At 56.4% G+C, this 115,343-nt stretch carries 89 protein-coding genes and 4 pseudogenes (2 of these 93 only partly in view); 52 read left to right on the forward strand and 41 right to left on the reverse strand.

The annotated features are described in order from the left end of the window. From G6M89_RS15940 to G6M89_RS15950, 3 genes are all read left to right on the forward strand, one after another. A protein-coding gene (locus G6M89_RS15940; protein WP_165162872.1) for a hypothetical protein crosses the window boundary here: on the forward strand, positions 1 to 295 show its 3' portion. It extends 266 nt beyond the left edge of the window; the window shows 295 of its 561 coding nt (coding positions 267-561); its start codon lies beyond the left edge, outside the window; its stop codon occupies positions 293 to 295. Between the two features lie 63 nt (positions 296 to 358). Beyond that, a complete protein-coding gene (locus G6M89_RS15945; protein WP_165162873.1) occupies positions 359 to 2,683 on the forward strand; it encodes a glycoside hydrolase N-terminal domain-containing protein in 2,325 nt (774 codons plus the stop codon). Positions 2,684 to 2,773: 90 nt separating this feature from the next. After that, on the forward strand, positions 2,774 to 4,267 hold the full coding sequence (locus G6M89_RS15950) for an alpha-N-arabinofuranosidase (RefSeq protein ID WP_165162874.1): 1,494 nt from the start codon (positions 2,774 to 2,776) through the stop codon (positions 4,265 to 4,267). A gap of 647 nt (positions 4,268 to 4,914) precedes the next feature. Here G6M89_RS15950 and G6M89_RS15955 read toward each other — a convergent pair. Continuing rightward, positions 4,915 to 5,958, reverse strand: coding sequence for a zinc-binding dehydrogenase (locus tag G6M89_RS15955; RefSeq protein WP_165162875.1), 1,044 nt, complete (start codon positions 5,956 to 5,958; stop codon positions 4,915 to 4,917). Between the two features lie 479 nt (positions 5,959 to 6,437). Here G6M89_RS15955 and G6M89_RS15960 point away from each other — a divergent pair, with 479 nt between their 5' ends. Further along, positions 6,438 to 8,231, forward strand: coding sequence for an ABC transporter substrate-binding protein (locus tag G6M89_RS15960; protein WP_241175382.1), 1,794 nt, complete (start codon positions 6,438 to 6,440; stop codon positions 8,229 to 8,231). Positions 8,232 to 8,806: 575 nt separating this feature from the next. On the opposite strand, the gene G6M89_RS15965 is transcribed toward G6M89_RS15960, so the two are convergent. Both G6M89_RS15965 and G6M89_RS15970 read right to left on the reverse strand, forming a co-directional pair. Beyond that, positions 8,807 to 11,149, reverse strand: coding sequence for a glycoside hydrolase family 2 TIM barrel-domain containing protein (locus G6M89_RS15965; RefSeq protein WP_165162877.1), 2,343 nt, complete (start codon positions 11,147 to 11,149; stop codon positions 8,807 to 8,809). Between the two features lie 164 nt (positions 11,150 to 11,313). Then, positions 11,314 to 13,083: an ABC transporter substrate-binding protein gene (locus G6M89_RS15970; RefSeq protein ID WP_241175383.1), complete on the reverse strand. Its 1,770-nt coding sequence runs from the start codon at positions 13,081 to 13,083 to the stop codon at positions 11,314 to 11,316. Positions 13,084 to 13,630: 547 nt separating this feature from the next. Here G6M89_RS15970 and G6M89_RS15975 point away from each other — a divergent pair. Then, the gene (locus G6M89_RS15975; RefSeq protein WP_165162879.1) at positions 13,631 to 14,464 is read left to right on the forward strand and encodes an IclR family transcriptional regulator; all 834 of its coding nucleotides are present in this window, start codon (positions 13,631 to 13,633) and stop codon (positions 14,462 to 14,464) included. Between the two features lie 1,338 nt (positions 14,465 to 15,802). Here G6M89_RS15975 and G6M89_RS15980 read toward each other — a convergent pair. Further along, positions 15,803 to 17,959 (reverse strand): PAS domain S-box protein, encoded by a 2,157-nt coding sequence (locus tag G6M89_RS15980; protein ID WP_165162880.1) that lies wholly within the window; start codon positions 17,957 to 17,959, stop codon positions 15,803 to 15,805. Positions 17,960 to 18,983: 1,024 nt separating this feature from the next. Here G6M89_RS15980 and G6M89_RS15985 point away from each other — a divergent pair. Then, complete coding sequence (locus G6M89_RS15985; RefSeq protein WP_165162881.1) at positions 18,984 to 20,156, forward strand: MFS transporter; 1,173 nt, start codon at positions 18,984 to 18,986, stop codon at positions 20,154 to 20,156. Here G6M89_RS15985 and rbsD read toward each other — a convergent pair whose 3' ends face one another. Further along, complete coding sequence (gene rbsD / locus G6M89_RS15990) at positions 20,157 to 20,645, reverse strand: D-ribose pyranase (RefSeq protein ID WP_165162882.1); 489 nt, start codon at positions 20,643 to 20,645, stop codon at positions 20,157 to 20,159. 144 nt (positions 20,646 to 20,789) lie between these two features. On the opposite strand from rbsD, the gene deoC reads away from it, so the two are divergent. From deoC to G6M89_RS16020, 6 genes are all read left to right on the forward strand, one after another. Continuing rightward, positions 20,790 to 21,470, forward strand: coding sequence for a deoxyribose-phosphate aldolase (gene deoC, locus G6M89_RS15995; RefSeq protein WP_165162883.1), 681 nt, complete (start codon positions 20,790 to 20,792; stop codon positions 21,468 to 21,470). Continuing rightward, positions 21,457 to 22,395 (forward strand): ribokinase, encoded by a 939-nt coding sequence (locus tag G6M89_RS16000; RefSeq protein ID WP_165162884.1) that lies wholly within the window; start codon positions 21,457 to 21,459, stop codon positions 22,393 to 22,395. The genes deoC and G6M89_RS16000 overlap by 14 nt, the downstream gene beginning before the upstream one ends. Positions 22,396 to 22,588: 193 nt before the next feature. Continuing rightward, positions 22,589 to 23,773: a substrate-binding domain-containing protein gene (locus G6M89_RS16005; protein ID WP_206335591.1), complete on the forward strand. Its 1,185-nt coding sequence runs from the start codon at positions 22,589 to 22,591 to the stop codon at positions 23,771 to 23,773. A gap of 35 nt (positions 23,774 to 23,808) precedes the next feature. Beyond that, positions 23,809 to 24,615, forward strand: a complete 807-nt coding sequence (locus tag G6M89_RS16010; RefSeq protein WP_165162885.1) for an ATP-binding cassette domain-containing protein — start codon at positions 23,809 to 23,811, stop codon at positions 24,613 to 24,615. After that, complete coding sequence (locus G6M89_RS16015) at positions 24,612 to 25,649, forward strand: ABC transporter permease (RefSeq protein ID WP_165162886.1); 1,038 nt, start codon at positions 24,612 to 24,614, stop codon at positions 25,647 to 25,649. The genes G6M89_RS16010 and G6M89_RS16015 overlap by 4 nt, the downstream gene beginning before the upstream one ends. Positions 25,650 to 25,793: 144 nt before the next feature. After that, a complete protein-coding gene (locus G6M89_RS16020; protein ID WP_165162887.1) occupies positions 25,794 to 26,486 on the forward strand; it encodes a hypothetical protein in 693 nt (230 codons plus the stop codon). A 13-nt stretch (positions 26,487 to 26,499) separates the two neighbouring features. Here the strand turns inward: G6M89_RS16020 and G6M89_RS16025 are convergent, their stop codons facing one another. Beyond that, positions 26,500 to 27,780 carry a CoA transferase gene (locus G6M89_RS16025; protein WP_343162653.1) on the reverse strand — a complete coding sequence of 427 codons (1,281 nt, stop codon included), beginning with the start codon at positions 27,778 to 27,780 and terminating at the stop codon, positions 26,500 to 26,502. A 134-nt stretch (positions 27,781 to 27,914) separates the two neighbouring features. Between G6M89_RS16025 and G6M89_RS16030 the strand changes: the two genes are divergently transcribed. From G6M89_RS16030 to G6M89_RS16045, 4 genes are all read left to right on the forward strand, one after another. Then, positions 27,915 to 28,682 carry an IclR family transcriptional regulator gene (locus tag G6M89_RS16030; RefSeq protein WP_165162889.1) on the forward strand — a complete coding sequence of 256 codons (768 nt, stop codon included), beginning with the start codon at positions 27,915 to 27,917 and terminating at the stop codon, positions 28,680 to 28,682. A gap of 189 nt (positions 28,683 to 28,871) precedes the next feature. Next, complete coding sequence (locus G6M89_RS16035) at positions 28,872 to 29,945, forward strand: aldose 1-epimerase (protein WP_165162890.1); 1,074 nt, start codon at positions 28,872 to 28,874, stop codon at positions 29,943 to 29,945. Positions 29,946 to 30,011: 66 nt separating this feature from the next. Further along, positions 30,012 to 31,130, forward strand: a complete 1,119-nt coding sequence (locus tag G6M89_RS16040; RefSeq protein WP_165162891.1) for a Gfo/Idh/MocA family protein — start codon at positions 30,012 to 30,014, stop codon at positions 31,128 to 31,130. Continuing rightward, complete coding sequence (locus tag G6M89_RS16045; protein ID WP_165162892.1) at positions 31,127 to 32,239, forward strand: Gfo/Idh/MocA family protein; 1,113 nt, start codon at positions 31,127 to 31,129, stop codon at positions 32,237 to 32,239. The genes G6M89_RS16040 and G6M89_RS16045 overlap by 4 nt, the downstream gene beginning before the upstream one ends. A gap of 12 nt (positions 32,240 to 32,251) precedes the next feature. Here the strand turns inward: G6M89_RS16045 and G6M89_RS16050 are convergent, their stop codons facing one another. Beyond that, a complete protein-coding gene (locus G6M89_RS16050; protein ID WP_165162893.1) occupies positions 32,252 to 33,922 on the reverse strand; it encodes an AMP-binding protein in 1,671 nt (556 codons plus the stop codon). A 103-nt stretch (positions 33,923 to 34,025) separates the two neighbouring features. Here G6M89_RS16050 and G6M89_RS16055 point away from each other — a divergent pair, with 103 nt between their 5' ends. Then, positions 34,026 to 34,787 carry an enoyl-CoA hydratase/isomerase family protein gene (locus tag G6M89_RS16055; protein ID WP_165162894.1) on the forward strand — a complete coding sequence of 254 codons (762 nt, stop codon included), beginning with the start codon at positions 34,026 to 34,028 and terminating at the stop codon, positions 34,785 to 34,787. Positions 34,788 to 34,802: 15 nt separating this feature from the next. Here G6M89_RS16055 and G6M89_RS16060 read toward each other — a convergent pair whose 3' ends face one another. Beyond that, positions 34,803 to 35,795: an MBL fold metallo-hydrolase gene (locus G6M89_RS16060; protein ID WP_165162895.1), complete on the reverse strand. Its 993-nt coding sequence runs from the start codon at positions 35,793 to 35,795 to the stop codon at positions 34,803 to 34,805. Between the two features lie 251 nt (positions 35,796 to 36,046). On the opposite strand from G6M89_RS16060, the gene G6M89_RS16065 reads away from it, so the two are divergent. The 5 genes from G6M89_RS16065 to G6M89_RS16085 all read left to right on the forward strand — a co-directional run bounded on the left by G6M89_RS16065 (position 36,047) and on the right by G6M89_RS16085 (position 42,040). Further along, entirely contained in the window at positions 36,047 to 36,841 is a 795-nt protein-coding gene (locus G6M89_RS16065) for an SDR family NAD(P)-dependent oxidoreductase (RefSeq protein WP_165162896.1), read from the forward strand. A gap of 5 nt (positions 36,842 to 36,846) precedes the next feature. Next, positions 36,847 to 37,992, forward strand: coding sequence for a glycoside hydrolase family 88 protein (locus G6M89_RS16070; protein ID WP_165162897.1), 1,146 nt, complete (start codon positions 36,847 to 36,849; stop codon positions 37,990 to 37,992). Between the two features lie 537 nt (positions 37,993 to 38,529). Then, positions 38,530 to 39,294 (forward strand): IclR family transcriptional regulator, encoded by a 765-nt coding sequence (locus G6M89_RS16075; protein ID WP_165162898.1) that lies wholly within the window; start codon positions 38,530 to 38,532, stop codon positions 39,292 to 39,294. A gap of 467 nt (positions 39,295 to 39,761) precedes the next feature. Further along, positions 39,762 to 40,937, forward strand: a complete 1,176-nt coding sequence (locus G6M89_RS16080) for a mandelate racemase family protein (RefSeq protein ID WP_165162899.1) — start codon at positions 39,762 to 39,764, stop codon at positions 40,935 to 40,937. A 5-nt stretch (positions 40,938 to 40,942) separates the two neighbouring features. Next, entirely contained in the window at positions 40,943 to 42,040 is a 1,098-nt protein-coding gene (locus tag G6M89_RS16085; RefSeq protein WP_165162900.1) for a Gfo/Idh/MocA family protein, read from the forward strand. A gap of 6 nt (positions 42,041 to 42,046) precedes the next feature. On the opposite strand, the gene G6M89_RS16090 is transcribed toward G6M89_RS16085, so the two are convergent. Beyond that, entirely contained in the window at positions 42,047 to 43,249 is a 1,203-nt protein-coding gene (locus G6M89_RS16090) for a CaiB/BaiF CoA-transferase family protein (protein ID WP_165162901.1), read from the reverse strand. 82 nt (positions 43,250 to 43,331) lie between these two features. Between G6M89_RS16090 and G6M89_RS16095 the strand changes: the two genes are divergently transcribed. Next, positions 43,332 to 44,567: a sugar ABC transporter substrate-binding protein gene (locus tag G6M89_RS16095; protein ID WP_165162902.1), complete on the forward strand. Its 1,236-nt coding sequence runs from the start codon at positions 43,332 to 43,334 to the stop codon at positions 44,565 to 44,567. 30 nt (positions 44,568 to 44,597) lie between these two features. Here the strand turns inward: G6M89_RS16095 and G6M89_RS16100 are convergent, their stop codons facing one another. Further along, on the reverse strand, positions 44,598 to 45,047 hold the full coding sequence (locus tag G6M89_RS16100; protein ID WP_165162903.1) for a MaoC/PaaZ C-terminal domain-containing protein: 450 nt from the start codon (positions 45,045 to 45,047) through the stop codon (positions 44,598 to 44,600). A gap of 92 nt (positions 45,048 to 45,139) precedes the next feature. Between G6M89_RS16100 and G6M89_RS16105 the strand changes: the two genes are divergently transcribed. The 3 genes from G6M89_RS16105 (at position 45,140) to G6M89_RS16115 (ending at position 47,878) form a co-directional block, all read left to right on the forward strand. Next, on the forward strand, positions 45,140 to 46,219 hold the full coding sequence (locus G6M89_RS16105; protein ID WP_165162904.1) for a Gfo/Idh/MocA family protein: 1,080 nt from the start codon (positions 45,140 to 45,142) through the stop codon (positions 46,217 to 46,219). Positions 46,220 to 46,227: 8 nt separating this feature from the next. Next, positions 46,228 to 47,436: an AGE family epimerase/isomerase gene (locus G6M89_RS16110; protein WP_165162905.1), complete on the forward strand. Its 1,209-nt coding sequence runs from the start codon at positions 46,228 to 46,230 to the stop codon at positions 47,434 to 47,436. Positions 47,437 to 47,539: 103 nt separating this feature from the next. After that, complete coding sequence (locus G6M89_RS16115; protein ID WP_165162906.1) at positions 47,540 to 47,878, forward strand: L-rhamnose mutarotase; 339 nt, start codon at positions 47,540 to 47,542, stop codon at positions 47,876 to 47,878. An 18-nt stretch (positions 47,879 to 47,896) separates the two neighbouring features. On the opposite strand, the gene G6M89_RS16120 is transcribed toward G6M89_RS16115, so the two are convergent. Further along, the gene (locus G6M89_RS16120; protein WP_165162907.1) at positions 47,897 to 48,766 is read right to left on the reverse strand and encodes an amidohydrolase; all 870 of its coding nucleotides are present in this window, start codon (positions 48,764 to 48,766) and stop codon (positions 47,897 to 47,899) included. Between the two features lie 169 nt (positions 48,767 to 48,935). On the opposite strand from G6M89_RS16120, the gene G6M89_RS16125 reads away from it, so the two are divergent. The 3 genes from G6M89_RS16125 to G6M89_RS16135 all read left to right on the forward strand — a co-directional run bounded on the left by G6M89_RS16125 (position 48,936) and on the right by G6M89_RS16135 (position 51,955). Further along, a complete protein-coding gene (locus G6M89_RS16125; protein WP_165162908.1) occupies positions 48,936 to 50,138 on the forward strand; it encodes a sugar ABC transporter substrate-binding protein in 1,203 nt (400 codons plus the stop codon). Between the two features lie 134 nt (positions 50,139 to 50,272). After that, positions 50,273 to 51,166 (forward strand): ABC transporter permease, encoded by an 894-nt coding sequence (locus G6M89_RS16130; protein ID WP_241175384.1) that lies wholly within the window; start codon positions 50,273 to 50,275, stop codon positions 51,164 to 51,166. Next, on the forward strand, positions 51,167 to 51,955 hold the full coding sequence (locus G6M89_RS16135) for an ATP-binding cassette domain-containing protein (RefSeq protein WP_165162910.1): 789 nt from the start codon (positions 51,167 to 51,169) through the stop codon (positions 51,953 to 51,955). Positions 51,956 to 52,052: 97 nt separating this feature from the next. Here the strand turns inward: G6M89_RS16135 and G6M89_RS16140 are convergent, their stop codons facing one another. From G6M89_RS16140 to G6M89_RS16150, 3 genes are all read right to left on the reverse strand, one after another. After that, positions 52,053 to 52,859: an SDR family NAD(P)-dependent oxidoreductase gene (locus tag G6M89_RS16140; protein WP_165162911.1), complete on the reverse strand. Its 807-nt coding sequence runs from the start codon at positions 52,857 to 52,859 to the stop codon at positions 52,053 to 52,055. A 271-nt stretch (positions 52,860 to 53,130) separates the two neighbouring features. Next, positions 53,131 to 53,313 carry a PfkB family carbohydrate kinase gene (locus G6M89_RS22885; protein WP_165162912.1) on the reverse strand — a complete coding sequence of 61 codons (183 nt, stop codon included), beginning with the start codon at positions 53,311 to 53,313 and terminating at the stop codon, positions 53,131 to 53,133. A gap of 770 nt (positions 53,314 to 54,083) precedes the next feature. Then, positions 54,084 to 56,189, reverse strand: coding sequence for a histidine kinase N-terminal 7TM domain-containing protein (locus G6M89_RS16150; RefSeq protein ID WP_165162913.1), 2,106 nt, complete (start codon positions 56,187 to 56,189; stop codon positions 54,084 to 54,086). A gap of 217 nt (positions 56,190 to 56,406) precedes the next feature. On the opposite strand from G6M89_RS16150, the gene G6M89_RS16155 reads away from it, so the two are divergent. Next, complete coding sequence (locus tag G6M89_RS16155) at positions 56,407 to 57,525, forward strand: hybrid sensor histidine kinase/response regulator (protein ID WP_165162914.1); 1,119 nt, start codon at positions 56,407 to 56,409, stop codon at positions 57,523 to 57,525. Between the two features lie 18 nt (positions 57,526 to 57,543). Here the strand turns inward: G6M89_RS16155 and G6M89_RS16160 are convergent, their stop codons facing one another. Further along, the gene (locus G6M89_RS16160) at positions 57,544 to 57,819 is read right to left on the reverse strand and encodes a DUF3006 domain-containing protein (protein ID WP_165162915.1); all 276 of its coding nucleotides are present in this window, start codon (positions 57,817 to 57,819) and stop codon (positions 57,544 to 57,546) included. 141 nt (positions 57,820 to 57,960) lie between these two features. Here G6M89_RS16160 and G6M89_RS16165 point away from each other — a divergent pair, with 141 nt between their 5' ends. Next, a complete protein-coding gene (locus tag G6M89_RS16165) occupies positions 57,961 to 58,785 on the forward strand; it encodes a helix-turn-helix domain-containing protein (RefSeq protein WP_165162916.1) in 825 nt (274 codons plus the stop codon). Positions 58,786 to 58,853: 68 nt separating this feature from the next. Beyond that, positions 58,854 to 69,233 (forward strand): right-handed parallel beta-helix repeat-containing protein, encoded by a 10,380-nt coding sequence (locus tag G6M89_RS16170; RefSeq protein WP_165162917.1) that lies wholly within the window; start codon positions 58,854 to 58,856, stop codon positions 69,231 to 69,233. 27 nt (positions 69,234 to 69,260) lie between these two features. Here the strand turns inward: G6M89_RS16170 and G6M89_RS16175 are convergent, their stop codons facing one another. The 5 genes from G6M89_RS16175 to G6M89_RS16195 form a co-directional block, all read right to left on the reverse strand. Continuing rightward, positions 69,261 to 70,418, reverse strand: a complete 1,158-nt coding sequence (locus G6M89_RS16175; protein WP_165162918.1) for a ComEC/Rec2 family competence protein — start codon at positions 70,416 to 70,418, stop codon at positions 69,261 to 69,263. Between the two features lie 153 nt (positions 70,419 to 70,571). Beyond that, positions 70,572 to 71,696, reverse strand: coding sequence for a UxaA family hydrolase (locus tag G6M89_RS16180; protein ID WP_165162919.1), 1,125 nt, complete (start codon positions 71,694 to 71,696; stop codon positions 70,572 to 70,574). After that, positions 71,693 to 72,043 (reverse strand): UxaA family hydrolase, encoded by a 351-nt coding sequence (locus G6M89_RS16185; protein WP_165162920.1) that lies wholly within the window; start codon positions 72,041 to 72,043, stop codon positions 71,693 to 71,695. The genes G6M89_RS16180 and G6M89_RS16185 overlap by 4 nt, the downstream gene beginning before the upstream one ends. After that, positions 72,040 to 73,227, reverse strand: coding sequence for a UxaA family hydrolase (locus tag G6M89_RS16190; protein ID WP_165162921.1), 1,188 nt, complete (start codon positions 73,225 to 73,227; stop codon positions 72,040 to 72,042). Before G6M89_RS16190 ends, G6M89_RS16185 begins: the two co-directional genes overlap by 4 nt. A gap of 156 nt (positions 73,228 to 73,383) precedes the next feature. Next, positions 73,384 to 74,214, reverse strand: coding sequence for an alpha/beta fold hydrolase (locus G6M89_RS16195; RefSeq protein ID WP_165162922.1), 831 nt, complete (start codon positions 74,212 to 74,214; stop codon positions 73,384 to 73,386). Positions 74,215 to 74,341: 127 nt separating this feature from the next. On the opposite strand from G6M89_RS16195, the pseudogene G6M89_RS16200 reads away from it, so the two are divergent. Next, positions 74,342 to 74,871, forward strand: a pseudogene (locus G6M89_RS16200) (zinc ribbon domain-containing protein); the annotation flags it as partial. Between the two features lie 705 nt (positions 74,872 to 75,576). On the opposite strand, the gene G6M89_RS16205 reads toward G6M89_RS16200, so the two are convergent. From G6M89_RS16205 to G6M89_RS16220, 5 genes are all read right to left on the reverse strand, one after another. After that, complete coding sequence (locus tag G6M89_RS16205) at positions 75,577 to 76,233, reverse strand: DUF1028 domain-containing protein (protein WP_165162923.1); 657 nt, start codon at positions 76,231 to 76,233, stop codon at positions 75,577 to 75,579. A gap of 1 nt (position 76,234) precedes the next feature. Then, positions 76,235 to 76,366, reverse strand: a complete 132-nt coding sequence (locus G6M89_RS22595) for a hypothetical protein (RefSeq protein ID WP_255488290.1) — start codon at positions 76,364 to 76,366, stop codon at positions 76,235 to 76,237. Further along, a complete protein-coding gene (locus G6M89_RS16210) occupies positions 76,363 to 77,793 on the reverse strand; it encodes a hypothetical protein (RefSeq protein WP_165162924.1) in 1,431 nt (476 codons plus the stop codon). The genes G6M89_RS22595 and G6M89_RS16210 overlap by 4 nt, the downstream gene beginning before the upstream one ends. A 288-nt stretch (positions 77,794 to 78,081) precedes the next feature. Continuing rightward, on the reverse strand, positions 78,082 to 78,732 hold the full coding sequence (locus tag G6M89_RS16215) for a type 1 glutamine amidotransferase (protein WP_165162925.1): 651 nt from the start codon (positions 78,730 to 78,732) through the stop codon (positions 78,082 to 78,084). Between the two features lie 174 nt (positions 78,733 to 78,906). Continuing rightward, entirely contained in the window at positions 78,907 to 80,163 is a 1,257-nt protein-coding gene (locus tag G6M89_RS16220) for a Zn-dependent hydrolase (protein ID WP_165162926.1), read from the reverse strand. Between the two features lie 280 nt (positions 80,164 to 80,443). Here G6M89_RS16220 and G6M89_RS16225 point away from each other — a divergent pair, with 280 nt between their 5' ends. Next, positions 80,444 to 81,235 (forward strand): IclR family transcriptional regulator, encoded by a 792-nt coding sequence (locus tag G6M89_RS16225; RefSeq protein ID WP_165162927.1) that lies wholly within the window; start codon positions 80,444 to 80,446, stop codon positions 81,233 to 81,235. 624 nt (positions 81,236 to 81,859) lie between these two features. Further along, positions 81,860 to 83,008, forward strand: coding sequence for a site-specific integrase (locus G6M89_RS16230; RefSeq protein WP_165162928.1), 1,149 nt, complete (start codon positions 81,860 to 81,862; stop codon positions 83,006 to 83,008). Positions 83,009 to 83,283: 275 nt separating this feature from the next. Here the strand turns inward: G6M89_RS16230 and G6M89_RS16235 are convergent. Next, positions 83,284 to 84,401, reverse strand: a pseudogene (locus tag G6M89_RS16235) (aminotransferase class V-fold PLP-dependent enzyme). Positions 84,402 to 84,809: 408 nt separating this feature from the next. Between G6M89_RS16235 and G6M89_RS22890 the strand changes: the two are divergent. Beyond that, positions 84,810 to 84,983: pseudogene (locus G6M89_RS22890) on the forward strand (vitamin K epoxide reductase); the annotation flags it as partial. An 81-nt stretch (positions 84,984 to 85,064) separates the two neighbouring features. Here the strand turns inward: G6M89_RS22890 and G6M89_RS16245 are convergent. The 5 genes from G6M89_RS16245 to G6M89_RS16265 all read right to left on the reverse strand — a co-directional run bounded on the left by G6M89_RS16245 (position 85,065) and on the right by G6M89_RS16265 (position 89,828). Continuing rightward, on the reverse strand, positions 85,065 to 86,315 hold the full coding sequence (locus tag G6M89_RS16245; RefSeq protein WP_165162929.1) for a M20 family metallopeptidase: 1,251 nt from the start codon (positions 86,313 to 86,315) through the stop codon (positions 85,065 to 85,067). 8 nt (positions 86,316 to 86,323) lie between these two features. Beyond that, the gene (locus tag G6M89_RS16250) at positions 86,324 to 86,734 is read right to left on the reverse strand and encodes a helix-turn-helix domain-containing protein (RefSeq protein ID WP_165162930.1); all 411 of its coding nucleotides are present in this window, start codon (positions 86,732 to 86,734) and stop codon (positions 86,324 to 86,326) included. Between the two features lie 861 nt (positions 86,735 to 87,595). After that, the gene (locus G6M89_RS16255) at positions 87,596 to 88,057 is read right to left on the reverse strand and encodes a YeeE/YedE family protein (protein WP_206335592.1); all 462 of its coding nucleotides are present in this window, start codon (positions 88,055 to 88,057) and stop codon (positions 87,596 to 87,598) included. After that, entirely contained in the window at positions 88,058 to 88,615 is a 558-nt protein-coding gene (locus G6M89_RS16260) for a YeeE/YedE family protein (RefSeq protein ID WP_165162931.1), read from the reverse strand. Between the two features lie 19 nt (positions 88,616 to 88,634). Further along, entirely contained in the window at positions 88,635 to 89,828 is a 1,194-nt protein-coding gene (locus tag G6M89_RS16265; RefSeq protein ID WP_165162932.1) for an MBL fold metallo-hydrolase, read from the reverse strand. Between the two features lie 244 nt (positions 89,829 to 90,072). Between G6M89_RS16265 and G6M89_RS16270 the strand changes: the two genes are divergently transcribed. The 3 genes from G6M89_RS16270 to G6M89_RS16280 are packed head-to-tail and all read left to right on the forward strand — an operon-like array spanning position 90,073 to position 91,170. After that, a complete protein-coding gene (locus tag G6M89_RS16270; RefSeq protein ID WP_165162933.1) occupies positions 90,073 to 90,318 on the forward strand; it encodes a sulfurtransferase TusA family protein in 246 nt (81 codons plus the stop codon). A gap of 1 nt (position 90,319) precedes the next feature. After that, on the forward strand, positions 90,320 to 90,916 hold the full coding sequence (locus G6M89_RS16275) for a DsrE/DsrF/DrsH-like family protein (protein ID WP_165162934.1): 597 nt from the start codon (positions 90,320 to 90,322) through the stop codon (positions 90,914 to 90,916). Continuing rightward, complete coding sequence (locus G6M89_RS16280) at positions 90,916 to 91,170, forward strand: HalOD1 output domain-containing protein (protein ID WP_165162935.1); 255 nt, start codon at positions 90,916 to 90,918, stop codon at positions 91,168 to 91,170. Before G6M89_RS16275 ends, G6M89_RS16280 begins: the two co-directional genes overlap by 1 nt. 239 nt (positions 91,171 to 91,409) lie before the next feature. Here the strand turns inward: G6M89_RS16280 and arsB are convergent, their stop codons facing one another. From arsB to G6M89_RS16295, 3 genes are all read right to left on the reverse strand, one after another. Further along, positions 91,410 to 92,591, reverse strand: coding sequence for an ACR3 family arsenite efflux transporter (arsB, locus tag G6M89_RS16285; RefSeq protein ID WP_343162654.1), 1,182 nt, complete (start codon positions 92,589 to 92,591; stop codon positions 91,410 to 91,412). A 98-nt stretch (positions 92,592 to 92,689) separates the two neighbouring features. After that, positions 92,690 to 93,145, reverse strand: a complete 456-nt coding sequence (locus tag G6M89_RS16290) for a RidA family protein (protein ID WP_165162937.1) — start codon at positions 93,143 to 93,145, stop codon at positions 92,690 to 92,692. Positions 93,146 to 93,238: 93 nt separating this feature from the next. Further along, entirely contained in the window at positions 93,239 to 93,628 is a 390-nt protein-coding gene (locus tag G6M89_RS16295) for a metalloregulator ArsR/SmtB family transcription factor (protein WP_165162938.1), read from the reverse strand. Between the two features lie 257 nt (positions 93,629 to 93,885). On the opposite strand from G6M89_RS16295, the gene G6M89_RS16300 reads away from it, so the two are divergent. Beyond that, the gene (locus G6M89_RS16300; protein ID WP_165162939.1) at positions 93,886 to 94,179 is read left to right on the forward strand and encodes a PadR family transcriptional regulator; all 294 of its coding nucleotides are present in this window, start codon (positions 93,886 to 93,888) and stop codon (positions 94,177 to 94,179) included. Between the two features lie 287 nt (positions 94,180 to 94,466). Here G6M89_RS16300 and G6M89_RS16305 read toward each other — a convergent pair whose 3' ends face one another. Next, a complete protein-coding gene (locus G6M89_RS16305) occupies positions 94,467 to 95,771 on the reverse strand; it encodes a hypothetical protein (protein ID WP_165162940.1) in 1,305 nt (434 codons plus the stop codon). Between the two features lie 204 nt (positions 95,772 to 95,975). On the opposite strand from G6M89_RS16305, the gene G6M89_RS16310 reads away from it, so the two are divergent. From G6M89_RS16310 to G6M89_RS16320, 3 genes are all read left to right on the forward strand, one after another. Continuing rightward, the gene (locus G6M89_RS16310; RefSeq protein ID WP_165162941.1) at positions 95,976 to 96,599 is read left to right on the forward strand and encodes a metal-dependent hydrolase; all 624 of its coding nucleotides are present in this window, start codon (positions 95,976 to 95,978) and stop codon (positions 96,597 to 96,599) included. A 143-nt stretch (positions 96,600 to 96,742) separates the two neighbouring features. Beyond that, positions 96,743 to 97,819 carry an AI-2E family transporter gene (locus G6M89_RS16315; protein WP_165162942.1) on the forward strand — a complete coding sequence of 359 codons (1,077 nt, stop codon included), beginning with the start codon at positions 96,743 to 96,745 and terminating at the stop codon, positions 97,817 to 97,819. Positions 97,820 to 97,910: 91 nt separating this feature from the next. Next, a complete protein-coding gene (locus tag G6M89_RS16320; RefSeq protein WP_165162943.1) occupies positions 97,911 to 98,876 on the forward strand; it encodes a transcription initiation factor IIB family protein in 966 nt (321 codons plus the stop codon). A gap of 19 nt (positions 98,877 to 98,895) precedes the next feature. On the opposite strand, the gene G6M89_RS16325 is transcribed toward G6M89_RS16320, so the two are convergent. From G6M89_RS16325 to G6M89_RS16335, 3 genes and pseudogenes are all read right to left on the reverse strand, one after another. Then, positions 98,896 to 100,167, reverse strand: a complete 1,272-nt coding sequence (locus G6M89_RS16325) for a saccharopine dehydrogenase NADP-binding domain-containing protein (RefSeq protein ID WP_165162944.1) — start codon at positions 100,165 to 100,167, stop codon at positions 98,896 to 98,898. 449 nt (positions 100,168 to 100,616) lie between these two features. Then, the gene (locus tag G6M89_RS16330) at positions 100,617 to 101,447 is read right to left on the reverse strand and encodes a glycerophosphodiester phosphodiesterase (protein WP_165162945.1); all 831 of its coding nucleotides are present in this window, start codon (positions 101,445 to 101,447) and stop codon (positions 100,617 to 100,619) included. A 62-nt stretch (positions 101,448 to 101,509) separates the two neighbouring features. Next, positions 101,510 to 101,968, reverse strand: a pseudogene (locus G6M89_RS16335) (IS6 family transposase); the annotation flags it as partial. A gap of 254 nt (positions 101,969 to 102,222) precedes the next feature. Here G6M89_RS16335 and G6M89_RS16340 point away from each other — a divergent pair. From G6M89_RS16340 to G6M89_RS16375, 8 genes are all read left to right on the forward strand, one after another. Then, positions 102,223 to 103,059 carry a glycerophosphodiester phosphodiesterase family protein gene (locus tag G6M89_RS16340; protein ID WP_165162947.1) on the forward strand — a complete coding sequence of 279 codons (837 nt, stop codon included), beginning with the start codon at positions 102,223 to 102,225 and terminating at the stop codon, positions 103,057 to 103,059. Positions 103,060 to 103,492: 433 nt separating this feature from the next. After that, positions 103,493 to 104,296 carry an HAD-IIA family hydrolase gene (locus tag G6M89_RS16345; RefSeq protein ID WP_165162948.1) on the forward strand — a complete coding sequence of 268 codons (804 nt, stop codon included), beginning with the start codon at positions 103,493 to 103,495 and terminating at the stop codon, positions 104,294 to 104,296. Then, a complete protein-coding gene (locus G6M89_RS16350; RefSeq protein ID WP_165162949.1) occupies positions 104,293 to 105,537 on the forward strand; it encodes a DUF4010 domain-containing protein in 1,245 nt (414 codons plus the stop codon). The genes G6M89_RS16345 and G6M89_RS16350 overlap by 4 nt, the downstream gene beginning before the upstream one ends. A gap of 185 nt (positions 105,538 to 105,722) precedes the next feature. After that, positions 105,723 to 107,108: an ABC transporter substrate-binding protein gene (locus tag G6M89_RS16355; protein WP_165162950.1), complete on the forward strand. Its 1,386-nt coding sequence runs from the start codon at positions 105,723 to 105,725 to the stop codon at positions 107,106 to 107,108. A 29-nt stretch (positions 107,109 to 107,137) separates the two neighbouring features. Further along, entirely contained in the window at positions 107,138 to 108,022 is an 885-nt protein-coding gene (locus G6M89_RS16360; protein ID WP_165162951.1) for a carbohydrate ABC transporter permease, read from the forward strand. Between the two features lie 30 nt (positions 108,023 to 108,052). Continuing rightward, the gene (locus G6M89_RS22395; protein WP_394352373.1) at positions 108,053 to 108,904 is read left to right on the forward strand and encodes a carbohydrate ABC transporter permease; all 852 of its coding nucleotides are present in this window, start codon (positions 108,053 to 108,055) and stop codon (positions 108,902 to 108,904) included. A 7-nt stretch (positions 108,905 to 108,911) separates the two neighbouring features. Next, complete coding sequence (locus tag G6M89_RS16370) at positions 108,912 to 110,042, forward strand: ABC transporter ATP-binding protein (protein ID WP_165162952.1); 1,131 nt, start codon at positions 108,912 to 108,914, stop codon at positions 110,040 to 110,042. A gap of 13 nt (positions 110,043 to 110,055) precedes the next feature. Then, a complete protein-coding gene (locus tag G6M89_RS16375; protein ID WP_165162953.1) occupies positions 110,056 to 111,240 on the forward strand; it encodes a Cdc6/Cdc18 family protein in 1,185 nt (394 codons plus the stop codon). A 265-nt stretch (positions 111,241 to 111,505) separates the two neighbouring features. Here the strand turns inward: G6M89_RS16375 and G6M89_RS16380 are convergent, their stop codons facing one another. After that, a complete protein-coding gene (locus tag G6M89_RS16380) occupies positions 111,506 to 112,612 on the reverse strand; it encodes a Gfo/Idh/MocA family protein (RefSeq protein ID WP_165162954.1) in 1,107 nt (368 codons plus the stop codon). Positions 112,613 to 112,944: 332 nt separating this feature from the next. Here G6M89_RS16380 and G6M89_RS16385 point away from each other — a divergent pair, with 332 nt between their 5' ends. Beyond that, complete coding sequence (locus G6M89_RS16385) at positions 112,945 to 113,133, forward strand: hypothetical protein (protein ID WP_165162955.1); 189 nt, start codon at positions 112,945 to 112,947, stop codon at positions 113,131 to 113,133. Positions 113,134 to 113,195: 62 nt separating this feature from the next. On the opposite strand, the gene G6M89_RS16390 is transcribed toward G6M89_RS16385, so the two are convergent. Then, positions 113,196 to 114,302, reverse strand: coding sequence for an ABC transporter ATP-binding protein (locus G6M89_RS16390; protein ID WP_165162956.1), 1,107 nt, complete (start codon positions 114,300 to 114,302; stop codon positions 113,196 to 113,198). Then, positions 114,295 to 115,343 carry the 3' portion of an ABC transporter ATP-binding protein gene (locus tag G6M89_RS16395; protein WP_165162957.1) on the reverse strand. The gene runs 25 nt beyond the window's last position, so 1,049 of the gene's 1,074 nt are visible here — the last part of the coding sequence; its start codon lies beyond the right edge, outside the window — the gene reads right to left on this strand; the stop codon is at positions 114,295 to 114,297. The genes G6M89_RS16390 and G6M89_RS16395 overlap by 8 nt, the downstream gene beginning before the upstream one ends.

Here is a 115,343-nt window from a genome sequence, read left to right on the forward strand (position 1 = left end):
GTCACCAACAACTGAGACGGAAGATGAGGACACCGACGCGTCCGAGCCAGAGCCAGCCGAGACTGGTCCGGCGTTCGAGTACAGCGAAGTTCGGCAGAAACCCCTGTATGCACGTGATGAAACGTGGGACGAACTCGAGGATGAACTCGGCATTACAGTAATCCCGGAACTTCGTCGGATGGGAATTCGTGATGAGGAGACACGAGAAATTCACGATGCGGTCTTGAAAGTTGCAATCGAGCATAGTGACGAACTGCCGGATGCAATCGCGGACGTTCGTCGGCAGTCTGAGTAGTTGTCCCCGCCAGCGCGTTCGTGTACGCGTACTCTTATCGGCTCTCCGTACATCTGTACGACGGTGTCAGTAACACCACCTTCGGGACCGGACGCTACACTGTGGTACCGAGAACCAGCAAGCGGCCCCCTCGAGTCGTTGCCAGTCGGGAACGGACGACTTGGTGCGTTACTCACGGGAGACCCAGCATGTGAACAGATCGTATTGAATGAAGAGACGCTGTGGGCCGGCGATGGAAGTCCTCGATGGAACGATTCGGCAAATGAACAGCTATCTGCTGTTCGAGATCTTCTCTTTGACGGTGCCTACGAGGAAGCACAGGCTCTCGCTGATCGGCATCTCATGGGAGAGCCAGTTACACTGCACCCCTATCAGAAATTTGGTGAACTCACCCTCGAGTGTGGCCATGAGTCTGTCGAGGCCTATTGTCGGGAACTAAACCTCGAGACTGCAATTGCGACAACGACGTATACGGTTGATCAGGCAACAATCACACGTGAGTCGTTCGTCTCTGCTCCGGATGATATCATTGTCCTTCGAGTCGACTGTGATCAAGTCGGAGAACTCTCTGCATCGTTGTCGCTTGACCGTAGCCAAGACGCCCGAGCCACTGCAGTCGGCAACGAACTCATCCTCCGCGGACAGATCTTGAACCTGCCGCGATCTGAAGACGAACGCTACAGCAGAACCGTTGATGGGTGGGGCCTTCGGTTTGAGTCCTGCGCTCGTGTCTCTGTCGAGGGTGAGGCTGCGACAATTAGTACGGATGGAGACCAACTCCAGGTCGAGAACGCAGATTCGTTCTCTGTTCATATCGCTGCTGAAACTGACTTCCAGACGGAGGCGCCCACTGACGCATGCAGTACCACTCTGAACGCTGCCGAGCGCCCCTACGACGATATCCGGGCCGCACATATCGCTGAACACCGAGATCGGTTCTCTCGAGTGTCGCTAGATCTTGGTGACCCACCCGCAGAACCGACCGATGAGCGTCTCGAAGCCGTTACAACTGGCCGCGCCGATCCACATCTATCGGCGCTCTATTTTCAGTACGGGAGATATCTGCTTCTTGCAAGTTCCAGGCCGGGATGTCTCCCTGCGACGCTGCAAGGGATCTGGAACTGGGAGTTTGAACCACCTTGGAACTCCGGCTATACGACGAATATCAACCTCGAGATGAATTACTGGTTAGCAGAACCAGGGAATCTTCACGAGTGTGTTGAGCCACTTGTATCATTTACTGAATCACTCTCTGAAACCGGACACAAAACAGCACAAAAGCACTACGACTGTCGTGGCTGGGTCCTACATCACAATACTGACCTCTGGCGACATACCACTCCCGTTGATGGTGCCCAATGGGGCATGTGGCCAACAGGTGCTGCCTGGCTCTGTCGGCATCTGTGGGAGCGATATGAGTTTTCCAGAGACGAGACCTTCCTTCGTGAAACCGCGTACCCCGTTATGAAGGCAGCTGCTGAGTTTTTGGTCGACTTTTGCGTAAAAGACGACGGTGTCTACGTCACTGCTCCGTCTACCTCTCCCGAAAACCCGTATACTGCCCCTGATGGGAGCGAGGTTACGATTGCGATTGCCCCATCGATGGACACACAACTGATAACTGACCTTTTCTCTCACTGTATTGAGGCAACTGAAACCCTGGAGTGTGACTCACAGTTTGGTGCGACTCTCGAGTCGATGCTCGCTGATTTGCCACCGCTGCAGATCGGCGCACACGGCCAGTTACAGGAGTGGCGACACGACTATACGGAAGCTGAGCCTGGTCACCGACACATTTCTCATCTGTACGCTCACCATCCCGGTGACCAGATCACGCTCCGTGAGACACCAGCACTCGCAGATGCGGTACGCACGACACTCGAGCGTCGACTTGAACACGGTGGTGGACACACTGGATGGAGTCGCGCATGGCTAATCAATCAGTTTGCGCGACTCGAAGCGGGGGAGCACGCCCATGAACACCTGTTAGAACTGCTCGCTGGATCTACTGCCCCAAATCTGTTTGATCTGCACCCGCCCTTCCAGATTGACGGGAACTTCGGGGGTGCTGCGGGAATTCTCGAGATGCTGGTACAGAGTCACGCGGGTGAATTACACCTTCTTCCAGCACTTCCAGACGCGTGGGATGCTGGTTACATCGAAGGAATTCGTGCCCGTGGGGGCTTCGAGGTCGACCTTGAGTGGGATGATGGACGTATTCAATCCGCCCAGATCACATCTGAGTGTGGTGAGCACTTACGGGTCAGAACACGTACCGACTGCGATGTGTTCGTCGATGGCGACTCTGTTTCGCCGACCCGTCCCGAAACAGGCGTTGTTGCACTCGAGACTGGATGTGGCGAGACCGTGACGCTCCAGAGACGGTGATGTTCTTTCCCCGCCGGAACTGTCATGCGGTACACTTCTCACCAAATTAATCGCTCCCTTTATTATCTGTGTGCGAAAATAGATCGCTACATGGCCGATGCAACAGTAACTGTACATAGTGAAGCAGTTGTTGGACATATTAACCCTGAATTCCACGGGCACTTTTCAGAACACCTTGGACGGTGTGTTTACGAGGGTCTCTGGCACAGCGACAGCGCTGATGAGGATGGCTATCGTGAGGACGTTCTTGAACTGATCAAGGACCTCGATATTCCTGTTCTTCGATGGCCCGGTGGCTGTTTCGCTGATGACTATCATTGGGAGGATGGCGTTGGCCCACAAGAAGAGCGTCCACGGCGACGAAACCTCTTCTGGGCACAGGGTCCGGAGGAAGTTCCCGAAGAGTCCAACGCCTTTGGTACCGACGAATTCCTGCAGTTCTGTGAAGCGGTTGGCACGGAGCCGTATCTGGCTGCCAACGTTGGCTCTGGCGATCCACAGGAGGCTGCTGACTGGGTCGAATATTGTAACTACGACGGCAACACGGAACTCGCAAACCGCCGACGCGAGAACGGTCACGACGACCCCTACGAAGTGAAATTCTGGGGACTTGGAAACGAAAACTGGGGCTGTGGTGGCCGAATGAGTCCTGAACAGTACGCCCGCGAGTACCGGCGCTTTGCCACCTACGTTGGCACCCAGTCCGGACTGATGTTCGAGCACGACCTCGAGCTCATTGCCTGTGGCTTTGAACACCACGAGTGGAACCGCCGCTTCTTGGAGGAGATCGCAGACAGTTCGTGGGGCCCAGAGTTCCCGCTTGATCACCTTACCCTGCATCACTACTACGGCCAGACGATGACGGTCTCGGAGTCAGACGAAGATGACTACGATGCGTTCCTCGCTGATGCACTCGAGACTGACGGTCACATCGAAGCGATCGCCGGCGCAATTGACGCTATCGCGACGACCCGTGATATCGGTGTCATCGTCGACGAGTGGGGTGCCTGGCATCCCGAAGCAGTCTCGGAAAACGGCCTCGAGCAGCCAGGAACGGTTCTCGATGCACTCTCTGCAGCGGCTGTGCTCGACATTTTCAACGACCACAGTGACGTGGTGACGATGTCGAACATCGCACAGACGATCAACGTCCTGCAGTGTCTCGTCGAGACGAACGCGGACGACGCATGGGCACGCCCAACGTACCACGTGTTCGATTCCTATGCACCGCACAAGGGCAACGATGCGATTCAGACGACGGTCGATACGCCAGCCCGCGACCTCGAGGATGACCGCGAACTCCCACTCGTGCAGGGATCGGCGTCGACTGATGGTGAGGAGACGTTCATCTCGCTCACGAACCTCGATTGCCGTGACGAACAGACTGTTTCGGTGGCTGTCGAGGGCGAGGCACCAGAGTCGGTCGAGGCGACCCTGCTGTTTGGCGACCACGAGCCTAGCGCAACGGTTACTCCGGACAACGCCGCTGAGTTCGAACCGGAGACCACCGACGTCGATGTCGATGGGAACACGATCAGTGTTGATCTCCCACCAGCGACAGTCGCGACCCTGACACTCTCGTAACGACGGGAGTTCTCTGTTCGACCCCACTTTTATTTTCCGTGGCTTGAAACAGGCTCTCGAGCCGGTACCTTTGCGCTGCGTCCTAGACGTGCACAACTCCTCTTCATCATAATAATGATGATGAATAATCACATAGGTTTATTATCTGCTATGGAATAGCTACCCATGGCGAGGCGTGACAGATTAGCCATACAGTTCGGGCGTGTTACTGTATGGGCTGGCATACGACGCGGCCCTCGCTGGTGGCCACGGGAGTTCCATTCCAACTCCGGTGGCTATCGCCGCGTTTTCAACGGAAGCAGGATACCGAGTAACCTGTTGACCTGATCCACTCACAGAAAGAGATTTCCTACTTGATTTTCATTCAGAGGCATGGTCAACTTTTCCGAGGGGATAAGCGATGATTCTCTCCTTGCTTATTGCGTGGCTTTCGGGATTGTCATCGGTACGTCGCTCGGGTTTTTGACAGGATCGATCGCCGGTAATCCCTTTATCGGGCCGATGGGTCCCGCTATCGGCATTACTGTCGGTCTTGCAGCCTGGTTTCTGCTGTCTGAGAACACGAATACGAGTCGGTGACAGGCTGTTTTCTCGTACTGCTCGTACACGCCTATGGGTCCGGTGACCCGTCACTTTCTCTGTCTTCGTTACGCGTGCAGTTCGCTGACGTCGAAAACAGGCTTGCAGGTCTCGCCACCGAGGAACGCGGTGAATGCGTCGTCAGCCGACAGCAGCGAGTAGCGCTCGTCGATGAACGTTTCACAGTCGACGGCACCTGAGGCGATCAGGCGCAGCGAGCGCTCGAAGTCTTCGTACATCGAGGCGTACGAACACTGCAGGTCGATTTCAGCGCGCACGAGCGGCGAGTATTCCATTGTTGTTTCGCCGGTCTGGCCGACGAGGACGATCTGGCCGCCTTTACGGACTTCGTCGACGGCCATCGTCAACCCCGAGGGGTGGCCCGTCGTGTCGAAGACAACGTCGTAGCCGATGCCATCCGTTCGTTCGTCACGAATGGACTCGAGATCATCTTCGACGACGTTGATCGTATCGAAGCCGAACTCCTCGGCGAGTGGCAGTCGGTAGTTGGTATCCTGACCGACACCGGCGACGACGACTTCGCCGCCCTGTTCGCGGGCGATCTGTGCCGTGAGCTGACCGATTGGGCCGGGGCCAGCGACCAGTACGCGGTCGCCCGCGCCCACGCGTGAGTTCTCTATCACCGCTCGAGCGGCGATACTGGTGGGTTCGACGACGGCGGCGTTGCGAAGCGAGACATCATCGGGCACGGGATGGAGTGCGCGCTCGGGGACGGTGACGTACTGGGTGTAGGCACCGTGGTGGTCGACGCCGGTGATAACGGCGTTCTGGCAGACATTCTCTTCGCCGATTTTGCACTGATAACACTCGCCACAGCCGCGAATCGGACGTTCGACGATGCGGTCACCGACGGCGTACTCGCTGACGTTGTCGCCGGTGTCGACGACCGTTCCAGCGTACTCGTGACCGATAATCGTCGGCAGTTCCATGCGCTCGAAGGCGGATTTGAACTTGTAGATGCCTGCGTCGCTCCCGCACAATCCCGCGTGAGAGACTTCAATGAGCGCTTCGTCTGGTCCCGGTGCTGGCTTATCGACCTCGAGTAGTTCCATCGCCCCGTCCGTTCGGTCTGTTTTGGCAAGTCCTCGCATAGTCGATGTTCGTACAGTCATCGTATAAAATCCTCTGAAACGGATGCTGCTGAGGTGTATAGGTCCTGTCTCGTTTGGAATGGCCTGTTACTGTGTTTCTGAAGGAGAGATACTCGTCAAATCGTCCTTTCGTTCGCTATCGTTTACGTACTTATGTCTGTAAAAGACCGATCATTGGATATTCTTCCTCTCATTGAGAAATATAGTCGAAACTGTTGGTTCGTTTTGTTATTGAACACCCAGCGACCAGCGGCTATTGATCAAAAATATTAAAAACAGGTCCCACTCGTGCTTTGAACGGGATTAATTCCAGTCCAAATGTCTAGATAACAGAGTTCTGAAGGCCGCTAACCGCCACTTCGCACTGAATGTTTACTGAGATTAAACAGTTCCCAGAACATTTATAATACTCTATAATCAATGTCTCCTTGATGGTGGCTAACAAACACCGCAAGGATACTCTGTCACGAAGAACACTGTTGGCTGTTTCAGGAGCTGCTGGTGCAGCAGTACTCGCTGGATGCTTCGGTAGTAGCGACGATGACGATGACGATCCCACGGATCTTCTCGAAGATGATGGACTCGAGTCTATCATCGACGACGTCGATTTCAACGAAAATTACGAAGAAGAGTTCAATGAGGCTGTTCCCGCAGGAGCACTCAACCCGTACAATGATCAGTACCTCTTTAACCCATTCCACGTGAGCTGGAATGGTGGCGATGGCGGTCAAGAATTTACTAACGAGTACCTCGCAGTATACAACACGGAACTTGGGGAGTTCCTGCCACGGGTTGCTGAGTCGTGGGATATTGCTGATGACCTGACTACGACAATTTACTTCGAGGAAGATTACGCGTGGTCGGATGGGAGCGATATCACGGCACACGACTTCGAGACGCAAATGCGGATCAGCTCCTACATGGATATGGGGATGCAGACCTTCGTCGATCCCGACGAGGGCATCTACGCTGAGGATGATTACACGCTGGTCATCGAAACCCGCGACGAGTACAGTGATCTCGAGGATGAACTGTGGATGAACAACTGGGCAGAGACAATCCTGCAGGTCTCTAACGAGCAGTATGGTCATTTCATCGAAGCGTTTGAAAACGCTGATGACGAAGATGAGATGCAAAGCATCCGTGAAGATGTGCTCAATTTCGAGCCCAGCTGGGACCAAGCGCTCTTCTCAGGGCCATTCATCTTTGCCGAGGCAAACGAGCAGTTTGCGGATCAGGTTCCAAACCCTGGGCACCCGATTGCAAAAGATTGGGATTTCTACCTTCGAAACGGCGTGTACGAGGACGAAGAGGCCATCCAGTCTGGTGAGGGGACGTGGATCCACAACGATCCAACGATCGATGATATCCCAGATATCTACGAGGAACCGCCAGTGTCGTATTCCGGTCAGACGTTTGCGCTTATCTTTGGCGTTGAGGATGAGTACATCCGTGACTACCCCGAAGTTCGGCAGGCGATTGCCTACGCCATCGACATGGAAAACATCGCCCGGGTCACCTCACCAGGGACCCCCGTCGATGAGTACGCCAGTGGTATCGACGCGGGATATGTCGAGAACTTCGTCCACGACGACGTCCTCGAGGCGATGACAAACTACGCCCCAGAGGATACAGACACTGCCGCGGAACTCCTCGAGGAGGTCGGTTTCGAGAACGATGATGGTGAGTGGCTTACCCCTGATGGCGACACGTGGACGCTCAATTTCCCGGTTGGCGATTGGTTCGAGGACCACTCGGAGATGGTCTCGAACAACCTCTCGGAGTTTGGAATCGATATGGACTACTATGTCCAGGAGTTCCCAACGTGGCAGTCTGAGCACGAACAGAATCTGGATTACGATCTGATGCTTCAGTTGAATTACGGGATGGCGCGTGATTACCACCCATACTCTGATCTCGAAGAGGAGTTCAACAATCCAGACCGTGGACTGTTCACCGAGCGGACTGGTATCGTCGATGAGGAAGTCGAAGTCCCAGAAGTGGGCAACCCAGATGGCGACATGGTCACGTTCAATATCGAGGACGAACTCGAGGCCATGGCAACGGCCACGGACGAAGAAGAGCTCATGGAGCACACGTCCAATCTTGCGTGGGTGCACAACCAACTGCTTCCCGGTGCTCCAATGTTCCCGTGGAGTGAGCATTACTGGGTCAACGCAGGCGAGTGGGACTTCGATCTCGATTCAGACGATTGGACGACATCGAATCGTATCTCACACTACTTGCTCCAGAATGGCCTTCAGCCGGAGTGATCAACGCAGAGAGCTTGTGATTGGTCTACTCTGATCGGGTCTGGCATCACGTCGGTCGGTATTTTTTGGCTGCTGTGTCAGGATAGTGATCACTATCTTCCATAGCACTCCTTTGTATCTGTGCATGAGAATAGCTTTCTTTGTGAATACGGAGCTAGTATCCCTCTGTACTTCTCAGAACCCTTCAAAACTGACATATTGTCAGTAACATAGGTCTGTAACTGCTCTGTAGGACGTCAAACCCCCCAAAGGCTATCTGTGTGTTTAGCTATCATCGCTTACTCTGATTCAGGACGTACTCTTTAAATTCCGACTATGATGACTACTGTTCTGTAATTGTGAGGGGTATCTCTCTATTGGTGTAAAACGATTCATACAGATACCGAAACAACTGCTACGAGTCCCATCTGGATCGTATCCTCGTGGTTCCCACATCTTTTAATTCGGCTGGACAATCCCGAACGTACAGCCGTTGTACGGCCAAGTATGACTGTACACAAAAACGATGGAATCTGGTTTTGATTCGCTCAGGATCGAAAAACTTCCGTCTCTGGTGTAGGTGTGTGCGCTTTACCCTACCTGTCTAATTCACTGACTGTAACTGTTTCACTGTCGCTCTCCAATCTTGCTGTGGTTGCCTGTATCTCGAGAGTCCCGCTCTCACGACATGCACTGATGACGGCAATACAGGTCCCGCGGTAGGCCGAACGCGTTTCACCGACCCAGGATTCACCACTGTCGAAATTGCCGTTATCAACGCCAACGAGGTCGCCTGAACCGGAGACATCGAAGTGGATCTCGTGGGTCGCTCGTGGAATTCGGACACCGTTTTCGTCAGTGACTGTTGCACGAACATACACAAGATCGCGCCCATCTGGTTTGATCGATTCTCGGTCTGCCTCGAGTTCGATTCGCGCTGGCTCACCGGCAGTCTTGAGCGTGTGCTCGTCGACGATTTCGCCGTCTTCTTTCGCGACTGCGCGGAGCGTTCCCGGTTTGTACGGTACGTACCATTCCATCGGCCGCGCACCGAAGTCAGCGGTGTGTTGGATGCCGAGGCGCTCTCCGTTCTGATAGAGTTCGACGGACTCGGCGTTCGTGAAGGTGAATACGTTGACGAACCCGCGTGAATCCTCGCGGTCGGGGAAGTTCCAGTGTGCCGATAGCGGTGGCCAACTCCATGGCGGTCGTGCTGCGGGCCGGTCGCGTTTGTGATCGATTGCGGCAGCGAAGATCATCGGTTCGGAAGCCCATGCGGCCTGATGGAAGCGCCCAGAGGGTTTGATCGCCCCGGTGGTATCGATCAACCCGGTTGGCCACCCTTTACTCGGCCACTCGCGGGCTTCACCGAGATAATCGATCCCTGGCCAAATGAACTGCCCGCAGACGTCATCGTGATCTTCGACATCGTACCACGGGTTACGTGGAACGAACGCGAGCGGATCGTCACCGGAGCCACGGAAGAAGGGGCGACATTCAGAGCCGACGATCGGAATATCGATGCCTTCCTCGCGATAGTCGTCGTACCAGTGTTCCTGATAATTACAAGAAAGGATGTCGACGTGTTCGGCGACGCGTGCAATGTTCTCGATAACTCCTTCGGTCCCATCTCCCCAACCCGGGTTTCCGTACGTTACCGGCCGGGTCGGATCCATCTCACTTGCGGCCTCGGTGAGCATCGCGAGATCCTCGATCATCTCGTCTTCACCTTGATCGTAGTTTTCGTTTCCGACACTCCAACAGACAACCGACGGGTGATTGCGATCGCGGTCGATCATCGCTTTCAGATCCGCACGCCACCACTCGTCAAACCACTCGTCAACGCCTTCGTGGCGCCACTTATCGTACACCTCATCGATAACCAGAAAGCCCATTTCATCGCAGAGATCGAGGAGTTCGGTCTGGGGAGGGTTGTGTGCCGTCCGAATTGCATTACAGCCCAGTTCTTGGAGTGTTTCAAGACGGCGCTCGAGGGCCGGTTTTGTTACGGCGGCACCGAGACAGCCTGCACCGTGGTGGAGATTGACGCCTTTGAGATCGATAGACTCGTCGTTAAGAAAAAAGCCGGCATCGGTCGTCCACTCGAATGTTCGGATGCCAAACGGCGTCACGTAGTCATCGACGGGGTCATTTGCCCGGTAGACAACACTACGTGCAACATAGCGAGCTGGATCCGTGAGCGTCCACCGGTTAGGGTCAGCGATCGAAAATCGTTGTGTAACCTCACTGGTCTCGTCTCCTGCGAGGGATGCGCCAGTACGCACCGTTTCGACAACATCACCGTTCGGGTCGATAATATCGGTCTCGAGCGTGTACTCGATGGAACTTGAGGCCGTATTTTCAACCGTCGTTACGACCTGCAAGTCGGCTCGGTGGCTGTTGAGGGCGGTCGTCTGCACGTCAGTCCCGAACGGGGTAACGGCAAGTGAGTCGGTTTCAATCAGGTAGACGTCGCGATATATACCTGAGCCGGTGTACCAACGACTGTGTGGGTACTCGTCGTTGTCGACACGGACGGCGAGCGTTTCGCCGCCGCTGACATCGACCTCGGTGAGATCGTAGTGGACAGTTGAGTAGCCGTACGGTCGGTGACCGACGTGTTCACCATCGATGTAGACGTCGAAGTTTCGGTAGACACCGTCGAAACGGAGCGTCGCCTCGCCGCTAATTTCGTCGGGGAGTTCACGACGATACCAGCCGATGCCACCCGGCGCATACCCTTGTTGTTCGCCGCCAGGATTATCCTGGTCGAAGGGTCCCTCGATACTCCAGTCGTGCGGTATCTCGAGGTGGTCCCATCCAATCTCGTCGAGGCTTGGATCTGCGCCATTCTCGAGGTCGCCGGGGTGGAATCGCCACGCTGTCTCGAGTCGCCGCACTCGCCGCTGTTCTAGTGATGGACCGATATCTGTCAGCATTGGGTTCCCTGTTTCGCATCCCCCGTAACTAAACTTCCGGTTATTATTCTTTTCTCGCCATGTTTCTCCGACTGCGATCAGGAACATGTTGCTATCGCTGACTGTGAGCAGGCGCGGACGATTCGCTGTGGCCCTCGGTGCGTCGTCAGTTAGCCTCCCGTCTGTTATCGCGGTGAGAGTCCGTTCTCGAGCAGGTAGTGAATTTCGCGGTTCGTGTTTAGCCAGTCGTCCGATTCGATATCGAAGTCCCACTCGCCTGCATTGACCCAATAGTGTTCACTCCAGGGCATAATTGAGACGCCAGGCAGCAGGTAATTGTGCGCCCAGGCGAGTTCACTTGCATAATCCTGGAGTTCTTCCTCGCTCTGGGCCAGTCGCATCGCATCGAGTTCCTCGTCGAGATTCATCGTGATCATCTCACCGTCTGAATTCCCAACTTCGGGAACCTCAACTTCTTCATCGAAGAATCCGAGATCGTCGATTGCGTGTCGATCAGGGTGGCGGAACGCGCCATCTAAATCTGAGTACGGGTGGTAGCTTCCTGCCATCCCATAGTTAAGATGAACAGTCATATCGTACTCGAACGTTTGTGCGTGTTCTGACTCCCAGGTTGGGAACTCCGTAACGTAATAATCCATATCGATCCCAAACTCCGAGAGGTTGTTCGAGATAACCTGTGAGTGGTCCTCGAACCAATCTCCGACGGGGAAATTAATTGTCCACTCATCGCCATCAGGGGTGAACCACTGGCCATCATCCTGTTCAAACCCAACTTCTTCGAGTAGCTCCGTAGCCGTGTCTGTATCGTGCGGCGTGTAGTTTGTCATCGCCTCGAGGACGTCTTCGTCGACGAAATTCTCGACGTAGCCAGCATCGATGCCTGTCCCGTACTCGTCCAGTGGGGTCCCTGGTGAGGTTACGTCGACCAGGTTCTGCATATCGACTGCATACGAGAGTGCCTGTCGCACTTCGGGGTAGTCTCGGATATACTCGTCTTGTGACCCGAACAGAATCGCAAACGACTGCCCGGAGAACGACACCGGTGGCTCCTCATAAATATCCGGTAGATCCTCGAGTTGAGGCTCTGCGTGTTCCCAGTCCACTTCTCCTGCACGGAGTCCTTCTTCCCCCTCGTAAACACCCGTCCGAAGGTAGAAGTCCCACTCCTGTGCGATCGGATGTTCCGGGTTTGGAATCTGGTCTGAATATTGTTCGTTCGCTTCGACGTAGACGAACGGCCCCGAGTACAGCGCTTCGTTCCAACTCAACTCGAGTTCGATCAGGTCTTGTTGGACCGACTCTACCCCATCGTCATCATTGGCGTCTTCGAACCGCTCGACATACTGGCCGAATTGCTCTTCGGAGACGAACAGAATCGTTTCTGCCCATTGATTCATCCAGAGGCCTTCCTCGAGGTCGGTGAACTCGTCGTTGGGTTCAATGACGAACGTGTAGTCGCCCTCTGTATAAAACCCATCTTCAGGGTCGACGTAATCCTCTAATCCAACCTGCATGTAGGCGTCGAGTTTAAGTTGTGTCACGAGGTCGTTCGCCGTGATGTCGGTGCCGTTTGACCAAGCGTACTCGTCGCTGATCGTAACTGTTGTCGTGAGGTCATCGTCGACCTCCCAGTCCGCAGCGAGTCGCTGAACGAACTCGTCGGTTTCGGTATTGTAGACTGAGAGGTACTCATTGCCGAACAACTGGTCTACGTCACCAACGATGTGATAGGGGTTCCGAACGAACTCATCGTTGTAGGGATTCGCCGAGTCCGGAACCACTTGATGGAACTCGTCTTCGTAGTCTTCGTTGTAATCTACCTCGTCGAGAATATCTTCGTACTCATCGCCGTCGATGAGATCGGACGCATCGTCATCCCCACCACCGAAACAGCCTGCAAGCATCGTTGCACCGGCTGCCCCCGATAGTCCCAATAGTGTTCGTCGCGAGAGTCTCTTCTGATGGCTAGCGCTTTTTCGCATCGACTCTACGTGCTGCATCATAGATTATAAAGGTTAGGGTACACAACACTCAACTGCCATATTCGGCAGTGTCCGCATCGCCTGAACGACTTTTTGTTCGCTCCCAATCTTGTTATGACACTTGTACACAAGATATATACCATCCGCTTGTGTGGATACGGCTACCAGCGCCGTCGAGTGTATGATCCGTTCTCGGATTCATCCCCTCGCTCTGGTCGGTGTCTGGTTGCTCGCTGTGGCGGCGCTGGGGGGCCGATACTGCCTGCCTCGCGGTTACAGCGTATCAAACTGGCTGACCGGTGTCCGATGGCACCTGTTGCTGGCATCAACACGCTATCGACTTCGGTCACCACGCATTCGTACATTCGAACTGTCCTTTTCGCATGTCTCTCGAGGTCGCTCTTGCAGCGAGTAGTAGCTGCGCACAGCATCTTCGACAGCCTCTAGTTTCGTCACAAGAAATATGTGCCATCAAACCGTTACTGTTGCGTATGATACTATGGTGAACTACGAGTACAGCGTTCGGTCGGTCGAGACCGTGTTTCGAATCATCGAGACGCTTGACGAGTTGGGTGCAGCCGGGATTTCTGAACTTGCAGCGGAGGCTGATGTCTCCAACAGTACAGTACATAAGCATGTCAACACGCTTCGGTCGATGGGATACGTAAAAAAGGACGGCACAACGTACTCCTTGACGCTCCACTTTCTCGGGATTGGTATCCGCGCCCGCGCGCAATACGACATCGTTCGTACTGCGAAATCGATAGTCGACGACCTCAGTACCCGTACCGAACTGATCACATCCCTTGTCGTCCTTGAGGACGGATACGGTGTTTTCACGTATCGCTCGCCGCCGTCTGTGAGTTCACCTGGGTCGCTGCCAGCTATTGGCGATCGAACCTACCTCCAAACGACGGCTGCCGGAAAGGCGATGCTCTCAAAGCTTGAGTGGGACGCAGTCCGTTCGATTATCGACGACGTTGGGCTTCCGGATCCGTCTGATCGGACTGGCAGTTCGGATCGCGATCCCAAGCAGGAGCTCCCGTTACAGGACTACTCGACGAGCCGTCGCGGGCGGACGATCTTTCATCTGAGACGGGAACTCCAATCCATTCAGGAGCAGGGGTACGCACTCGAGCGTGATGAACACGGAACCACTCACCCAGCCCTTGCAGCACCGATTACCATCGGTGGAACGCCGGTTGCAGCTCTCTCTGTTTCTGCTTATAGTCGACAGCGGACACAACTGCTTGGGCAGACGCCTTCGTTGGCCACACAGGTAACGGACGCTGCTGCCGATGTCGAAGCAAAAATCTCCAGATTAGAGACGTAATCGAATTTCTGCTGTGTTCAATTTCGACAGTCGAAATCCGATCAGTTCTAGTAGACTATTCGCGGTGTGTTTTACGCTTGTATGTCTGTATTTTTAGCTACGTCGTGTGTAACTGATCGCTCTCAGAAACCTGTATTGACCCCGTTTTCACTGACGGACTTCCGTAACGGGACCGCATGAACAGGGTTAGTGGTACAACGACTCTCTCCTCGTTGGAATGCTGGTATTTCGCTTTGCGAAATCCTTCCCAAGGCGGATTGCTCACACTCGAGAGGAAGTATAGTGACTGTCTGGTGTCTACTGTTGTTTCCTATTGACTTCCTGTTAGTATGTTGTATAATCGGACTTTCTCACTCAAACCACATCGCAAATATCTATTATGTGCCGAAAAGATATTACAATAGCACAATTGTAATTGGCCGTGGTGGTAATTCGGAAAATCAATCATTCGGGAGTGAAACTGACCAGGGGGCGGTGCTACTAACTCTACTCTGCGGTTTGAGTACCGCAGTAACTAACTATCTAATATACTATTGTCCATTTTGATATATTGGGGGATTTTTACATATCCTGATTGGTAATTGAGTTCCTGCGGTGACTCTGCAGCCAGATATCGGTTTGATTTGGTTTAGTATTGATGATGCTGGATCTATGGGTGATCTGGTTTTGGTGAGTCCACACTCTTTGACCATTATATGGCGTTGTACACTATAACCCGTTATTTTGATATCTGAACGCACGACTTCAGATTGCCGAAAACCGGCTAAGGCTATCGTCCATTTTCAATCTAGTTGAACTGTTGTGATTATTTGGCAGTCTCTCTTAGGCGTACATAGTACAAAAACTCACTTGAATGATGTGTCTTCATAGAATAAGAACGTTGTACATGTTCGATTTTCGACTATCTGTGTATAGATGTGGTTCCAACTCATCATTCTAATAGGTACGATAGGTACCTATTTTGATTTCCAGCGATACTGACGCTCACACACCTGTATATCTAACACTAAATTGACAGTGTTGCTCACGTAATATTCAATTTCTGTGAACCGGCAATCGATTTATGCCACCTCCTGACTGCTTATATACTACACAATGCCATTTCGTATTCTTGATCGAGTGGTGGACCGGTTTACTGCGTCAAACACCTCAGATGATGTCCGTCCGTCGTCCACGGAATCACCGCCAGCAAATGAACTCTATACCTGTATAGACTGCGCCGAGACTTATATTAAAAACGATATGAAACGATGTCCCCACTGTGACGAGGTCGTAGAGAAGACGCCAACATTCGCTGAGTTGGGGATCGGACCTGAATCCAGACGCTGAACTACGGTTTCAGGTATTTGCGGTCGAAATTTCAAAGCGAGCACCTTCTGTCTCCCCTTCGGTTATCGAGACCGCCCATTCGTGTGCGTCAACGACTCGAGCCACAATGTGGAGACCGAACCCGGTGCCATCGTCTGCGGTCGTGTAGCCGGCATCAAAAATATCGTCTCGAGCAGCGGCTGGGATACCCGGGCCGTTATCCTCGATATAAAACCCGGTCTCGGTATCACCGACAGTTACTGTGACGGTTTCATCGGCATGTTCAACGGCGTTGCGAAACAGATTTTCGAACAGTTGGTGGAGCTGTTTCTCGTCGGCTTGGATCGTCTGTTCCGTTTCAATCTCGAGTGCTGCTGTGTCCGTGGCAACGGTGGTCCAACAGTCTTCGACAAGGTCACTGAGTGATACTGACTCAATTTCCATCGCATCGTTTCCAACCTGTGCGAGCGTGAGCACGTCTTCGATGAGTGCGTCCATCCGAGTGAGTGCGTAGTCGATATCGTCGAAATGTTCGCTTTCACAGTCCTCTTTGAGGAGTTGCAGACGGCCCTGTGCAAGCTGGAGCGGATTCCGAAGGTCGTGACTGAGAATGCTCGTAAAGCGATCCAATCGTTCGTTTCGCTCGAGGAGTTCCTCTTGGCGCTGTTTCTGGTCGCTAATATCTCGGTCCATCGCGACGAATCGATCTTTCCCATCCAGATTGAGCCGGATGAGGTGGATTTCGACCGGCACAGTTGTTCCATCGGCACGCTCGAGTTCCCCTTCGAAACGCCGGGGCGAGTTCGTTGGGAGTGACTCCCAGAACGCTCGTGCTCGCGTTGGATCGGCAGTGGGATCGATATCCCAGACGGCTGTACCAGTCAGTTCCTCTTCCGTGTATCCAAGTTCGTCACACATCCGCTGGTTGACGTCGTGGATAACGCCATCGGCATCGTGGATGGTGATCATATCCGGAGAATGCTCGAGAAGAGCTTCGAGACGTGCTGCCTGTGAACGGAGTTTTGATTCGTAGGTTTTCTCGCGTGTCACGTCATCTTGGAAGCCGACGTAGTATTCGATTTCACCATCGTCATCGAACAGTGGGGCGATTCGAACACGATTCCAGAACTCGGTCCCGTCCTTCCGGTAGTTCCGCAACTCGACACTAACTGGTTTTTCGGTGGCAATTGCGTCCCGAAGTCTGGTTACTGGACGCTCACGTGTTCGCTCGCCTTGCAGAAACCGAGTGTTCTGACCGAGGACGTCATCTCTGGAATAGCCGGTGAGTTCGGTGAACTCCTCGTTGACGTAGATTATTGGGTTGTCTTCTGTGTGTGGGTCTGTGATGGTAATGCCGACCGGTGCTTTGTCCATCGCTCGTGCTCTTGTTGGACACTCTTTGTCAGTTGCTTCAGTCACTGACGGCTCCGATAGTGTACAAATAAGCGATTCGTCGGCTGTATACGAGAGTGTGTGCTCGACGGCGAGCAACGTGCCGTCACTTTTGAGCATTGGTTTTTGTCCCTGCCAGTAGCCGTCTTTCGCTGCTGGAAGCAAGATGTCGTACACTTCGTCGACATCGTCCTCACGATAGAGTATTTCCCAGTGGGAGCCAATGAGCTCATCACGCTCATAGCCAAGCAACGCTGCATATGCCGTATTGAGATACTCGATGTATCCGTCCTCACTCAATATTGCAATTCCCTCTTGGGCTGTCTCGATCGCCTCGAGTCCGCGAGTGAGGTGACGTTCTGCACGGTAGTGTTCGACGACGTTCTGGATCCGATTTGCAAGGACCGTATACTGTTCTGTGCCGCCACCTTTCTGGAGATACTCCGTGACGCCGGCAGTGATCGCTTCGCTTGCAATCTCTTCGGATCCTTTCCCGGTAAAGAGAATAAACGGGAGATCAGGATCCGTTTTCCGGACGTACTCAAGGAGTTCGAGACCGTTCAAGCCGGGCATATCGTAGTCGCTAATGACGCACTCGAGGTCAATATCTCCGTCTTTGAGTGTTGCAAGTGCCTCCGTAGGGTCTGTTTCAGTGTGGACGGTAAACGCTGGCCGTTCACGCTCAAGAAACGTTGCGACCAGATCTGCAAAATCTGGTTCGTCGTCAATATGAAGGATATGTATGGCCGCTGAGTCGGCGGGAATGTCGGTAGTGGTAGAGGTAGGTGGAGACATACGAAACTGATTGACACTGAGACTACTCACGACCCCTGTATAAAAGCCACGTCTACTACTATTCGGGTGCTGTCAAAAAGAAATCAAAATAGAGAGCATACGGCTCGAGTCTGTCAGAGCCGGTAGCTTGCGATCTCTTCGGAGTTACATTCCGGACAGGAATCGATTTCGGTCGGGACGGCCGTTCCGCACTGTCGACACTCACGGTGTTGTGGTGTCTGGCGTGACCGTGATAGCCGTTCTTTGAGTTGTCGGAACATTCTATAGTAACAATTGAAACTGTTTACACACCAATCGCATAGCCGTCATGCAATTGGGTGTGCACTGACTGTCAGTGGCTACTATATTCCATCACCGCGTAATCGCGCTCACGTTGGTGCGTTCTCACCGGCAAACTCGTCGCTTGCATACCGTCTCTGTCTGTGCGTCCGTGAGTGGTAGTGTGCATTGTTTTCGTCCCAAAGCGTGTGAGTGCTGCGGGCCGAAACACCCGCTGTCGAGCACAAGTGCCTGATGACGTATATACGTCTGCCAACCAGAGTGAAAGTGAAACACGACTGTGGTTCGAGAGGTACGTTACCAATTACTGATCAAAACTCTTCCTTGACAAATCAAACCTCTTTTGGATACTTCTCACAATGGTCCAAAACAAGTCTGTACTCATCCAAACGATGTGTATCAAACACTATATGGTTAATTTTGTGAAGAAGCCAGTCTGGAGACCAATATTCTGTTCGATTTGTCCCAGGTCTGTTCTCTGGTTCGACTCAATCCACACTGGAAGTCTCAGTGGGCGGATTAATGCGTGATAGACGAAACCATCGCATCTGAGTATCTATCGCACAGTTGTGGCCTGCCAGACACATTAAACTGTTCAATTTATAATTTGTTGATAGTACTTACAACTTCCATATACTTCGTACTGTTTATGCAGTGATTGGTCCTCGTTTTCTTCGGCTACGTTGTTCAATCGATACGTATACATGTGGCTGCCAGTATCGAATGAGTGGGTTCGTATCAGTCGATGAAATGGCGATATCGTGAGACTGTGCTGGCGCTGTGTACGCTTGCGTTTTTCGTGACGATGGTCGGCCGATTAGCGATCAGTCCTGTCGTCCCCGATATTGTCTCGGCGTTTTCGACGACGAACGCGGCTGTTGGCCTCTCGCTGACGGGAATGTGGTTTGCGTACGGAATCGCCCAGTACCCAAGCGGCATCTTGGCAGATCGGTACGGCGAACGACGTATTATCCTCATCGCCGTTGCTGGTACCGCAAGTGCTGTATTACTTGTTGCACTGGCACCAGCGTTCTGGCTCTTTTTCACTGCCACAGTCGTCCTTGGTGGCGTTGCTGGCTTGCACTACAGCGTTGCCACGACCTTGCTCGCACGGACGTACGACTCTGTCGGGACTGCAATCGGCGTTCACAACACCGGTGGGACCATCGCCGGATTAATGGCTCCTGTCGGTATCGCGTGGCTCGGTATTCACGTTGGCTGGCGTGTTGCAATCGCCACCGTCGCGATTGTCGGCATTCCAGTCGCCGCGCTGTTTGCCCTGAAGATTCGCTCCACTCAGCCACGGTACCCGGAGACACCGCTTCGAGACCAAGTTGATTATCATGCTGCCAAAACGGTTCTCACTCGCCCAGCAGTTGCGTTTACGCTCCTCATTTCGATTGTTGGCGAGTTCGCATGGCAAGGCACCGCCTCGTTTCTTCCGACGTTTCTCATCGAACACCACAACGCCTCGACGACGCTTGCCGGTGCGATCTTCTCGGCGTATTTCGTCGTCCAGGGGATTGCCCAGATTGGCGTCGGCGCTGTCTCAGATCGGTTCGGTCGAGACGGGACCATCGCAGGGTGTTTCTTCGCCGGCGTGTTGGGGTTCGCTATTCTCATCTGGGCAACCGGACTCGAGTGGATGCTCCTTGGCGTTGCACTCCTGGGCATCGCGATGAGTTTTGACGCCGCGTCGATGCCGCGGTTTTTCCGTGCGTTCTCGAGTGAGGAACAGAACACGAGCTTCGGACTCGTGCGAACGATCTATATGATCGTCGCGGCCTCTGGTTCGGTTGTCGTCGGTGTGCTTGCTGATACGGCCAATTGGGCCGTCTCCTTTGGCTTTCTCGGTGGGATTCTCGCGATTATCGGCCTCGCAATCGTCGTCAACTGGGCGTTCGATCTTGGCTACTGATCACGGTCTCTCGCCATGCATTTCCTCGTATCGCTGCTCGTAGGCCTCGGGCATCACCTCTCGGTCACCATCGAAGAAGGGTTTCGGATCTGTCCCACACTCGATGATAACGTTGCCCCAGGGCACGTACGAGCCAGTTCGGACGATTGCTTTTGCCTCGGCCCCGTGAGCGATCACGTCCTCGTGTGGAATCGTCTCGAGTGCTGTTCCAGTTCCCCCATACAGTTCCTGTAGCCGTTCGTCCATTGCTGGATTGTTCTCGGGCACAGCGTCGGCGTAGGTGACTGTCTCGGGGATCAGTTCCGCGTGGATCGCCTCGAGGACGTCGTAGAGCCCCGGAACGCCGCGTGTCAGTGCGAGATCGATCCGCCAGGCGTCCTGTGGAATCGGAAAGCCCGCGTCGGTGACGATGAGCGTGTCTGTATGGCCCATGCGTGCGATTGCGTGATTCAACTCAGCGTGTAGAATGCCGTCTTCGTCTCGTTTCATGTGGATCTCTCCCGTGACATATTTGTGCACACACCTCTTGAAGGTATTCCCGCATACGCAACTGGCAGTGGGGGAATAGTGCCAGTTGTGTGGGTTGCTAGCCCATAACGTTTTGTTGGCGTGCGGAATTGTGATAGCTGTTCTATGTCACGAGAGCCAAGCGATGTGGCCGGGACGATCCAACACACGAACGTCAACCCGTCCGCCACGGAGGATGATATCCGAACGCTCTGTGCAGAATGTCTCGAGTATGGATTCGATGGGGCAATGGTACAGGCGTGTTGGGTCCCATTCGTCCGCGACCAACTCGCCGGGAGCGACGTTACCGTCTGTTCGGCCGTTGGGTTTCCGATGGGCGGCGATAGACCGCTCTCGAAGGCGATGGCAATCCGCGACGTCGTTGCCGCCGGCGCAGAAGAAGTCGATGTCATGCCAAACATCGGCTTTGTGAAATCGGGACGCTTCGACGAGGTTGGCCGAGAAATGGACCTCATTGTCGAGGCAAGCGGCGACGCGACGTGCAAGGCCATGCTCGAACTCGGAGCGTTAACCGACGACGAAGCCGAACAGATCGTTGACCTCGCGATAGACGCCGGATTCGACTACATCAAGAACTCGAGCGGCTGGGGCGAGGGTGGGAAAGCAACGGTTGATCGTATCGAGTTCCTGTGCGCACGTGCGGGCGATGAGACGCGTGTCAAAGCAAGTGGCGGCATCAAATCGCTCGAGGATGCAACCGAACTGCTCGATGCTGGCGCGGAACTGCTCGGCGCCTCGAGCGGCGTCGAGATCGTGACCGGAGGTGTCGGTGATGGCGAGTACTGAGTCGGAGGGAAAGACACCGTCTATTGCGGTTGTCGGAAGCTATAATGTTGGGTTGACGATGCGTGTCCCACAGTTTCCTATTCCGGGCGAGACGGTCATCGGCGAGGGATTCGCCGAAGGTCCTGGCGGAAAGGGATCGAATCAGGCAATCGCTGCGAGTCGACTCGGTGCGGAGACAACATTCATCGGCCGTGTTGGAACTGACCGCTACGGCGACGACGCGTTCGATCTCTGGGAGCAAGAGGGAATCGACACCTCACAAGTCAGCCGGGATGCAGAGGCCCATACGGGTGCTGGCTTCGTGCTCGTCGACGCCGAGGGAGAAAACGAGATTACGGTCGCACCCGGTGCAAACGCGACGTTGTCCGCGCATCACGTCGATGACGCTGCCGATGTCATTGCTGAAAGTGATGTGTTGCTCGTCCAGTTAGAGATTGAAACGGATCCGATCGAACGCGTACTCGAGGTGGCTGCGAGCAACGATGTCGAGGTCGTGTTGAATCCGGCACCGGTACGGGATCTCGATCCGGCGGTACTCGACCAAGCGGCGTACCTCACACCGAATCAAAATGAGGCTCGCTCGCTCGCGGGAATTGATCCAGAAGACGAGGTTGCTGATCGAGCGATCGCCGAACAACTCTCAGAGCAGGTGGATGGGACAGTCGTGATGACCGTAGGGAGCGATGGAGCACTGCTCGTCGACGAGGCAGTAACTGCTGTTGATGCCCCGACGGTTGACCCGGTTGACACTACTGGTGCGGGTGATGCGTTCAATGGTGCCTTTGCAGTTGGATTGGCATCCGGAATGACCCAAACTACGGCCGCCCATTTTGCGTGCGCTGCGGGAGCGTTGACCGTGACTGCGTCGGAGGTTGTCCCTGGGTTGCCGACACGGGACGCTGTTGAAGAGTTACATTCTAGTTGAACGGCCTCGTGCGCTTTCAGTCATTTTATCTTCTCAATCTTACCCAAGAGTGTACAGGATTAATTAAACTTATTCCCCAAAACAACCGTTTTCGCCCGCTGTTTCTTTTTCCGACGACGTATAGTGGCTATGTTATCGGCAGCCTGGTGCGATAATAACAATATTTATTATGATACTCCCGCTTGTCTGTGCTATGCCACCGGATGACAAGAGCAGAGTCAACATACGGCTCGGGAAGGGCGTGTCTCGGCGAGATGTCATGCGTCAAGTCGGCGCAGCGAGTGCCGTTGGGGCTGCTGCCGGACTCGCCGGCTGTACCGATCTCGTCTTTCAGGAAGATTCCGACGATGATGATACACCGGCAGGCGGCAACGGTGGGAACGGGAACGGCGACGTGCCCGATTTCCAACTTGTCGAACTGATTCCGCCACCGACCGACCTCGACTACGAGAGCGAGTGGGAGGAGATGGACGTGAGCATGGTCACCCACGATGCTGCCACGTCCTTCTTCGATCCCGCAATTGCCGGCTTGCACGACGCCGCCCAGCAACTCGGTTGGAGCGCGAACTTCACTGGCCCGACCGGCGGCGAAGACGTCGAAGAACAGGTCCAGATCCTCGAGTCGACGGTCGATGCAGGACCGGACGTGATCATCACGACGGTTATCGATGAGAACGCCTACGATGCGGTGATTGAGGAGGCACTTGATAACGACATCGTCGTGATGTTGTACAACACCAACGCCTGGTCGGTCGATGACATGCAAGACCGCTTCGGTCGGACGCTGCCATACACGGGACAGGACAACTACGCTGCTGGGTACGTGGTTGGTCTTGAAGCAGCTGATCGACTCGAGAGCGAGGACGGCCAGGTAACAATCGCGACCTGTTGTCCCGGTCACTCTGCGCTTGGTGAGCGGGCAGACGGAATCGAAGCCGCACTCGAGAACGAGACGGATGTAAGCACGGAGGTACTCGACATCACCGACGACTCCAACGAGGGGATTACACGCCTCGAAGATCACATCACAGCCGAAGATGACATTCTGGCCATCCTTGGGACCGATGCGTACACGTGGTTCATCGCGGAAGCGCTCGAGGCCCAGGGTGTCGAAGACGAGATTATGGGCGGCGGGTTCGACCTCGAGGAGCCGACGATGGAGGCGATCGAAAACGGGATCATGGAGTTCACGATCGGACAGGACCCCTTCTCACAGGGGTACGTCCCGACGATGCTCGCCTGGCTCTACATGGAACGAGGTATTCCACCCAAAGACTACCGAACCGGCGCGGAAGTCATCGACCAGGAGAACATCGACTTCGCCTTAGAGCGAGATGATTGGTCGACGCTGATGGACTGGCAGGACGACAACTACTAGCGCGTCCGCCAAACTTCATTTCAGACACCTATAACATGAGTTCCAATTCACCCGTTATTCAGACGCAAGGACTGACAAAAGAGTTCGGTACGATCAAAGCCGTCAATAACGTCGATTTCAGCGCCGAAGAGGGCGAGATCATGGCGATCGTCGGTGACAACGGTGCGGGCAAATCGACGCTCATTAAGATGCTCTGTGGCGTCCTCGAGCCGACCGAGGGCGAGATATTCGTTAGAGGTGAGAGCGTCTCCTTTGACGACTACAACGATGCCCGACAGATGGGTATCGGCACGGTCTATCAGGATCTCGCGTTGACACACAGTCAAACCGTTGCCTCGAACGTGTTCCTCGGAAACGAACCGGTTCGGGAGGGAATCGCCGGTCGACTCGGACTGGTCGACAAAGAGCGAATGAACAGAGAGGCCACGGAGGCACTTGAGAAAGTCAAGATTCCAGTTGACCCGAACTCACAGGTGAGAAACCTCTCGGGCGGCCAACAACAGGCAGTCGCAATCGCTCGCGCACTCCAGTTCAATCCGGATATCCTGATCATGGACGAGCCGACGAGTGCACTGTCAATCGAGGGTGTCAGAAACGTACTCAACGTTGTCAACACACTTCGAAAGGAGGGAATCTCGATCATCCTCATCAGTCACAACATCGAGGAAGTGCTCGGAATCGCCGACCGGATTTCGGTGCTTCATCAGGGTGAACTCATGGGCGTGCTCGATGCGAAAACGTCCGACCGTGAGGATATCGTCCTCAAGATGATGGGCGGCAAAGAGTCGGGTCAGGCGGCCCCGCTCGAGGATATTAGAGATGATGGGAGGTCCACAGCATGAGCGAAGAGACAAGTAAGCCGGGTAGTGGCGGTGGTGGCGGTGCATCTGCCACTGTTCGCGGCCCCTCGACGCTCATTGGCCGGCTCACCTCACGTCGCGAAGCCGGCGTGTTGTTCGGATTTATTGTCCTGTACGGCATCATTGCAGTGAGTCGACCGGATATCTTCTTTAGCTGGGGAGATATCTCTGGCGTTACGTTCCGGCTGTTCCGCACAGCGTCGATCTACATCATCATCGGCATCGGGATGAGCTTCCTCATCATCAGTGGCGAGTTCGACCTCTCTGTGGGGTCAATGTTCGCTGTCGGCGGGCTTTCGTTCGCCATGCTGATTCAGGACTTCCAGTTGACCGTCTTTGCGGCGATGGTCGTTGTCCTGCTGATCGCTGCCGGCGTTGGCGTGACTAACGGTGTGATCGTCACGAAGATTGGTGTTCCTTCGCTGATTGCGACGATCGGCATGCTCAGCGTCCTCAGGGGGGTTGCGCTCTCGATAACCGACGGCTCGTGGGGCGTCCCGCGAGATAATTCCGCTATCCACCTGCTCGGCGGCACGACAGAGGTCTTCGGTGTAAGTGTTGCCCATCAGGTAGTCTGGGCGCTCTTGCTGGTGATCGCATTCGGGTTCGTCCTTCATCAGACGCGCTTTGGCTACCACATCTACGCCGTGGGTGACGATCAGGATGCAGCCGAGAAGACGGGGATCAACGCCGACCGGGTGAAGATCTTGAACTTCGTCATCGTCGCCATGCTGGCAGCACTGGCCGGCATGATCAGCATCTCCTACTACGGGTCGATGTTCGCCTCGAGTGGGGCAACCTACGAACTGCTGATCATCGCTGCGGTGGTCATCGGCGGGACCAACCTCTTCGGCGGTGAAGGGACGCTCTCGGGGATGGTCCTCGGGGCACTCGTAATCGCCATCATCCCGCAAGTGCTCGTCCTGAACGGCATGAGCGTCGACATCCAGGAATTACTGACCGGCGTCATCATCATCGTCGCCGTCGTCCTGGACATCATCTTCCGCGGGCGCTAACGCCCTCGGGAACCCGATTTATTCACGCTGCAATTTATGGCTGCATTCAGACTCAGACAACCGACATACACCGGTGAGAATCGCTGTGGAGCTTGCACCGCCGTCAACGTCGCGATCAGTGTGCTCGTGGGCGGTGTGCTCGCAATGAGCTGGCCGATTGCAGGGATCGCGTTCGTCGCGCTCGCGCTCGTCATCATCTACTTGCGGGGCTATCTCATCCCCGGGACACCGACGCTCACACAACGGTACGTCCCACAACCCGTCTTGAATTGGTTCGGGAAACAGCCCGCAGTACCGGCCGAGGACGACTCAACTCTCGAGCCGAACCCGGACGGTAACGCGAGTGTCGAGTCCATCCTCGAGTCGTTTGTCGTCGAATGCGAAGACGTCGATGACCTCTGTCTCGAGGAGTCGTTCCGAGCCGACTGGCGCGAGGAGATGGCCCGTCTACGCCGAACTGACGGCGGGACAGCGCGCCTTGCGAGCGAACTCGGGGTCGAACCGGCACGTCTCGAGACCGAGACGACCGAGAACCGATTCGCTGTCGCGGTCGACGGGACGCAGGTCGCCCGCTGGAACTCGCAGCCGGCGTATCTAGCGGATATCGCCGCCATCGTCGTGCTCGGTGAGCGCGACGACGACTGGGCGACGCTCGAGGAAGCAGAACGGAGTCGCACGCTCGCGACACTTCGGTCGTTTCTCGAGCACTGTCCCGCCTGTGACCAGCCACTGGCTGCGGCCGACGAAAGCGAGCGATTTTGCTGTGGCGGTGAGCAGACGCTCACGCTCCAGTGTGAGGCATGTGAGGTTGCCGTTTTCCGGACGACACACGCCTGAGACGGAAACAGAATTACTCTGGAGTGTCGTCCGCGTCGGCGACGACCACGTCGTTTTCGACCAGTTCGTCGACTTCCTCGTCCGTGTAGCCGCGCTCGAGTAAGACCGTACGCGTATCCTGTCCAAGCGCCGGTGGCGAGTGACGCACGTCGCCCCCGCTTTCGGAGAGCTTCGCGGGAAAGCCGGTCGTCTTGAACGACTCGCCGTCGGGTCGCTCGATCTCGAGTATCATGTCGTTGTGCTGGACCTGTGGGTCCGATTCCACCTCAGTGAGGTCGCGTGCGACGCTCGCTTGCACGTCGGCATCGACGAGGTCGTCGACGATCTCCTCGGCGCGGTGGTCGGTCGTGTAGGTTTCGATCAGATCGTGGATCTCGTCTCGATGCTCGAACAGTTCCTGTTGGTCCTCATATGCCTCGAGTTCGGGCAGGTCGAACGTCTCAGCGATGCGCTCCATCGGCGACATGCCAATCGCGACGTGGCCGTCGCTGGCCTCGTAGATGCCATATGGCGGGTACAGGTAGGCATGTCCGTGCGTCTTTTCCCCGCGCGGGAGGCCTTCCTCGAGGTTCATCGCGAAGGTGAGTTCGTTACACTGGCGATCAACGGCGGCGTTGAGCAGGCTCGTTTCGACGCGCTGGCCCTCGCCGGTTCGTTCGCGGTGATAGAGTGCCTCGACGGTGTGCATCGCGGCTAGCGTGGCTGTGTGTTCGTCGACGACGACAGTGCCGGCTGGCGTCGGCGGATCATCGTTTCGGCCCGTATAGGAGGTGAGGCCAGTCATCGCTTGGTAGATGAGGTCCTGGCCGGGTCGGTTCGCGTACGGTCCCGATGAGCCATAACCGGAGATTTCGACGAAGATGATGTCTGGATTCACCTCAGTCACCTCGTCGTAACTCAGCGACAGGCGCTCCATCACGCCGGGACGGAAGTTGTGGATTAACACGTCCGCGTCCTCGATAATGTCTGTCGCGATCTGATGGCCCTCGTCGGTTTTCAGATCAATGGCCACGCTTCGCTTGTTCCGATTCATCGTTAGATAGCCCACACCGTTCCCCTCGAGCGTCTGACCGCGGTAACTCATCGTCCGCTGAACCTCACCCGCAGGATGCTCGAGTTTGATCACGTCTGCACCCATATCTCCGAGTTTCTGGGCTGCCCATCCGCCAGCCATTAGCTGTGTAAAATCAGCTACTGTGACATCTGCTAACGATTGCATACTGGTAGCTATTCGCGTGATGGTAGGTAAAGCATTGGGGTTAGTAGGTAATTGCCTCTGTGGAAATACGCTCATAGTGGCTGCTCACCCCCACTACCCGCTAGACTATCTCTCCGCCGTCACGATCTCGAGGTGATTCTGTCGGCCCAGTTCACCCGGGCGTTCAGTCATTCCAAATTATTATATGGGTAGTTACTGTCTAGCGTGATATGAGCGATCCGCCCAAAAATCCAGTTAAGTCGATTCAACGAGCTGTGGCTCTCCTTTCGGTGCTTAAAGAAACCGGTGGTGCGCGTATTGTCGATCTTGAGGAGCGTGTCGATCTCTCGAAGGCGACGATACATAGCTATCTGGCGACGCTCGAGGAGGCTGGCTTCGTCGAAAAAGATGGTGTCACGTATCGGCTCGGGTTGGCGCCGCTGACACTCGGTGGGTATGTCCGGGATCACGACCCGCTGTACATGGCTGGGCGTGACGGCGCTGATGAACTCGCTGAGCAAACGGGCGAACTGGTCGCGTTGATGACCGAGTGGAACGGCCGGTCGACGTACCTGTACCAGACATCGGGCGATCAAGCACTTGCGATGGACTCACACCTCGGCGTCCAGTTGCCGATGCACTGTACCGCTGCAGGGAAGGCGATTCTCGCAGAACTACCTCGTGATCAAATAGACGCGATTATCGAGAGACACGGACTTCCAGCCTGGACCGCGAACACGATTACTGACCGTGAGCATCTTCTCGCAGAACTCGAAGAGATTCAGTCCCGGGGTGTCGCTTTCGATGATGAAGAGCGAATTACCGGCTTGCGTGGTGTCGGTGTGCCGGTAACAACTGATGACTCGCTGCTCGGTGCAATTGCCCTCGCGGGCCCTGTCAACCGGCTACAAGGAACGCGATACTGGGAGGATTTACCGGAACAGTTGACAAAAATCGAACGAATGATCGAGGTGAAAGCGACGTATCCGCCGGCGTAGGCACACGTTTGGCTATACCGAACGGCTCCGTCTTTGGTCACTTCCTGTGCGACTCACACGCATTCTATTACAGCGGTACATATGTAATCATGCTCAGCAGTAGTGAGCACTGTGATCGGTTGTTCGGCCATTCCAAACGTCGTGACACGGGGGTGTCCTTTTTTTACCATGGGGCGCGAGTGAACGCGCATGTCTGCCCGTCAGACTGCGCCGCGAATTGATGATGCATACACCTATCACGGCATTGACGCCGTTCTCCTCGAGAACGCGCATCTCCGCGTCTTGGTCCTTCCCGGGAAGGGTGGGGATATTCTTGAATTCCGTGATAAACAGACTGATGTCGATGTCCTGTGGCACGCCGACCACGAGTGGATGCCACCTGATACTGGGACGGTTCCTGAACCGGAATCTGCGTCCTGGCTCGATCACTATCCCGGTGGCTGGCAACTCAATCTTCCGATCGCTGGCACTGTTACGGATGATAACGTTCCGTATGGGCTCCACGGCGAAAGCGCCCTCATCCCGTGGTCGTACACGACTTCGACTACCGATGATGCCGTGGTACTCGAGTTACAGACTGACCTGTTGCGATATCCATTCGCACTCGAGCGGACGCTGACGCTTTCAGCCACGGACCCAACACTCGAAATTACCGAGCGCGTGACCAACGAGGGGGGCGTTGATCTTGAGTACATCTGGCAACAACATATTGCGCTCGGGCAGCCATTGATTGGACCAGGTGCACGACTTGATGTCCCGACCAGTATGGGCCAGGTCGCGGAGTATCGGCCGGGCCACGAGAACGCGCGACTCGAGTCCGGAGCGACCTTCGAGTGGCCCGATGCACCGGGAACCGACGGCACGATGATCGACCTCCGCCAGTTCCCGCCACTCGATTCGACGATCCATGATGTGGCGTACGCGACCGACCTCGAGGCAGGCTGGTTTGCCGTCACGAATCCCGATCTCGACGTTGGCTTCTGTTTTACCTTCCCCACTGATCCGTTCGAGTGTCTCTGGTACTGGCAACCATTCGGTGGTCACGCCGAAGCGCCCTACTGGAACCGTAACTACAACGTTGGCCTCGAGCCGACAACCGCCTATCCGGCTGTCGACGTTCCCGCTGCCCAGCGAGACAACGGGACGATGAAAACGCTTGGCGCGGGAGAGACGCTCGAGGCATCGTTTGTTGCCCGCACCTACCATGATGTCGCGTCTGTGCGCGCTGTCGACGCGGACGGCACCATTCATGAAGACATGTGATACAATGGCATAGCTTGATTATGTTACTCAGCGTACACGGTCCACCAGGGTTCCTGGTGTGTTACCATGACATGGACTGTTGCTGGCATCAACTTCGCGCACTTTCACATGGGCGATAACTTACGACTCGTCGAAGACCATCCCGACGCCGAAATCGTCGCCATCTGCGATGAGGACCCAGATGAATCGACACTCGGACTCGAGGACACGGCCGGAGAGTTCGACATTCCCGACGACCGCGTCTATCGAGATCACGAGGCGTGTCTCGAGGAAACCGAGCCCGATATCGTCATCCTCTGTCCTGTCCCCTCCGAACACGCCGACTGGGTCGAAAAGGTCGCCCCCTACGGCGTGAACGTCGTTCTCGAGAAACCGTTCGCAACCTCGGTTGAAGACGCCGACCGCATCCTCGAGGCGATGGCCGAGGGTGGCGGCAAACTCGCAGTCAACTGGCCGCTGGCATGGTACGAATCCCACCGAACCGCAAAGCGCGTCCTCGATGAGGGGACCATCGGCGACGTTCGCGAGGTCCACTACTACGACGGCAACAAGGGCAGCGGCCGCTTCACGCAGGTGGAGTACACCGACTCGGGCGAACTGCACTTCGCGGGTGACGACCTCGAGGACACCGACGAAGCCGCCGCAACCTGGTGGCATCAGGCCGACCGCGGCGGCGGCTCGCTCAACGACTACCTCGGCTATGGCGTCACCCTCGGCACCTGGTTCCGCGACGGTGAACTCCCGCTCGAGGTGACGACCGAGACACACACGCCCGAGTGGTCGCCGGTCGACACTCACAGCATCACAATCGCGAGCTACGAACACGGTCTCTCGAAGTACGAGACACGCTGGGGGACGTTCACCGACCCCTGGGTTCACCAGCCCCAACCAAAGTGTGGATTCGTCCTCGTCGGTACCGAGGGAACAATTGTAAGTTACGACTACGAGGAGACCATCCGCGTGCAAGACGACGACCATCCTGAGGGCTACGACATCGAAGTTGACCCGCTCGAGGAGCCACTCGAGAACGTCATCCAGTATTTGATCGACCGCCTCGAGAACGACGAACAGGTTGCGTTTCCGCCGCTGAATCCCGAGCACTGTCGAGAGGCCCAGCGGGTCATTGACACCGCCCACCTGAGCGCCGAACGCGGCGAACGAGTGGAACTCGTGGGGGACCGATGAGCGACGACGACGAGACCTACGGCATCGCCGACATTGCCGATCTCGAGGAGATCTCCCCACCAGATCTGCCGTACAAACCGAAACATGTCGGCGACTCGCCGCCAATCGCGCTCATCGGCACGGGCGGCATCGCCGAACAGCACCTCACGGCGTACCGCGATGCGGGGTACGACGTGCGGATGCTGTGTAACCGAACACGGGAACGCGCCGAAAAGTACCGCGAGACGTTCTATCCCGACGCAGACGTCACCAGTGACTATCACGAGGTCCTCGAGCGCGACGATATTCCTGTCGTAGATGTGCTTCCGCATCCGGTCGACCGCGCGCCGATTCTCGAGGATGCACTCGAGGCGGGCAAGCACGTCCTCAGTCAGAAGCCGTTCGTCGTCGACCTCGAGTTCGGCGAGCGACTCGTCGAACTGGCCGACGAACGCGGCGTTGCACTCGCGGTGAACCAGAACGGCCGCTGGGCCCCCCACTGGAGTTACATCCGCCACGCAATCGCCGAGGGGTTGATCGGCGACCCACACGGCATTCACTGCAGCGTCGACTGGGATCACAACTGGATCGCCGAGACCGAGATCAACGCAATCGAACACGCCGTCCTCTACGATTTCGCGGTCCACTGGTTCGACATCGTCACCTGCTTCATGGGTGATGCCGAGCCAAAGCGAGTCTACGCATCGTACGAACCGTCGCCAACCCAGCAGGCCGACCCACCGCTGCTTGGACAGGCGGTCATCGAGTACGAGAACGCACAGGCGACGCTGTCGTTCGACGCCGACACGCCGGTTGGACCCAAAGACCGAACCACTGTCGTCGGCACAGACGGGACGATTAGAAGTGAGGGGCCGGACCTCGAGCAGCAATCGGTGACCCTGTATACAGCGGAGGGCTATGCAAGACCCGATCTCGAGGGGACCTGGTTCCCCGATGGCTTTCACGGTGCGATGGCCGAGTTGCTGTCCGCCATCGACGAGGGCCGCGAGCCGTCGAACAGCGCCCGCAACAACCTCCGAACGCTCGAACTCTGCTACGCGGCGGTCGCGAGCGCTGAGGACCACGAACCGGTGGTTCCGGGCTCGGTGCGCCAGCTGCGGGGTGAGTGACTCGCTACTGCGTCACTCCGGAAAGAGCGTCGCCCGGTCGAGTTTCCCCGTCCGCGTTCGTGGCGGGTCCTCGAGCACCTCGATCTCGTGGGGCGTCTTGTGTGGCCCGAGACTGTCTCTGACGTGCTGGCGCAGCGTCTCTTCGATTGGTGCCTGCCCACTCGCTTCAGCCGGCGTCTCCACCGCTTTCCCGAGCAAGACGTACGCGACGATCCGTTGACCCCGTTCGTCGTCTGAGACTCCACCAACGGCGGCGTTAGCAACCATCGGCGACCGACAGAGCGCGGCTTCGACCGCCGTTGGGCTGACCCGGTAACCCGAGGAGATGATGAGGTCGTCAGCCCGGCCCGCGAAGGTCACGTATCCGTTTTCGTCCATCCGCGCCAGATCGCCGGTAAGATACCAGTCGCCGGCATAGCACGCCTCGGTTGCCTCCTCGTCGCCGAGATAGCTTTCGAAGAGGACAGGATCGGATCGCTCGAGTGCGATCTGTCCGACCGAACCAGGCGCGACTGGCTCGAGGTCCTCGTCGAGAATCGCGCACTCGTGGCCCGGATAGATGCGCCCCATCGAGTCCGGTTTTGACTCATAGAGCGCCTGACAGTCCCCGATCAGCGCGTTGGCTTCCGTCTGGCCGTAGGCTTCGTTGACGACGATCTCGAGTTCGCGTTCGGCCCACTCCTTGACCGGTTCGGGCAGCTTCTCGCCACCACACATCACGACCTCGAGCGCCTCGAGATCCGCCGCACTTGGCTTTGTCTCCTCCCGGATCTGCCACATCGCTGTTGACGGCATGAACGACCGGCTCACGTCGAATTGCTCGATCAATGCGAGGGCGCCGACGGGGTTAAATCCACTGCGGCGCACGCTCGAGACGACGATCCCACCGCAGGCGAGCGTCGGGAAGACGGCGTCGAACAGTGCTCCCGCCCAGGCCCACTCGGCAGGCGTCCAGACGCGCTCTCGGTGCTCGTCGCCGAAGCAGTGAAACCAGCACTGATAGCCCGGGAGCGTCCCGATGAGGTACTGGTGGCGCTGCACGACTCCCTTAGGTGTTCCCGACGTTCCGGACGTGTAGACAATGATTGCCGGCTCGTCCGGTTTCGTCGCGACGATGTCGCTCGAGCGGTCACTCGAGACGTGGTCGGCGAACGCGCCGAGATGTCGTTCGGGTCCGTCGTACGTTTCGGCTGCGAGATCGACGACCAGTTTGACCGGCAAATCGGCGTCTTCGACGGTCGTCTCAAAGTGCTCGTAGACTGTTGCGTCGGCGAGCAATGCGCTTGCCTCGCTGTGTGCGAGACTGTGCTCGAGGGACTCCTGACCAAGCAGCACCGAGAGCGGCACCGCGAGACAGCCGATTCGATACGTTGCCAGATGGGCAACCAGCAGTTCGGGTGACTGGGGAAAACAGAGCGCGATCCGATCACCGGACTCGAGGCCAGCCTCGAGGAGATGTGCGCCGAGTGCGCTTGCGGTATCGTCCAGTTCGGCATAGGTAAATCGGTGCGCTCTACCGTGATCGTCCCGATGAATAAGGGCGGTCAGATCCCGCGTCTCGTCGGCTTTCTCTACAGTTTCGGCCAGATTATAGGTCTCGGGAAGGTCCCACTCGAAGGCCTCGTTCAGATATGCATCGGTGTCGAGTGACTCTTCGCTCGGGAACGAATACCCCACAGGCATGCAAGCAGCGTACGCTGCGGCGTGGTATGTAGCTTGCGACCAGTCACGCTCTCGAGTCGCCGGTCGCCGATGGCTCTATGTACTATACTGACAATGCACATGTATGGAGCCAGACCACCTGCTACTCGAGCGAGCGCCACCCATCCAGCGAATCACCCTGAACCGCCCTGACCGATTGAACGCACTCGCAACCCAGACCTGGGCCGAACTCCGTGATGCGTTGCGCGACGCCGACGAGGACGACGAGGTACGGGTGATCATCCTTGGCGGCGAAGGCCGGGCGTTTTGCTCGGGCGACGACATCGCGGACTTCGAGTTCGAGACGACTGCGGACGCTCGCGCCTACGCCAGACACATCATGTCCTGTGGGCTGACCATCGAACGGATCGAGACGCCGGTGATCTCGAGCGTTCATGGGCTGGCCCACGGCGGCGGCTGCGAAATCGCCGCCCTCGCCGACGTCACGATTGCGAGCGAGGAGGCGACGTTCCGACTTCCCGAAGCACTCGTCGGTGCCGTCCCTGGCATCGGCCTCGTCCGGTTCCCCGAACTCATCGGACTCAAGCAAACCCGTGAACTCATGCTCACGGGCCGCGAATTCGACGCGACAGAGGCCCACGACCTCGGCCTCGTCAACGAGGTCGCCCCTGCCGACGAACTCGAGGACGTCGTCACCGAGCGCGCCGAAGACGTCGCCCGAACGGCACCTGTTTCCGCCCAACTCATCAAGCGCATCCTCAACTCGAGACTCGAGGACGAAGCCGAAGCCGTCAACGCCCTCACGCTGATCTTCACGATGGACGACGCGGTTGAGGGGATGGAGGCCTTCTTCGACGGACGAGAGCCGGAGTGGTCCGGCAACTGACGGACTGCTGTACTGTTACGGTCGGGTCCAGGCGACTCTCCCATCGCGATCGACGGTCTCGAGGTCACCGCGGTCAACCAGGTCACCGTAGTGGGCAGTGAGTGGAAACGCCAGATCGTGGTCGAGACCAAAACTCCCGCGTCGGTCGACGACAGCGTCGATTGCCTCCTCGAGCGTGACGGGGCCGTGCTCGTTGACGATCTCGATGGCGAGCGCCTCGATTTCGGCGACAAAGTCCAGCGATTCGGCGACGAACTCATCAATGTCGTCGCCGGCAAGTACGTCGTAGTGGGTAAAGGAGAGTTGGTCGGGCTCGAGCGAGGCGACGAGTTGGATTGTGTTCTCGTATTCGGGATACAGGTAGTACGGCGGCGGCTGGAGGTACTCACCTTCAGCGTCGTACAGCCCGCGCCCAAAGAAGGCGTCGCCACCGATCACCAGCCCGTACTCGTCGTCGTACAGCGCAAGGTGGCCCTTCGTATGTCCCGGGGTATGCAGCACCCGGAGCTGTCGGTCCTGTACGCGGATCGACTCGCCACCGCGCAGATGAAGATCGATCGGTTCGTCCGGCCCCATCATCCCGGTAAGCCAGTCGTAGACTTCCTGCTCGTAGGTCAGGCCGTGCTCATCCGCGAACTGACGGTAGCGGTCCTCGAGAATTCGGTCGACGCTCTCCATTAGCGGGGCGTCGGCGACGTGTCCGGCGATCGTCACGCCCGGGCTGTGTTCGCGGAGTTCGTGGTTCCCGCCGAAGTGGTCGGCATCGGAGTGGGTGACGACAGCGAGAGAGACGTCTGCGAGCGACCAGCCCAGATCGACGAGAAACGGCTCGTAGACGGTCGTCGGTGCGTCCACGTAGCCCGGATCGACAAGAATCGGTCCCGTTGCCCCCTCGAGGACGTGATAGCCGTGGATTTTCCCGTCAGTGATCGTTTCGACCCGGTGGATGCCGGGCGTGAGCTCTGTCGCCTCGATAGTGGTAGTGTCAGTATCGGCGTCTGGTGGCATGGAAACCTCCTCGTCGCGGCTTCAACACGAATCGTGATAAATGTGTGTCCACATACCACGGTCACTCGACGACGGTATCGATCTCTGTCACAGCTTTCAGGGGTGACAACGGACGCATCCTATAGTAGCCACTGCAAGTCAGTGCACTCCTGATCGCCAGATGGGTCGGCGATCAGTGTGTAAATAGTTGCAGTTGTTACTATAGTTTCGCGACGAACAGTTAAGTTCCACTATAACGAAGACTCACGGAGATGTCGATTATTAATAGCACACAACACGACGGCCGGACGGTGATCATCACCGGTGGCTCGAGTGGCATTGGCCGGGGAATCGCGCTGGCGTTCGCCGAGGCGGGCTCGAACGTCGTCATCGCCGACGTAACACGCGAACCGCGACAGGGCGAGCGTTACGAAACCGACGTAACAAGGCCCACCGACGAAGTTGCACGCGAGGAGTTCGACGTCGACGCGACGTATCTCGAGACGGACGTCAGCGATCCCGATGCAGTTGAGGCGATGATCGACATGACGCTCGAGGAGTACGGCCGGATCGATGTGGTGGTGAACAACGCCGGCATATTCATCGAGGGCGACTCGCAGGACCTGACTGTCGAGGAGTGGGACACCGTGACTGGCGTTAACCTCGATGGGTCGTTCTTTTGTGCGAAGTACGCTATTCCCCACCTCAAAGAGCACAACGGCGTGATTCTCAACGTTGGCTCGGTCAACTCCCAGGAAGGCGGCGGCGGGCCACCCTATGCCAGTTCGAAAGCGGGAATCGTCAATCTCACACGTGATCTCGCGGTCGAACTCGGTGACGACGAGGTGAACGTTAACGCGATCTGTCCCGGCTTCATCGAAACGGCGATTCAGGACTACCAGACTGACGAAAGCCTCGAGCAACAACTCGGACACACGCTCTTGCCTCGAGCGGGCACGCCCGAAGACGTCGGTACACTGGCTGTCTTTTTAGCGAGCGACGAGGCTTCGTTTATCCACGGCGAGGAGATCTACATCGACGGCGGCTGGACCGCTCATAGCCTTTAAATACCATGACTGACACTCCAATCGACACAGACGAAGTACTGACCGCTCTCACCGCGCGCATCGGGACGACCCTCGAGCAGACTGGCTCGGAATTTCCGTACGTCGCTGATCCAGCGACCGAACTGTGGGAGACGACCTCCGACGGAAACTGGTGTGGCGGCCACTGGGTGCATGCCCTCTGGCTGGCATACGACCACACTGGTGAGGAACGATTCGCCGACGCGGCCCGCGAACACACTGATATCGTCGTCGACTCGATGGTTCGCCCGTCCATGTTCTGCGGGATGAACTTTCACTATGCCGGGTTCAGAGCCTACGATATCACAGGCGAGGACCGCTATCGGGACCTGGGTATCGAGGGAGCTGACGAGATGGTCTCGTACTACCACCATGGGGCGAGACAGATCGCCCTCGGTACCCTCGAGATCGATGGCCCCTCGAGCGAGTTCCGTGGCCCTGAATCCGACGAGGGACCGTCTGGGGATTCACTTGGTGCTGTGGACGCGATCTACACCTCGCTGCCCGTTCTCTGGCGTGCCTACCGGGAGACGGGCGACCCGATCTATCGCGACACCGCAATCTCCCACGCCGACCGCCACCTCGACTGGTACATCCGTGAAGACGGCAGCACCTGGCATCACGCAGAGTTCGACCTCGAGACTGGCGAACTCCGCCGGCAGTACAACGAACTCGCCTACTCTGATGAGACCTGTTGGGCGCGTGGGCAAGGCTGGTGTATCGCCGGCTTAGCTCGGGCCTACGAGGAAACCGGTGCTGAGCGTTATCTCGACGCCCTCGAGCACACGACAGCGTACTATCGCGATCATGTCCCCGATGATCTGGTGCCATTCTGGGATTTCGAGCATCCCGATCGGCCAAACATTCCCCGCGACACCAGCTGTGCGGTACTTACCGCCTACGGGCTCACGAGGCTTTCAGAGACGCCAGAAACTGCGGATCTCAGGTCGTTCGGTGAGGACGTTCTCGAGTCGCTCTCTCAAAACTATCTGACACCGGTCGACGCCGATGATGAGCGCCATCCCGGGATTGTACTCGAGGGCTGTTTCAACGGCCCGTCGGGATATGCAGACCGGCACGAACTCGTCTGGTCGTTGTACTATATGACTTCTATGACTCATGCAGTGAGGTGATATTCGAGTCGGTCACTGCACAACCTGTTGCGACGACTGGGTAGCTGAACGGAACTTTCACCTCGCGGGCTAATCTTATGACCCCATCCAATTTCATCTCGGTCGTTTTCAATATATGATATCATATGTCAATTGGTAGTAGGTGCCTATTTTGGAATCAAAATACGATACAAAAATGCTGAACCTCTACAATTGCAGGTTACTCGCGTAACTACTTTGAGCTATCAAAACCAGTCATATCGACCATCATGATTGATGCGTGGGGTAACAATCCCACTGAATCGAAAAAGATACTCCCTCGGGACGTTCTCCTTTCAATAGATTTCTCTGGTGAGTGACAATCGATTGCTACTGTTTCAACGACAAAGTAAGATGATTCGACAACTCTAATTCACTACAAGTTTAATGGTTTCCATCAATATCCTCCCTGCCAGTTGGTTCACTACACACTCAGTTGCGTCTTCTGGACTCCTATTCTGAAAACAGGTTCAGGAGTTTGGAACAACACCTATGTGTGAGCATATCACATGTATTGGTATGACTAAGCAAGCAGTAAATCCCGTCCACTCGCTCGAGACCGGTTTTGCGATAGTCCAGGCACTGCAATCACTTGACGGTGCAGGCGTCACCGAGCTTGCCGCCAATTTGGAATTACCGAAAAGCACCGTTCACAACTATCTTAGTACGCTTGAACAAGAAGAGTACGTCGTCAACACTGACGGAACATATCGACTGGGAACGCGATTTCTTGAACATGGTGCGTACGCACGTTCTCAGTTACAAATCTATGACATCGCTCGAGAAGAAGTCGATAAACTCGCCGCCGAAACTGGGGAGTTGGCAAATCTTACTGTTGAGGAGCATGGGTATGGCGTGTATCTGCATCAATCTCGCGGGGATCAGGCCGTGAACGTCGATTCGTACGTCGGTACTCGTGTGCCCCTTTACTGTACTGCACTTGGAAAAGCGATGCTTGCTCACTTCCCGACTGATCGTGTTGATGAACTCATCGACCGTCATGGGCTACCAAAAAACACAGACAAGACACTTACCTCTCGAGAGGAACTGGAAGCGGAATTTGAGGCCATACGCGAGCGCGGATTTGCGTTTGACGACGAAGAGCGACTGCCTGGCCTGCGCTGTGTTGGCGCTCCAATTCTTTCAAACAATAACCGAGTACTCGGTGCAGTCAGTGTTGCTGGGCCAACGAATCGACTCCGTGACAACAAGTTCCGCCAATCCGTTCCTGAGCGCGTCCTCGAGACTGTGAACGTAATTGAGCTTAATGTGACATACGCGTAGCCGTTCCATATCCCTGAACACCGGTTCGAGATTGTGACTCTGTTTGAGCACGTCCCGTTACAACCGTATTGTTGTAATTATCCTCGGTCAAACTGGGTAATATGCTCACCTGGATTAGTATGTGAACATTGGGGCTGGTCCATACTGACGGGCTTGTCCCTCTCACGTTGCGGTCTGGCAGATTCGAGAGTACGTGTCAGAGATGTTGTGTTTCACTTCCAGGTATACCAAATTCGCTGCAACAGTGTGTCATCCACCATCGAATGGACGCGTTGGATTTTTGAAATACAGAAATAAGATAGCGTTATGCGAGCGGTTCGTCAGTAGTATACTCTTCACATTGGGTGTCTTTGTGAGGCAACAACCGGTTCGAGCCGTCCGTTCCACTATACTGAACAGGTGGCACTCTGGTAGTGGCTAGTTCATTCTCAGGTAGTTTTATACCGGCCCGCAGGCCTTCGTTAGCCATGGCGCCTACGATTACAAAAATTGTAAGCCGTGAGTTTCAGTATCCTCTAGAGGATCTCGGCACAGATGAGCACGGGTTCAATCTGGTCTATCAACCGGGCGAGACGACCCACCGGAAACTGTTCGGCCTCAAAATCCACACTGATACGGAGGTTACAGGAGAGTACGTCGGCGGCAACTCCCCTGCTGCAGCACAGATCAACATGTTCGCTGAGTATTTGGTGGGGAAAAATCCGCTCGAGCGAGAAAAACACTGGAGCGAAATCAAGCGTGCACTTCGGAAGTACGATCGGATGGGTATCGGTCCAATCGACATCGCGTTGTGGGATTTCGCTGGAAAGTACTACGATGCACCCATTCACGAGTTGTTAGGCACGTATCGGAGTAAGATTCCTGCGTATGCCTCAACGTATCACGGCGATGAAAACGGTGGTCTCGATTCGCCGGAAGCATTTGCAGACTTTGCTGACGAGTGTCAAAACATGGGGTATACGGGATACAAAATCCACGGGTGGGGAGGTGGCGATGCGAGTCGACAGATTGACCGCGAAATAGACGCAATCCACGCTGTCGGCGACCGCGTTGGCGACGACATGGATCTCATGTATGATCCGGCCTGTGAGTACGAGACGTTCGCCGATGCGCTCACAGTCGGCCGTGCGCTCGACGAACAGGGCTTCATGTGGTACGAGGACCCCTACCGCGACGGCGGCATCTCACAGCACGGTCACAACAAGCTCGGTGAGCATCTCGAGACGCCAATTCTACAGACTGAGCACGTGCGTGGCCTCGAGCCACATACTGATTTCATTGCCAGCGGTGCGACGGATTTCGTTCGCGCTGACCCTGAGTACGATGCGGGCATCACGGGTGCGATGAAAATCGTGCGTGTCGCCGAGGGATTCGGGCTCGATGTCGAGTTCCACGCCCCCGGCCCCGCTCAGCGCCAGTGTATCGCTGCAACGCGTAATACCAATTATTATGAGCTCGCACTGGTCCACCCCGACTGTCAGAACACACAACCACCCGTGTACAACGGGACATACTCAGATATGCTCGACACGATCGATGAGGACGGGTACGTCTCAATCCCAGATGGACCGGGGCTCGGAGTTGAGTACGATTGGGAGTACATCGAAGAGAATACAACGGGCTCCGTCCACACATACGAGTAACCACCATGACATACTCCGCAGGCATTATTGGGACGGGGGGCATCGCTGGTATGGGAATTCTTGGAATGCACGACCCCGATGACATTGGACAGCGCAAGATCAAAGCCAGTCACGCAGGCGGCTTTGATGCCGCGTCCGGCATTGAATTAGTTGCCATCGCCGATGTCAACGAAGACAAACTCGAGCAGTTTGGTGACGCCTGGGACATCCCAGAGAACCAGCGCTACGTCGGCCACGAGGCGATGCTCGAGGCCGAATCCCTCGATGTCGTCTCGGTCTGTACGCCATCGTACCTGCACCATCGCCACGTCATCGACGCTGCCCAGTCGGCGGCTGATCCGTCACTGATCTGGTGTGAAAAACCGATTGCATCTGAGGTCAGCGCCGCCCAAGAGATGGTTGACGTGTGTGCGGCGACCGACACCGAGTTGCTGGTGAATCACTCGTTCCGTTTTACTGACAAACTCCAGCGATTACACAAACTGATCCACGAAGAGGAGTTGCTCGGAGAGGTCAGATCCGTCAGCAGCCAGTTCCGCATGGAACTCTTGCGAAACTCGACGCATTTACTCGATACACTCGTGTATCTGCTCGATGCCCGTGCAAAAACTGTTGCCGGTCATATAACCGGTGAAAACGAGGCTGTCGATTCTCTCGAGGCCGACCAAGACGTTGATGATGCTGGTGGTGGCGGGTTCGTCGTCATGGATGACGACACGTTCGTTACCGTCGATTGTACGATTCCACGCGCAGAGTCTTCGATGACGTTGCAGTTTATCGGCAGCGAGGGGAAACTCTATATGAATAACGACGACGGGGAATGGCGGTACTGGGCCTTAGAGGATGGCGAGCACGTCGAACAGCCGCTCCCGGGGATCGAAGGGGCATGGACCTGGGAGGATGACTATCAGCGCGCGTTTGCAAATGCCGCTTCCCATATTGTCGATGTTCTTGCTGGCGACGCCGAAAATGGCTCTCCTGGAAGTGAGGCTGCTCGATCCCTTGAGATCATCATCGCCTTCTATCTCTCCCATCATACCGGCGGTCAGATCGATATCCCGCTTGCTCGACCACTTCGTGATGTCTGTGTTACCTCGTGGTGACCAGTCTCACTCGTCATTTTCAACTAGTGTTCCAACAACCCCGTCAGCAACGAGCTCCTTGTACGCTGTCTCGTCATACCCGAGTTCCGTGAGTAGTTCACGGGTGTGTTCTCCTGCAGCTGGTGGATTCGTCCGAACCGTTGCGGGCGTTTTCGAGTAGTCGACTGGTGAGCCAGTCGTCGTGAACGTCCCTCCATCAGGGTGCTCGAGTTCGATCAGCATCTCGTTGTGTTTGACCTGTGGATCCTCGGCGACATCGTGAAAGTCGTTGACTGGTGCAACCCACACATCGACGGCGAGTAACGCCTCGACGAGATCGTCGGTCGCTCGAGTCCGGGTTTCGGCCTCAAGCAGTCGCTTGATCTCATCGCGGCGCTCGTAGGCATCCGCAGCTGCGTACTCGGCAAGTTCCTCGAGATCGAGCGCGTCGGACACCGTCTCTAGCGGAGCCATTGCGATAGCCACGTAGCCGTCAGCTGTCTCGTAGATGCCGTAGGGTGCGTCGAGCCAGGCCTGTGCGATGCCTTCTTCGCTTCGTTCGAACTCGCGCTCGAGGTTGAGCACCGCAGTCAGTTCCTGACACTGCAGGTCGAGCGCGGCGTTGAAGAGGTTGACATCGACGCGCTGACCCTCATCGGTCCGTTCGCGATGAAAGAGCGCCATCGTTGTGTGTAGCGCGATCAACGACGCGGCGTGCTCGTCAACGACGGCCGTTCCGACGGGTGTAGGAGGGTCGTCTCGTCGCCCGGTGTATCTCGCCAGACCGCTCATCGCTTGCAAGAGTAGATCCTGTCCGGGCCGGTCGACGTAGGGGCCGTCGGGACCGAACCCCGACGCTGAGACATAAATGATGTCTGGATTCTGTTCACTGACCGTCTCGTAATCGAGGCCGAACCGTTCCATCACACCCGGTCTGAAGTTCTCAACGACGACGTCCGCGTCCGCAACGAACTCACGAGCAAGTTTCTGTCCGCGTTCGCGTTTTAGATCGAGTTCGATGCTTCGCTTGTTCCGATTCATCGCGAGGAAAAACGGACTCGTCCCCTCGAGTGTTTCGCCGCCAGCCTCGAGAAAGCGTTCCCACTCGCCGCCAGGTCGTTCGATCTTGACGACATCCGCACCCATATCGGCGAGTTTCTGGGTCGCCCACGGTCCCTGCATCATCTGCGTGAAATCGGCTATTCGAATACCGTCGAGTGGCAGTGTCATGTGACGACCTGTCTTCGTGAGCACGTATAGCTTCCGTCGACTGCCCCGCAATCTTCTTGTCTTCGCCCGTGAACTGTGAGCCATGCCAACGCTTCGCTTTGTCGGGAGACCCTTCGAGGGCTTCGAACGTGCACTCGAGCGACAGATGGACTCGTTCATCGAGCAGGCAGACCAGGATGTTGAGTTCGTCCGCGACCATCGGCCGTTGCCCGAAATTCACGAGGAACTTGTCGAGACGGGGGCGATTGCTGACGGGACGTACGACCTCTGTCTGTGTCTGAGCGACTGGTTGCCCGCGCTCGCTGATGCGGGCCACTTGCACCCACTCGATGAGTACATCACTGACACGCCGCCGGTCGACTGGCCCGAGGGCTGGGCTGATAGCATGCGCGGCCTCGTCACCTACGAGGGGCACGTCTACGGTGTCCCCTACCACGACGGGCCGGAGTTGTTTCACTACCGTGAGGACCTTTTCGAGAGCGTCGCCGAACAGCGCGCGTTCAGGCGTGAGTACGGCCGGCCACTGTCGGTCCCCCGAACGTGGACCGAATTTCTCGAGGTCGCCGACTTCTTCACGCGACCTGACGAGGATCTCTGGGGAACCGTTGTCGCTGCGTTGCCGGACGGCCACAACGATGTCTACGATTTCCTTATCCAGCTCTGGAGCCGTGGCGGGCAGGTGCTCGACGCAGACGGCCAACCCGCCTTCGACGACGCGGCCGGCCACGAGGCACTTACGTTCTATCACGACCTGATTCACGAACACGAGGTTGCCCCACCCGAATCCGTCGAACTCGAGAGCGTTGAGGCTGGTCAGTGGTACGCTGACGGGAAGGCAGCGATGATGTGGAACTGGGCAGGCTTCGGTGCGATGGCCGAGTCACCCGATTCGGCGGTGTTCGGACACACAAACTACGGCTTGATTCCGCGGGCAGACACGGAGGCTGGTCTCCACACTTCGCTCACCGTGCTGTATGGCCTGACAATTCCAGCCGGGAGCGACTATCCTGATCTGGCCTACGACTTCATCCGGCACGCGACGACTTCCGAGGGAGACCGAATCACGACTCTCGAGGGAGCCTCTGGAACTCGGTTCTCGACGTGGCGCGATCCGGAGGTCCTGCGAGCAAATTCGTTTTACTCCGTGCTCGAGGAGATCAACACCAGCGCCGTCAACACACTGCCACAGATTCCACAGTACGTCGAACTCAACGACATCCTAGATGAGATGGTCGCAGAAGCCGTTGTGGACCGATCCGAAACACCTGACAAAGCCCTCGAGCGAGCCGCTGACCGGGCTCGTGCACTTCTCGAGTAAACCCGAAAACCGTTCCGTTGTGCCTGCCGATCACTTGCGTTCGACGAGGGTGATGTGCTCGCATGCGAGCAGCGTCTCTCCGTCCTCATCCTCGACGGTGTACGTGTAGACGACTCGGCCGAGATCGTCGGAGTGCGGTTCGGTTTCGATAACCTCTCGATGGGCTGAGATCGTCGTATCGATGCCGACGGGGGCGATGAACCGCAGTGAGTCATAGCCGTAGGAGAACGACTTTGGGTTCATATCGGCGACCATCGCCTCAGCGATGGAAAAGACGAGGTTGCCGTGGGCGATCCGTCCACCGAACTCGGAGTCGGCACCGACGGTCTTGCTCATATGAAGCGGGTGGAAGTCGCCGCTGATACCGGCGAAGTTGACGACGTCCGCTTCAGTGATCGTCCGACCGTTTTCGACTGTGAACTGTTCTCCGTCCGTGATCTCCTCGAAGTATCTGTCAGTGTCTTTCGCTGGTGCGTCCATACGGTTCTCACAGTTGTATGTGATCGATTCACACATAAGGGTGTGGGTCAGTGGACACAACGTATTATTCAGTCGGGAGTCAATAGTGTGGTATGGTCGACCCTACCATCGAGTACACTGAACGCTACAGCGGCCTCGAGACCCTCGAGATCGGCATCGTCGGCTGTGGCGAGATCGTCGAGAACGCCCACCTTCCGGCGTACGACGCTGCCGGCTTCGCTGTTGCTGGCGTCACGGACACGAACGCCGAGCGAGCAGACACGATTGCGGATCAATTCGGCGTCACCGCGTACCCGGACCTCGAGACAATGGTCGAAGACGTGGCTGTCGTAGACGTGGCGGTTCCGCCGCGTTTCCAGCCGGCTATCGTCGATACCGCCGTTGATGCTGGCTGTCACCTGCTCTGTCAGAAGCCGCTTGCCGTCGAGTTCGAGGCGGCCGAGGAAATCTGTGAGCGCATCGCGGAGGCGGGCGTGACGGCGGCTGTGAACCAACAGATGCGCTGGGAGAAGTCCATCCGGGCTGTCTCCGAGTTGCTCGAGGAGGGCGCGCTCGGGACGCCCCTCCGGGCAACCATCGAAGTCAACATCGAAACCGACTGGTCGAACTGGGGATGGATGCTCGAGTCGCCCCGGCTCGAGGTGCTGTTTCACAGTATCCACTACCTCGACACGATGCGGTATCTCTTCGGTGAGCCAGTCGGCGTCACCTCATCGATGGCCCGAGTTCCCGACCAGGCGGCCGAGGGTGAGACGCGAACACACCACCTCCTCGAGTACCCAGGCGAGCTACGGGCGACGATCGATGTCAACCACAACAACTGGGCGGACCCCTATGCCCGGTTCCGTTTCGAGGGAACAGAGGGGCTCGTCCGCGGGACAATCGGCCTCTTTGATCACTACCCCGACAGCGGCCCGGATACTTTCGAGTTCCTCGCTGCGAGCGAAACCGAGGCCGAGCGCTACGAACTTCCCGACGCTTGGTTCCCCGATGCGTTCATCGGGACGATGGGATCGTTGCTCGAGTCGATCGAGGCCAGCGAGACACCGCCGACGCACGTCGAGGATAACCTCGAGACGCTTCGGCTGGCGAACGCGACGTACAAGTCCTGGAACGAGCGACGCACCGTCGACCCGGCGACAGTCACGACGGATCACGAACCCGAGTGGTGAGTACTGTCATGGCACTCAACGCACGCGAGCACCGGGCGCATCTCCTCGCAACGCTCAGGCTCCAGTACCCTGATATTCGCTCCGACCGCGGCGTTCACCTCCTCGATCCAGCGACCGGCGATCCGTTCGCCGACGATCAGCACCATCTGGTCGCAACCTGCCGAGTGACGATGGGATTCGCACTCGGCGCGCTCGTCGACGGCCCGCAGTGGTGCTCCGAGACGGCGGCCCACGCCCTCGAGGCCCTCGAGACGGCACATCGAGGGAACGAAACCGACGGCTACCAGTTGCTCGTTGACGGGAACGGCGATCCGATTGACCGCACCCGATCGGCGTACGCCCACGCGTTCGTCCTCGGCGCATATGCTCGAGCGACGGCCGCAAACGTCGCTGGAGCACGCTCTGGCCTCGAGGACTCCGTGACGGTACTGGATGAGCGATTCGTCGAAGCAAACGGACTCTTTCGAAGCGATTGCGATCCTGACTGGTCAGAGCGTGAACCGTATCGGGGCATGAACGCGAACATGCACGCCTGTGAAGGCTACCTGGCGGCATACGAGGCAACCGACGACGAGCGCTTCCTCGAGCGAGCGGAGACGATCGCCCATCGGATCACAATTGACCTCGCTGCCGAGACGGATGGGCTTCTCTGGGAACACTACACCGATGAGTGGACGCACGATTTCGCGTACAACGAGGATCGCCCGGCCGACCGATTCCGTCCGCCAGGATACCTGCCGGGTCACCACGCTGAGTGGGCGAAGTTCCTCGGCTTGTTGGATCGGTACGGGGCGTCCCCGCCGTCTGGCACCGACTGGTATCGCCGCGCCACCGAGCTGTTCGAGGCCGCGGTCGATCTTGGTTGGACCGGCGACGGCTTCGTGTACACCGCCGACGCCGATGGCGAGGTACTCGTTCCTGACCGGTACGGCTGGGCGCTCGCCGAGGCGATTGGCGCATCGGCCGTCCTCGCCGAACGGGCTGTGGCTCACGACGACCCGGAAGCCGAGACGTTCCGTGACTGGCACGAACAGTTCCTCGAGTGCGTTCCCCGATTCCGAGGGCCAGCGGGACTCTGGTACGAGCGACGCACCGCGCCGGCAGACGGCGACGAGCCGATTGCGCCGGACCCGCCAGCGGTCGAACCTGACTACCACCCGGCGACCGCGTGGTACGAGAGTTTCCGGTCAGCAGCACTCGTCGAACAGCAGCGTTGACAGTGTCATTGGCTCTCGAGTCCACCGTGACCGGTGGTCCACTCACCGTTGCTGGTCAACATCGGCGAAACGCCCTTCGTCCTCGAGCGGAAAGTAGTGAATCATGACAGACGACCTCGAACGAGCGGTGTATCTCCAGCGCATCGACCCTGATCGGAAAGACGAGTACGTCGCTGCTCACGATGACGTTCCTGACGGCGTTACCGACGCGATGGAGCGGGCGGGAGTCGAGCGCTTCGACCTCTACGTTCGCGATGATATCGCAGTATGCATCCTCGAGGCCGAGGATATCTCTGCCTACGACGACGTGATGGCAGACGATTCTACTGTTCAAGAGTGGGAACGCCACGTCGCCCAGTTCAAAACAGCGGGCGTCGATGTCGACGCTGCCGAGGACGACCAGATTCCGTACATGGACCAACTCTGGTCATTCGAGACCTAACATCCTGGCCAACGGTCACTAGCCGTGAATACGTTCGAACGTTCGATGGGTGAGAAACGCCAGATCGCGACGCGAGAGCGTTTCAACGGTTTCGATCCACGAGAGACAGGATTCGTAATCGGCCCAGCTGTCCATCCACGGGTAATCCGAGCCAAGCATCAACCGCTCGGGACCGAACCACTCGAGGAGGTTCTCGACGTAGCCGTGCACTGACTCATAGGGCCATGGTTCGGCAGCCGAACGTGGAATTGAACTCACTTTGACAGCGACGTTTTCGTGCTCTGCGAGGGCTTCAAACGTCGTCCACGGCGACTCGTTCGGAGCAGTCGTCTCGTCGGGCCAGGCCATGTGATCGACGACGATTGACGTCTCGGGATATCGTTCGGCCAGCGCCGCAACCTGGTCGAGTTGTTGTGCCTTCGGGAAGACGAACACGCTTGTTTCCAGGTCGCCTGCGGCCCGCCAGACTGCTTCGAGTCGCTCATCGGAGATCCAGTCGCCGTGTCGGTCGATCGTTGATGGGTGTTCCTCGTACTCGAGGGCGGCGTGCATTCGGACGCCAAGCATTCTCTCATGTCCAGTAACGCGCTCTACGTGATCGACTGCCTCAGCCAGATCATCAGGGAAGAAGTCTAGCAGGCCGACACCGTACAGGCGATCACTGTGGGCTTCGATGCTTCGCATCGTGTACTCGTTTGCTCGGGGTCCTCGGCCGTAGAGCGGAGTTGTTACGATAACTCCCTCTGTGACTCCAGCGCGATCCATATCGGCAATCAACTCGTCGTGTGTGTACGGTCCATCCCACTCTGGTGGTAACACCTCGGCGTTCCACGGTAGTTCTGGTCGATTGTGGCCCCATGTGTGGGTGTGTGTATCGATCCACTTCATATCTGTTCTCGAGTTCGTCACTCTGTGAGATAAATGTCCTGTCCACCGTGAACAGAACATCCAGGATACCATATCCCATCTGTGTTGGTTATCTAACGTTGATCCTCAATTGAAAATGGTTATAGACTGAGAAAAGTATTAAGTGGTGGTTCGAGAAATGAGACAGTGTATGCCACACTTTAACAGGAGAGAGTATGTCACAGCTGTGACTGCACTCGGTGCGATAGGGATTGCTGGCTGTCTCGGTGACGATGACGATGGTAACGGCAACGGTAACGGCAATGGAAACGGCAACGGAAATGGAAACGGAGACGACGCTGGCGGAGATGGCCCCAGGATTGGCGTTTCACAGCACTTGTCGGGTGGTGCATGGGTTGCTGCGTTCTTCGAAGCCGGGCAGTGGTACGCTGACGAACAGGGCATCGATGTTGATATCCGAACACACGATGACGATACCGCTGAACAGATACAACATATCCAGCAGTTCATTGCCGAGGATTTCGATGGAATCGTTGCTGCACCGTTTGATGAGGCTGTCGACAGTGCCATCGAAGATGCAGAAGAGGCTGGAATTCCCGTCTTCTGTGCAAATGACCCGGGGACGACGGAGGCAATCAAAACATATACTGGATTCGACAATCACCTGGCCGGTGAAGAGTGCGCAGAGTTGATGTTAGAAGCCTTTGAAGAGCAAGATGGCGGGGATGACGAGTATGAAGTCCTGCATGTCCGCGGCCCGTTCACGCAGGCTGGAAATGCTCGAACAGATGGCTTTATGGAACGGATGGACGAGGAAGACAATGTTGAGGTCGTTGCGGAACTCGAGTCCGAGTGGACCGAAGAGAGTGGGCAATCTGTAGCACTTGATTGGTTGAGTGCCAATGACCCACCAGATGGGATCTACTCCTCGAATATGTCCTCGGGATACGGTACCTACCGAGCACTCGAGCAACTTGATTTAGCCGTTCCATTTGGCGAGGATGACCACATCGTGCTAACGCAACCGGACGGTGGGCCACAGATTCATCCGCTCATTGAGGATGGCTACATTTACGCTGCAGTTGACCAACCAAACTACTTCTACGTTCCATTGGCGATGCGCCAATGTCTGAACTACATTGACGAAGGTGAAGAATCCCTTCCTGAGCCTGGTGATGAGGTCACTGAAGAGGACCTCGAGATTGAACCAGCCCATATCGATGAAATTGACCAAGAGCTTTGGTCTGAGCCGATTTGGGCACCCGCTTCAGTCGAAGAGCGTGACGGCCATCCACACGTGCTCACACAGGCAATTACGATTACCCAGGAGAATGTTGACGACGACATGCTTTGGGGCAACATCTGGAGTGAAGACGCAGAGGCAGAACAGTAACTGATCAGCAGAAAAAAATATCCTATATGAGTTTTCAAAATAGAGTTGCGAAGCGTTTTGACGTCCTGTCGGGCAATACAGCGCTAATACTGCTCGAGAATATGATTTGGCCAGTGTTACTGGTCACGGCACTGATGGTTTTTGCCGCTGTTCCATCGGTGTTCACGAACTTCTCGACAGTGCAGTTGATGGTGTATACCATGGTTCCACTCGGGCTGGTCGTACTGGCTGAAAGTGTCTGCTTACTTTCAGGGCATTTCGATCTCTCGGTCGGTTCAATCGCCGGCTTTTCCGCCGTGTTCACTGCGATGGCGTTCGGCTCATGGGGCCTGATAAGCAATCCGTTCGTTGGCATCTTGTTGATTGTAGCCGTCGGCGGGTTCATCGGTCTCCTCAACGGGATTTTCATCGCAAAGTTCGGTGTCAACCCGTTTTTGCAGACGCTCGCGTTCCTGATTATCTTCGGGGGCGGAAAACTCGCATTGACAACACAACCGGTATTCGGCCTCCCAGATGGCTATCTCTTCGTCGGCGGCACCATATGGGTCGCTGTTGGTGTCTTGATTGCCTCGTTCCTTGCTGTCTCGGTCATCTTCAAGTACACAAACTTCGGCCGCGCAGTCTATGCCGTTGGGAGCGATAAAGAGTCTGCCCGTGAAGTCGGTATCAACGTTGATGGTGTGATTATTGCGGTCTATACGATGAGCGGCATCTTCTGTGGACTTGCTGGATTGATGCTGACTGGATTCATTGGCGGTGTGCCGCCAGATATTGCAGACGATATGGTGTTCCCAGCGTTCGCTGCAGCGATTATCGGCGGGATCAGCCTCTTTGGCGGTCGCGGAAAGCTCATGGGGGCATTCGGCGGTCTCCTGTTGCTTTCGCTTATCCAGACATCGCTGAACGTTGCCGGGACCGACCCGACAGTTATCGGTGTCATTGAAGGTGTCGTGCTACTGATTGCTATCTTGCTGTACACAACCAAAGCACGCCTGCGACAGCGTATCCTGTCCGCGGAGGTGGCCTAAATGAGTTCCAGTAACCAATCATCTGCTGAACCCGAATTGACCCAACAGGACGCAAAGATCGCAGTCCAGAACGTCAAGAAACTATTCGGTCGAATCGTTGCGCTTGATGACGTTAGTTTGGCCGTTGAGGACAACGAAATCCTCGCACTCATTGGCGACAACGGGGCCGGCAAGTCCACACTCATGAATATCTTCTGTGGCAACCACGAGCCAACAGACGGACAACTCTACTACGATGGCGAACCAGTGTCGTTCTCGAGCCCTGAAGATGCTCGCGACCTCGGTATTGAAACCGTCTATCAGGACTTAGCGCTGATGGGAGATCTCGATGTCGCGACAAACATCTTTATTGGCAACTTCCCGTCGCGAACGATCGGCCCGATCAATCTCATCGATTGGGATCGAACGTACGACGAGGCTGAGAACATCATCCAAACGCACCTCAAGCGTGATATTGACCCTCGAGCCGAAGTCGACTTCCACTCAGGTGGTGAACGACAACTTGTTGCGATTGCTCGTGCGCTCGCATTTGATCCCGAGGTCGTTATCCTCGACGAACCGACGAGTGCACTGTCTGTTGATGCGACAAACCTCGTTCATGATACCATTACAAACCTCAAGCGAAATGGTCACACCATTATCCTTGTCAGCCACAGTATGGAGGAGGTCTTCTCGCTTGCAGACCGAGTCGCCGTCCTCCATCAGGGAGAACTTGTTGACGTTGTCCAGACCGATTCCGTCACACAAGATGAACTCGAGCACATGATGACGACCGGTACTCGGCCGTAGTTTCCGATATTGGTTTTCGTCGCAATCTTGTTCGTACTTGTTTCGCTCCCAACTCGTGTATAGCCGAAATCACTACACTCGCTGGTGAATACCGCGTTTACTGGAGATTCCCACCGCCACTCACTCGTAAGATTGTGCCGACGACGTATTCGGCTCGATCGCTACACAGAAACAGGACACCATCAGCGATATCTCGAGGCTGTCCGAGCCGACCGAGTGGCCGAGCGTCGCCCCACTCTGTGAGGACATCCTCACCGGTTTGATTCGGGTTCTCAGCGGCTATTTGGTCCGCTTCGTAGCGTAGCTGTCGGGATTCGGTAACGTCGGTTGAAACGGCATTCATACGAATCCCATCTTGGGCGAGTTCGTGGGCCATTCGCCATGTCAGGCCATTCACTGCCGTGTTTGAAACGCCGTAGATTCCCCGTCCGCCAGTCCGTCGGTCACCAGTCTGGCTGGTGACGTTGATGATTGACCCCGCTACATCGTTCTCGAGCATCTCTTCGGCGACGAGTTTTGCGGCGTAAAACTGTGACCGGACATTCACTGCCATCGTGAAATCCCAGTCCTCGAGGTCTGCGTCGACCATTGAGGACTCTTCGGGCCAGACGGCAGCGTTATTGACAAGTACCGTAATCGTCCCAAGCGTCTCTGTTGCTGACTCGATGAGGTGTGCAATCTCAGCAGGTTCTGAGAGATCAGCGGCAATTCCGATGACATCACCGCTTCCACACGTCTCCAGTTCGGTTGCCGTTGTCTGGACATCTGACTCTGACCGAGAGTTCACGATCACGTTTGCATCGGCTGTGGCGAACGCCTCAGCGATTCCTCGGCCGATTCCACTCGTTGACCCTGTTACAAGCACAGTCTCGTCTGTAAAGTCATATGACGCTGTTCCCGTCATGGTCATACTACGGGGTGAATTTCGGATAAACCTACCCCTTTGGTATCAGTGTGCATGGGAACTCTCGGTTCGAACAGCAATTCTGAATGCGTGCAGGGGTTCCGCTGGCTGTATCACCGCTCATCCCACGGAAGCGGACCGACGAGCGAACGAACTGCTCTCGGCCCGCTTAGTGCGGTGACTGAGCCTTTCTGTGTCGTCGTCACCGCACCCACACCGTTTGCAATCTCGAGTACGCGATTTGGGTCCGAACAGTCGGCAACGAGCGATGCTATTGCCCCATCCAAAATCCATCGCCAGCACCTGTCGTATCGACTGTGTCGACGCTATAGCCCTCATATCGATAGCTGCCTGTCATCGGACTTGCCTCCGTTCCGTACGCGATCGCGCCGTCTGCCCCACACGTCAGAAACGTTTGTTCACCGCATAATTCTATCTCACGTTTCTGAGACAAGTCTCTGTTTTGCCCCCTCTATTTGACACTCCGAATTCATATTTCCAGTCGACCTCTATCGATAGCTATACTCCTCAAGACGCCCCCAGAAATGGGCTATCATATTGCTAAGGACTCACACTACTGGGTCGCGTAATTGATTTTCTGCGCTCGTGTATTGTGTGATGCGATTTCTGAATTTTACATCAATTCGTGTGGAAAACACTGTGTTTGAACCTCGAAAATTTTTTCACCAATTAGTTCTCCGCTGAGTGGGATCCATTTTCAATATAGTCTATACGCCAGTAGGTAGGACTGAAGCGTTATAGTAGCCATTGACAGTCAGTGCACACCTACTCGCACGATGGCTGTGCGAGTCGTGTGTATACAGTTTCAGTTATCACTGTAGTACCTCTTTTCTCCTCTCTACCGATCTCTCAACACTGTTTTTGATAGAAAATAAACTCATCATTTCTGCCGTTAGTATTGTCCAACCATGTACTTACTATACCACTCTTTTCCAACCACTTAGTCGTCACAGATCTCTCTTCGTCTCTGTCCACATTCGTTGTGATTGGTAGGTTTTTGACTGCTGCGTACAGAGCACCAAGCAGCACGACGACTCCGTTTGTTTTGCTCCGAAACTGGCGTCTCATCTGCTCACTACCCGTGCGAATTGAGCGTAGCCCCAAAATGGATTTAAATAGAAAATAACCCACATAACATGAACCGACAACCGTTTCTCTCACTATTTTCACTCGAGCGTTCAACAGGTCCTCTCCGTTGAATACTCACCTCTCTCGAGGATTCGCACTCGTCAGAATCTCGAACCGTGCCCCACCGGCAGCGCTTTCGCCAACAGCAATCTGCCAGTTGTGTGCTTCGATGACATCACGGACGATTGCGAGACCGAACCCGGTGCCGTTCTGACTCGTCGTCTGTCCGCGTTCGAAGACAAACTCCCGTTGGGCTGGCGGAATTCCAACACCATCATCTTCGACGACGAATCCTCGAGCGGGATCGTCCTCGAGATGGCTGATTCGAACGGTTACTGCTGGTGTGCTGTGCTGTGGTGCTGACTGATCAGTACTCTCGCCCGTCGTCGCTTCAGTGGTGGTGGTCTGTTCTTGCGCTGTCGATGCGGTGTGACCCAGGCCGTGTTCGACACTGTTTCGAAAGAGGTTCTCGAAGACGTGCAGCAGCTGCGTCTGGTCACCATGAACTGTCCATCCTGCCTCGAGTTCACACTCGAGTGTCACTCCATCTGTCTGGGTGATGGTCCAGGCATCGGTGATCACTGCCTCGAGGTCGACTGGTTCGGGGTCCGTAACCGTCGTGCCAGCCTGGGCCATCGTCAGCAGATTCGTGATCATCTGTTCCATCCGGTCGTGAGCGTTGGCTATTGCCTGAAAATCGTCCGGACTCGCGGAGGATTCAGCAAATTCGACGTACCGCCGTGCAATGCTCAGTGGCGTTCGAAGATCGTGACTGACGACACCCGAAAACTCCTCGAGTCGCCGGTTTGTCCGCTCGAGTTCGCGCTCGCGGTCGTTTCGCTCGGTGACGTCACGTGAGTTGATCACGACGCCGCCGACGATATCGTTCTCACGCAAGTCGACGGCGACGCCCTCGAGGACGAGACAGGAGCCGTCACGATGGTGCACGCGATATTCGAATCGTCGTTCGGTTTCTGGCCCGTCGCACAGCGCGGTGAACTCCGCAATTGCGTCGTCACGGTCATCCTCGTGGATGATCCGAAACAACGCATCGCCGATGCGGGCGTCGGGTTGATAGCCGAGAACAGTCTCTATTGAGGGACTGGTGTACGTGATGATGCCGTTTTCGTCGACGACGGTTACAAGGTCAGAGACGTTTTCGATGAGCGCCTGGAAGCGCTTTTCGGCGCGGCGCTGTTCGGTCACGTCCCGAAGCATCAAGACGACACCGCTGCTCTTGCCGTCGTCGACTACTGACACACTTGCGGTGACGATAGTTCCGTTTTTCTCGAACGTCGTTTCTCGCACCGCTCCCTCGAGTAAGGGGAGACACTCTGGTAGGACGGCATCGATGGATTTCCCGACCGCCTGGCTGTCAACAAGCAGTGACTGGGTGGCTGGATTTTGGTCGACGATCCGGTGTTTGTCGTCGACGACGAGATAGCCATCGCGCATCTCATCGATGACGGTGTCACGAGCGATGGGGAGGAGGTCGAGCCATCGATACCGATAGAGTGCAATGGCGATGAGAATTCCTGTTGCACCAAAACCCCAGACCGAGTAGTTGATGGCTGTCACGCCACTGAACGCGAGGACGTTTGCCGTTCCAGGGATCAGCGGCGCAAGAACGACTAACCGCGCTTGTTTTTGGTAGACACCAGTGCCTCGGGCCTCGAGATATTCGATGAAAAAGAGGAGGATGCCGCCGGCAGAGAGCGACCAGTTCCAGAACACGTAGAGCCAGTAGCCGGTGTTTTGGTATTCGACGACCGGCAACAAGACCTGTGTATAGGATATTGGTTGGTGCATCCAGTTGTGGATCGGATCCGTCAGGATGACGATGAGCCAGGCGCAGGTTCCGAGATACACGATGCCGAGTCGTCCCGGTCGGAGCCAGTCGGTCCGATCGGAATACGTGAGCGCAAAGTGAAAGAGTCCGGTTGCCATGATGACGGCACCGGCGTTGATGATCACCGACAGCACGAGACCAAGGGTCGGATTCGTGACGAGCAGTAGCAAGCCCTGTGGAAGTGTCCAGAGCGTTGTTCCGCCCAGAAAGGCACTCAAGGGGACGACGTCGGCTTTCGTCCGGGTTCGCAGGACGAGGCCGGCGAGTGAGAGATTCAAGAGTCCGATGAGGACAAGGCTTCCCGCGTGTACCATTGTGAACTCTTGGGGCACATCCTCTCGATTGGTGAGCAGTGTGAAATACATTCCGCGTCAACTGAGTGGCAGTATTCCCTGCTCGTTTGCTCAGGCCCACTGCCATCGTTCCTTCCTCAAGAAATGGGCAAGTGCAGTCGATTCAGTAACATGACTTTCGGTGAACTCATATAACTGTTGTCCACAGTTACCATACTGCTCCGCTGGCCTCGCCCGCTTTCGCAGGTGTCAACGAATGTCTCTGACCGATCCCGACGATGCCGTCGAATTGCTCCTCGTTGAGGACAACCACGACGACGCCCGATTCATCGAACGGCTGATCCACGAACGCCAATCCACCCTCGAGCGAGAGGGGACTGACGCGCCAATCGAGATCGCTGCGATTGACCATGTTGATCACCTCGAGGCCGCGCTTGAACGAATCCGAACAGACTCGCCGGACGTCGTCCTCCTCGATCTATTGCTTCCTGATAGCCGTGGACTCGAGACGATTGAGCGCGTTATCGAGTATGCGCCGGATCTGCCGATTGTCGTTGTGACCGGCCAGAACGAAACCGACACTGGCATCGAAGCGATCCAGTGTGGGGCCCAAGAGTATCTTTCAAAAGGGACTGTTACTGGCGAGACGATTTTGCGAACGCTTCGCTACGCACTCGAGCGCTCGCGACACCAGCGTGAACTCGTTGACCGGAATCATCGACTTGCGCTGCTCAATCGGATCGTCAGACAGGATATCAGAAACGACGTGAGCATGATCGTCGGTCTCGGCGACCAACTGCAGGACGGTATTGACCCGAACGACGAACGAACCCTCGAATTGTTACTTGACGCGGCTGACCACGCTGTTGATCTCACAGATACGGCTGCTGCAGTGATTGACGTGATTGCAGCAGATAGTGTCGAACACGATCCGTGTGATCTGCACGCGATTCTCGAACCCGAGGTTACACGGATGCAACAGACTCACAATGTCGAACTCACGTTCGAACGTGCGGACCCCGACGAGGGACCAGTGATCGTTCGGGCGTCACCGATGCTCGGATCCGTATTCGAACACCTCCTCGACAACGCTGTTTCTCACTCTGACCAGCCGACACCACAGGTCACCGTGACACTCGAGACGACCGAGACGAACGTCACTGTCACAATCTGCGATGATGGAATCGGTATTCCGGACGCGCAGAAACAGGCGCTGGCCGATCCGAACGCCCGATTTTCTGCTCGATCTGGAATGGGCGTCGGGTTGTATCTGGTGACGACACTGCTCGAGTCCTTCGGTGGCCATCTCGAGATTACCGACAATGATCCGCGGGGAACGCAGGTTGCTGTGACGCTCGAGCGAGAGTTGTTGTAAACGGTACAGCAGACCGTCTCAACTCCTCTCAGAGAATTTTGTCGACAGTCGGTCGAGGCGCTCCTGTGCCGATTCCGTGCGCGATTGCGTCTCCTCAGGCAGGTATTTGGCGTCCTCGAGCGAACCTGCCTCGACAACGACTTCGAGAACCGCTCCCCCGCTTCGTGCGTCTGGAGGTAGCTGGGTTACGTCGACCTCGAGTTGGTCAATGGGTTTGCTGTCTCCCTCGAGCAAGAGCACGGCCGTCTGTCCGTCGATGATCCGATCGAGGGTTGCGGTGTGGGTGGTGGCCATTATCGGCTAGTCGTGCTGTAGCTACGTCAAACGGCGGGTCGTCACTGTTTGTGTGTCGCTGGGTAGTTCGTCTGTCTGTCCAGCCATGGCTCACACCTGTCTGGAGGACACACATATAGTGGTGGCCTGTCCAGATGGTGTATGGACAGGCCCGACGTGTTCCTCCCACCTGACGATCGGCTCGCGCTTGACGCCCTATCGTTGCTCTCGAATAAGTGGGAGCCAGTCGTAATCGCCGTTCTTCTGGAGTCTGGTCCCCTTCGGTTCAGCGAACTCGAGGCTGCCATTCCTGATATCTCTCCGAATATGCTCACGAAGACACTCGAGTCGCTCTCAGAACACGACCTCATCGACCGGTCTGTCGTCACCGACTCACCGTTGACTGTCTCGTATGAGTTGACAGATGCCGGTCGTGACTTGCAACCGGTGTTTGACTCGCTCATCGCCTGGGGATCCGACCATATTGGCTCTGTTCGGCCAACGGTCATCCTCGGTGACCGTGATCGCCGACTCCTCGAGTTGTACGGCGCGTGGCTAGACAACGAATTCGACAGTCAGACGGTCAGTGACCAAGCACAGCTTCAACGCCGCTTCGCGGAGACACCGGATGTCGTTGTCTTCGATATCGATCTGTGGGATGACGATCCACCCACGTTTAGTCGGCGCTGTCCCGGAACGACCCGACGCATTGGGCTTGTTGGTGACCGTCCTGCCCCGTCACTCTGTGCGTGGCCATGCGATACGTTCCTTCGGAAACCGCTTCGCAAAGACGAACTGATCGCTGCCGTTGATCGACAGGTCGAACGACTCGGTCAACCAGAGCCGACACGCGAGCGCGAAGCAATCGAATCGACGCTGTCGCTTCTCGAGGGGACGTACTCGAAGCAACTGTTGGAAACGGACGAGCACGTGGCACCACTCTATGATCGGCTCTCATCCCTCGATGATTCACTTAGGGAAACCTAAGTGGACTACTACTGAATTTCTAAGCTGGATATTATTACGGGTTGAATTTACTCTATCTCATGGCAAACATGGGACGGAATACGACCCGGTATAACTCGGGCGTATTCATCTGGGTTGGTTTACTTGCTGTCTGTGGATTGTGCATCGGTGCAGGTGCAGTCGGAATCGCTACAGCAGACGGTGATCGCGAGTTTTCGTCGGACGGTGTCACACCGACGCAGTTCGATAGTAACGAAAGCGATGTTCTTTGGGAGACTGATACAGCCCTCTCGACGGGGGCAGCCCCAACGGTGGTCGACGGAATTCTCGTAACGACAACCGGCATCTCTGGCGGAGACGGGACTGTCACTGCGTACGACGTGGGGACGGGTGAGACGCGCTGGACGACCGAGATTCCGGCCGACGGGTCGCCGACCGTCGTCGACGGGACGGTCTACGTCACCGGCGCAGACAGCGTATGGGCGCTCGATCTGGAACTCGGGACGCTCGAGTGGGAGGTCGAGTTCGAGGACGGGACCAGTTCCTCGCGAGCGCTCGGGGTCGACGGCGAGTACGTCTATGTGGGTTCGGACGGAGATCACCTCCACGCCCTCGACGCCGAGGACGGCACTGAGCAGTGGTCAAAAGAGACGGCGACCATCTACAGCGGTCCAACCATCGTCGACGGGACCGTCTACGTTGGTACGGCCGACGAGCTCGTTGCGGTCGATGCGTCTGACGGTGAGGAACAATGGACGTGGGACGACTACGGCGTCCTCGAGGATCGGTCGGCCATCTCGGAGCCGACGGTGTCCGACGGCCTCCTCTACGTCAGCCTTGGAGAGGGAACCGAACAGGGTGGCTACGATCGCTCCACCGTGGCGCTCGACCTCAAGGATGGCGTGACTGAGTGGACGTACGAGTTTGCCGATCCCTCGGGAGGAGACGTCTCCCAGACGCCCACGACACCAACAGTCTCGGGCGAGAACGGTGAGGAAACGGTTTACGTCGCATACGACGGACTGTACGCCCTGGATGCGGCCGACGGTTCCGAACGCTGGACCGACGAGACGACGGTGTGGGACGCACCGACGGTAGCCGACGGAATGGTGTTCGTTCCGCAGTCGACCGATTCAGAGGCGCTACGAGCGCTCGAGGTGACTGACGGCGAAGAACTGTGGTCAGTCGAAACGGGTGATCGCAGCAATATTATCGTTGTCGACGGCATTGCCTACGTCGCGGCGCAGACAGGAGATACGCGACTGCTGGCCATCGACGCCGGCGTCTCGGGATCCAGTGCAGACTCCCGTGTGATGCTCGGCGCGCAAAACAATCACCACGCGTGGACTGGCGAGGTGCCCGAGACGGAGCCTCGCGTCGTGGACCTCGAGTACGATGAGGGCGTCTTCGCCGGAGACGAGGTTTCGGTCATGGTGACGGCCAGAAACGACTGGGGTCCAACGAGTGCTGCGAATTACGACCTCGAGATCGACGGCGAGGCCGAGACCGTGACCCTCGACGTTCCGGCCTACGGGACGAACACCGCCGACTTGTCGTTACCCGCGCCCGATGAAGCAGGGACGTACGACCTCGAGGTCGATGGCGAGGTAGTCGGGACGATTACCGTCGTTGACGAGTCCGATCCGATCGTCAGGGACGTTCAGCCGTTCTACGAGACGTGGCTCGAGGGCGAGTCGATACAGATCGCCTATGAGGCGACGAATATCGGGACTGGTGACGACGGCCACGTAGAGGAGGCGACGCTTGAACTCGAAGAAGTGGATAGCGAGGAACGCGAAGTCGTCGGCTACACGGACGAATCGGAAGCACTCGGTTCAGGTGAGACGAGGACATACTACCTCGATACCGACGGAACCAGCGACCCCGGCGAGTACACCGCGTACCTCGAAGGAGAGGCAATTGGGACGGTTGTCGTGGTTCCGGAATCAGACCCAGTCCACTTGGCCGACACCAACCGACTGCACGATTCGATCATCAGCGGCGTTGAAGCGCCGGTTGACTCGAGCGCTGCAGGCGAGGCGAGCGTCGACGTGCGCTACGAGAACCTCGCCAACGAGGATCAGAGTGTCGACAGCGAACTCGTCGCTTACGATGGGGGAAGTGAAGTCTCGAGCGTCACCGAGACCGTTGACGTCGGCGGCGAAAGCGCCGTGACCGCGCGATTGAGCGTTCCGATTGCCGAAGCCGGTACGTACGATCTCGAGGTCGACGGCCAGCCCGTCGGTGACGTTGAGGTACTCGTCGACGGCGTTCAGGACGGTGACAGCATTCAGGACGCAATTGACGCAGCCCAGCCAGGCGAGACGATCCTCGTCGGCGATGGGACCTACGAAGAGTCACTGACGATAGACAAGGAATTGACGCTGCGTTCGGTGTCCGACGGTGGTGCCGTCCTCGATGGTGGGGACGAACTCGAGCGTGCGATCACGGTCGAGTCGGATGACGTAACCGTCGACGGGTTCCGGATTGAGGGGTATTCCGGCGGAGGCGAGGCAGTCTTCATCGATGGTGATCGGTTCACACTTCGAAATACCGTTCTCGTCGACAACGATATTGACGCACTTTCAATCAACCGAAACAGTAACGAATTCAGTATCGATCGCAACGAGATTCGCAGAAACAAGGACGGTATTGCCGACGTTGATAGTTTCCACGCTTCCGACCTGGGTACAATCACGAACAACACGATTAAAGACAACCATGGTCTTGGGATCGACCTTTCAGGGGACGATCACGTTATCGAGACGAACAACGTGAGCGGCAACGAAAACGGGATTTCTTCGACAGGATGGAGGTCGGAAATCCGTCACAACAACGTGTCGACAGCCGACGGAACTGCCATCGAAACGTTCGCCGGGGCAATCATCGAGGACAACGTAATCCAGAACACTCCTATCGGAATCGAAGGTAACTGGGACGATCTCACCGTTCATGCAAACGAGTTCTCGGGCACGGAGACCGACCTCATCTTGGACGACGTTACCGATATTACTGTCACAGACAACCAGTTCGCTACTGGAATCAGCCTCTCTAACGTTCCTGACAATCTCGACGACAAGCCACACGAGATGTCCGGAAACACCGTTGGAGGGGATCCGCTCGTGTACGTCGTTGGCGAAGACAGTCCCGAGATCGACTCGAGTGCTGGACAGGTCATCCTCGTCGACGTGACAAACCTTGACCTTGAGGGCCACTCCTTCTCGGACGTGACGGCGGGAGTCCAGATAGCACACTCCGATAGCGTCGATGTCACCGGCGCCGACTTCACTGATATCGGTGACGGCGGCGCGATCAGTATCTGGCACTCGTCGTCTGTGACCGTCGATGATGTCGACGTGATGGACGCAGAATATGGGGTGGACGTTTTCGATAGTGACGGCGTGACGGTCTCGAATGTGGACTTCACAGCTGTCGGTCGCACCGCGATTCACGTTGAACACGTCGAGGACCTCTCAATCGTCGGGAACAGCGTCCAGGACGCTAACCGCGGTCTCCACGTACTCACTGCAGACGAGTTGACAGTGATAGACAACGTCATCGAGGACTCGAGCACTGGCGTTCAGTTCGGTCGGCTCTCGCCTGGCGGTCTGTCCACGGTTGAAAACCTCACGTTCACGAACAACACGATCACCGGAAGTAGCGGCGACGGCGTGAAGATGGATTGGGGTTCGCTCACCGGCGACGTGACGGTTCGCGATTCCATCGTTCGTGACAACGACGGAGTCGGAATGGACCTCGACATCGACGGTGTAAGCGCGACGGTCGAGAACAACACCGTCAGGGACAACAACGGCGATGCTGGATTCGATCTCAGCGTTGAAGGAGAGACAGTAACGGTTACAAACAACACCGTCAGGGACAACGACGGTGACGCCGGATTTGCCATCGATGTCGAGGGCGAGACGGCGACAATCTCGAACAACGTCGTCACGAACAACGGCGCCGACGTCGGGTTCGATATCGAAATCGAGACGGTCGACGGTTCGATCGAGTCGAACACCGTCCGACACAACGTCGACGGACTCGTTGTGGCCGGTGCGACCGCTACCGGCGTGAACGTCACGATCACCGAGAACCTCATCGAGGAGAACACGGGGACCGGACTCACCGTCAGCGATCACTTCGAGTCTGTTCTCGTTACTGAGAACTCCATCGCCGACAACGACGACGGGTTCCACTACAACCGTGGAGACGACGTAGTTCTCAACGCGACGAACAATTGGTGGGGTGCGGCCGACGGGCCGAGCGGCGACGCAACCGACCCCGACACTGACGACGTCGCCGAGGGAAGCGGCAACTCGATCACGACCAGCGATCGAGACTGGTTAGACGACGAGTCCGTTCGATTTTCACCGTGGCTCGAGGTCCCACTCGTTGAGACTGGAACGATCACTGGCACTGTCACAGACGATTCCGACACCCCGCTTGAGGGAGCGACTGTCGTCGTAACCGACAACGCCGAAATCACTGAAACGGTCGAAACCGACGAAGACGGCGAGTACGAACTCATCGTTCCCGCCGGGACGTATGACCTGACGGTGAGTGCTGACGGCTACGTCGAGGGCGAAGCGACCGGCCTCGAGGTGACTGAAGACGATACACTTACCGAAGACGTCGAACTCGAGGCGGTCGATGTCGAACCCGAAACAGGAACTGTCGCCGGCCAGGTGACCGAAGCAGAGACCGACGATCCTGTCATGAGTGCCCATGTCACTGCCACTGGCGGTAGTGATCACGAACTTACGCTCTCTGACGTAGACGGAAAGTACGAACTCGAGCTCCAGCCGGGAACGTACATACTCGAGGTGTTCACCGAAGACGTACCGCCGTTGACTGGAACTGCCGAGGAGGTCGTGGTGACTGACGGTGAAACCACGACGGCCGATATCGTCGTCTCGCCGGAGCCGCTCGAGCCGCCGTCGACCAACGTTTCCGTGGAAATTCTCTCTGACGAGAGTACGACGAGCGTTACCGAGGGTTCGGAGCTGACCGTCGTAGCGTCGGTAGAGAACACCGGTGACGAACCAGCCGAGCGCATGACCGGGCTTGGCGTCATGCCGGCGACCGGTCTCCCTGACGGCGGTGACGGAACGGTTAATTCAGAGATGACCACGGAGGTAGACCGTGTGGAACCACTGTACGAGTCGGATCTTCGTGAAATCTCCCTCGAGCCAGGTGAAACAACCACCGAGACGTTCACGTTCGAGTCGGACCTCGAGTTCGATGGTGCCGAGGCAATCGTCATCGCTGCCGAACCGGGTTCGGAGGAGGTGACCGAGTTCGACACCATTGACCTCTCTGTGTCACCGGATACCGATGCACCGGACCTCGCCGTCCGAGAGACGAGCGTGTCGAACACAGAACCCGAAACCGGTGACGTGGTGACGATCACCGCGTCAGTCGAGAACGTCGGCGAGGGTGCTGGCGACCTGGTCGTTCCACTCGAGATCGACGGCGAAACCGTTGATACCGTCACTCGAGAACTGGAAGCCGGTGAGACAGAGGCTGTCGAGTTCACGCACACGTTCGAGACGGGCGGAGAGTTCGATGTCTCCGTTGGCGGCGAACCGGCGGGCATCGTCATGGTCCAAGAGAGCGCAGACGTTTCGATTTTCGGTGCGAGCGTGGATCGGACGGAGCTACTGGTCGACGAACGGGCCGAGGTCACCGCGAACCTCTACAACAGCGGCGACGTTGAGGGCGACATAACGGTCGAGTTGTACGCTGAAGGAGAGCATATTGAAGAGACGGTCATCGAAACCGAAACTCTCACCGCCGAACCGGGAATCACTCGTGACGCCGTCGAGTTCGAGTGGACACCGACTGAGGAACAACTCAATGGCCTCGACAACGATACTGTCACCATCAGACTCAACGATCTGGTTGTCGAGACGCTGCCGCTTGAGAACCAGTACACAGACCTCCAGGTCATCGCTGCGTCTGCATCGGAAACCGAAGTCGTGCAGGGAGAGGAGTTCCACGTTGTCGGGAGCCTCTATCAGGCTGGGACGATAGACGGACCAGAGACGATTTCGTTGAACGCGACGGCTCGAGACGGCGACACGGAGGTTGAACTCAACGTTACCGACGAGGTTTCGCTCGAGCCAGGGTTCTACCACCTCGGGGCGGTGAACCTCTCGGCGTCGTTCGATGAGGAGATCGAGGCCGGAACGTACGATCTCACGCTCGGCGAGCGAGATGCCGGCGAACTCGAGGTTGTCGATGCCTACTCGGATATCCAAGTGATCGCTGCGTCTGCCTCGGAAACTGAAGTCGTGCAGGGCGAGGAGTTCCACGCCGTGGGCAGCATCTACCAGAGCGGGACGATTGACGGTCCCCAGGATATCTCGTTGAACGCAACGCATCAGGACGATAGCACCGAGACGGTGACGCTCAACACGTCCGAAGACGTTTCGCTCGAGCCAGGGTTCTACCACCTCGGGGCGGTGAACCTCTCGGCATCGTTCCACGAGGAACTCGAGGCCGGCACGTACGACCTCACGCTCGGCGAGCGAGATGCCGGCGAACTCGAGGTAATTGAAGCCACCACAGATATCCAGGTGATCGCTGGTTCTGCATCGGAAACTGAAGTCGTCCAGGGCACGGAATTTCACACCGTGGGCAGTATCTACCAGGGCGGGACGACTGACGGTCCCCAGAATATCTCATTGAACGCAACGCATCAGGACGATAGCACTGAGACGGTGACGCTCAACACATCCGAAGACGTTTCGCTCGAGCCGGGATTCTACCATCTCGGGGCGGTCAACCTCTCAGCATCGTTCGACGAGGAACTCGAGGCCGGCACCTACGACCTTACGCTGGGTGAGAACGACATCGGTGAGATTGACGTCATCGAGTCTTACTCGGATATCCAGGTGATCGCCGCGTCTGCCTCGGAAACCGAAGTTGTACAGGGTGAGGAGTTCCACGCCGTGGGCAGTCTCTACCAGAACGGGACGACTGACGGTACTCAGGATATCTCGTTGAACGCAACGCATCAGGACGATAGTACCGAGACGGTGACGCTCAACACGTCCAAAGACGTTTCGCTCGAGCCGGGATTCTACCATCTCGGGGCGATCAACCTTTCGGCGACCATTGATGAGGAGCTTGAGGCCGGCACGTACGACCTCACGCTCGGCGAGCGAGATGCCGGCGAACTCGAGGTTGTCGACGCCTACTCGGATCTCGAGGTGATCGCCGCTTCGCCTTCGGAGATGAACGTCACCAAGGGTGAGTCGTTCTACGTTGTTGGGAGCATCTACCAGAATGGGACTGCGTCTGAGCCGGAAGACATCGAGCTGAATATCTCGCCGACCGATGGAGACGAGGTCCACCCACTCAACGTTTCGAAGGATGTCGAACTCGAGCCAGGAGTCTACCACCTCGGGGCGGTCAATCTCTCGGCGACGATTGGCGACGAGTTCGAGGCCGGCACCTACGACCTCACCCTCGGCGACCGCGACGCCGGAACGATTGGCGTCGAAGAATCGCCGTCCGACATTCAGGTAATTGCGGGTTCGGTCTCAGAGATCGAAGTTCTCCAAGATGAGGAGTTCTACGTTGTCGGGAGTATCTATCAGAACGCGACGGCAAATGGCGGCGAGTCGTTCCCCGAGACGATTCCGCTGACGGCGACACCAGAACACGAGAGCGGCGAGCCAATCGACCTCGGTTCGGAAACTGTCGAACTCGAGCCCGGGGTCTACCATCTCGGCGCGCTCAATATGTCCAATACAATTTCCGACCCAGGAACGTACTCGCTCACACTGGGAGAGCATGATGTCGGTGAAATTGAGGTCATCGAAACGCACTCCGATCTGCAGGTGATTGCGGCGTCTGCCTCCAAAGACGAGATTGTGCAAGGTGAGGAGTTCCACGCCGTGGGCAGCATCTACCAGAACGGGACCGTCTCCGAGCCAGAAGACATCGCGCTGAACGCCTCGCCGACCGATAGCGATGACGTCTACTCGCTCAACGTCTCGGAAGACGTCGAACTCGAGCCGGGGGTCTACCACCTTGGGGCGATCAATCTCTCGGCATCGTTCGACGAGGAACTCGAGGCAGGCACCTACGATCTTACGCTCGGCGATCGAGATGCCGGCGAACTCGAGGTTGTCGACGCCTACTCGGATATCCAAGTGATCGCCGCGTCTGCATCGGAAACCGAAGTCGTGCAAGGCGAATCATTCCACGCTGTGGGTAGCCTCTACCAGAGCGGGACCGTCTCCGAGCCAGAAGACGTCGCGCTGAACGCCTCACCGACCGATAGCGATGCAGTCCACTCGCTCAACGTCTCGGAGGACGTCGAACTCGAGCCAGGAGTCTATCACCTCGGAGCGGTCAATCTCTCGGCGACCATCGACGAGGACCTCGAGGCCGGCACGTACGACCTCACGCTCGGCGAGCGAGATGCTGGCCAACTCGAGGTTATCGATGCCTATTCAGATCTCCAGGTGATCGCTGCGTCTGCCTCGCAAACCGAAGTTGTCCATGGCGAGGAGTTCTACGTGGTGGGAAGCATCTACCAGGACGGGACTGTTAACGAACCCGAGAACGTCTCGCTGACGGCGTCTCACCAGGACAGCACGGAGACGGTGGCGCTCAACACGTCCGAAGACGTTTCGCTCGAGCCTGGATTCTACCACCTGGGTGCGGTGAATCTCTCCGCGACGTTCGAGGAGGGACAGACCGGGTCCTACGATCTCTTCCTCGGCGAGCAGTCAGCCGGTACGCTCACCGTCAGCGAACCAACCGTCGACATCACTGAGATTGACGTCCATGGACATGCCGGCGGCATCGATCCCGATGAAGAGCACGCAAGCGACGAGGCTACTGTCGACGTGACAGTCGAGTCCGACCTCGCGGTACAGAACGTGAGCGTCTTCGTCGACTCGCTCGAGACGAACTATCTCGTCGAAGTCGATGCAGATCACATCGCTGGCGAGGACTGGTCGGCCTCGATACCACTCGAGGACCTCCCAGACGACGGCGCGTATACACTCTCTGCACTCGCCGTCGACGAAAGCGACACGGCCGACTCCTTCGCGTCGGACCGAACACTCGTGATCGACCGAGAAGCACCATCACTCGCGGTCTCGCTCGAGGATATCTCCAGCGATGACGCAACGGTCGTCGTCGAGAGCACTGAACCACTCGCTGACGTCCCGGACGTCTCCGCGACATTCACTGACGACGACGGCGCGTCCGAATCCGCAACTGTGACGATGGATGATGCGGGTGCAGGTGCGACGACGTACACTGGAACGATCGAGTTCGATCACTCTGGAAATTACAGCGTTACGGCTACTGGAACCGACCTGGCTGGAAACTCCGGTGAGGACACCACCTCAGCGGTCATCTACACCGGGTTTTCACTCGCGGATGAAACGATCACAATCGACGAGACTGGAACGACGATTGACTTCCACGTCGATGATCCAGAACTAACGTCTGATGATCTCTTCCTCGCGTTCTCCGAAGGCACCGTCAACGCGAATCTAGACGACGATGAACTCGGGGTTGGCTTCTTGTCCGCAGAACTCGATGACCTCGTCGATTCGTGGTTCGATGACGGAACCATCGACCACGCGACAATCTCGATGCCAATCGAGGAGAGCGACCTCGCCGATGGCTACACCGCATCCGATGTTGGACTCTATCACTACGACGAGCAAGACACTACCTGGGATCCAGTCGAATCGACGATCACGAGCCCCGACAGTGATCCAACGCTCGTCGCTGACATCGACGGCTTCTCCACCTATGGTGCCATCGTTGTCGACGACGAACCACCCGAAGTTATGGCCGAGACACCTTCCGATGGGGAAGTCCTCGATGACGGCACCGACACGGTCACCGTTCAACTCGAGTATGAGGACTCGCTCTCCGGCATCGACGTGAGTTCGGTCCAACTCGAGGTCGATGGCACTGATCGAACTGACCACGAGAACACCTCGATCACGTCGTCCGCAATCGAACACACGATTTCCGTCGAGGACGGCACTGACTACGATGTGTGGCTCTCGGTTGCCGACAATGCAGGGAATGAGGCGACGCACGAACTGTCGTTCGAGGTCGACTCACCCTCGACGGGATCACCTATTGGCGGTGGAAGTGGGTCATCTCCACCAGCAGACGACGACACGTCCAGCGATGATGAGTCATCGGATACGGACGATGACGAATCTGGTGCCGACGATGACAAACCTGTGTCTGACGACGATGCAGCGGACGATTCTGACGAAGAGACGCCGCTGCCTGCTGACGATGATCCGTCACCAACTGATGATGAGGCGTCGCCGACTGACGATAGTGACACACCGGCTGATGGCGATGACACGGCCTCGGATGCTGGATCTGATCGCGTTCCTGGCTTTGGAGTCGTTGTCACCATCGTCACAGTGCTCCTCGTGCTCACGTACCTCCGTCGGTTGCACCACTAAGAAAAGATAACGTCGCGTTTGTTCTTTCTATCCTGCAATTGGCGCTGTCGTCACGTGTCCTGGTTCTACAAGCGAGGATTGTGTCTCATCATCATCAGCTGGTTTCTCATCGAGAAGTGCTGCTGGATCAGTCGAGAACTCGAGTTCTGTCTCGAGTGAAACATCGTCTCCATCAGTCGTAAGCACGATATCGCCGTGGACGGGGGTCCAGTAGGTTTCGATATCTCGATCAGCGAAATCCTCGAGGACTTCGTCGTGTGGATGTCCGTACTGGGAATCGTACGCACTCGAGATAATGGCGATATCAGGCGATACGTGGTCCATGAACGGCGTCGTCGAGGACGTTGTCGATCCATGGTGGCCCGCCTGATACGCATCGGCCTCGAGTTCGTCGCCGTGGTCATCGACCATTCGCTGTTCGGCATCTTCCTCTGCATCCCCGGTCGTGAGATAGGTAAATTCGCCGAACTCGACAGTGAGTGACACACTGTTGTAGTGTAGGTCCGAACCGGAGTCACCTGCTGGCGGGTTGCGCACGTTGGCCGTTGCCGCTCCAAACTCGAGTTGGTCGCCGTCTTCGACCAGCAGCAATTCGATGTCGTACTCTTCAATCGCATCGAGATACCGGTCGTACGTTTGACTGGTGTGGGAAACACCAGAGTCGTAGGCCGCTCCGATTCCATCGTGTTCGGTTTCATAGTGTTCGATAACAGCATCGTGGCCGCCGATGTGGTCGGCGTGAGCGTGCGTTGCCACGAGGTGATCAATTCGGTCAACGTCCTGGGCCTCGAGGTACTCGATTACGTCAGCCCCGCTCTGTGGCCAATCGCCGGAGTCGATGAGCATCGTCTCGCCAGTCGGCTCGACGAGGAGCGTTGCATCTGCTTGCCCAACATCGATATGGTGAATCTCGAGTTCACCATCAACGTCGGGTTCCGACTCGCCGCTGTCGGTCTCGTCATCACCAACTGATCCGTCCGATCCGTCATCCGAGTCGCTTTCTGACTCGTCAGTTGTCTCTGTCTCTGTCTCCGCGTCTGTTTCCTCCTCTTCGGACTCACTCGAGTCCGTCCCCTCAATCTCGTCGTCTATCTCTACCGCTGTATCGTCGTCTGCACCGGTCTCAGCACACCCTGCAAGTAAGAGTAGCGAAGCGACGACGATCACCACAAACAGCCGTTTCATCAGCAGTATCGTTTCGCTATAGGTATATGATCGTTCGGAACTCCTTCCCTACGAACCAAGAATCGAGTAATAAAATAACAATTGTTGAAAACAAACCAGTTTCTGACTACCGACAGACTCCACAAATGCCGCCACCGTGTAGTGCAATCATCACTACATCGAGGGGCCAACCCGCTCAATCGCAAACGATGTAACACCATGGCGCTCTGCTCGACTCTGTTCACCAGCGGCGACCGATCGAACAGTTTCCTCGAGATCATCAACGGTTGCCTCTCGAGCATCGATATCGATGTCTGTCCCGAGTGCAGTGAGTGTCTCGTCGTTTGCACAGACTTTGATGACGGGTGCAATTGGGTGTCCAGTTGGAATCCCATCTCCGGTGACGTGGATGATGAGATGGACACCTGCGGCGGCGAGTGCCGTTGCAGCCTCCTCGAATCGAGAGCTAGCACTGACGAACCCGAGTTGTGTGTCTTGGCTTGGTGTCTCTCCGTGTTCGAGGACTGCATCGACTGGCGCGGTTCCCCAGGCTCGAGTGCTCTCGTCGAACGTGTAGGACTGGGCGTCGGCTCGCAGGCGTGGCGTTCGCGATGGGCCACGGTTCGCCTCGAGAATGCCATCGATTCCTGTCTGTTCAGGGGTTTGTGTACTCGCGTTTTCGAAGCGTTCGCGGGCTGCTGATGGATGGGCGGTAATCCGTTCGGTTCCCGCAACAAGCACCCGGCCGCCGGCATCGATGACGCGGTCGGCAAACGCACCCACAAGCGGGTCAGCCTGCGTCCGTGTCGACTCACTGAGATCGGTACTGACAATCCCAACAGTCAGCTCATCCAGATCTGTTGGTGCCGTATCGACGCTCGCTCGAGTGCGGATTTCACGAGCGAGTTCGCTCCCCCGATCAACACAGGCTTCCGTACCGCCGACACCTTGGATCGAGAGCTCTGCGACATCAACACCCCGTTCTGAGAGTTCGTCAGCGACGGAGTCACTTTGGACGTGCTCGCAGCCAAGGCCAACCACGACCGTCCCAGCGATATTTGGATGGTCACCGAGTGCGATCAGCGTCTCTCGAGTCAACGCATTGTCGTGGCCGAGTTGCGCACAGCCGTGATCGTGGGGTGCAGCGACACAGCCCTCGATTTGGTCAGCAATTCGTTCGGCAACAATGTGTGAACAGATCACTGACGGGAGAATCAACACGTTGTCTCTGATTCCACCTGCCGAATCTGGTGTACTGGCCTCTTCCTCGAGTTCGCCGTCAGCGTGGTCTGTACTCATTCGGTTTGCACCTCCGGTTGGTCTGCATCTGTCTCTGGATCGCTCTCCTCGTCCGTGTCTGCAGTCGCATCGGAAACCTGTCCGCGAAGACTGGTGCAGTTGTGGGTATGAACCCACTCGCCGGCTTCAATCGGCGCTGTTGTGCCGCCGATGACTTCGTCGTATTTGCAGACCTCATCGCCTTTCTCGTGGTCAACCAGTGCCACCTTGTGACCGAACGGGACGTCCTCGCTGAGAGTAATCGTCTCGTCATCGCTGAACTCGATTTCGTCGCCTCTATCAGCATCCTCGAGTAACGTTACGACTGTATCTGCTGCATCGAGTCGGATTCCTGGTCGTCGTGTCATGCTGTCTCACCGAAGCGCTCGATTTCGTTTGGCAGGCGTTCGTTGATCGCAAACTCATGCATGCCTCTGGCTTCTGCAGCAGTCTGTTGGCCGTTTGCGGTTTCTACGATCGTTTCAAAGAGACGGTCGCCGACGTCCTCGAGGTCGTCTCCGCCGATGATCGTACTGGCGTTGACATCCATGTTCGAGGCCATCCGCTCCCAGGTCTGGGGGTTTCCACAGACTTTGATCACGGGCGCAATTGGATTTCCGGTGGTGCTCCCACGCCCGGTGGTAAAGACGATGAGTTGGGCACCGCCGGCGACTTTGCCAACAACGCTCTCGACGTCGTAGCCAGGCGTATCCATGATGACGAGTCCGCCTTCAGTCGGTAGTTGCTCGCCGTATGAAACGATATCTTGAATTTCTGTTGTTCCGCCTTTGACGATTGCGCCAAGACTCTTCTCTTCAATCGTCGTGAGTCCGCCTTCTTGATTTCCTGGCGACGGCTGGGCACCACGCAGGTCCACACCCATCAGGTCTGCCATTCCTTCGCGTCGGTCAACGGCGGCAAGCAGACGTTCTCGAACATCGTCGTTTGCACAGCGATCAGCGAGAATATGCTCTGCCCCGATAAACTCCGGCGTCTCGCTAAAACTCGCGGTCCCACCGGCCTCGATCAGCGTATCACAGGCCTCACCGACAGCGGGGTTCGAGGCCAAGCCACTCGTTGCGTCACTCCCGCCACATTCGACCCCGACGATCAACTCCGAAACTGGGGCCTCTTCACGCGTTGTGTCTGCCGTCTCTGCTGCGAGGTCAGCAAGTTTCGAAATGCCAGTATCAACGGCATCTCGAGTCCCGTTGCATTCTCGAACAGAGAGCGTTTCAACTGGGCGTCCAGTCGCTGCAACCTCATCTGCCAGCGCCTCGGCATCGAGGACTTCGGTCCCAAGTGAGACGAATACGGTTGCACAGACGTTTGGATTTGTTCCGATTCCTGTCAGGACACGTTTTCCTTGCTCGAGTGCAGGCGCTGGCGCGTCTGCGGCAAGTTGATGTGGCGTTGCCCTGGCACGCTCCGGACCGCCATCTGCAATAGCCGTCGCAACAGCACTTGCGGCCACAGAGAGCGGCACGACGGCGATCGTATTTCTGACGCCGACGCGGCCATCCGATCGTCGATAGCCGAGGAAGGTTTCCATTTGTGCACACGTACCGTACTATACGCATAACTCTTCTGGGAATCGGACTTCATCGTGTCTCAACCCCTCCTTGGAACACCGCTCTTGTCCCTTCCAGACGACGTTGAGACTGTTCTTTTCAGCCAGATGGTGGTCGACTGTTTTTCATGGCAGGCGTTACACCGTCGTGAGAAACGCCCGAAGTTCCTCGGTTGCCCGTTCTCGTTCGTCCCAGAAGACGCAGTGTCCAGCGTTGTCGACGTGTACGAGTTGTCCATCTGGGAGGCACCCAGCTATCTCTCGTTCTCGCTCGCGTTCTGCCTCGCTCGCGTCGGCTTTCAGAATGAGCGTCGGCGCCTCGAGATCGCCATACATCTCGGTGGGATCGAGTAGTCCGGCTTCGAACACACGGGCGATCTCGGGTCGAAGCCGCTTCCTGGCTTCGGCCACTCGCCGTGCGAGGTCTGCTTGCCCGGACTCGGTGAGGTCTCTGAACATCGTCTCGGTCTCGAGGAGTTCCTCGACGCTGTGGTCCTGCCAGTTCGCAATCTGTGCGTCAATATTCTTTCCTGGATCGCCCTCGATCACATCATTAACTCCATCAACCATCCAAACGGGGTCTTCGAGGATGACAGCTCGGGGCCGGTCTGATTGGCGGGCTGTGGCTTCCGTGACTGTATCGGCACCCATGGAGTGGCCGAACAAGATTGGGTCTTCAATCGCGAGCCCCTCGAGCAGTCCGAGCAGGTCCGCTGCCCGTTCAGGCGCGCTGTATTCCTCGTCAGGGGCGTCGGAACGACCGTGGCCTCGAGCGTCGTATAGCACAACATCGAACTCGTCCTCGAGTTCACGGGCGAGGTCGAGCCGACAGTACCCGTCATCAGTCAAGCCGTGGGAAATGACGAACGGCGGACCCGACCCGCCGGTGCGGCAATAGTGCACCTCGATGCCGTTCGTTTCGATGAATCCGCGCTCCCACTGTTCCGGGACCTGTGTTTGTCCGCTCATTGAGTTGGATCTTACATCCGGGGCAACAAATCATTTCGTCGAAACGTGGCCGATATCGGATCGCTGCTCCACTGGTTCGGTTCTGGTTCTGATTCACGGCAAACAGGACCAGCTTCGGATGCTCGGCGAGAACGGATGCGATGTGATCGCGTTCGAGGACCTAACGAACATCCGTGAGCGGCTTTCGCAGGCGAAGTGGCACCACGTCTGGGCGTTCCGACGCCTCGCCGAGTCCCTCGAGTACAAGGCACCAGAACAGGGCGTCTCCGTGAAGCAAGTTGTGCCGAAACACACGTCCCAACGCTGTTCTCGGACGGATGCGGGTTCACGCATGAGGAGAACCGCCACGGAGAACACTTTGAGTGCCAGAAGTGCGGGTACGAGGTCAACGCGGACTACAATGCGGTCGTCGGATTACATCCGACGGGCGGCAAAGTCGCAGGCGACTTTGCGACGGCAAAGAACATCGGGCTACGTTATGCCTGAAAGCGGAAACACAGACTCTGTTCCTCGTCCAAGTCGGGGGACGGAGACGTCTTGGAAAGCAGAGCTTACCAATGGTCAGAAAATCGTATATTTCCTTCGACACCAGTAGACGTGCGTGTAAATAGTGGGATGTTGAACGGCGAAAGTTACCAGCCTATTGCTGGTGACTGATTGCCGGGAGTCCACATCAAAGCCCCATCACCAGAAATCGGTAATTTCTGGTTAGCAGTCAGAAGCTCCGCTTCTGATGACACCCCAAGGACTGAGGCGCGTATGCGCCGAAGGAGTAGGGTGGGGGTAGTTTACTTCTCTCTCCCCTATACATCACTTTCAAATACTGTTTTGATCATAGATAATTTCGGTACCAAACCGGCGTGATCGCCCATTCATAATTGGGTTCTGAAAGCCGAACTCCAGTCCACAGACGGAACACAACCGGATCACGTCGAGGTCGACGGGACCATGATCCAACTTGCTACTCAGCGCTACTGACTGTACACCGCTGCCAATTCGAAACGAACGTATTTCTCCACGTGAGCTTCTATTCCGCGCGAGTAATAGCTCTTATTTCGAGGTCTGTCTCTGAGTTTCGGGAGAAACACGATGTCGATAACGCCGGTTTCTCGTCGGTTCTACACCGTGGCTTGAAGTGGTCTCTTACGACCACGGGCTCTGGTTTCGATACGAAAAATATAGAGCTCAGAATACGACTGAATATATTTCTTAAGAGATAGTATGGTGGATATGTAGATAACTTGCTTTATTAGCTTGTTTTCTCTCAAACGAGCGACGAATAACGCGTGTCTTTCGAAGTGAGACTCGAACGCTTCTCACAAGGTGTTGTCTCCAACCGGTTATAACGCGATCAACGAACGTCTACGGCCACCGCTGGAGTTCGACTTCTGGGTATTTGTCGACCCAATCATCGGACTCAACTTTTGCACGTTCGTGAATGCGGTGCAGTTCGCGTATCGCATCGTCGTGTTCATCCACACGAATGTCGTGATGCAGTGAGGGTGTGTCCGGATCGTACACCTTGATGGCACAACTTTGAGCTGTGTCCCGACGCTTGTCACCTCCTGCCTCTTCACCTGCTCGCAGGGCAGCGAGGAGTCGCTCGTCGAGTGACAGTTCGGAATCCCTCTCAAAGACTTCCGACATCTTCTCAACTACCTCTGGTCCGGCTAGCATATTTCCGGCAACGGTGTACGTCTCACCATCGATGTGACCGAACCAGTCAACACAGTCATTCCCTGAGAAGACGACCGAATTGCCCCACTGATCAACGCCGTGAACCTGTCGGTGCGACGCATCATCGTCTTTCTCGAGCAGTGTTTCGACTGCATTGTCGATGCTACACTCTTGGTCGAGGAGTCGAGTCGATTTGACACCGATCGGTGTATTGACCATCGACTGTGTCGCAACTACACCGTTGCGCGAAAGAAACGGTGCAGTCGATCCAACACCGATTGCTTTCGTCGCAATCGCGACCCCGTGATTCTCTCCGTCTGTTGCACAGATTGAGTACGTCATCTTACCAGATCTCCTTACGACGGAACTCGTAGACAGTGTACGCAATGATGACTGCCGACATAACGACCGTTCCAAGGATGCCTAATAACACCACACCGGTGAATACCTCGAGACTCACTTGTAGCGGAATCATTCGTTCTCACCTCCGATTGGTGTCCCAACTTCGCGTAGTCGTTCCCACTCGAATTCTCCCGGTCGGAGGAGGGAGATACCGTACGTCAACACGAAGGAGACCCATCCACTCGCGATGACACCCTGGAGATCTCCGACCGTGAAGTACACCCAGTAGCCTACAGTCGTCGCAGCAATGACTGCTATCATGACTGCTGTTGGGTTGGTCTTTTCCCACCAGAGACCGGCGATGATTGGGAAGAGGAACGCGGCATTGATAACGCCTAGGAAGACCAACATCTGTAACATAGTCAGAATCTGGGGGAGACTCAGCAACAGCCCGAAAATACCGACGGCGACGGTCAGGTATTTCCCGTACTGGAGGAGTTCCTCGCTGGTTGCGTCCTCATCAACGTTCGAGGCAATATCGTTCATAATGAGCGTTGAGAGTGAATTGATACTTGCGGCAGTCGTGGAACACAACGCGCTCCAAACTGCAATAAGGAAGAGCCACCCAGCCATCTCTCCGCCGTATATTTCCGCAACGAGCGGTGCGACCTGATTGATTTGATCAGGGGAATCGCCGAAGGCCAAGGCAACGAACGCCAAACTTGCAACGGCAACCGGAACGAGGCTCCATCCGATACCGCTCAGTGAAAACGTTTTCACAACGACGTCACGACGAATCGCGTATGCGCGCTGCCAGAACGTATTGTCCATAAACACTTCTCCTGTCCCGACTATTGCGAATCCGAACAAGAATAGTAGTGCTGCCGGTTCAAAGAGACTGAGTGTCTCTGGAGCGTTCTGCATCATTCCCTCGTAAGTGGGCTCAAATCCAACGTTGAGGTACACGAGTGGTGGAACTATGAGGGCTACCAAGAGAATAAGCAGAACCTGAAAGTATGCTACTCCGGCGACACTCCGAAACCCGCCAAAGTATGAGTAGGTGATAACTGTAATAAAGGTCAAGAAAACAGCGATATAATACGGAATCTCGAATATTTGCTCGAGTAGCACACCGCCGCCAACGCCTTGAGTAACGATCATTCCAAGAATGTATATGATCAGTAACACGAGGAAGAGATAGTAGTTCCGACTGCCGAAACGAGTCCGGTAGTAGTCACCGACAGTCTTCCCGTGTGGGATTATCTGATGAATTCGCTTAGAGAGCATTCCAAACAGGATCACTGCCAATCCACCAGTGAGACCATATCCAGCCGCACCAATAACCCCGTATAGGTACGCGCTTTCTGGCGCAGCAAGCATGGTATTTCCAGTGATCCAGAACGCCAACAGCGATGTCATCCCAAATGCGACACCGAGTTTCCCACTCCCAAGAATGTACTCGTCAGCGTCAGACACTTTTTGCGAGAAGTACCAGCCCGCACCGATGAACCCGGCACCAAGTAAGAGGACGATCCCGATATTGATCCACGGCAAAGTCATGTGTGGTCCTCCTCGTTGAACGGTTCACGATTGCCGTATATTCCCGCGTACGGTGCTGCTAACAGGAATCCGAGAATTACGATTAATCCTATTGCTGCGTATACCCATACCATCATGGTCTGTATGCCAATGACCATCAGATCATCTTAATACTTTCGGGTAATCGTAACACTCCAATCCTGTGTGTCAACGATTGTTATGACTCTCGTGAAATCGCCAAATATCTGCTGTAGTCGGTATTTCTAACGGATCTCCCATTGGAAAGTCTTCGACGCTCCCTCTGCATTCTTAGAAGTCTTGACAGTACCGCTCGAACGCGGGAAGTACGGTTGCGGCGGTACACTCAGCAAACGAGTGTGGTCCAGGTGACCAATGGGGGAAACACGTCTGAATCGGATCTTGCCAACGGAGGTCCGAGGTAAACTCAGGATGGAATTGGACTGTCCAAATCGGTGCGTCTGAATGTCGCGTACAGAAGTATTCGTTGTAGGCAGTCGCTGCGATCGAGCGCATGCCATCCCCTGGGCTGACAACGATATCAGAATGAATGACCGGCACGACTGCGGAGACATCATTCAGCAGTGGGTCGCTAGTCTCGTATTCGCTCATTTTCACGAACTGCTCACGCCGCTGGTCCTCAACAACTTCACCGCCCAGTGCATAATTGATCAGTTGGTGTCCGTAGCAGATTCCAAGAGTAGGGATCGACCGCGCAAGACATCGGCGTACCACCGTCGTCTGTGAGGCCGTCCAGTCGTTCGACTCGTCATATACGCTCGCCGTACTGCCACCAAGTATTAGTCCGTCGTACTGCTCGAGCGACAATGTTCCGTCCCGTCCGGGATATACCCGATACTCGTATTCGTCAAGGTAATCCGTAATCGCAGGCGTGAGACAACGACATGAGGGATCGACCTCGTTGTCGAGGACTAGTATCATGTTGACCCTCCCGATACGGTGATTTGGATAGCAGCGCCGGCGACTCCGATAGCAGACCATGGTCCGTCACTGGGCAGTGAGCCGACCACGTCGAGAGCACTGCTTTCGGCTGACGAGTGAACACTGTTGACGTCCCAACCTAGTCTCATATGTGTCGTCTGATACCCCATCGTCTCACCGCTGTGCTAATCGTGCGAGTGCAATTGCTAAGATTGTCGTTGCTTTTGTACAATCATCCCACGATGTCCACTCCATCGGGTTATGTGAGATGCCGTCCTCGGACGGAGCAAATAACAGTCCGGCATCGGTCACTGTCGCCACGTTCATTGTATCGTGTGCAGCACCGGATGTCATCTCCAGAACGTCGAGTTCGGCGGTAGCTGCAGCCTCTTCAAGGGCATTTCGGCAGCGATCTGCCATCGGTTCTGGCGGGAGATCGTATGGCTGCGTGATCGATACGTCGACGCTACGGGTGTCCTCAATCCGGTCTGCGGTCGCTTCTAGCGTCGAGACAAGTTCCTCCATCGAAGATCGTTCCACGTCGCGAATGTCTACACCGATGGTAACTGATCCTGGTATAACGTTTGTCGCGTTCGGTTCTACCTGTGCCTTACCCACGGTTCCGACTGCTGATTCGGAGTGATCTGTTGCGAGTTGGTTCGCTTTCGATTCAATCTCGAGAATGAATTCGCTCGCGGCCGCCAGTGCATCGGACCGTTCCAGCATGGGTGTCGAACCAGCGTGGTTCGCTTTCCCAGTAATCTCGACGTAGCAGTGGGTAATTCCCGTGATTGTTGTGACGACACCGGCATTCTTCCCCGCATCCTCGAGCTTTGTTCCCTGTTCTACGTGTAACTCGAGCCACGAATCCCATTTCGACGCATCGATTCGACCATCTCCCTGGAAACCGATTTCCTCGAGTGCGGTGTCGAGCCTCGTTCCCGAGTCGTCCTGGAAGCAGTGGGCGTCCTCAACCGACAGTTGGCCGGTAGCGACGGCCGACCCGAGTAATCCGTCGCCGAATCGCTGCCCTTCCTCTTCTGTAAAGCAGACAAGTTGGATCGGCTGGGTAAGCGACACATCGGTTTCCTGCAGCGCTCTGATTGACTCAAGGCCAGCGAACACTCCGAGCGGCCCGTCAAATATCCCTCCTTCCGGGACTGAGTCGAGATGGCTGCCCGTAACAACGGGTGCAGCATCCGGATCGGCGGTCTGGGGAACCCAGCGCCCGACGATGTTCCCAACCGAATCTATCCGCGTTTCGAGTCCAGCGTCCTCCATCCGCTCGAGGAGGAACTCCCGGGCGCGACGGTTCGCCTCTGTGGCTGTCAGAGCGGTCCGACCGTATCCATCTTGGTCTTCGAGAGACCCAAAATCAGCGTTTGTTGAAATATCGTTCTGCAGACGCTGCTGGGAGATTGGGGGCGTCATGTACTACCGAGTCCGTAATCAGATACCTTAAATGGTCGTATTGATCGCCAGAACGACTCGAATCGTACGCTTTTGTGTTCGTTTACGAAATAAGAACGCTATGAAACCATCTGTCGTCGGTTTTTCAAACGTATTCACGCTATGAATCTCGGTGACGATTCACCGTTTCCGCTATCGCACGTAATGTTTCAGAGTAGGCTGACCGGATCCTCAGTCGGTAGTGGTGTCGTTTGCGAAATGAGAACAACTATGGTGTGGGCATTCTATGGTACACTATCTCATGACAAATGACGACACAACCACACACCGAACGCTGGAAACGGTCGCAAGAGCGTGTGATGTCATACAAGTTCTTGCCTCACTCGATGGTGGGGGCGTAACTGAGGTCGCAACGGAAATAGGCGTCTCAAAGAGCTCAGCCCATTCGTACCTACGTACCCTTGAAGAGAAACGAATGGTCGTTCAAACCGGGAACGAGTATCGGCTTAGCCTTGAATTTCTGTATCTCGGTAATACGATACGTGATCAGCACTGTCTGTACCAATACGGTCGAGAACAAATCGATCAGTTGGCAGCCGAGAGTGGCGAATATGCTCACCTCATGTGTGAACAACACGGATTAGAACGAAACATCTACAAAGCGACCGGGGAGAAAGCGGTCGGTACTGCGTACCATTCAACCAAGGAACAGCAAGCGGATTACCTCCATTTCACTGCAACTGGAAAGGCGGTCCTTGCACATCTGCCACGGAGTCGGGTTGACGAGATCATAAACGAACACGGACTTGAGAGCCGAACACCGAAAACGATTGTCGAAAGAGAGGCGCTCTTGGAGGAACTGAATGCGACTCGAGAACGTGGCTACGCCTACAATAATGAAGAGGAGATCAAAGGGATTAGAGCCGTTGGAGCACCAATTGAAAGTGCAGACGGGCGAGTACTTGGAGCCCTCAGTATTTCTGGTCCCAGCAGTCGGCTTAGTGGTTCATTCTACCGTGATACCCTTCCTGAACTCGTGACGGAGGGGGCCAATGTTATCGAAGCGAGGATAAACATGTCTGAAGAAAAGTAGTCAAATAGTCACCACGTGTTGTAGTACTGACCGTTCCCATTTCGTAAACACCTCCTTCTGAGTTACACGGGTATGTCTGTAAATCAGCCAGTCGTAGTGCAAGACTCATCGTGCTACTACTTCCACAAACAAAATCAGAGGACTGATGGTCCAATTTGAAGGCCAGCGTATACAGTTGCCCCAGAACGTGACGTATGATGATGTTCGAACGAGGTGAACTGATTGCGCGCCGTTACACTGTCACTGACTCGATCTCCCACTCCGAAAGCGGAGTAAACTGCGTTGACTCGAGTTCAACGTTCCGATCAAACGGAGCGTCAACTGCGCTGTCACATCCATCTATCAGGCTCGTTAGACAGGACAGCGTACAATATGTGCGTATAGGGATCCCATCTGGAAGATGAGAGCTATGACATCGTTATCCAGAACTTGTGGTCATAGTGCCCCTCAATTCTGTATAGCACTATGGGGTTTATTTTGGGTTTGCTATACTCTGATAACCACGACATTAGGTCTTTCACGGCTTCTACTCAGTAAATTGGTCCAACTACCTTTGCACTCCACATTACTCGAATAATGTGCGGTAGTATTTTCAGGGGCGGCGCCCTCTGGTAAGCTAAGTCGATGGAATCCAGCAATTCCGGGGCCACACCCCAGGGAAAACCACTCGAGACGGCACTGACTGAATGCATCCAGTCGTACGATCAGAGCTACACTGGACCAGGCGACGAGATCGACGGCAACTACCCAAAAAACCTCCACCGGGTGGTGAGCAACTGGATTGAGTGGTGTCGAAAGCAGGAGACGACAACGCTCGAGGACGTCTCAACGCGTACGATGCAACGGTATGCTTCCCGACTGCAACAACGGGTTCGGGCACAGCAAGCTGACTCGAGCAACGGCATTAGCGCCGCTAGTGCGTGGACGTACTACAATGTCGTCTCTGCGTTTCTGTCTTGGGCCGTTCGCTGGGAATATCTCACGGAAAACCCCGCCGAAAAGGAACGTGCCAAGAAGGAACTCCCGGCTCGGCCCTCGAGCAACAGCGGTGACCAACAGTTCTGGTCAGCCAACCAGCGCCAGGCGATTGTCAGGTACGTCGGCGAACAGGCCCGAAACGCAATCGACGACCCCGAAACCGACCCATTTGACGCTGTTCGTAATCGAGCAGTGGTGACGACACTTGCGTACACGGGCGTTCGCGGTTCAGAAGTACTGGCTGATTACCGTGATGACCGCCGCAACGGCCTCCGATGGGACAGCGTTGATCTCGAGCAGGGCGTGATCACCGTACTCGGCAAGAATCAGCAGCGCGAACAAACGGCGCTGCCGGACCAGGCGGTTGCCCCACTCGAGCGTCTCCGGACGCTTGTCGATCCACCTGCGGAGAGGTGGCCGGTTTTCCCCTCACGACACCCGCCGTCGCTGTATGAACGAATTGACGCCGCTGGATACGAGAACCCGGACGCTGACCCGTGGCAGTTCGTGCTCGAGAAAGGGATTGAACCGCCGTCGATGAGCACCTCCGGTGCACGAACGCTGTTGAAACGGCTTTCTGATGAGGCCCCGATTCCTGACCTCGAGGGTGATGGGTATCTCACACTGCATGGTGCCCGCCGCGGGGTTGGCGAGACGTTGTATCGTGAGCGTGGGGCTGCTGCTGCCCAACGGACGTTGCGTCACGCGGATCCACAGACGACCTCTGAGATGTACTCTCATATTGAGGCGAGTGAGCTGGCTGCGGACAATACGGCTGTGTTCGATACTGAATAAGCGGTTGTCGTGTGAACGGTGAGTAGTGGCGATCTCTATACGTCATCTGGGGATATACTGCATGATGATATATCTTTATACGATGTAGAAGGCAGGCATATGGCCAAATGATCGGTTGGGTGGCTGTTTTACTCACGTCAATATATCTGTACGAAATGGATGGTAGAACAGAACGAGGTGGCCACTATAGGAACAGGCGAGAATTCGTCAAAACAGGGGATGCAGAACAGCGCCGCCACTCAGGAGTCAGCGGACACGGAACGATTCTGATTCGGTTACCATTCCTCGGCAAGCACGTCGAGAACCGCGTCTATTTCGGCAGCTGTGTTGACGGCGTGAACCGAAACCCGAACCGCGTTCGGGGACGGAAGTGCTCGGACAACGATCCCGTCCTCACCGAGGCGAGTGACGCTTTCATCGGGTGAATCAACGGCTATCGTTACGAGACCCGATTCTGGGGACGCCGGACTGAAAGGCGGTTGTCGGGGACGTTTGATGCCAGTCGACTGGCGAGGTTCTGGATTCGGCGTTCGATAGTGTCAAGACCGACGTCTGAGACCGTCTGAATGGCCTCCTGCAACGCGACGTGTGGGGCTGGATTCGCAGACCCGATCTCGAAGCGCCGAGCACCAGCAGCGAAAGTTGGTTGGGCTGCCGTGGGCGTCTCGACGCTTCGGTAACCGACCGCCCGCGGTTCGAGCTTCTCGGCGATGTCGTGATCGACGTACAGGAAGCCGCTCCCCCAGAGACCGAGCAACCACTTGTGCCCGGCAGCGGCAACGATATCTGCATCCCATTCGGCGACGTCCATCGGCAGCTGTCCCGGCACCTGTACGGCGTCGACGAGAGTGAGTGTGCCCGCATCGTGCGCGATGTCGACGAGTTCCGATACCGGGAGTTTCGTTCCGTGGGTCCAGGTGACGGCGCTGAACGAGACGAGTCTCGCGTCGGCAACTGCCTCGGTGTATGCCTCGCGATCGAGACGCCCATCGCTGGTCTCGAGGGTCCGAACCTCGATACCCTCCTGCTCGAGGCGTTGCCAGGGAAGAATCCCGGCCGGATGCTCGAGGTCGGTTCGAACCACGACATCGCCGGGTTGCCAGTCGATCGCGCCGGCGATTGCGTTGATTCCGGCGGACGTACTCTCTGTAAGGGCAATCTCGTCCGGCTGTGCGCCGATAAACGAAGCGACCTGGTTTCTCGTTTCGTCAAACTCGCCGAACGCCGTTTCGTACGGGTCGCCCACCGCAGGCACGTCGTACTCGTGTCGTTGAATGAACTCCGTCGCAGCCTCGACTACGTACTGCGGACTCGGCCCATGTGCGCCGTAATTCAGATACGTCGCATCCTGTAGCGTTGGGATATCAGCCCGGAGTTCTGTCGGCGTTAGCATCGAATCAGCCCTGTCATGGACAACTCCATATCAAATGGAAGGCGCTGGTCGCACAATATCTTTGGGTTACCCATACAATACAGCATGGAAAACCATCTGGACTGACAGCTACGTCGGACAACGTTCCTAGTACAAATGTCTGGATAGTGGCTGTAATTCCTATATGAATGCAATTCTACTATCGAACTCTCTCGGTACCGTTTCAGTACTGGAGCCTGCAGCGATTTCCCCAGCATATATGCTACAAGATTGGGAGACGCACAACAATTTTTACCCTGTCGCTCAACACAGTATTGCATGTCGATAGAAACACCAACATGAATGGCGTTCGATTACGAGTGGGAGTACTCTCCGTGAATTAGGGAACTAGTCGGAGTATTCACGCTCGTCGCGGTTCTCGGCTGACTCGTCAGCCCGTTCTGTATGGTATCTGCCGCAGCGACGGTCATCCTGTTCGCTCTCGAGTTGGTGATTTTTCGCCAGAGTACGACGACGCCGCTGTCCAACATGGGTAGTGCCCTTGGTCGCGTCCTCGAGAAGACAAACTACGTACTCGTCCCCACGCCGTTCAGCAGTGGCGTCGGCGAACCGTTGCCCTCGAGCAGCGACAGGGACGGGGTCAGACGGAGAACGGACAATCGAAGCGAGTCGGTTCCGGGCCGATCACTCGCCGACGTCTCGGCGTGCGAGTGCGTTCGGGAGCCGAGCGTACACCGCTGCCGTCGCCTCGAGTGCGTCGACCGTCGTGTATTCGTCGCAGGCATGGACCGTATCAGTCCCAACTGCAAACTCGACAGTAGGTATTCCGGCGTTGCGGAGTCGCTTCGCATCGCCACCGCCGGTCGCGCTGCGTCGGTGAATCTGGCCGTCAAGAACCGCGGTTGCCGCGGCTGTCGTCGCATCCACAAGCGCTGATTCGGGCGCTTCGTACGTTCCAATGCTCCAGCTGGCGTCAGCGATAGATGTTGCCGCGTGTTCTCGGAGCCACTCTCTGACGTCCTCGAGCACAGCTTCCGTGTCTACCCCTGCAGGAAGCCGAACGTCGAGCTCCGCACGGGCAAACCGAGGGACGCTATTGACGGCCTCCCCGCCCTCGATCGTCCCGAGGTTTACTGTCGGTCGGTCGAACAGCCGTCGAGCGGCGTCGGCGTCGTCCATCGACGTTCTGTAGTAGTCGATCGACTCCTCGAGAATCGGATTGACCGGCCTGGGGGCTGTGATGGGATAGTCCACGAGTCGTGCCCGAATCGTCTCGAGGGCGTCCCAGAGCGCATCAATCGCATTAGTACCGAGCATCGGCCGCGAACCGTGGGCCGATTCACCGGTCGCCTCGAGTGTCAGCCAGAGACTGCCCTTGTCGGCGACGGTGATTGACGGTGTGTCGGCTGAGCCGGTCGGTTCGCCGATTACGCAGGCATCGGCCTCGAGGCGATCCGCGTCGAGTACTGCCTGCAGGCCGGCGTCGCCGGCAACTTCCTCGTCGCTGACGAACGCGAACGCGAGCGTCACGGGCGGGCGTCGATCGGCCACGACGTAAGCGCGGACGAGTTCGAGCATTGTGGCAACTCCGCCTTTCATGTCCGTCGTCCCTCTCCCGTAGAGGCGATTATCGATGCGTTCGCCGAGCGGGTCGTACGACCAGCCGTCGGGATCGTACGGGACCGTGTCGAGATGCCCGCTGTACAGCAGCGTCGTCGATCGCTTGCCGGGGAGCGCCGCAAGCAGGTTCGGTTTCGTCGGATCGGTCGCCACCCGTTCGGTTTCGAGGCCGAGGTCGGTGAGTGTCGATTCGATCCAGTCGACGATTTCGCGGGTATCACCTGGCGGGTTCGACGTATCGAAGGAGACGAGGTCAAGCGTTGTCTCGACCAACCGGTCCCGAGAAATTTCGAGCGGACGTTCGCGACTGGACATGGAGTCAGTCAAAACGCCTCATCTGGCGTCGGTTCGTCGATGGAGTCGTATCTGTCCTCGAACTCTTGGACGAGTTGACCCATCTTTGCGTACCAGTCGTTGAGTTGGTGTCGCATGTCGGTTGCAACTTGCTCGGGATCAGTCGGTGAGTAGACGTGGTAGTAGCCGCCTTGATCATAGTTGATCTGTTCTTTTTCGAGCAGCCCACGTCCTAGCAACCGCTGGATCGAGCGGTATGCGGTCGAGCGTTCGCGGTCGATACGGTCGGCAACCGCATCGATGGTGAGTGGATCGTCGCTCTCGACCATCACCCGGTAGCACTCCCTGTCGAGTGGTTTGAGTCCGTGTAAGCATTCGAGCAGCCCTTCACAGGCTATTTCTCGTTCGAGTTGATCGGTTATCGACGACTGTCTAGTCATACTCGAACGTAAGCGGCGCGCTGGCATAAGAATTTCGCGAATTTCACAATACTGTCTCGACAAGCGCCGAGAACGATGATCGAACCTTCCAACGCAGATAAGTTAACGTAAATTGAAACACCGTCCAGAATGGTAGATGCGGAACATATTGGAATCAGCGTGCAGCATCCAGAAGGTGAGTTTAGGACGAATGGTTTGTTTGTTCTATGCTAAGGGCAATGAACTATCCACTCAGTCAATTTCTGAATTGAGCGCTTCAAATGAGTCCACGAAGAATATCAACTGCTGCAGATATGCTTGGTTGCTCGTCTTCATGATACGAACGAAGGGCCAGCGATGTGCCCAATAACGAGCCGATAGTGATGAATGCGAACGAAACAACACTCACCATCAGGAAAGTAACGATGTCTATCATACCTTCATTCCCAACTGTCAATTGATGTCGCTTTCGGTCACTATGGATCCGGTGCCCAGTGTCGTCGCGCGGAGCGCCCCTGGTGCGGTGGTGACAGTAACCGCCGGGTTCGTTCCGGCCTCGTCAATGAGGTAACCGTCCGACGCGTTCCGACGTTGGTCGTCCTACAAGGCGGCGAGGAAGTCGACCGACTCGATGACGGCTCCCAGTCCGTAGGCACGCTCGTTGACGTCCTCAAAATGCACACTGACGAGTGAAGATAACGGATGGGTTGAATTATAAAATAGTACTCACCGAGCACGACGTCATCCTCGTCGACTGATTTGGGCCCTCTCAGATACTCGAGTCAGCACCGATAACCCAAGCCATGAACAAACTCGAGAGCGCGGCACGGACAAACTGGAGTATCGTTGTGAGTCTCATTGATTTTGAAACGTGTAACAGCGTCAGTCAGCGCCTGTGGCCGACGTCTTTGACGCGGTGTGCTGGCTTCGCCAGTAGCCCTGGATATACGCGCCGATGAACATCCCGGCGAGCGCCCACAGGATCGTGATGTTCCCGACCCCGAGGCTGGCGTAGGCCGCGCCGGGACAAATCCCAGAGAGGCCCCAGCCAACGCCGAAGATCGCACCGCCGATCAGGACGTTTCGGTCGAACGATTTCAGTCGCCGACCATAGGTGTCTCCTGTCAGAGGAGCGCGTTTGCGAAGTCGCGGCACCAACGCGAACGCAATACCCGTAACGACTGCCGCGCCGCCCATGACGAACAGCAGTCCGAAGTCCTCGAACTGCAGGAAGTTCAAGACGACCTCGGGGCGAGCCATGTGGCTGAAGCCGAGCCCGAAGCCGAAGATTAGGCCGCCGACGAAGATCAGCGGCATGAACAGGGGATGTCTTTGCTGGCTCATCTATGGTGTCACCCCCAGTGCCATCACGACCTGGGCAGTCCCGATCGCCACGATCAGAAACGTAATCACGCCCACGATCGACGTTTTCGAGGCAGAGCCGACGCCACAGACCCCGTGGCCCGACGTACAGCCTTTCCCGATTCGGGTGCCGATTCCAACGAGGATTCCGCCGAGGAACAGCCGCCACGGCTGGACGTCCGTCAGCCAGAGTGTGACACCGCCGATGTCGTACAACTGGCCGGTCGTCCCGGACGCGTACAGCCCGCTCGAGACCAGTCCCGACTGGAACGTCAGCGCGTAGACGAACGCACCGGCGATGATCCCGAGCGTGAAGACGACGCGCCAGTCCCGGGAGCTGACATACCGCTGGAACCGCGACTGATCCGAGACGTACGACAGCGTCGACTCGAGGAACGTACTCGCACCGGCCGGAATGCCGGTGCCGAGGTAGATGACGACGGCTCCAAGGCCGACGAGTAGACCACCGACGGCGTAGCGGCTGATGCCGACGGGGAACAGCGTCTCGTACAGCGCGGGTGCGAAGAGTTCAGTTACCATTCAACGTGGGTTGAGTGAGTTAGTCACCTGCCAGCGACTCCTGGCTGGCAGCGCAGTTGTTCGGCCCGAGCTCGAGTTCGAACGCTTCCTCGTCGCCGGTCTCCTGTTGACCGAGGTTCGTCGCGATGATCTCCTCGTAGTTGGCCGGACGGGGTGGCATGTCCGAGAGGATCAACTCGACGAACTCGGCTTCGTCCATCGTGAGAGCGGCCATCTCCTCCTCGAGCTGGCCAATCGGTGCCGTGTACGTCCCGTCTTCGGCGGGAGCGGCCGAGTCGCTGAAGTGGGCGCCGCCGACGAGGGTTTCGTCGGGCAGCGAAAGCACGCGTTCCTGTAGGGACTCGTAGAGCTGTTTGGCGGCGTCTTCGGCGCCCGCATCGCCCTCCTCTAAGTCCGGGCGGGCAACGCTTTCGACGAACAGCCCGTCGCCGGTCGCGAGTAGTTCGCCGTCGATCAGGTACGAGGTCATCCCGGAGGTATGGCCGGGCGTGGAGACGGTTTCGATGGTTGCGTCGCCGACCTGGAACTCGTCGCCATCCTCGGCCAGCGTCAATTCGTCGGCGTAGGTGACGCCACGGTCGACGGCGGCCGCGGGGATGACGCCTTCGACGCCCTCCTCGGCGAGGTTTCGAAGGCCCGAGATGTGGTCCGCGTGGATGTGCGTGTCGATTGCGTATGTTAGGTCAACGTCGAGTTCTGCGGCGTCCTCAAAGTAGCGGTCCGTGAACGCACGCAGCGGGTCGATGACGGCCGCCTCGTCGCCGTCAATGACGAGATAGCCCAGGCAACCACTCGAGGGGCGTTGATACTGGTACAGCGTTCCCGCACCGTCGTAGCGATTGACCTCGACGGCCTCGTAGATGCGCGCCCAGCCGTTCATTCCGTCCTCGAGATGGTTGACGTCGTAACCACGCTCTTTGAGCGCGCCCGCAACGAACTCGCTGGCGCCGCCTTTCGCACAGAGGACCGTGACCTCACGGTCGTCCGGAATCTCTGCAAGGACGTCGTCGTCGATATCCTCGTCCAGAAAGTGGAAGTACGGTACGTTGACTGACTCGACGGTTTCGCCGTCGATCTTCCACTCCTCGTATTCCGACTCCATCCGAGCATCGAGGAGCGTGACGTCTTCGCCCGCATCGATGCGCCCTTTCAACTCGTCCGGCGTCACCGACTCGATTTCGACGTCTGGCGTTGGAAAGTCCATGTCGTCCATATTGTACACTACACAGTAGCGGCCACGAGCCCTTAAGCGTTTGCATGGTCTTTCCTAAACTACACAATACAGTTGAACGTCCAAATCGAATAATGACCTAACTAATGCGCGTATGGGCCCAACACACAGATATTCTCCACTCTCTCAAATCTCGGGTGTTCTTATACTGTGCAATAATCGATATCCTTTTATGGGTGTATACGATATTGTATGGTAGCTCCAATACAGAGCATAGTAATTGACCATGAGTTCGCAATACGACACCACGGAGACGCTCGACGTGAAAGGACAGTCCTGCCCAATGCCCATCGTCAAGACGAAGCAGGCCATCGACGACCTCGAGGCCGGCGACGTCCTAGAAGTAGTCGCAACCGATTCGGGCAGCATCAGCGACATTCAAGGCTGGGCCGACGGCACCAATGGGGTTGAACTCCTCGATCAGGTCGAGGACAGCGATCTCTACACCCACTACGTGAAGAAAACGGAATAACATGAGCACGGATAACCAACCGACATCGGTCGACGACGCCGATCCCGACGCCGAGTTCGACCCTGCAGAACTGCAAGCGCTGCGCGAGCGCGTCGACGAGCTCGAGGCGTCTCTCGCCGATAGCGACACAGGCGACGACCAGAAGAAGATGACCATCGTCGCCACACAGGGGAGTTTCGACATGGCGTACCCGCCGCTCATCCTCGGGAGCACAGCCGCCGCCTTCGGCTGGGACGTCGTCGTCTTCCACACGTTCTGGGGACTCGACATCCTTCACGAAGAGAAGTCGAAGAATCTCAAGCTTTCTGCCGTCGGCAACCCGAATATGCCGGTCCCGAACGCTGTCGCCGCGATCCCCGGCATGGACCGGATGGCGACGCGCATGATGGAAAAGAAAATCGACGAGAACGGGACTGCCACCATCGAAGAGTTGATTGACCTTTCACTCGAAAGCGGCGTCGACTTGCAGGCCTGTCAGATGACTATCGAGTTGATGGACTACGACGACGATGACTTCTACGACGGCGTCACCACGGGTGTCGGTGCGGCGACTGCGATCCAGCATATGGCCGAGTCCGACATCCAGTTACTCGTCTGATGACGGGAACAAAACAACGCTACGGGCCGCCGGGGCGACCGAGTCTGCGCGTCCTCGAACGGATCGCCGAAGCGGATGGCGTCGATCTGGTCGACATGGAACCGCCGCTTCACGATGTCGTCGATACTGATGCGCTCGATCGGCTGTTCGAGTCGACTCACCAAGACGGCCCAATCCGTCGCGGCAGCGTCTCGTTTCGCTACCGGGAGCACGACGTGACAGTCCACGCAGACGGTCGCGTCGTCCTCGAGTAACGAATCAGTGAGGGTCACTCGAGGGATCGAGGTTGTCGTCCATGAGTGCACCGAGCCGTTCTTCGAGAACCTGTCGACTACCGAAAGGAACTGAACGGTCGCCTCGAGTTGGACTGCAACCGAGAGGGGGTGGACGTCCGATCCAACTGTTCTGCAAGATCGAAGCCATGGTGTGCACCGGCTTCTGCTGGGTCGCTTCTGTCAGTTGGAATCAAGAGTATGTCGACTGGCTTTGATGATCAGTCGTCGCCTGTTTTTGACGAGGACACGTCCTTGTCTGTGGGTTTCGTACTCTCGAGTTGACCTGTTTCGTAGCCAGCCCAGTCGAATCGCTGCTGGAAGTAGACGGCTACGTTGACCAAGGCCAACAGGACCGGCACTTCGATTAGTGGGCCGACAACGGTGGCGAATGCAACACCGGACCCGACACCGAAGACGGCGACGGCGACCGCAATTGCGAGTTCGAAGTTGTTCGACGCCGCAGTGAAGCCAATCGCGGTGGTCGTCGAGTAGTCTGCCCCGATACTGCGTCCCATCGCGAAGCTCACGAGGAACATTAGTACAAAGTAGATCGTCAGCGGGACCGCGATCCAGACAACGTCGGTCGGCTGAGCGAGGATGTTCTCGCCTTGTGTGGCGAACATCACGACGACAGTAAACAGGAGCGCGATCAGCGTGACAGGGCTGATCTTCGGGACAAACTGTTCTTCATACCACTCCTCTCCTTTGGACCGCACGCCACCGACTCGAGTCAGGATCCCACCGGCGAAGGGAATGCCGAGGAAAACCGCAATCGCCCAGAACACCTGTGTAACCGTGATGTCGAACGTGCCAATACCAGCAACCAGCGCGTCCATCCCTAGTAGCGGCGGCAAGAACAGTGCGAAGAACCAGATGTACACTCCGTAGGTAATGATCTGGAAGACGCTGTTGAACGCGACCAGACCCGCAGCGTACTCACTCGAGCCATCGGCAAGGTCATTCCAGACGAGAACCATTGCGATACACCGGGCCATCCCGATAAAGATCAACCCGAGGAAGTACTCAGGATGGGCTGGGAACGGCGGGACGAGGCCACTGAAGAAAATCACTGCGAGCAGGAACATCAGCGTCGGCCCGATGAGCCAGTTCTGGATAAGACTCAAACTGAGTACGCGCCACGCGCTGAACACCCGCGGCAACTGGCCGTAGTTGACCTTCGCCAGCGGCGGGTACATCATCGCAATCAGGCCGATTTCGACGAGGTAATACTCCTGAATCAGACCAACTATCCCTGGAGCGACGTACCCCAAGCCGACGCCCAGCCCCATCGCGAGGAAGATCCAGACGGTCAGGTACTTATCGAGGAAATCCATCGACCGCGGATCACCACAATCTGGACAGCTGCAGTCCTGCCCGTGTTCGTGTTCATGGCTACTCACCGTGACCGACCTCCGGCCGATGGTGGCCACCCGTCATATCAATTCGACACGCTCCCCCTCTCGTAAGAGTGTTTGTACTCATCACCATTGCTGATATGTTATTCGTCAGCAGCGATGACGTCGAGTTGTACGGCAGCGTTGCCAGGGAGCGAGCAGACACCATCGGTCGTACGCGGTGGATACGTCCCGTCGAATTTGGCCTGGTACACCTCATCAACGGCCCTCCGTCCGTCCATATCGGTCAACTGTACCTCGATTTTCATCACATCTTCAACTGCGGCATCCCGTATCGACAGCAACGACTCGAGTCGCTCGAGACACAGGTCTGTCTGCTCTTTAATTGAGCGGTCGCTCATAACAGCCCCAGACTCTTCGGGAAGGATTCCCTCAAAGAAGAGCAAGTCAGACTCACCTGTTCGGACGCCGTAGGCTGATCCGTTCCCAGCCCTCTCGCGCTGTCGTTTACTTTCGCTGCTGATTCTATCGAACTCGGCTGCCTCCGGTTCGGCGGACACGGCATCTACCACCTGATCATCGTGCCTTGATTGAGCCATGGTTCAATTGAACAAACGCTCATATAAATATGCACTGGTACGGATTTGGCCGGGTAGCCAATCCGCATTTTCGGCTAGTAATCGACGACGTAATCAACGAGATCCATCGAGAACCGTCAATAGTGCACTTGCACGGCTTGTAGCCTGATACTTCCGCCACCGTCCGTCTTTTTGCTTTGTGACGAGTCCAGCGTCGACAAGCGTCGAAAGCGCATGACTCACGGCACTATCGCTGACATCAACGAGCGGTGTGATTTCACATACACAAAGTGCGTCGTCTGCTTCAACTAGGAGCCGTACGAGTCGATATCGCGTCTCATTCCCAAGGGCAGTTACTGTTTGAACATCTTTTGAAACAACCTGGTCATCAAGCACTGATTCCAAGTTGTCGAGTTCAGCAATGCGGTTCTGAAGATCCTCATTTCGGCACTCACCGAGTTCGTCCTCGAGATAGCGACGGAGTCGGTCAGCTGTTTCTGCCATACGAAGATAGTTGTGGAGACACTCAAATAAGAGTTCTGTCGAGGGAACAGGCCCTACGTGGCACAACTTCGAAAATTCCCAGCATTCAGCCCCGAGCACAGTGGCTCGGGGCACTCTGCCTGCCACCTATGTAGACTGAACCCTTGGACGAGACACTTTCGCTGATCAGTCATTGAGACAACTGCGTACGTGTCTCTCACATATCCGTATTCACTGGCTCCCGGAACTCTTATTTCACGTCACACTAATGTGTATATATGTACGACCTCACAAAGTTCCAGCGAGATTTACTGTACGTAATCGCCAGTCAGGACAAACCTCACGGGCTTGCGATCAAAGATGAACTCGAGAAGTACTACGAGAAAGACATCCACCACGGTCGACTGTATCCAAACCTGGATATCGTCGTCGAAAAGGGTCTCGTTGAGAAGGGCAAAGCCGATAAGCGAACAAATTATTACACCATCACTGCCCGTGGTCACCGCGAACTCGAGGCCCGTCGTGACTGGGAAGATCAGTACATCGATACACTGCTTCTCGCAGTGAAATGAGTAGGAAACTGTCATAGAAGTGAGCAGAGGGGGGCTTCTTGTTTCTACGATACGCGTTGCTGACACTTCAGAAAACGCCGGAGCATTCGTAGGGTGCGCAGTCTTTACAGGCGTTCGAAAATCGGTGTGCGATTTTCGTAGCCTCTTCGAGAGCAGTGCTCTCCAACGGTCGGCGAATCTTTGATTCGCCTCGACACCAGACTCGCACGGCGATTCTGAGGACGTTGATTCGTGCTCTTGGCACTCGCAACCGTACTTTTCGAGGCCAAACACGCGATCGGACCGATCTACTGGTCGTCGTCCTCCAGAGCGAACCGTTCCTCGAGGTGGCTGGCGAGGGTCTCGGAAACTTCCGTGAGATACACTGTGCCCCACGTTGCGACGATGAGTGCGCCGAGTGTGTTGAACAGCATGTCGACGATTGTGTCGTCAATACCGTGTTGAGCGAGGATAGGCTCCATTCCCAGTGTGAGCGCACCCTGGTCGACGAAGAATTCCAGAATCTCCCAGATGACACCCATTGCGAGGACGAACACCAGTGTGAACGCGAACATCGCCCACCGTGGGAGGTGGATCGTTGGATCGTGCAGGTGGACTCCTCGAATCGCAGCGTAACCGGCGGCGGCGACGACCGTGGCTGAGAGCGTGTGCGTGAGGTGGTCGTAGGGGGCGATTGCGTCGTACAGGCCTGCGGTTCCGAGCGCATGCAAGAAGACGGCGCTTGCTACCCACAACGCGAGTCCTGGCTCAATCGCAATATGGTAATCACGCTCCAGTACGGCCGGGATGAACGTAATCACGAGCGCGAGTGCGGCATTGGTGGCAACAGGAACCTGGAGCATCCACACACCGTAGAGCAACAGGCCGACGAGTACGACCTGCATAAATCGGACCAGTTGAATCTGCCGTGTCACCGAAATTCCCAGGCGGTCGCTCAGGACGACCCCTTCCACGTTCTCCGCTGCAGATTGTGATACCGGTGGGGCAGCCATCGGCGAGTCGGACTGCGAAGTGGCCGTTCGAAAGTACAGATAAAAGATACCCCCCGCGAGGATGCCGGCAATTGTTACGTAGATGAGTTCGATCATTACCGCTGCGTTGATCGCATCTTGCGTCCGGCCATCGAGCAGAAACGCCGTTTCGAACAGGACGTCCGACGACCAGCGAAGGATATTCAGGAGTCCGCCCATCGCAAGGGCGAACAACACAGTGAGCGTGACGGCAAACCACGGGACGAGACGAAGTTTCGTGAAGCGATGGAGTTCGACTGCGAGCAGCAATCCGAGCGTGGCAACCGCCAAACTCGGCGCGATTGCCGTCGTCAACGGCTGCGGGGCGAACGCCTCCCACAGGACAGGCAGACAGATCAGCCCGACAAAATACCACGGCGGCATAATCATCGGATCGCGAAATTTGATCGCCGGCGCGACGATAACACCGATAGCGCCCGCACCGAGCAGTACTGGCTCGTACCGCTCGAAAATACCACCACCGAGGAGACTCATCCCAAGGACGACAACGAGTAGCCACGAGAGGACCGTATTCCGTGACGACCCGTTGAACACCGCAGCGAGAGAATTCGTCCGACCCATTAGCTACGTGAACCACGTCGTTCGTTGCCTATGACCATTATGACTTTCAATTCCTGAGTCCGGGGTCGATCTCGAGTAGCGTATTGTGCTTGCTGCGACTGCTATCCTCTGATTTCACGCACAACACCTTGAAGTGATGAGTGACTCACTTGCTACCGTGCCACAGATACGTTGAAGATGTTCTGTCCCTTTTAGAAGGACACGATGATGCTTCCAACGCATGCGCTTGGCGGGATGGTACTCGCACTCCCGCTTTTCGCCGTGGCTCCGGAGTACGCATCCGTTGCCCTCGTTGCAGGATTGGTCGGCGGAATCTTCCCTGATCTAGATTTGTATGTCGGTCATCGAAAGACCCTCCACTACCCGGTCTACTACAGCGCGTTTGCCGTAGTTGCAGCAGTCATTGCACTCTTCGTGCCAACGATAGCAACTGTCAGTGTCACCGTATTCCTGCTCGGTGCCGCCGTCCACTGTCTGAGCGATATCCTCGGAAGTGGACTCGAGTTGCGCCCGTGGGAGGGAACCTCCGAGCGAGCCGTCTACGATCATTATCGCGATACGTGGATCGCACCCCGCCAACTGATCACGTACGACGGGTCCCCAGCAGACCTGTGCCTGTCGGGGGTGCTTGCGATTCCGCTGTTGTACGCCCTCGATGGGTTCTTTCAGTGGATCGTGATCGGCGCTATTGCCGTTGCAGTCGTCTACACCGCGCTCAGACGTCTCCTTGCCGACCTTGCAGCCGTTGTGTTTGGAGTACTCCCGAAGACCGTCCGTCCGTACGTCCCGGAACGCTATCTCGAGGATCTCGAGGCACCTCCCACGTGAACTATTCAGCCGACTCGCTTCTCTCGGTTGCTCATTACGGAAGGGGGATTCGCACCGAAATATAGAAATCCGAGACAGTCATCTATCTCACACAGTCATCGAAAATTCAATAAGCAGACACACCTTTCTCGAAACGCATAGATATGGATCTTCGAGTCGGGTTTCTGGCAGCCCTCGTGGTACTTCTCGGTGGGGTCGGTACACTGGTCGTCCTTCCACTCTTGCAGTATCTGTTGGCCGCTGCGTTGCTTGCTTTCGTCTTGTTCCCACTTCACGACGCGCTTGCACACCGAACGGTGTCGATCCGGGAAACCTCGATTACGATCACACCACGTCTCTCCGCGGTCGTCGTCACCATTTTTGGGCTCTTCGCAACGGTACTTCCGTTGCTCGTCCTTTCGCTCGTCGTCCTCCAGACTGTTCTCTCGTTCGTTGAGGACTTCGACGAGATGGCAATCACCGAGGTCGTTCACGGAGCGCTCGACGAACTTGGCTTTGACGAGAGCGCTATTACCGACCTAGAGACGTATCTCAGTGCCGAAACCGAAGGATTCCTGGATCGAAGTGTCGAACTCGCTCTTCAGGAACTACTTGGATTGTTGAATACGAGTTTTCAGGTTGCGTTGGGGCTGCTGGTACTGGTGTTCTTGCTGTATTACTTTCTTGTTGATGGTCGACGATTGGTCGGCTGGATCGGATCGGTCGCGCCGATCAGGGACGATGTCCGGAAAGAACTGATTGGCGAAATCGAAGACGTGACATGGGCGGTGCTGATGAGTCACGTCCTCGTCGCGTTCGCAGAGGGTATCCTCGGCGGAATCGGGCTCTACCTTCTCGACGTTCCAAACGCTGCGTTTTGGACGATCATCATGATCGTCGTCTCGTTCCTTCCCGCGATCGGCATCTGGCTGGTCTGGGCGCCAGTCGTCGGCTACCTCTTCCTGATGGGAGAGCCTCTCAGTGCAGTGTTGCTTCTGGCGTACGGAATCACCGTGCTCTCCGTCGTGGACAACTACCTACGTGCCGTACTAGTCGACATGGGTTCCGGTGTCCATCCAGGGACAGTTCTCGTGGGTGTCATCGGTGGGCTCTACCTCTTTGGGTTTCTGGGACTGCTACTCGGACCGGTGCTCTTGGCGATGTTCAAGGCCGTTGTAGAGGTGTTCAGCGAGGTCTACGACGCGAGTGACAACCCATCTGAGGAGATTCTTTCACCCTGAAGGTTGATTTAGTGTCGAATGTTCGCAGATTCCATCGCCGGTGGTTGCTCCTAGCACTTAACTTTCTCGAGCGACTTTCTCTAAGAGCTTAATGGAACGCTTGTCACACGAAAAGGAGGGTGATGAATCAATAGAGCACGACGCGACTGAGCAAGAGGGAGTTCAAACCTGTCCTGAATGCGAGTCAAGTGCGCTCACACGGAGTGCAGATGGGAGCGAGGTGAGTTGTGCAGAGTGTGGACTGATTCTTGAAGAGGAGACGATTGACCGAGGGCCAGAGTGGCGAGCGTTCAATGCCGCTGAGCGAGACAGCAAATCTCGTGTTGGTGCACCAACCACCCAGACGATGCATGATAAGGGTCTAACGACCACAATCGACTGGAAAAATAAAGACGCTTACGGCCGGTCTCTTTCCTCGGAAAAGCGGACGCAAATGAGCCGACTGCGGAAATGGCAAGAGCGTATTCGGACAAAAGATGCTGGCGAACGAAATCTGCAGTTCGCTCTTTCCGAAACCGATCGGATGGCATCTGCGTTGGGGGTCCCCAGATCTGTGCGGGAAGTTGCAAGCGTCCTGTACCGACGCGCACTCGACGAGGACCTCATTCGCGGCCGGTCAATCGAAGGCGTCGCAACGAGTACACTATACGCAGCCTGCCGAATGGAAGGCATTCCACGGTCATTGGACGAAGTTGCCGCAGTGTCCCGTGTCGAACGTATGGAAATCGGACGGACGTATCGGTATATTTCACAGCAACTCAGTCTCGAGATGCAACCCGTCGACCCGAAAAAATACGTTCCGCGCTTCTGTTCTGAACTCGAGGTCTCCGAAGAGGTGCAGTCGAAGGCGAACGAAATTATTGATACAACAGCCGAGCAGGGAATGTTGTCAGGAAAATCTCCAACTGGATATGCTGCTGCCGCGATCTATGCGAGTGCACTCCTTTGCAACGAGAAAAAGACACAGGCAGAAGTCGCATCGGTCGCGCAAGTAACTGAGGTCACGATTCGGAATCGATATCAAGAGCAAATCGCTGCTATTGGGATTCATCAGTAGTCCACGATCGATATCGGGGCTACAATGGCTGATCGGGGTTCCATTCACCCACTTCTACGGTCAGTCCTGCCCGGCGTAACCCGTCGGCGAGCGGGTCGCCGATAGCTGCCGCTGGGGTGAGGATGCCGCCCTCGAGCGGCGAGTCGATCCGATCGCACACAAGACACAGCGCCGCCTCGCCGAGCATCTTCGCAGTTGCGCCGTAACCTGGGTCCTGGTCGGCGCTGATTCGACTCTCTACGACGAACGGCCCGTCGGTGGCGGTTCCGCGACCGAGCACACGAATCGTGAAGTAGCCATTCTCTATTTCCTCTTTTGTTGGTCCCTCACCCGGTTCTGGGAACGCAAAGCGACGGAGAGCTTCCCGTGTCGGGTGGAACGTCAGTGCTGCAGTCGCCAATCCGAGCCCGGCCGAAACGGCGCTTGCACCTACCAGACCAACGAGGCCCGGTCCGATGGGGACGACCTCCGTACACTCGAATTCGCGGCTCCACGGATACTCGAGGAGGGCGTTACTCCGTCGAATCACTCGCTCGTTCATGACTGCCATCGGCGACGGGGCTGTCCACTCCCCTCGCAACGGATCATTTTGTGGGAGTGACTGTGCACCCGGATCGACGCCGTCACGCTCACCCGGCGGTGCCAGCGAGTACGGATTCCGAAGCGTCTGCCGAGCGACCGGATCGGTGGACGCAGCCCGGAACACTTCGAGGATGCTCGAGGCCGTGCCGCCGCTTACCCCGCCACGACCGTCCTCGAGATAGATTCGAACGAGATCGCAGGGAGTCCCGAACTCGTCGATGGCGAACGACTGTACGAGTTTCGTACCGAGGTCAGCTGGGATTGAATCGAATCCGCAACTGTGGACGATACGGGCCCCCGCATCGACTGCATCGTCGTGGTAGCGATCGATCATCTCCCGGACCCAGTTTATCTCCCCGGTGAGATCGCAGTAGTCCGTTCCAGCTGAGACACACGCTTCGACAAGCGGCGTGCCGTACGTGGTGTATGGGCCGACAGTCGTACAAACGACGCGGGTATCCTCGGCAAGCGCATGCAGGCTCTCCGGCTCTGTTGCATCGCCGATGACGATTGGGATCTCTTTCCATCCGGAACGGCGCTCCACGAGTGCAGCTTCTAGTTCGCGAAGCCGCGTCTCGTCGCGCCCACCGAGTGCGAGCGAGAGGTCGTCCGACGTGTACTGTTCGGTGAGGTATTCGGCGACGAGGCGGCCGGCGAACCCGGTTGCACCCCAGACGACGAGATCGTGTGTCCGGTCAATGTTCGACACGAGTATCAGTCGCTTCGTGGCCTATCGCCCTTAGCCGTTCGGTGGTCTCCACACTGAACTCACACATTTGGCAGAATGTAGTCCTCAACTGGGATGGCGGTACGGTTTTGATTTTTATCTGTGTCCGAATACCATCATTCAATGCTTCTTTCCCCTGACTTGTGATTGTACTGATGGTTACTGACAGTGCCTTACTTGAGCATAATCTGCGCAATAGTTTTTGTACCGGACTGTGTAACCGTTGTGCCCACCACAACCGGCCATTGAACCGATGATTTCGCTTCCGACCTGGAAATACGCGACACGGACTGCTTTCGCCACCAAATACAAATCTATCGATGATTTTCGATCCGGCCTGTTTTGTCCAACTGGGTCTACGTACCCGTTGAGTATCCCGTAGGAGGAGTGTCTCGGGATGGCCCCGACGGAGAGCGCCAACTCCAGAGCCGTTAGCTGAGGCCTGTACAGACATCTGTGATGAGTCCGTCAACGCCACTCGAACGGAGCTGATCGCCAACTTCAACCGTATCAACCGTCCAAGGCTCGACTCGGAGGTCCCGCTCGTGTGCGCGCTCCACCAGCGACGTTCGGAGACAAAGTTCGAGTCGCGGATGGATTGCGACGCAGTCGAGTGATACGGCCTGGTCGATCATCCCGGCGACATCCTGACGAGGGTAGATCGGGACCGTTGTTCCAACCAACCGAAATGGTCGTGCTATCATCGATTCACGGAGAATAAGTGCCGTATCAGCACCTGCTTTGGTCGCCGTCCGAACGATTGATGGCTCGAACGACGATAGAAGGACATCATGTGGATGGGCTGCGACCGTCTCGAGAACGTCGTCGACAAGTCCGGAGACCTTGAGGTCGAGGACGACGTCGACGGCCGCTGGGACGACCTCGAAGATGTCCTCGAGCAGTGGAACCCCTACGTCGGTCTCGAGCACAGAGAGGGTTTGTAGTTCGGAGGCGGTGAGATCGGCCACTGCACCGGTTCCGTTGGTGACCCGATCGACCGTTGCATCGTGGATGACGACAACCTCACCCGTGGCGGCCCGTCGGAGATCAATCTCGATCGCGTCGACGGTTTCGGCGGCGTTCTCGACCGCTATCAGTGTGTTTTCGGGGAATTCTGCGGCACAACCTCGATGGCCGATAAGACGAGGTTCGGTTTGCTCGCCCGTCCGCAATCGCGAGAACGAGAGATGCGTGAGCACCGACGCGGCTGCGAGTGCACCACCTCCGTCACGCAGAACGTCTCGTCTTCCTCGAGTGCTCATAGGATACTAGCCTTGGAGTTGGTCCTTAATTGTTTTTGGTAAGATCGTCTATAGAGTATTGTCTAGTTTCGCACCTCGTCAACTGGTGTCTTTCCATTGAGCGATTGAGGCGGTCTCTGATGGTTACAGTAATGTATAAATTTATCAATATATTTGCGACCATTTCGACGACTGTCTACCCACGAGGTATGGAAACGGTCAACACACACTCTGAGGGTGCGAAACCACTTTTCGATGAGGTTTCGATCGGTATAGTCAACCCGGGCGTTCAATCTAAATCGCCCAAGAGAAGTCCGGTACCCACACTGATCGACGAGAAACACGGTTTCGAAGAGATTGTGTTTCTCACGAAGTCCATACAGGAACGCAGCCGCCAAATCGGTGCCATGGTGGCGGAATAACTGGGGGTTGAGAGTAAACTTGGTATCGATGTATATTGCAACACTCAACCAAGACTATTCGCTGTTACTCTTGACAGCGGTCTCGTCAACCGCGACCCGCAAGGGAGAAGCCTTCGACGGGCCTGGTTACATATACGATAGATGGGGGACGCAGTTCTAAACGGACTCATGAGGGCGTTCCACGCCTAATTTAGCGAGTATTGTCGTTATCACACAACGTACCTATCTGGTCGCGTGGAGGCAGACGGCGAACACCCTGTCGGGGCGTCCTCTGAACGCAAAGCGTTCTGGTTGGCTCGATAAGAGCTACTATGTTTTGCGATTGTGCGCGGGCGAGGAAGCGTTCAAGAACTTGGCGACCATCTGTAGACGTGATGTCATCGCCTGAAGTTCTCGCACACCGCGGTTTCGCGGGGATCTATCCCGAGAATACTATCGGTGCTGCGACCGACGCTGCCGCCTATGAGGAGACGACGATGATTGAAATCGATGTCCAACCGGCTAGTTGTGGCACACCGGTCGTCTTCCACGACGACCGACTGGATAACACGCGGGATGGACAACCAGTGACAGACGGCTCAGGACTCGTCTGGGAAACATCGCTTGAGGAACTTGCCGAGACCCGCGTGCTCGGGACAGAAGAATCTGTTCCGACATTGTCGGCGTTTCTCGAGGCACTTCCAGAAACGGTGGGCGTGAACGTCGAACTAAAAAATCCGGGTCGTTCTGACCTCCGGTTCGCCGAATCTCTTGCTGAATCGGACCGCAAGGAGCAACGGGCACACTGGGCTCCGTTCGTCGAGCGCGTCGTCACTGACTGTGATGCATTCAGCGGCGAGATTCTTTTTTCGTCGTTCTACGAGGGGGCGCTGGCCGCCGCCAGGAATATCGCGCCCGACTACTCGGCCGCAGTATTGCTTGCTGACTCGGTCAAAACCGGTCTCGAAATTGCCCGCCGATACGATTGCGAAGCTATCCATCCGCCGCGGAATCAGGTCCGTGGAACTGAACTCGCAAGCGAGCCTTACGGTTCGATTCCTGCTGACGAACCGGATATCGATCTCCTCGAGATTGCCCATGATGAGGGACGGGCGGTTAACGTCTGGACCGTTGACACATGGGTACAGTTCACGCAACTGGCTGAGGTTGGTGTCGACGGTATTATTGTTGATTATCCAGGGCTGGGACAGTCGGCCAGACCGCAGGAGTGAGGTAATATAGTAGCCACTGACAGTCAGTGCACACCCAATCGCATGACAGCTATACGATTGGTATGTAAACAGTTTCAGTTGTTACTATAGACTGTGTCAGCCTGCCGGTGCCGGTTCTTTCGTAGCCCGACGGAACAGCCGCTGCACTGACAACAGGGCCGGCCGATATCCTCTCGTTTTCAATTGCGCCTTCCCGGGCACAACTGCATAACTCTTTTTGGGCATCTCTTGTGACAGCGTAGACAGTTTCGTGGTCCGTACGATAGTTCGAAGGGCCATTTGTGGTCAAGCCGACCGATAGCTACATATACTATATATCTCTATATAGTAGGCTATAGTCGCACGGAGTTAACAGTATGTTGGAAATACGACGTATGGTTGGACGAGCGGCGAATCGACTCTCAAGCAGACGGCGAGCTCTAGGTGATCATGGATGACCAGCGAGACTGTCTCAGATGCAATAGCAGGTGCTGTCGTCGACCTCGACGGGACAGTGTATCGTGGCGATGAACCGATCGACGGGGCCGTCAGAGGAATCGAACGACTCCAATCGGCGGGAATCGACGTTGTGTTCCTCTCAAATAAGGCCTTCGAGCAGCGAGCCGCTCATCGAGAGCGCCTGGCGTCGTTCGGCCTTGACGTTGACCTCGAACACATCGTCAACTCGGCATCAATCGCGGCCGACTTCTTGGCGCGACGCCATAGCTCGGATCCGGTATATGTCGTCGGTGAAGATCCACTCGTCGTCGAACTCGAACGGGCGGACCTCAAGGTGGCATCCAATCCGTCGACTGCAGAGGTCATACTCGTCTCCATGGACCGGTCGTTCGCCTATGACACCCTGGTAGACGTACTCGAGGCCTTCGAGAATGAACCAGCAATGTACGCGACGAATCCTGACCGGACCTGTCCGGTTGCTGACGGTGAGATTCCGGACGCCGGTGCGATTATCGGTGCTATCGAGGGTCTGACCGGGAAAGAACTTGACGGCGTCCTCGGAAAACCCTCGCGCACCGCTCTTGAAACCGCAACAAATCGACTCGGCGTTTCGCCGAAACGGTGTCTCATGATCGGCGACCGACTCGAGACAGACGTTCGAATGGGCCACCAAGCAGGTATGACAACTGTTCTCGTCGAATCTGGCGTCACTGACCGAGCGGCCCTTGAGGAATCGACGGTGCGTCCCAATTATGTTGTGGACTCGCTGGGAACGATCGACGCCGTTATCGATTCATGATCGAGTTCGAACCGCTCGCACACGTTGATGACTCGGTCGCAAAGCTGGTGCTGGCGACGCTGCTGGGGATGTTCCTCGGACTTGAACGAGAGTGGTCCCAGAAGTCGGCAGGCATCCGGACGTTCGCCTTAATCAGCCTGCTCGCAGCGGTGTTCACGATTATCGGTGACAACGGTCTATTGTTGATTGGCGGACTATTGATCATTGCCCATGCGATCTTGCTCGCTGTTCAGAGTTTCATCGAAGAGGACGTCGACGGGCTATCGCTGACAACATCAGTGTCGATGCTGGTTGCGTATAGTATTGGTGCGCTCGTTGCCGAAGGCTACTTTATCGAGTCGGTGACTGTCGCAGTACTGTCGTCACTGTTGCTCGTCCTGAAACGCGAACTCCACCAGTTCGCGTGGGGACTCTCGAGAGAAGAGGTTCGGAGCGCCGTTGAATTCGTTATCCTCGCGTTCGTTATCTATCCGCTTCTCCCCGCTGAGACGGTCGATCCATGGGGAGCGGTGCAGCCACAGTTGATCTGGTCGCTCGTGATTGCTATCAGTGCGATCGGATTCGTCAACTATGTGCTGGTGAAAAAATACCAGGGAATGGGCGTCGCTGTCACCGGCTTTTTCGGCGGGCTTGTCAACTCAACGGCCGTTGTGGCCGAGATGGCGAAACGGGCGACCGACCAGAGGGGAATGTTTGACCTCGCTGTGGGAGCTATCCTGCTCGCGAACGCGGCGATGGCCTTTCGGAACGGGGTCATCGTGGTCGCGTTCGTCCCCGAGGCCGCGCTGGTGATCGGTGCCCCTCTCGGTGCGATTACGATCGCCGGTATCGCAATCGCAGTCACGATGAGCGACTGGCGGGCGGATTTCGAAGCGGATCTCACCTCTCCGTTTAGTCTTCGCAACGCCCTCTCGTTCGGCGCGCTATTCTTGCTCGTCTTGCTCGTCTCCGTCGGTGCCGAACAGGCCTTCGGTGCGACCGGCTTCCTCGCGACGACGTTCTTCGCCGGCTTGGTCTCGAGTGGCACCGCGACGACCACTGCGGTCACGCTCGTCAGCACCGGTCAGATCACGACTGAGACTGCCGTGGCGGGCGTTCTTGCTGGTACCGCTGCAAGCATCCTCGTCAAGACGGTGTTCGCAGCGTCTATCGCTCGAGAGTTGGTCCGGCCGGTGTTGCTTTGGAATCTGGTGTTAATTGGTGTCGGTGTGCTCGTTGGAATGCCGTTACTCTTGCGTTGAATCGCAGGACGAGATGGCACCGACGCCCATTCAACGACATATAAATGGTAGCGATTATTTTGTTATCATAGACTCCGCATTGTCAGTGAACAAAACTACCACCTATTGTTTCCATGTGTATTTTCACTGCGCAATATACTCTCCAACCGGTACTTTTATAATCTATGTGTTCTAAACGGTTGTTTATGTACGACAATCAATCGCGTAGAAATGTACTGAAAACCACGGGGGTTGTCACTGCAGCTGGACTCGCTGGCTGTATGGGCAACGGAAACGGGGATGCCGACGATGCTGAGGACATCGACGACGACGTATTAACTGCTTGGCACGCAATGGGTGGCGGGTCGGGCGAACTGCTGGACGATATGGTCGAGCGCTTTGAGGGTGCCGACAGCGAATCGGAGTACCAGGGAAGTTACGAAGATATCCTGAATAGTCTGTTCGGCGCAATTGAGGCCGACCAGATTCCCGACGTCGTGATGATTGACAGCCTGCACAACCAGCAGGTGCTCGATACAGAGGCGATGCAGTCCGCCGAAGGGCTACTGCCCGATGACTATCCAACCGACGACCTCGTCGAAACCGTCCAGGACTTCTTCCGCGTCGACGGCGAGTTGTTCTCGATGCCGTTCAACAACTCGAACTGCATCCTCTACTACAACAGAGATGCGTACGAGGAGGCCGGCCTCGATCCCGACCAGCCCCCCGAAACACTTGAGGAGGTTAGAGAACACAGTGAAGCACTCGTCGATTCAGGTGCGGTTAACTACGGTATCACGTGGCCAAACCATGTCTGGTTCATTGAGACCTGGTTCTCGCTGGCTAATGAACTCATTCTCGACAACGAAAACGGTCACGACGGTGCACCGACGACGATGCACACCGACACTGACTTCGCTGAGGATCTCTGGAGTTGGTGGCGTGACCTCTACGAGGATGATCTCTTCTTGAACCCCGGCATCGAAGCCTGGGACGAGGCACGAAACGCCTTCCTTGCAGAAGAAGTCGGAATCAAACTCGACTCGACGGCCGCAGTCGAAGCGACCGTTTCGGGTGCTGAGGGTGATATCGAAGATGAAGAGGACCTTGATGATGATGACGTCGACGGGTTCGAACTCGGAACCGGCTTCTATCCCTCTCCAACTGAGGACCGAACGGGCGTCGTCATCGGTGGGGCGTCGCTGTTCATCAGCGGCGATATGGACGACCAGCGCGAGGAGGAAGTCGGTGAACTGCTCGCCTACCTTGGTTCGGTGGAAAACCAGATTGAGTGGCACCAGGGAAGCGGTTATTACCCGATTCGCGAGGAAGCTATTGACGAACTTGAAGACGAGGGCTGGTTCGAGGACGAACCTCACTACGCAACGGCGTTCGATCAGTTGCTCGAGTCTGAGACGACGCCGGCAACCCGCCGGATGCTCGTCGGCCCCGCTCGCGAGGTGCAGCTGACGGTCCAGGAAGAGTCCCAGGAAATCTTCTCCGGCAGCGTCAGCGTCGAGGACGGGCTCGCGAACATGAAAGAGAGTGTCGAAGAAGAGCTCGATCGTTACTCCCGAGTTGCAGGCGAGTAAGATAAACTGAACTATCACGTTTCAGATAAATGTCAAGAGAGATTTACAACCGCTCGTGGCTTGCCTACCTCCTGTTACTGCCGACGATCGTCGTCTCGGCCGTTTTCCTCTACTACCCGGCTGCACAGGCGGTCAACCTCAGCCTATATGAGACCCTACAGTTCGGTACTCAACGGGTCTGGGCCGGCTTCGGCAACTACAGTTACTTGCTCACCTCGAGCGACTATCACAGCAGCATCGTCGTCACGATTGTATTCTCGTTGATCGTCATCATCGGTGTGATGGCCATCTCGCTGGTCGTCTCGTATCTGATCTATGAAGTGAACATCGGCACATCGTCGTATCTGATTGCGGCGATCTGGCCGTACGCCCTGCCACCGGCAGTTGCAGGAATTGTCTTTTTCTACATCATCCATCCTAGCCTCGGCGTGCTTACCCAACCAATTCAGGCTATCTTTGGCGTCAATATCGATTGGTTTACGCAGGGTGGGCAGGCGTTCATTGTGGTGACTGTTGCGGTCATTTGGAAGCAGATTGGCTACAATGTCATCTTCATGATCGCCGCGCTCAACAACGTCCCTGATGCTCTCGGTGAGGTTGCCGATCTTGATGGCGTTGGTCGCTTCCAGCGGCTAGTACGGGTCTACATGCCGCTGATCTCGCCGACGCTCATCTTCCTCGTTGTGATGAACACGATCTATGCGTTCTTCCACACATTCGCGTTCATCGATATCCTCACTCAAGGCGGTCCAGGTGGGGCAACCAACATCATGATCTACGATCTGTATCGTAATGCGTTCGAATTCAACAACCATGGACTGGCGTCGGCACAGTCGGTCATCCTGTTCCTCGTCGTTGGCCTGCTGATGTTCGCGCAGTTGCGCCTGTCCGACAAATACGCACACTATGGGTGAGAACACGTGAGTACAGACACTCAATCCACGATCGACCGAGTCGCCGAATCGCTCGAAAAACCGACAACGGATCGAACCCAGTTGCTGGTCCACGTCGGACTCGGGGTTTCGGTGTTCTTGATGGCGTTTCCGATTCTGATCGCGTTGCTCGTGAGCACGCAAGAACAGGGCGTCATCAACAGCGTGGGCGACCTCGCCCCGGGCAGTCACATGGTCGAGAACTACGAAACGGTGATGACCGACTACAACTTCGGTGTCTACCTGCTGAACTCGTTTATCATGTCGATCATTATTGTCGTCGGCAAACTCGCAATCTCGCTTTTGGCGGCGCTCGCCATCGTCTACTATCGGTTCCCGTTCAAGAACCTGATGTTTATGTTGATCCTCTTTACGCTGATGCTGCCGGTGCCGGTCCGGTTCGTGCCGCTTTTCAACATCGTCACGGACTTAGGGTGGTACAACAGCATGCTCGCGCTCACTATCCCATATCTGGCGAGCGCGACCACCGTCTTCCTGTTGCGCCAGCACTTCCTCTCGATCCCCGCGTCGATCGTCGAGCAGGCAAAACTCGATGGGATCGGGCCGCTGAAGTTCCTCATCTACGTCCTGATACCGATGTCGAAGGGAATGCTCGCTGGCGTCTCCGTCATCATGTTCATCTACGCCTGGAACCAGTACCTCTGGCCGCTGGTTATCATTGATTCGCAGGCCCAGCAGGTCACACAGGTCGGGATTACCCTCTTGCAGGGAGACATTCAGGCCGGCGAATTGCAGTGGTCCATTGTGATGGCAGGTGCCATCATCACGCTCATCCCGCCGCTGCTCGCACTGATCGCATTCCGAAAACCACTCCTCGAGACCTTCGGGGTCCAACAGAAGTGAGCTATCAATGACTGATATTACACTCGACAACATTACGAAACGGTTCGAAGATGTCACGGCGGTCGACTCGCTCGACTTAGAGATTGATGACGGCGAATTCCTCGTCCTCGTCGGCCCCTCGGGTTGTGGGAAGTCGACAACGTTGCGGATGCTCGCCGGACTTGAAAGCGTTACTGACGGTGATATTCTCGCCAACAGCGAACCGATCACCGATCTAGTGCCAAAAAACCGCAACGTCGCGATGGTGTTCCAGAACTACGCGCTCTACCCACATATGTCGGCGAAGCGAAACATGACGTTCGGCATGAAGTCAGCAGGCAGCTACACTGACGAGGAGATTGAAGACCTCGTCACCGAAGCGGCGGCGATCCTTGACATTGAGGATCTCCTTGAACGCAAGCCGAAAGCGCTCTCAGGTGGGGAACGTCAGCGTGTCGCGATCGGCCGCGCGCTCGTCCGTGATCCGGATTATCTCCTGATGGACGAGCCACTGTCAAATCTCGACGCAAAGTTGCGAATCCAGATGCGCGCCGAGTTGAGCGAACTCCATGACGAACTCGAGACGACAACCATCTACGTCACACACGACCAGACCGAGGCCATGACGCTTGGCGATCGTGTTGCCGTAATGAACGCTGGGGAACTCCAGCAGGTCGCTCACCCACAGGAGTTGTACGATTATCCAGCCAACCGGTTCGTCGCTGAGTTCATTGGGAGTCCGGCGATGAACACACTACCGGTCGAAATCCGGAAAGACGGTGACGGCTACGTGGCAACCGGTACCGACGTTGACGTCCAGTTGCCACAGGCCGACGGTCTGGCCGATTTCGAAGGTGATCGTTTGCTCCTTGGCGTCCGGCCAGAGGACCTCCACGAGGACGCGGCTGATGCGGACACGTCAATCCAAGCAGAAGTCACCGTGACCGAACCTCTTGGCGACACGACGTTGATTCACGGCGAGGTTGCCGGCACGATGGCGAAGTTCAAGGTCAGTGCTCGCTCATCGCTTCGACAGGGTGATATCGTCGAGTTCGGAGCCGACCTTGACCGACTCCACCTCTTTGACGACGAAACCGGAACGACGATCTACCACTCCGATCGATCACTCGAAACCGCTGAGAAACAGCTCTCGCAGTAATCAACACGCAGGAATGAAGATCGATACGCGTATCGACCGTCGGATCAGAAACGAAACATCTGATCTGATCGTCCGTGATCGAGCGGTTCTCGATCCGACAGCCTGTCGAACCGATGTTCAAGATCGCGGACGGTACGTTGAGCGTTTGCTCGACGCGATAGAGCCCGTGTTCTCGGGTTCGACCCCACCGACATTGTACGTATGGGGACCGAAAGGGGCTGGGAAGACGACGCTCATGACTGCCATCACCGGACGGCTTAACACGCTCAATGGCGATGGCGGTACCACGATGCACACGACGACGCGAACAGCCCACCGACAACTGCCGCGCGTCGCTTCCGTCGACCTTCGGCAGATATCGAGCGAGTTTACGTTCTATCGGCGGGCGTTGATGTCTTTGCTTGGTCCTGAGGCTGTGCCATCAAACGGCGTGAGTACGGACGCGCTCCGGGACCGACTCGGTAAACGGCTCACTGCTAAGCCATCGTTCATCGTGATTGACCATATAGACGATACAATGGGCCCATCAATGGAGACGGTCACACAGTGGCTCTCCCAGATCAAAGGCGAACATCCGTGGATAGGAATTGGGCGCACGAACCCGGACGAACTTTGCGTGGATGTCCCTCGGATGGTTAAGATTCCAGCTTACAGGACCCATACGCTCGTCGACATACTCAGTTCACGGACCGAAGCCGGACTCGCGCCGGATGCTGTCACACGTGAGCAACTACATGTGATCGCTGATTGGGCCCATGGTGATGCCCACGACGCAATCTCGGCGCTGTTCTCGGCGTCGCTCCTTGCCGAGTCGGCGGGGCGCGATCAACTCTTGGAAGACGACATCAGCGACGGGACTGAGGCGGTTCCATACCCTTCCTCAGCGCTTCACCGAGTCTTCACACTTGAGGAGAGCCGACAGGAACTGTTGTATCAGTATCTCTCACTTCCGGAATCCCAGCGACGATCTATCGGCGATACCGCGAGTACGCTGGCTGACGCCGACTCTGTCGATTTCAAACAATCGACTGTTAGACGAGTGTTGTACGAACTTGCCGACAACAGGGTTCTCCGACGGGTAGAACACCGAGATCCAGATCACAGCTACGGTCGCGGACGGGGGCGGCCCCCGAGTCATGTCGAACCGACGTTTCCGCCGCTCGTCTTTCGGGCGCTCTACTCGAGAAATGGGGGTTGATATCCTCCACACGATGTACGGCGCGGTTTCCTCGCCGTTGTGGGAGTTTCAGACTACTTGACACGGATTGCTGTAATGACTTACCGACACAACTGCAGTACGCGTCGAGGTTCCACCAGAAATGACTGACGGCAGTCCGTATGAGTGTCTCCAGAGGCAACATTCCGTCTCGGTTGACGGTACTCGGGTTTGTGCGCTGTTCGTTGGAACTGCTTCGAGGACTGTGCTGATCACAAATGAAACACACCCGAGAGCAGTGTATCCGTTAGTCGTCACTGCGGACCGGTTCAAGAGACTGGCCCAGTTCTACGGGTCGATTCTGGTCGGACGATTCGAATATTGAATCAACAACGCGTTGTACGGCGATGCCTTCGGTGACCGTATTCTGGCCAGGGTGTTTCCCGGCGCGAACGCCCTCGAGGAATACAGATTGTTCGATACGATGCGTATTTTGCTGAGCGATGTCGATGTCACTCTCGATGAGATGGTCGGTCCCGTCGGAGCTCGTGTCGTAGATCGTTAATTCCTGCTCAGAGCCGTCGAGGCCAGGGCGAACACGTGCCCCTGCTTTGGTTCCGCGGATGAGGAATTCGTCGTTCGGTGGCCGGTTCGCCGCCCAGGCAACTTCGAGCGAGATGGTACGGCCGTTCGCACACCGAATAAATGCACTCACCGAATCGTCAACATTGAAGCTGTCAGGCCCTGCATCATCTCCGTACATCTCGAGGTAGGTATAGTCCTCGCGACCGCCGAACTGTGAGCGTGTTGCACCGGAGACATCGACGACTTCGGGAAACTCCATGAAGTGCAGTGCGAGATCGATCGCGTGAATCCCCAGATCAATGAGTGCCCCACCGCCCGCGACTGATTTTGTGGTGAACCACGAGCCACGACCTGGAATGCCACGTCTCCGAACGTAGTTTGCTTCGATGTGTGTTATCTCACCTAGTGTTCCCCGATCCTGGTACGCTTTCGCGACAGTGACTGCGTTACTAAACCGGTTATTGAACCCGACCATACAGAACCCATCAGCCGCGGCCGCAGCGTCTGCGATACGGCGGGCACTCTCGAGGGAATGGGCGAGGGGTTTCTCGAGAAGGACGTCGAGTCCTGCCTCGAGTGCGCCGACAGCGTACTCCTCGTGGAACCGGTTTGGTGTTGTCACGATGACTGCATCAACTACGTCGTAGAAGTCTGCAGGTGTTTCGAACGTTTCGACGCCGTATGCCTCACGAAACTCGTCGCGGGCAGTCTCGTCAATATCGAGTCCAGCAGTGAGGTTTGCACCGAGTTCTACAAGTTGGTCCGCATGGTGGCAGCCGATGTTGCCCAATCCAACGAGGCCGACTCGCGCTTGAGTAGGTGCGTTCATTCAATCCTCCGGCGCCCGTTCGAGTTTGTGATCACGTTCGAATGCGACTTCGAGGATGCGTTCGTGGAGCGACCGACGGACTTTGCCATAATTTGTACACTGTGGTGGTAGTTTGTCTCTGTCATGGTATCTCTTGTATCAGTAAACAAGTCTGTAATTCACGATATAATATGTCGATGGCTACTATTTAGTCTTTCGGGCCAGTACCCTATTCCCAACCACCGTGTATACTGATCATGGGGCTTCGCTTTGAGTTCCAGAGGTCGGTTTGGTTCAGGCTCGTGGCAATCCTGTCCGGTACACTTATGCAACGTTCAGTTCTTGCTTGGTGTATGAAACGGTATTTGTTCTTTTTCTGCGTAGTACTCCTTGTACTGCTTGCGTTTAGCGCACCGTTTGTCGAACCGGGAAGCGGTGAATTCGTTGTCTTCGTGCTGAGCCTCGTGTTCATTGGTGCAACATTCATTGGAATTGCACTTCTCTCGCGTCTCGAATCGGATCCGTTTGACCGACTATTCTAGCCGGCCTCACAGCGAACACGGATCAAAATTGGACCGCACGACGCACCGCTTTTCAAGAGCGATCAGTCGTCGGCTGTCCCCTCAGTATCCGTTACGTGATCAGCGTCGAGTTCATCATCAACGATTGAATCGCTCTCCCAGTAGTCGTGCTCTGGCTGCTGGCGGAAGCAACTCACCTGATGGTCAGTATCGTCGGCGACAAGTTCCGGACGAGCGTTGCGACATGCCTCGCGGGCCTCCGGACAGCGAGTATGGAATCGACAGCCCGACGGCGGATTCACTGGATCCGGAATGTCAATGCTTCGAATCGGCGGAGACTCCGCCTCAGCAGTGCCATCCATGTCCGCAGTTGCCCACTTCAACACTTTCGTGTAGGGATGTTGCGGGTTGCCGATCACCTCTTCAGGCGTTCCGAGCTCGACGATTTCACCGAGGTACATCACTCCGATTCGTCCGCCGGACTGACCCGCAAGGTACCGCGCGTTCGAGAGGTTGTGAGATATAAATAGGAACGAAGTGCCAAACTGTTCCTGGAGTTCGAGCATGAGATCCATCATCTCGACGCGCAGGGAGACATCGAGTGCTGAGACGGCCTCGTCGGCCAGAATCAGGTCGGGATTCATAAACAGCGCTCGAATCAACGCACAGCGCTGTTTTTCTCCGCCAGAGAGTTGATGTGGATATCGCTGGGCATAATCCTCTGGTGGTGTCATCCCAACGTGCTCGAGCATACCAATCACTCGATCTCGGCGGTCATTCGCGTTCAGGTCATCCCGCCATCGTTTGAGTGGTGCCTCGAGACTAGCGAGGATTGGGCGGTTCGGGTTGAGTGATGCGCCAGGGTCTTGATGAATAATCTGGAGCGATTTTCGAATCTCGTCCCACGAAATGTCCGGGTCACGTCCGTCTTTCGCGGCCCAGACATCTTGCCCACGGTAACTGACCGTTCCACCAGTCGGACGTTGTAGCGCAATTGCAGTCTTGCCGAGAGTAGTTTTTCCGCACCCGGACTCTCCGACCAGTGCAACGACGTCGTTCTCTTCAATCTCGAGGTCGACGCCGTCAACGGCGCTGACGGAGTCTGGCTCGGATCGACTTAGCAGTCCAGCGTTCCCCTTCTCGAAGTGAACATCCACGTTCGAGAGGGTAACGACTGGCTCCTCATGCATCGGTCTCACCTCCGCGCTCAGTGTCACCGGTGTCAAACGGGAGTGCATCGGTTGCATCTTCCCAGTGGTGGCAGGCAACGCGGTGACCGTTGCTGTCGATTGCATCGAGGGGCGGATCGTCAGACTCACAGGTTACATCCGACAGTGGGCATCGCGGGTGATACGAACACCCCTCCGGAATGTTCACTGGGTCAGGGCTCGAGCCCTCGATCGGCCGCATTTCGTCGAGATCAATCTCGAGGTTGGGGACGGCTTTTAGCAACGCTCGAGTATAGGGGTGATCAGGGTCGTCGATTGTCTCGGCCGGTCCAACTTCGACGAACTCAAAGGCATAGAGGACGGCGAGTCGATCGGCCAGTCCAGCTACCAGCGGCAAGTCGTGCGTGATGAAGACGATGGTCAACGCGTACTTCGACTGCAGGTCACGCAGCAAGCTAAGGATCGACCGTTGCATCAAGAGGTCGAGTGCGGCGGTTGGTTCGTCCATCACGAGCACATCTGGCTCGAGAACGAGGCTGAGTGCGATCAACGCCCGCTGTTTCATGCCACCGGAGAGTTCGTGTGGATACGACTCGAGGATTCGGTCGGGGTCAAGGTAGACATCGGCAAGGAGTTCGCGCGCACGTTCCATCCCTGCCTCCACATCTGCATTGTGAGCTTCGAGCGTTTCGACGAAGTGGCCGCCGACTGCCATCGTCGGGTTGAACGAGTTCAATGCCCCTTGGAACACCATTGAAATCTCTTCCCAGCGGACGTCTCGAAGTGCCGATCCCTCGAGTTCGAGGATGTCGATCACGTCGCCGTCGGCAGTGTGGTAGTCGATCTGTCCGCTGGCGACGCCAGGATCGACAACGGCGTTGAGGAGTGAGTCTGCGAACATCGATTTTCCGCTGCCGGATTCCCCGACGATGCCGAGGATTTCCTCACGATGCACGTCGATATCAACGTCGTTGAGGACGTGTGAAACGCCTCGGTCCATCCCGAACGTTACCGAGAGGTTTCGCGCCTCGATAATGACGTCGGTTTCCTGTTCGTCAGGTG

It is taken from the genome of Natronolimnobius sp. AArcel1 (assembly GCF_011043775.1).
Taxonomy (GTDB): Archaea; Halobacteriota; Halobacteria; order Halobacteriales; family Natrialbaceae; genus Natronolimnobius.

Excerpts from the sequence above, each read along its gene's own strand:
- G6M89_RS16345 (WP_165162948.1), top strand. The coding sequence starts at position 103,493 with ATGACCAGCGAGACTGTCTCAGATGCAATAGCAGGTGCTGTCGTCGAC.
- G6M89_RS16375 (WP_165162953.1), top strand. The coding sequence starts at position 110,056 with ATGAAGATCGATACGCGTATCGACCGTCGGATCAGAAACGAAACATCT.
- G6M89_RS16315 (WP_165162942.1), top strand. The coding sequence starts at position 96,743 with ATGGATCTTCGAGTCGGGTTTCTGGCAGCCCTCGTGGTACTTCTCGGT.
- G6M89_RS16355 (WP_165162950.1), top strand. The coding sequence starts at position 105,723 with ATGTACGACAATCAATCGCGTAGAAATGTACTGAAAACCACGGGGGTT.
- G6M89_RS16330 (WP_165162945.1), bottom strand. The coding sequence starts at position 101,447 with ATGAGCACTCGAGGAAGACGAGACGTTCTGCGTGACGGAGGTGGTGCA.
- G6M89_RS16040 (WP_165162891.1), top strand. The coding sequence starts at position 30,012 with ATGACATGGACTGTTGCTGGCATCAACTTCGCGCACTTTCACATGGGC.
- G6M89_RS16295 (WP_165162938.1), bottom strand. The coding sequence starts at position 93,628 with ATGGCAGAAACAGCTGACCGACTCCGTCGCTATCTCGAGGACGAACTC.
- G6M89_RS16250 (WP_165162930.1), bottom strand. The coding sequence starts at position 86,734 with ATGACTAGACAGTCGTCGATAACCGATCAACTCGAACGAGAAATAGCC.
- G6M89_RS16320 (WP_165162943.1), top strand. The coding sequence starts at position 97,911 with ATGGAACGCTTGTCACACGAAAAGGAGGGTGATGAATCAATAGAGCAC.
- G6M89_RS16015 (WP_165162886.1), top strand. The coding sequence starts at position 24,612 with ATGAGCGAAGAGACAAGTAAGCCGGGTAGTGGCGGTGGTGGCGGTGCA.
- G6M89_RS16180 (WP_165162919.1), bottom strand. The coding sequence starts at position 71,696 with ATGAGTACAGACCACGCTGACGGCGAACTCGAGGAAGAGGCCAGTACA.
- G6M89_RS16165 (WP_165162916.1), top strand. The coding sequence starts at position 57,961 with ATGGACAGGCCCGACGTGTTCCTCCCACCTGACGATCGGCTCGCGCTT.
- G6M89_RS15975 (WP_165162879.1), top strand. The coding sequence starts at position 13,631 with ATGGTGAACTACGAGTACAGCGTTCGGTCGGTCGAGACCGTGTTTCGA.
- G6M89_RS16050 (WP_165162893.1), bottom strand. The coding sequence starts at position 33,922 with ATGCCTGTGGGGTATTCGTTCCCGAGCGAAGAGTCACTCGACACCGAT.
- G6M89_RS16010 (WP_165162885.1), top strand. The coding sequence starts at position 23,809 with ATGAGTTCCAATTCACCCGTTATTCAGACGCAAGGACTGACAAAAGAG.
- G6M89_RS16170 (WP_165162917.1), top strand. The coding sequence starts at position 58,854 with ATGGGACGGAATACGACCCGGTATAACTCGGGCGTATTCATCTGGGTT.
- deoC (WP_165162883.1), top strand. The coding sequence starts at position 20,790 with ATGTCACGAGAGCCAAGCGATGTGGCCGGGACGATCCAACACACGAAC.
- G6M89_RS16030 (WP_165162889.1), top strand. The coding sequence starts at position 27,915 with ATGAGCGATCCGCCCAAAAATCCAGTTAAGTCGATTCAACGAGCTGTG.
- G6M89_RS16175 (WP_165162918.1), bottom strand. The coding sequence starts at position 70,418 with ATGAAACGGCTGTTTGTGGTGATCGTCGTCGCTTCGCTACTCTTACTT.
- G6M89_RS16290 (WP_165162937.1), bottom strand. The coding sequence starts at position 93,145 with ATGGCTCAATCAAGGCACGATGATCAGGTGGTAGATGCCGTGTCCGCC.
- G6M89_RS16265 (WP_165162932.1), bottom strand. The coding sequence starts at position 89,828 with ATGGACGACATGGACTTTCCAACGCCAGACGTCGAAATCGAGTCGGTG.
- G6M89_RS16095 (WP_165162902.1), top strand. The coding sequence starts at position 43,332 with ATGCCAACGCTTCGCTTTGTCGGGAGACCCTTCGAGGGCTTCGAACGT.
- G6M89_RS16105 (WP_165162904.1), top strand. The coding sequence starts at position 45,140 with ATGGTCGACCCTACCATCGAGTACACTGAACGCTACAGCGGCCTCGAG.
- G6M89_RS16070 (WP_165162897.1), top strand. The coding sequence starts at position 36,847 with ATGACTGACACTCCAATCGACACAGACGAAGTACTGACCGCTCTCACC.
- G6M89_RS16225 (WP_165162927.1), top strand. The coding sequence starts at position 80,444 with ATGACAAATGACGACACAACCACACACCGAACGCTGGAAACGGTCGCA.
- G6M89_RS16270 (WP_165162933.1), top strand. The coding sequence starts at position 90,073 with ATGAGTTCGCAATACGACACCACGGAGACGCTCGACGTGAAAGGACAG.
- G6M89_RS16075 (WP_165162898.1), top strand. The coding sequence starts at position 38,530 with ATGACTAAGCAAGCAGTAAATCCCGTCCACTCGCTCGAGACCGGTTTT.
- G6M89_RS16305 (WP_165162940.1), bottom strand. The coding sequence starts at position 95,771 with ATGGGTCGGACGAATTCTCTCGCTGCGGTGTTCAACGGGTCGTCACGG.
- G6M89_RS16390 (WP_165162956.1), bottom strand. The coding sequence starts at position 114,302 with ATGCATGAGGAGCCAGTCGTTACCCTCTCGAACGTGGATGTTCACTTC.
- G6M89_RS16000 (WP_165162884.1), top strand. The coding sequence starts at position 21,457 with ATGGCGAGTACTGAGTCGGAGGGAAAGACACCGTCTATTGCGGTTGTC.
- G6M89_RS16080 (WP_165162899.1), top strand. The coding sequence starts at position 39,762 with ATGGCGCCTACGATTACAAAAATTGTAAGCCGTGAGTTTCAGTATCCT.
- G6M89_RS16045 (WP_165162892.1), top strand. The coding sequence starts at position 31,127 with ATGAGCGACGACGACGAGACCTACGGCATCGCCGACATTGCCGATCTC.
- G6M89_RS16035 (WP_165162890.1), top strand. The coding sequence starts at position 28,872 with ATGTCTGCCCGTCAGACTGCGCCGCGAATTGATGATGCATACACCTAT.
- G6M89_RS22595 (WP_255488290.1), bottom strand. The coding sequence starts at position 76,366 with ATGATTCCGCTACAAGTGAGTCTCGAGGTATTCACCGGTGTGGTGTTA.
- G6M89_RS16370 (WP_165162952.1), top strand. The coding sequence starts at position 108,912 with ATGACTGATATTACACTCGACAACATTACGAAACGGTTCGAAGATGTC.
- G6M89_RS16140 (WP_165162911.1), bottom strand. The coding sequence starts at position 52,859 with ATGACGGGAACAGCGTCATATGACTTTACAGACGAGACTGTGCTTGTA.
- G6M89_RS16230 (WP_165162928.1), top strand. The coding sequence starts at position 81,860 with ATGGAATCCAGCAATTCCGGGGCCACACCCCAGGGAAAACCACTCGAG.
- G6M89_RS16020 (WP_165162887.1), top strand. The coding sequence starts at position 25,794 with ATGAGCTGGCCGATTGCAGGGATCGCGTTCGTCGCGCTCGCGCTCGTC.
- G6M89_RS16275 (WP_165162934.1), top strand. The coding sequence starts at position 90,320 with ATGAGCACGGATAACCAACCGACATCGGTCGACGACGCCGATCCCGAC.
- G6M89_RS16280 (WP_165162935.1), top strand. The coding sequence starts at position 90,916 with ATGACGGGAACAAAACAACGCTACGGGCCGCCGGGGCGACCGAGTCTG.
- G6M89_RS16160 (WP_165162915.1), bottom strand. The coding sequence starts at position 57,819 with ATGGCCACCACCCACACCGCAACCCTCGATCGGATCATCGACGGACAG.
- G6M89_RS16245 (WP_165162929.1), bottom strand. The coding sequence starts at position 86,315 with ATGTCCAGTCGCGAACGTCCGCTCGAAATTTCTCGGGACCGGTTGGTC.
- G6M89_RS16090 (WP_165162901.1), bottom strand. The coding sequence starts at position 43,249 with ATGACACTGCCACTCGACGGTATTCGAATAGCCGATTTCACGCAGATG.
- G6M89_RS15950 (WP_165162874.1), top strand. The coding sequence starts at position 2,774 with ATGGCCGATGCAACAGTAACTGTACATAGTGAAGCAGTTGTTGGACAT.
- G6M89_RS16130 (WP_241175384.1), top strand. The coding sequence starts at position 50,273 with ATGGTTTTTGCCGCTGTTCCATCGGTGTTCACGAACTTCTCGACAGTG.
- G6M89_RS16155 (WP_165162914.1), top strand. The coding sequence starts at position 56,407 with ATGTCTCTGACCGATCCCGACGATGCCGTCGAATTGCTCCTCGTTGAG.
- G6M89_RS16310 (WP_165162941.1), top strand. The coding sequence starts at position 95,976 with ATGATGCTTCCAACGCATGCGCTTGGCGGGATGGTACTCGCACTCCCG.
- G6M89_RS16300 (WP_165162939.1), top strand. The coding sequence starts at position 93,886 with ATGTACGACCTCACAAAGTTCCAGCGAGATTTACTGTACGTAATCGCC.
- G6M89_RS16125 (WP_165162908.1), top strand. The coding sequence starts at position 48,936 with ATGCCACACTTTAACAGGAGAGAGTATGTCACAGCTGTGACTGCACTC.
- G6M89_RS16385 (WP_165162955.1), top strand. The coding sequence starts at position 112,945 with ATGAAACGGTATTTGTTCTTTTTCTGCGTAGTACTCCTTGTACTGCTT.
- G6M89_RS16060 (WP_165162895.1), bottom strand. The coding sequence starts at position 35,795 with ATGCCACCAGACGCCGATACTGACACTACCACTATCGAGGCGACAGAG.
- G6M89_RS16025 (WP_343162653.1), bottom strand. The coding sequence starts at position 27,780 with ATGAGCGTATTTCCACAGAGGCAATTACCTACTAACCCCAATGCTTTA.
- G6M89_RS16120 (WP_165162907.1), bottom strand. The coding sequence starts at position 48,766 with ATGAAGTGGATCGATACACACACCCACACATGGGGCCACAATCGACCA.
- G6M89_RS16100 (WP_165162903.1), bottom strand. The coding sequence starts at position 45,047 with ATGGACGCACCAGCGAAAGACACTGACAGATACTTCGAGGAGATCACG.
- G6M89_RS15955 (WP_165162875.1), bottom strand. The coding sequence starts at position 5,958 with ATGCGAGGACTTGCCAAAACAGACCGAACGGACGGGGCGATGGAACTA.
- G6M89_RS16005 (WP_206335591.1), top strand. The coding sequence starts at position 22,589 with ATGCCACCGGATGACAAGAGCAGAGTCAACATACGGCTCGGGAAGGGC.
- G6M89_RS15985 (WP_165162881.1), top strand. The coding sequence starts at position 18,984 with ATGAAATGGCGATATCGTGAGACTGTGCTGGCGCTGTGTACGCTTGCG.
- G6M89_RS16185 (WP_165162920.1), bottom strand. The coding sequence starts at position 72,043 with ATGACACGACGACCAGGAATCCGACTCGATGCAGCAGATACAGTCGTA.
- G6M89_RS16340 (WP_165162947.1), top strand. The coding sequence starts at position 102,223 with ATGTCATCGCCTGAAGTTCTCGCACACCGCGGTTTCGCGGGGATCTAT.
- G6M89_RS16210 (WP_165162924.1), bottom strand. The coding sequence starts at position 77,793 with ATGACTTTGCCGTGGATCAATATCGGGATCGTCCTCTTACTTGGTGCC.
- G6M89_RS16110 (WP_165162905.1), top strand. The coding sequence starts at position 46,228 with ATGGCACTCAACGCACGCGAGCACCGGGCGCATCTCCTCGCAACGCTC.
- G6M89_RS16205 (WP_165162923.1), bottom strand. The coding sequence starts at position 76,233 with ATGACGTACTCAATCTGTGCAACAGACGGAGAGAATCACGGGGTCGCG.
- G6M89_RS16255 (WP_206335592.1), bottom strand. The coding sequence starts at position 88,057 with ATGAGCCAGCAAAGACATCCCCTGTTCATGCCGCTGATCTTCGTCGGC.
- G6M89_RS16215 (WP_165162925.1), bottom strand. The coding sequence starts at position 78,732 with ATGATACTAGTCCTCGACAACGAGGTCGATCCCTCATGTCGTTGTCTC.
- rbsD (WP_165162882.1), bottom strand. The coding sequence starts at position 20,645 with ATGAAACGAGACGAAGACGGCATTCTACACGCTGAGTTGAATCACGCA.
- G6M89_RS15980 (WP_165162880.1), bottom strand. The coding sequence starts at position 17,959 with ATGTCTCCACCTACCTCTACCACTACCGACATTCCCGCCGACTCAGCG.
- G6M89_RS16190 (WP_165162921.1), bottom strand. The coding sequence starts at position 73,227 with ATGGAAACCTTCCTCGGCTATCGACGATCGGATGGCCGCGTCGGCGTC.
- G6M89_RS16195 (WP_165162922.1), bottom strand. The coding sequence starts at position 74,214 with ATGAGCGGACAAACACAGGTCCCGGAACAGTGGGAGCGCGGATTCATC.
- G6M89_RS15965 (WP_165162877.1), bottom strand. The coding sequence starts at position 11,149 with ATGCTGACAGATATCGGTCCATCACTAGAACAGCGGCGAGTGCGGCGA.
- G6M89_RS16350 (WP_165162949.1), top strand. The coding sequence starts at position 104,293 with ATGATCGAGTTCGAACCGCTCGCACACGTTGATGACTCGGTCGCAAAG.
- G6M89_RS16380 (WP_165162954.1), bottom strand. The coding sequence starts at position 112,612 with ATGAACGCACCTACTCAAGCGCGAGTCGGCCTCGTTGGATTGGGCAAC.
- G6M89_RS16065 (WP_165162896.1), top strand. The coding sequence starts at position 36,047 with ATGTCGATTATTAATAGCACACAACACGACGGCCGGACGGTGATCATC.
- G6M89_RS16360 (WP_165162951.1), top strand. The coding sequence starts at position 107,138 with ATGTCAAGAGAGATTTACAACCGCTCGTGGCTTGCCTACCTCCTGTTA.
- G6M89_RS16115 (WP_165162906.1), top strand. The coding sequence starts at position 47,540 with ATGACAGACGACCTCGAACGAGCGGTGTATCTCCAGCGCATCGACCCT.
- G6M89_RS16085 (WP_165162900.1), top strand. The coding sequence starts at position 40,943 with ATGACATACTCCGCAGGCATTATTGGGACGGGGGGCATCGCTGGTATG.
- G6M89_RS16260 (WP_165162931.1), bottom strand. The coding sequence starts at position 88,615 with ATGGTAACTGAACTCTTCGCACCCGCGCTGTACGAGACGCTGTTCCCC.
- G6M89_RS16055 (WP_165162894.1), top strand. The coding sequence starts at position 34,026 with ATGGAGCCAGACCACCTGCTACTCGAGCGAGCGCCACCCATCCAGCGA.
- G6M89_RS16135 (WP_165162910.1), top strand. The coding sequence starts at position 51,167 with ATGAGTTCCAGTAACCAATCATCTGCTGAACCCGAATTGACCCAACAG.
- G6M89_RS16220 (WP_165162926.1), bottom strand. The coding sequence starts at position 80,163 with ATGACGCCCCCAATCTCCCAGCAGCGTCTGCAGAACGATATTTCAACA.